The organism is Thermotoga maritima MSB8, assembly GCF_000008545.1.
Lineage (GTDB): Bacteria > Thermotogota > Thermotogae > Thermotogales > Thermotogaceae > Thermotoga > Thermotoga maritima.
Map to the genome: position 1 here is coordinate 1,268,774 of NC_000853.1, position 115,343 is coordinate 1,384,116.

The 115,343-nt window shown below is 45.8% G+C and carries 117 protein-coding genes, 3 tRNA genes and 2 pseudogenes (2 of these 122 running past the window's edge); 78 read left to right on the top strand and 44 right to left on the bottom strand.

Going from position 1 to position 115,343, the window contains the following annotated elements:
• From TM_RS06310 to TM_RS06365, 12 genes are all read left to right on the top strand, one after another.
• Positions 1 to 48: transfer RNA gene (locus TM_RS06310), tRNA-Pro, on the top strand; it begins 29 nt to the left of the window's first position.
• Positions 49 to 162: 114 nt separating this feature from the next.
• Complete coding sequence (locus TM_RS06315) at positions 163 to 855, top strand: phosphoribosylaminoimidazolesuccinocarboxamide synthase (RefSeq protein ID WP_004080029.1); 693 nt, start codon at positions 163 to 165, stop codon at positions 853 to 855.
• Complete coding sequence (gene purS, locus TM_RS06320; protein WP_004080026.1) at positions 831 to 1,079, top strand: phosphoribosylformylglycinamidine synthase subunit PurS; 249 nt, start codon at positions 831 to 833, stop codon at positions 1,077 to 1,079. The genes TM_RS06315 and purS overlap by 25 nt, the downstream gene beginning before the upstream one ends.
• Positions 1,076 to 1,717: a phosphoribosylformylglycinamidine synthase subunit PurQ gene (purQ, locus tag TM_RS06325; protein ID WP_004080023.1), complete on the top strand. Its 642-nt coding sequence runs from the start codon at positions 1,076 to 1,078 to the stop codon at positions 1,715 to 1,717. The genes purS and purQ overlap by 4 nt, the downstream gene beginning before the upstream one ends.
• A complete protein-coding gene (purL, locus tag TM_RS06330; protein WP_004080021.1) occupies positions 1,717 to 3,528 on the top strand; it encodes a phosphoribosylformylglycinamidine synthase subunit PurL in 1,812 nt (603 codons plus the stop codon). Before purQ ends, purL begins: the two co-directional genes overlap by 1 nt.
• 4 nt (positions 3,529 to 3,532) lie before the next feature.
• Entirely contained in the window at positions 3,533 to 4,828 is a 1,296-nt protein-coding gene (gene purF / locus TM_RS06335) for an amidophosphoribosyltransferase (protein WP_004080018.1), read from the top strand.
• A complete protein-coding gene (purN, locus tag TM_RS06340; RefSeq protein WP_004080015.1) occupies positions 4,789 to 5,406 on the top strand; it encodes a phosphoribosylglycinamide formyltransferase in 618 nt (205 codons plus the stop codon). The genes purF and purN overlap by 40 nt, the downstream gene beginning before the upstream one ends.
• Positions 5,387 to 6,745, top strand: a complete 1,359-nt coding sequence (locus TM_RS06345) for a bifunctional phosphoribosylaminoimidazolecarboxamide formyltransferase/inosine monophosphate cyclohydrolase (RefSeq protein ID WP_004080014.1) — start codon at positions 5,387 to 5,389, stop codon at positions 6,743 to 6,745. The genes purN and TM_RS06345 overlap by 20 nt, the downstream gene beginning before the upstream one ends.
• 12 nt (positions 6,746 to 6,757) lie before the next feature.
• Positions 6,758 to 7,951, top strand: coding sequence for a phosphoribosylamine--glycine ligase (gene purD, locus TM_RS06350; protein ID WP_004080013.1), 1,194 nt, complete (start codon positions 6,758 to 6,760; stop codon positions 7,949 to 7,951).
• Positions 7,948 to 8,883, top strand: coding sequence for a phosphoribosylformylglycinamidine cyclo-ligase (purM, locus tag TM_RS06355; protein ID WP_004080012.1), 936 nt, complete (start codon positions 7,948 to 7,950; stop codon positions 8,881 to 8,883). Before purD ends, purM begins: the two co-directional genes overlap by 4 nt.
• A 2-nt stretch (positions 8,884 to 8,885) precedes the next feature.
• Positions 8,886 to 9,461 (top strand): hypothetical protein, encoded by a 576-nt coding sequence (locus TM_RS06360; RefSeq protein WP_004080011.1) that lies wholly within the window; start codon positions 8,886 to 8,888, stop codon positions 9,459 to 9,461.
• Positions 9,427 to 11,157 carry an NAD+ synthase gene (locus tag TM_RS06365; RefSeq protein WP_004080010.1) on the top strand — a complete coding sequence of 577 codons (1,731 nt, stop codon included), beginning with the start codon at positions 9,427 to 9,429 and terminating at the stop codon, positions 11,155 to 11,157. The genes TM_RS06360 and TM_RS06365 overlap by 35 nt, the downstream gene beginning before the upstream one ends.
• On the opposite strand, the gene TM_RS06370 is transcribed toward TM_RS06365, so the two are convergent.
• Positions 11,141 to 11,791, bottom strand: coding sequence for an HAD family hydrolase (locus TM_RS06370; protein ID WP_004080009.1), 651 nt, complete (start codon positions 11,789 to 11,791; stop codon positions 11,141 to 11,143). The two genes, TM_RS06365 and TM_RS06370, sit on opposite strands and share 17 nt — an antisense overlap.
• A 108-nt stretch (positions 11,792 to 11,899) precedes the next feature.
• Here TM_RS06370 and aspC point away from each other — a divergent pair, with 108 nt between their 5' ends.
• From aspC to TM_RS06385, 3 genes are read left to right on the top strand one after another with little or no spacing between them, the layout of a single operon-like run.
• Positions 11,900 to 13,033 carry an aspartate aminotransferase gene (gene aspC, locus TM_RS06375; RefSeq protein WP_004080007.1) on the top strand — a complete coding sequence of 378 codons (1,134 nt, stop codon included), beginning with the start codon at positions 11,900 to 11,902 and terminating at the stop codon, positions 13,031 to 13,033.
• Positions 13,008 to 14,741: an ABC transporter ATP-binding protein gene (locus TM_RS06380; protein ID WP_004080006.1), complete on the top strand. Its 1,734-nt coding sequence runs from the start codon at positions 13,008 to 13,010 to the stop codon at positions 14,739 to 14,741. Before aspC ends, TM_RS06380 begins: the two co-directional genes overlap by 26 nt.
• A gap of 4 nt (positions 14,742 to 14,745) precedes the next feature.
• Positions 14,746 to 16,581, top strand: a complete 1,836-nt coding sequence (locus TM_RS06385; RefSeq protein WP_004080005.1) for an HAS-barrel domain-containing protein — start codon at positions 14,746 to 14,748, stop codon at positions 16,579 to 16,581.
• Here the strand turns inward: TM_RS06385 and TM_RS06390 are convergent.
• From TM_RS06390 to TM_RS06420, 7 genes are read right to left on the bottom strand one after another with little or no spacing between them, the layout of a single operon-like run.
• The gene (locus tag TM_RS06390; RefSeq protein WP_004080004.1) at positions 16,574 to 17,533 is read right to left on the bottom strand and encodes a sensor histidine kinase; all 960 of its coding nucleotides are present in this window, start codon (positions 17,531 to 17,533) and stop codon (positions 16,574 to 16,576) included. The two genes, TM_RS06385 and TM_RS06390, sit on opposite strands and share 8 nt — an antisense overlap.
• On the bottom strand, positions 17,514 to 18,194 hold the full coding sequence (locus TM_RS06395) for a response regulator transcription factor (RefSeq protein WP_004080003.1): 681 nt from the start codon (positions 18,192 to 18,194) through the stop codon (positions 17,514 to 17,516). Before TM_RS06395 ends, TM_RS06390 begins: the two co-directional genes overlap by 20 nt.
• Entirely contained in the window at positions 18,169 to 18,867 is a 699-nt protein-coding gene (gene phoU, locus TM_RS06400) for a phosphate signaling complex protein PhoU (RefSeq protein WP_004080001.1), read from the bottom strand. Before phoU ends, TM_RS06395 begins: the two co-directional genes overlap by 26 nt.
• 14 nt (positions 18,868 to 18,881) lie before the next feature.
• Complete coding sequence (pstB, locus tag TM_RS06405) at positions 18,882 to 19,637, bottom strand: phosphate ABC transporter ATP-binding protein PstB (protein WP_004079999.1); 756 nt, start codon at positions 19,635 to 19,637, stop codon at positions 18,882 to 18,884.
• Positions 19,621 to 20,451 (bottom strand): phosphate ABC transporter permease PstA, encoded by an 831-nt coding sequence (pstA, locus tag TM_RS06410; protein ID WP_004079997.1) that lies wholly within the window; start codon positions 20,449 to 20,451, stop codon positions 19,621 to 19,623. Before pstA ends, pstB begins: the two co-directional genes overlap by 17 nt.
• Positions 20,448 to 21,275, bottom strand: coding sequence for a PstC family ABC transporter permease (locus TM_RS06415; protein WP_004079995.1), 828 nt, complete (start codon positions 21,273 to 21,275; stop codon positions 20,448 to 20,450). The genes pstA and TM_RS06415 overlap by 4 nt, the downstream gene beginning before the upstream one ends.
• Positions 21,276 to 21,324: 49 nt before the next feature.
• Entirely contained in the window at positions 21,325 to 22,149 is an 825-nt protein-coding gene (locus tag TM_RS06420) for a phosphate ABC transporter substrate-binding protein PstS (RefSeq protein WP_004079990.1), read from the bottom strand.
• A gap of 224 nt (positions 22,150 to 22,373) precedes the next feature.
• On the opposite strand from TM_RS06420, the gene TM_RS06425 reads away from it, so the two are divergent.
• The 6 genes from TM_RS06425 to aar all read left to right on the top strand — a co-directional run bounded on the left by TM_RS06425 (position 22,374) and on the right by aar (position 27,822).
• Complete coding sequence (locus TM_RS06425) at positions 22,374 to 23,537, top strand: ATP-binding protein (RefSeq protein WP_004079989.1); 1,164 nt, start codon at positions 22,374 to 22,376, stop codon at positions 23,535 to 23,537.
• 140 nt (positions 23,538 to 23,677) lie between these two features.
• Complete coding sequence (locus TM_RS06430) at positions 23,678 to 23,926, top strand: TM1266 family iron-only hydrogenase system putative regulator (protein WP_004079987.1); 249 nt, start codon at positions 23,678 to 23,680, stop codon at positions 23,924 to 23,926.
• Between the two features lie 5 nt (positions 23,927 to 23,931).
• The gene (hydG, locus tag TM_RS06435) at positions 23,932 to 25,347 is read left to right on the top strand and encodes a [FeFe] hydrogenase H-cluster radical SAM maturase HydG (RefSeq protein WP_004079985.1); all 1,416 of its coding nucleotides are present in this window, start codon (positions 23,932 to 23,934) and stop codon (positions 25,345 to 25,347) included.
• The gene (locus TM_RS06440) at positions 25,334 to 25,579 is read left to right on the top strand and encodes a hypothetical protein (protein ID WP_004079977.1); all 246 of its coding nucleotides are present in this window, start codon (positions 25,334 to 25,336) and stop codon (positions 25,577 to 25,579) included. The genes hydG and TM_RS06440 overlap by 14 nt, the downstream gene beginning before the upstream one ends.
• A gap of 6 nt (positions 25,580 to 25,585) precedes the next feature.
• Positions 25,586 to 26,632 (top strand): [FeFe] hydrogenase H-cluster radical SAM maturase HydE, encoded by a 1,047-nt coding sequence (hydE, locus tag TM_RS06445; RefSeq protein WP_004079975.1) that lies wholly within the window; start codon positions 25,586 to 25,588, stop codon positions 26,630 to 26,632.
• Between the two features lie 50 nt (positions 26,633 to 26,682).
• Positions 26,683 to 27,822 carry a bifunctional L-alanine/L-glutamate racemase gene (gene aar / locus TM_RS06450; protein WP_004079973.1) on the top strand — a complete coding sequence of 380 codons (1,140 nt, stop codon included), beginning with the start codon at positions 26,683 to 26,685 and terminating at the stop codon, positions 27,820 to 27,822.
• Positions 27,823 to 27,863: 41 nt separating this feature from the next.
• Here aar and TM_RS06455 read toward each other — a convergent pair whose 3' ends face one another.
• Positions 27,864 to 28,337 (bottom strand): type II secretion system protein, encoded by a 474-nt coding sequence (locus TM_RS06455; protein WP_004079971.1) that lies wholly within the window; start codon positions 28,335 to 28,337, stop codon positions 27,864 to 27,866.
• Positions 28,338 to 28,553: 216 nt separating this feature from the next.
• Here TM_RS06455 and gatA point away from each other — a divergent pair, with 216 nt between their 5' ends.
• The 5 genes from gatA (at position 28,554) to TM_RS06480 (ending at position 33,649) form a co-directional block, all read left to right on the top strand.
• On the top strand, positions 28,554 to 29,972 hold the full coding sequence (gene gatA / locus TM_RS06460) for an Asp-tRNA(Asn)/Glu-tRNA(Gln) amidotransferase subunit GatA (protein WP_004079969.1): 1,419 nt from the start codon (positions 28,554 to 28,556) through the stop codon (positions 29,970 to 29,972).
• Positions 29,969 to 31,417 (top strand): Asp-tRNA(Asn)/Glu-tRNA(Gln) amidotransferase subunit GatB, encoded by a 1,449-nt coding sequence (gatB, locus tag TM_RS06465; RefSeq protein WP_004079967.1) that lies wholly within the window; start codon positions 29,969 to 29,971, stop codon positions 31,415 to 31,417. The genes gatA and gatB overlap by 4 nt, the downstream gene beginning before the upstream one ends.
• 4 nt (positions 31,418 to 31,421) lie before the next feature.
• Entirely contained in the window at positions 31,422 to 32,159 is a 738-nt protein-coding gene (locus TM_RS06470; protein ID WP_004079962.1) for a hypothetical protein, read from the top strand.
• A gap of 120 nt (positions 32,160 to 32,279) precedes the next feature.
• On the top strand, positions 32,280 to 32,543 hold the full coding sequence (locus tag TM_RS06475) for a type II toxin-antitoxin system Phd/YefM family antitoxin (protein WP_004079961.1): 264 nt from the start codon (positions 32,280 to 32,282) through the stop codon (positions 32,541 to 32,543).
• 2 nt (positions 32,544 to 32,545) lie between these two features.
• The gene (locus TM_RS06480; RefSeq protein ID WP_004079960.1) at positions 32,546 to 33,649 is read left to right on the top strand and encodes an ABC transporter ATP-binding protein; all 1,104 of its coding nucleotides are present in this window, start codon (positions 32,546 to 32,548) and stop codon (positions 33,647 to 33,649) included.
• A gap of 14 nt (positions 33,650 to 33,663) precedes the next feature.
• Here TM_RS06480 and TM_RS06485 read toward each other — a convergent pair whose 3' ends face one another.
• Genes TM_RS06485 through TM_RS06495 form a run of 3 tightly spaced genes read right to left on the bottom strand, consistent with a single transcriptional unit; the run spans position 33,664 to position 38,309 of the window.
• On the bottom strand, positions 33,664 to 35,658 hold the full coding sequence (locus TM_RS06485; RefSeq protein ID WP_004079959.1) for a cell division protein FtsA: 1,995 nt from the start codon (positions 35,656 to 35,658) through the stop codon (positions 33,664 to 33,666).
• The gene (locus TM_RS06490) at positions 35,655 to 37,928 is read right to left on the bottom strand and encodes an endonuclease MutS2 (RefSeq protein WP_004079958.1); all 2,274 of its coding nucleotides are present in this window, start codon (positions 37,926 to 37,928) and stop codon (positions 35,655 to 35,657) included. The genes TM_RS06485 and TM_RS06490 overlap by 4 nt, the downstream gene beginning before the upstream one ends.
• Before the next feature lie 3 nt (positions 37,929 to 37,931).
• Positions 37,932 to 38,309 (bottom strand): hypothetical protein, encoded by a 378-nt coding sequence (locus tag TM_RS06495; protein WP_004079956.1) that lies wholly within the window; start codon positions 38,307 to 38,309, stop codon positions 37,932 to 37,934.
• A 46-nt stretch (positions 38,310 to 38,355) separates the two neighbouring features.
• Between TM_RS06495 and TM_RS06500 the strand changes: the two genes are divergently transcribed.
• From TM_RS06500 to TM_RS06525, 6 genes are all read left to right on the top strand, one after another.
• Positions 38,356 to 39,315, top strand: a complete 960-nt coding sequence (locus TM_RS06500; RefSeq protein ID WP_004079954.1) for an N-acetylglucosamine kinase — start codon at positions 38,356 to 38,358, stop codon at positions 39,313 to 39,315.
• Positions 39,312 to 40,559, top strand: coding sequence for a 6-phospho-beta-glucosidase BglT (gene bglT / locus TM_RS06505; RefSeq protein ID WP_004079953.1), 1,248 nt, complete (start codon positions 39,312 to 39,314; stop codon positions 40,557 to 40,559). Before TM_RS06500 ends, bglT begins: the two co-directional genes overlap by 4 nt.
• Positions 40,560 to 40,563: 4 nt before the next feature.
• Positions 40,564 to 41,331 carry a glycosyltransferase family 2 protein gene (locus tag TM_RS06510; protein WP_004079952.1) on the top strand — a complete coding sequence of 256 codons (768 nt, stop codon included), beginning with the start codon at positions 40,564 to 40,566 and terminating at the stop codon, positions 41,329 to 41,331.
• A 189-nt stretch (positions 41,332 to 41,520) separates the two neighbouring features.
• Positions 41,521 to 42,279 carry a glycerol-3-phosphate acyltransferase gene (locus TM_RS06515; protein ID WP_227738395.1) on the top strand — a complete coding sequence of 253 codons (759 nt, stop codon included), beginning with the start codon at positions 41,521 to 41,523 and terminating at the stop codon, positions 42,277 to 42,279.
• A gap of 5 nt (positions 42,280 to 42,284) precedes the next feature.
• Entirely contained in the window at positions 42,285 to 43,280 is a 996-nt protein-coding gene (locus TM_RS06520; RefSeq protein WP_004079950.1) for an aromatic ring-hydroxylating oxygenase subunit alpha, read from the top strand.
• Positions 43,281 to 43,693: 413 nt separating this feature from the next.
• Positions 43,694 to 43,870 carry a hypothetical protein gene (locus TM_RS06525; RefSeq protein WP_015646156.1) on the top strand — a complete coding sequence of 59 codons (177 nt, stop codon included), beginning with the start codon at positions 43,694 to 43,696 and terminating at the stop codon, positions 43,868 to 43,870.
• Positions 43,871 to 44,283: 413 nt separating this feature from the next.
• On the opposite strand, the gene metE is transcribed toward TM_RS06525, so the two are convergent.
• Positions 44,284 to 46,488: a 5-methyltetrahydropteroyltriglutamate--homocysteine S-methyltransferase gene (metE, locus tag TM_RS06530; RefSeq protein WP_004079949.1), complete on the bottom strand. Its 2,205-nt coding sequence runs from the start codon at positions 46,486 to 46,488 to the stop codon at positions 44,284 to 44,286.
• A 175-nt stretch (positions 46,489 to 46,663) separates the two neighbouring features.
• On the opposite strand from metE, the gene TM_RS06535 reads away from it, so the two are divergent.
• On the top strand, positions 46,664 to 47,011 hold the full coding sequence (locus tag TM_RS06535) for a cupin domain-containing protein (protein WP_004079948.1): 348 nt from the start codon (positions 46,664 to 46,666) through the stop codon (positions 47,009 to 47,011).
• Here the strand turns inward: TM_RS06535 and TM_RS06540 are convergent.
• The 6 genes from TM_RS06540 to TM_RS06565 form a co-directional block, all read right to left on the bottom strand.
• Positions 46,998 to 47,996: a radical SAM protein gene (locus TM_RS06540; protein ID WP_227738396.1), complete on the bottom strand. Its 999-nt coding sequence runs from the start codon at positions 47,994 to 47,996 to the stop codon at positions 46,998 to 47,000. The two genes, TM_RS06535 and TM_RS06540, sit on opposite strands and share 14 nt — an antisense overlap.
• A complete protein-coding gene (locus TM_RS06545; RefSeq protein WP_004079944.1) occupies positions 47,914 to 48,201 on the bottom strand; it encodes a DUF362 domain-containing protein in 288 nt (95 codons plus the stop codon). The genes TM_RS06540 and TM_RS06545 overlap by 83 nt, the downstream gene beginning before the upstream one ends.
• A gap of 4 nt (positions 48,202 to 48,205) precedes the next feature.
• Positions 48,206 to 48,556 (bottom strand): NifB/NifX family molybdenum-iron cluster-binding protein, encoded by a 351-nt coding sequence (locus tag TM_RS06550; RefSeq protein WP_004079939.1) that lies wholly within the window; start codon positions 48,554 to 48,556, stop codon positions 48,206 to 48,208.
• A 12-nt stretch (positions 48,557 to 48,568) separates the two neighbouring features.
• Positions 48,569 to 49,435 (bottom strand): P-loop NTPase, encoded by an 867-nt coding sequence (locus TM_RS06555; RefSeq protein ID WP_004079937.1) that lies wholly within the window; start codon positions 49,433 to 49,435, stop codon positions 48,569 to 48,571.
• A complete protein-coding gene (locus TM_RS06560) occupies positions 49,432 to 50,283 on the bottom strand; it encodes an ATP-binding protein (RefSeq protein WP_004079932.1) in 852 nt (283 codons plus the stop codon). Before TM_RS06560 ends, TM_RS06555 begins: the two co-directional genes overlap by 4 nt.
• Positions 50,284 to 50,360: 77 nt before the next feature.
• Positions 50,361 to 50,984, bottom strand: a complete 624-nt coding sequence (locus TM_RS06565) for a class I SAM-dependent methyltransferase (RefSeq protein ID WP_004079931.1) — start codon at positions 50,982 to 50,984, stop codon at positions 50,361 to 50,363.
• A gap of 52 nt (positions 50,985 to 51,036) precedes the next feature.
• Between TM_RS06565 and TM_RS06570 the strand changes: the two genes are divergently transcribed.
• Together TM_RS06570 and TM_RS06575 are read left to right on the top strand one after the other, a co-directional pair.
• Positions 51,037 to 53,121: an efflux RND transporter permease subunit gene (locus TM_RS06570; protein ID WP_004079930.1), complete on the top strand. Its 2,085-nt coding sequence runs from the start codon at positions 51,037 to 51,039 to the stop codon at positions 53,119 to 53,121.
• Positions 53,118 to 53,774 carry an MBL fold metallo-hydrolase gene (locus TM_RS06575; protein ID WP_010865299.1) on the top strand — a complete coding sequence of 219 codons (657 nt, stop codon included), beginning with the start codon at positions 53,118 to 53,120 and terminating at the stop codon, positions 53,772 to 53,774. Before TM_RS06570 ends, TM_RS06575 begins: the two co-directional genes overlap by 4 nt.
• 240 nt (positions 53,775 to 54,014) lie before the next feature.
• On the opposite strand, the gene TM_RS06580 is transcribed toward TM_RS06575, so the two are convergent.
• Complete coding sequence (locus tag TM_RS06580) at positions 54,015 to 54,680, bottom strand: viroplasmin family protein (RefSeq protein ID WP_004079928.1); 666 nt, start codon at positions 54,678 to 54,680, stop codon at positions 54,015 to 54,017.
• A gap of 112 nt (positions 54,681 to 54,792) precedes the next feature.
• Between TM_RS06580 and TM_RS06585 the strand changes: the two genes are divergently transcribed.
• A complete protein-coding gene (locus TM_RS06585; protein ID WP_004079927.1) occupies positions 54,793 to 55,650 on the top strand; it encodes an aldo/keto reductase in 858 nt (285 codons plus the stop codon).
• On the opposite strand, the pseudogene TM_RS06590 reads toward TM_RS06585, so the two are convergent.
• Positions 55,641 to 55,910, bottom strand: a pseudogene (locus TM_RS06590) (hypothetical protein); the annotation flags it as partial. The gene TM_RS06585 and the pseudogene TM_RS06590 sit on opposite strands and share 10 nt — an antisense overlap.
• A gap of 367 nt (positions 55,911 to 56,277) precedes the next feature.
• Here TM_RS06590 and TM_RS06595 point away from each other — a divergent pair.
• The 9 genes from TM_RS06595 (at position 56,278) to TM_RS06630 (ending at position 63,547) form a co-directional block, all read left to right on the top strand.
• Entirely contained in the window at positions 56,278 to 56,517 is a 240-nt protein-coding gene (locus TM_RS06595; RefSeq protein ID WP_004079921.1) for a hypothetical protein, read from the top strand.
• Between the two features lie 185 nt (positions 56,518 to 56,702).
• Positions 56,703 to 58,031: a radical SAM/SPASM domain-containing protein gene (locus tag TM_RS06600; protein ID WP_004079919.1), complete on the top strand. Its 1,329-nt coding sequence runs from the start codon at positions 56,703 to 56,705 to the stop codon at positions 58,029 to 58,031.
• Positions 58,028 to 58,804, top strand: a complete 777-nt coding sequence (locus TM_RS06605; RefSeq protein WP_004079917.1) for an ABC transporter ATP-binding protein — start codon at positions 58,028 to 58,030, stop codon at positions 58,802 to 58,804. Before TM_RS06600 ends, TM_RS06605 begins: the two co-directional genes overlap by 4 nt.
• The gene (locus TM_RS06610; protein WP_004079916.1) at positions 58,755 to 59,516 is read left to right on the top strand and encodes an ABC transporter permease; all 762 of its coding nucleotides are present in this window, start codon (positions 58,755 to 58,757) and stop codon (positions 59,514 to 59,516) included. Before TM_RS06605 ends, TM_RS06610 begins: the two co-directional genes overlap by 50 nt.
• Positions 59,510 to 60,316: an ABC transporter permease gene (locus tag TM_RS06615; protein ID WP_004079915.1), complete on the top strand. Its 807-nt coding sequence runs from the start codon at positions 59,510 to 59,512 to the stop codon at positions 60,314 to 60,316. The genes TM_RS06610 and TM_RS06615 overlap by 7 nt, the downstream gene beginning before the upstream one ends.
• 217 nt (positions 60,317 to 60,533) lie before the next feature.
• On the top strand, positions 60,534 to 60,968 hold the full coding sequence (locus TM_RS06620; RefSeq protein ID WP_004079914.1) for an ABC transporter permease: 435 nt from the start codon (positions 60,534 to 60,536) through the stop codon (positions 60,966 to 60,968).
• A gap of 256 nt (positions 60,969 to 61,224) precedes the next feature.
• Positions 61,225 to 61,524 (top strand): hypothetical protein, encoded by a 300-nt coding sequence (locus TM_RS09685; RefSeq protein ID WP_004079911.1) that lies wholly within the window; start codon positions 61,225 to 61,227, stop codon positions 61,522 to 61,524.
• Between the two features lie 92 nt (positions 61,525 to 61,616).
• Complete coding sequence (locus TM_RS09760; RefSeq protein ID WP_004079910.1) at positions 61,617 to 61,742, top strand: hypothetical protein; 126 nt, start codon at positions 61,617 to 61,619, stop codon at positions 61,740 to 61,742.
• Positions 61,743 to 61,804: 62 nt separating this feature from the next.
• On the top strand, positions 61,805 to 63,547 hold the full coding sequence (locus tag TM_RS06630) for an ABC transporter ATP-binding protein (protein ID WP_004079909.1): 1,743 nt from the start codon (positions 61,805 to 61,807) through the stop codon (positions 63,545 to 63,547).
• A gap of 70 nt (positions 63,548 to 63,617) precedes the next feature.
• Here TM_RS06630 and TM_RS09820 read toward each other — a convergent pair whose 3' ends face one another.
• The 5 genes from TM_RS09820 to TM_RS06655 form a co-directional block, all read right to left on the bottom strand.
• Entirely contained in the window at positions 63,618 to 63,767 is a 150-nt protein-coding gene (locus tag TM_RS09820) for a type II toxin-antitoxin system HicA family toxin (protein WP_081434644.1), read from the bottom strand.
• Complete coding sequence (locus TM_RS06640) at positions 63,757 to 63,969, bottom strand: type II toxin-antitoxin system HicB family antitoxin (RefSeq protein WP_004079908.1); 213 nt, start codon at positions 63,967 to 63,969, stop codon at positions 63,757 to 63,759. The genes TM_RS09820 and TM_RS06640 overlap by 11 nt, the downstream gene beginning before the upstream one ends.
• A 22-nt stretch (positions 63,970 to 63,991) precedes the next feature.
• Positions 63,992 to 64,225 (bottom strand): type II toxin-antitoxin system HicA family toxin, encoded by a 234-nt coding sequence (locus TM_RS06645; protein WP_004079902.1) that lies wholly within the window; start codon positions 64,223 to 64,225, stop codon positions 63,992 to 63,994.
• The gene (locus tag TM_RS06650; protein ID WP_004079900.1) at positions 64,222 to 64,440 is read right to left on the bottom strand and encodes a type II toxin-antitoxin system HicB family antitoxin; all 219 of its coding nucleotides are present in this window, start codon (positions 64,438 to 64,440) and stop codon (positions 64,222 to 64,224) included. The genes TM_RS06645 and TM_RS06650 overlap by 4 nt, the downstream gene beginning before the upstream one ends.
• A 96-nt stretch (positions 64,441 to 64,536) precedes the next feature.
• Positions 64,537 to 66,144: a helix-turn-helix domain-containing protein gene (locus TM_RS06655; protein ID WP_010865307.1), complete on the bottom strand. Its 1,608-nt coding sequence runs from the start codon at positions 66,142 to 66,144 to the stop codon at positions 64,537 to 64,539.
• A gap of 195 nt (positions 66,145 to 66,339) precedes the next feature.
• Between TM_RS06655 and TM_RS06660 the strand changes: the two genes are divergently transcribed.
• The 5 genes and pseudogenes from TM_RS06660 to TM_RS06680 all read left to right on the top strand — a co-directional run bounded on the left by TM_RS06660 (position 66,340) and on the right by TM_RS06680 (position 71,606).
• Positions 66,340 to 66,504 (top strand): hypothetical protein, encoded by a 165-nt coding sequence (locus TM_RS06660; RefSeq protein WP_004083364.1) that lies wholly within the window; start codon positions 66,340 to 66,342, stop codon positions 66,502 to 66,504.
• A 76-nt stretch (positions 66,505 to 66,580) separates the two neighbouring features.
• Positions 66,581 to 66,676, top strand: a complete 96-nt coding sequence (locus TM_RS06665) for a Cys-rich RiPP peptide (RefSeq protein ID WP_010865309.1) — start codon at positions 66,581 to 66,583, stop codon at positions 66,674 to 66,676.
• Positions 66,677 to 66,777: 101 nt separating this feature from the next.
• Positions 66,778 to 68,169, top strand: coding sequence for a radical SAM/SPASM domain-containing protein (locus TM_RS06670; RefSeq protein ID WP_004083362.1), 1,392 nt, complete (start codon positions 66,778 to 66,780; stop codon positions 68,167 to 68,169).
• A gap of 5 nt (positions 68,170 to 68,174) precedes the next feature.
• Positions 68,175 to 69,892, top strand: a pseudogene (locus TM_RS06675) (ABC transporter ATP-binding protein).
• A gap of 19 nt (positions 69,893 to 69,911) precedes the next feature.
• Positions 69,912 to 71,606, top strand: coding sequence for an ABC transporter ATP-binding protein (locus tag TM_RS06680; protein ID WP_004083354.1), 1,695 nt, complete (start codon positions 69,912 to 69,914; stop codon positions 71,604 to 71,606).
• An 83-nt stretch (positions 71,607 to 71,689) separates the two neighbouring features.
• On the opposite strand, the gene TM_RS06685 is transcribed toward TM_RS06680, so the two are convergent.
• From TM_RS06685 to TM_RS06695, 3 genes are read right to left on the bottom strand one after another with little or no spacing between them, the layout of a single operon-like run.
• A complete protein-coding gene (locus tag TM_RS06685; protein ID WP_227738448.1) occupies positions 71,690 to 71,839 on the bottom strand; it encodes a type II toxin-antitoxin system HicA family toxin in 150 nt (49 codons plus the stop codon).
• A 29-nt stretch (positions 71,840 to 71,868) separates the two neighbouring features.
• Positions 71,869 to 72,087: a type II toxin-antitoxin system HicB family antitoxin gene (locus TM_RS06690; protein WP_004083352.1), complete on the bottom strand. Its 219-nt coding sequence runs from the start codon at positions 72,085 to 72,087 to the stop codon at positions 71,869 to 71,871.
• A gap of 12 nt (positions 72,088 to 72,099) precedes the next feature.
• On the bottom strand, positions 72,100 to 73,704 hold the full coding sequence (locus TM_RS06695) for a hypothetical protein (protein ID WP_015646161.1): 1,605 nt from the start codon (positions 73,702 to 73,704) through the stop codon (positions 72,100 to 72,102).
• A gap of 968 nt (positions 73,705 to 74,672) precedes the next feature.
• On the opposite strand from TM_RS06695, the gene TM_RS06705 reads away from it, so the two are divergent.
• The 9 genes from TM_RS06705 (at position 74,673) to TM_RS06745 (ending at position 82,060) form a co-directional block, all read left to right on the top strand.
• Positions 74,673 to 76,001 (top strand): radical SAM/SPASM domain-containing protein, encoded by a 1,329-nt coding sequence (locus tag TM_RS06705; protein WP_004083337.1) that lies wholly within the window; start codon positions 74,673 to 74,675, stop codon positions 75,999 to 76,001.
• Positions 75,982 to 77,346 (top strand): radical SAM/SPASM domain-containing protein, encoded by a 1,365-nt coding sequence (locus TM_RS06710; protein WP_010865312.1) that lies wholly within the window; start codon positions 75,982 to 75,984, stop codon positions 77,344 to 77,346. Before TM_RS06705 ends, TM_RS06710 begins: the two co-directional genes overlap by 20 nt.
• A complete protein-coding gene (locus TM_RS06715; RefSeq protein ID WP_004083335.1) occupies positions 77,315 to 77,500 on the top strand; it encodes a hypothetical protein in 186 nt (61 codons plus the stop codon). Before TM_RS06710 ends, TM_RS06715 begins: the two co-directional genes overlap by 32 nt.
• 7 nt (positions 77,501 to 77,507) lie before the next feature.
• Positions 77,508 to 78,320 (top strand): ABC transporter permease, encoded by an 813-nt coding sequence (locus tag TM_RS06720; protein WP_004083333.1) that lies wholly within the window; start codon positions 77,508 to 77,510, stop codon positions 78,318 to 78,320.
• A gap of 9 nt (positions 78,321 to 78,329) precedes the next feature.
• Positions 78,330 to 79,046, top strand: coding sequence for an ABC transporter ATP-binding protein (locus TM_RS06725; RefSeq protein WP_004083331.1), 717 nt, complete (start codon positions 78,330 to 78,332; stop codon positions 79,044 to 79,046).
• Between the two features lie 6 nt (positions 79,047 to 79,052).
• On the top strand, positions 79,053 to 80,768 hold the full coding sequence (locus tag TM_RS06730) for an ABC transporter ATP-binding protein (RefSeq protein WP_010865314.1): 1,716 nt from the start codon (positions 79,053 to 79,055) through the stop codon (positions 80,766 to 80,768).
• Positions 80,769 to 80,880: 112 nt separating this feature from the next.
• Positions 80,881 to 81,123: a hypothetical protein gene (locus tag TM_RS06735; protein ID WP_004083342.1), complete on the top strand. Its 243-nt coding sequence runs from the start codon at positions 80,881 to 80,883 to the stop codon at positions 81,121 to 81,123.
• A 122-nt stretch (positions 81,124 to 81,245) separates the two neighbouring features.
• Positions 81,246 to 81,629, top strand: coding sequence for a helix-turn-helix domain-containing protein (locus TM_RS06740; RefSeq protein WP_004083341.1), 384 nt, complete (start codon positions 81,246 to 81,248; stop codon positions 81,627 to 81,629).
• On the top strand, positions 81,626 to 82,060 hold the full coding sequence (locus TM_RS06745; RefSeq protein ID WP_010865316.1) for a hypothetical protein: 435 nt from the start codon (positions 81,626 to 81,628) through the stop codon (positions 82,058 to 82,060). The genes TM_RS06740 and TM_RS06745 overlap by 4 nt, the downstream gene beginning before the upstream one ends.
• Positions 82,061 to 82,169: 109 nt before the next feature.
• Here TM_RS06745 and TM_RS06750 read toward each other — a convergent pair whose 3' ends face one another.
• Positions 82,170 to 83,732 (bottom strand): hypothetical protein, encoded by a 1,563-nt coding sequence (locus TM_RS06750; protein WP_015646163.1) that lies wholly within the window; start codon positions 83,730 to 83,732, stop codon positions 82,170 to 82,172.
• A 740-nt stretch (positions 83,733 to 84,472) separates the two neighbouring features.
• On the opposite strand from TM_RS06750, the gene TM_RS06760 reads away from it, so the two are divergent.
• From TM_RS06760 to TM_RS06770, 3 genes are read left to right on the top strand one after another with little or no spacing between them, the layout of a single operon-like run.
• Positions 84,473 to 86,257, top strand: coding sequence for a radical SAM protein (locus TM_RS06760; protein WP_004081533.1), 1,785 nt, complete (start codon positions 84,473 to 84,475; stop codon positions 86,255 to 86,257).
• Positions 86,250 to 88,178, top strand: a complete 1,929-nt coding sequence (locus TM_RS06765; RefSeq protein WP_004081534.1) for a hypothetical protein — start codon at positions 86,250 to 86,252, stop codon at positions 88,176 to 88,178. The genes TM_RS06760 and TM_RS06765 overlap by 8 nt, the downstream gene beginning before the upstream one ends.
• Positions 88,179 to 88,193: 15 nt before the next feature.
• The gene (locus TM_RS06770) at positions 88,194 to 89,366 is read left to right on the top strand and encodes an MFS transporter (protein ID WP_004081535.1); all 1,173 of its coding nucleotides are present in this window, start codon (positions 88,194 to 88,196) and stop codon (positions 89,364 to 89,366) included.
• Positions 89,367 to 89,618: 252 nt separating this feature from the next.
• On the opposite strand, the gene TM_RS06775 is transcribed toward TM_RS06770, so the two are convergent.
• Both TM_RS06775 and TM_RS06780 read right to left on the bottom strand, forming a co-directional pair.
• Positions 89,619 to 90,395, bottom strand: coding sequence for a hypothetical protein (locus TM_RS06775; protein WP_004081536.1), 777 nt, complete (start codon positions 90,393 to 90,395; stop codon positions 89,619 to 89,621).
• A gap of 362 nt (positions 90,396 to 90,757) precedes the next feature.
• Complete coding sequence (locus tag TM_RS06780) at positions 90,758 to 91,060, bottom strand: hypothetical protein (protein WP_011943902.1); 303 nt, start codon at positions 91,058 to 91,060, stop codon at positions 90,758 to 90,760.
• A 123-nt stretch (positions 91,061 to 91,183) separates the two neighbouring features.
• On the opposite strand from TM_RS06780, the gene TM_RS06785 reads away from it, so the two are divergent.
• From TM_RS06785 to TM_RS09695, 4 genes are all read left to right on the top strand, one after another.
• Positions 91,184 to 92,149, top strand: coding sequence for an aromatic ring-hydroxylating oxygenase subunit alpha (locus tag TM_RS06785; protein ID WP_010865320.1), 966 nt, complete (start codon positions 91,184 to 91,186; stop codon positions 92,147 to 92,149).
• A gap of 1 nt (position 92,150) precedes the next feature.
• Positions 92,151 to 92,624, top strand: a complete 474-nt coding sequence (locus tag TM_RS06790; protein ID WP_010865321.1) for a hypothetical protein — start codon at positions 92,151 to 92,153, stop codon at positions 92,622 to 92,624.
• A 68-nt stretch (positions 92,625 to 92,692) separates the two neighbouring features.
• On the top strand, positions 92,693 to 92,842 hold the full coding sequence (locus TM_RS09690; protein WP_158301057.1) for a hypothetical protein: 150 nt from the start codon (positions 92,693 to 92,695) through the stop codon (positions 92,840 to 92,842).
• 52 nt (positions 92,843 to 92,894) lie between these two features.
• Positions 92,895 to 93,038 carry a pyrimidine dimer DNA glycosylase/endonuclease V gene (locus TM_RS09695; RefSeq protein ID WP_015646165.1) on the top strand — a complete coding sequence of 48 codons (144 nt, stop codon included), beginning with the start codon at positions 92,895 to 92,897 and terminating at the stop codon, positions 93,036 to 93,038.
• On the opposite strand, the gene TM_RS09580 is transcribed toward TM_RS09695, so the two are convergent.
• Positions 93,003 to 93,146: a hypothetical protein gene (locus TM_RS09580; RefSeq protein WP_174375471.1), complete on the bottom strand. Its 144-nt coding sequence runs from the start codon at positions 93,144 to 93,146 to the stop codon at positions 93,003 to 93,005. The two genes, TM_RS09695 and TM_RS09580, sit on opposite strands and share 36 nt — an antisense overlap.
• Here TM_RS09580 and TM_RS09700 point away from each other — a divergent pair.
• A complete protein-coding gene (locus TM_RS09700; protein ID WP_015646166.1) occupies positions 93,090 to 93,284 on the top strand; it encodes a hypothetical protein in 195 nt (64 codons plus the stop codon). The two genes, TM_RS09580 and TM_RS09700, sit on opposite strands and share 57 nt — an antisense overlap.
• 154 nt (positions 93,285 to 93,438) lie before the next feature.
• Here the strand turns inward: TM_RS09700 and TM_RS06800 are convergent.
• Positions 93,439 to 93,515, bottom strand: a tRNA-Met gene (locus tag TM_RS06800).
• 105 nt (positions 93,516 to 93,620) lie between these two features.
• Here TM_RS06800 and TM_RS06805 point away from each other — a divergent pair.
• The 5 genes from TM_RS06805 (at position 93,621) to guaB (ending at position 98,942) form a co-directional block, all read left to right on the top strand.
• Positions 93,621 to 93,696, top strand: a tRNA-Gly gene (locus tag TM_RS06805).
• Positions 93,697 to 93,802: 106 nt separating this feature from the next.
• Complete coding sequence (gene rpsO / locus TM_RS06810; protein ID WP_008195245.1) at positions 93,803 to 94,072, top strand: 30S ribosomal protein S15; 270 nt, start codon at positions 93,803 to 93,805, stop codon at positions 94,070 to 94,072.
• A gap of 73 nt (positions 94,073 to 94,145) precedes the next feature.
• Positions 94,146 to 96,272, top strand: coding sequence for a polyribonucleotide nucleotidyltransferase (gene pnp, locus TM_RS06815; RefSeq protein ID WP_004081541.1), 2,127 nt, complete (start codon positions 94,146 to 94,148; stop codon positions 96,270 to 96,272).
• Positions 96,244 to 97,482 (top strand): M16 family metallopeptidase, encoded by a 1,239-nt coding sequence (locus TM_RS06820; RefSeq protein ID WP_004081542.1) that lies wholly within the window; start codon positions 96,244 to 96,246, stop codon positions 97,480 to 97,482. The genes pnp and TM_RS06820 overlap by 29 nt, the downstream gene beginning before the upstream one ends.
• An 11-nt stretch (positions 97,483 to 97,493) precedes the next feature.
• A complete protein-coding gene (gene guaB / locus TM_RS06825; protein ID WP_004081543.1) occupies positions 97,494 to 98,942 on the top strand; it encodes an IMP dehydrogenase in 1,449 nt (482 codons plus the stop codon).
• Here the strand turns inward: guaB and TM_RS06830 are convergent.
• From TM_RS06830 to TM_RS06875, 10 genes are read right to left on the bottom strand one after another with little or no spacing between them, the layout of a single operon-like run.
• The gene (locus TM_RS06830; RefSeq protein ID WP_004081544.1) at positions 98,939 to 99,988 is read right to left on the bottom strand and encodes a tetratricopeptide repeat protein; all 1,050 of its coding nucleotides are present in this window, start codon (positions 99,986 to 99,988) and stop codon (positions 98,939 to 98,941) included. The two genes, guaB and TM_RS06830, sit on opposite strands and share 4 nt — an antisense overlap.
• 5 nt (positions 99,989 to 99,993) lie before the next feature.
• Entirely contained in the window at positions 99,994 to 101,010 is a 1,017-nt protein-coding gene (locus TM_RS06835) for an AI-2E family transporter (protein ID WP_004081545.1), read from the bottom strand.
• A gap of 1 nt (position 101,011) precedes the next feature.
• Positions 101,012 to 101,785 carry an alpha/beta hydrolase gene (locus tag TM_RS06840; RefSeq protein ID WP_004081546.1) on the bottom strand — a complete coding sequence of 258 codons (774 nt, stop codon included), beginning with the start codon at positions 101,783 to 101,785 and terminating at the stop codon, positions 101,012 to 101,014.
• 2 nt (positions 101,786 to 101,787) lie between these two features.
• On the bottom strand, positions 101,788 to 103,197 hold the full coding sequence (gltX, locus tag TM_RS06845) for a glutamate--tRNA ligase (RefSeq protein ID WP_004081547.1): 1,410 nt from the start codon (positions 103,195 to 103,197) through the stop codon (positions 101,788 to 101,790).
• On the bottom strand, positions 103,191 to 103,889 hold the full coding sequence (locus TM_RS06850; RefSeq protein ID WP_010865325.1) for a PHP-associated domain-containing protein: 699 nt from the start codon (positions 103,887 to 103,889) through the stop codon (positions 103,191 to 103,193). Before TM_RS06850 ends, gltX begins: the two co-directional genes overlap by 7 nt.
• Positions 103,886 to 104,215 (bottom strand): DRTGG domain-containing protein, encoded by a 330-nt coding sequence (locus TM_RS06855; RefSeq protein ID WP_004081549.1) that lies wholly within the window; start codon positions 104,213 to 104,215, stop codon positions 103,886 to 103,888. Before TM_RS06855 ends, TM_RS06850 begins: the two co-directional genes overlap by 4 nt.
• Positions 104,178 to 105,143: a CBS domain-containing protein gene (locus tag TM_RS06860; RefSeq protein ID WP_004081550.1), complete on the bottom strand. Its 966-nt coding sequence runs from the start codon at positions 105,141 to 105,143 to the stop codon at positions 104,178 to 104,180. Before TM_RS06860 ends, TM_RS06855 begins: the two co-directional genes overlap by 38 nt.
• Positions 105,140 to 105,490: a DRTGG domain-containing protein gene (locus TM_RS06865; protein WP_004081551.1), complete on the bottom strand. Its 351-nt coding sequence runs from the start codon at positions 105,488 to 105,490 to the stop codon at positions 105,140 to 105,142. Before TM_RS06865 ends, TM_RS06860 begins: the two co-directional genes overlap by 4 nt.
• Positions 105,491 to 105,501: 11 nt before the next feature.
• Positions 105,502 to 105,867, bottom strand: a complete 366-nt coding sequence (locus TM_RS06870) for a SoxR reducing system RseC family protein (RefSeq protein ID WP_233417786.1) — start codon at positions 105,865 to 105,867, stop codon at positions 105,502 to 105,504.
• 31 nt (positions 105,868 to 105,898) lie between these two features.
• On the bottom strand, positions 105,899 to 107,323 hold the full coding sequence (locus tag TM_RS06875) for an RtcB family protein (protein ID WP_004081553.1): 1,425 nt from the start codon (positions 107,321 to 107,323) through the stop codon (positions 105,899 to 105,901).
• A gap of 50 nt (positions 107,324 to 107,373) precedes the next feature.
• Between TM_RS06875 and TM_RS06880 the strand changes: the two genes are divergently transcribed.
• The 6 genes in view from TM_RS06880 to prfA are tightly spaced (at most 21 nt apart) and all read left to right on the top strand, a layout consistent with a single transcriptional unit that may run on beyond the window.
• Positions 107,374 to 107,868: a Mut7-C RNAse domain-containing protein gene (locus tag TM_RS06880; protein WP_004081554.1), complete on the top strand. Its 495-nt coding sequence runs from the start codon at positions 107,374 to 107,376 to the stop codon at positions 107,866 to 107,868.
• Positions 107,810 to 110,077, top strand: a complete 2,268-nt coding sequence (locus tag TM_RS06885) for a sensor histidine kinase (RefSeq protein ID WP_004081555.1) — start codon at positions 107,810 to 107,812, stop codon at positions 110,075 to 110,077. The genes TM_RS06880 and TM_RS06885 overlap by 59 nt, the downstream gene beginning before the upstream one ends.
• Before the next feature lie 4 nt (positions 110,078 to 110,081).
• On the top strand, positions 110,082 to 110,432 hold the full coding sequence (locus TM_RS06890; RefSeq protein ID WP_004081556.1) for a response regulator: 351 nt from the start codon (positions 110,082 to 110,084) through the stop codon (positions 110,430 to 110,432).
• A 21-nt stretch (positions 110,433 to 110,453) separates the two neighbouring features.
• Positions 110,454 to 113,213, top strand: coding sequence for an isoleucine--tRNA ligase (gene ileS / locus TM_RS06895; RefSeq protein WP_004081557.1), 2,760 nt, complete (start codon positions 110,454 to 110,456; stop codon positions 113,211 to 113,213).
• A 4-nt stretch (positions 113,214 to 113,217) separates the two neighbouring features.
• The gene (locus TM_RS06900) at positions 113,218 to 114,300 is read left to right on the top strand and encodes a type IV pilus twitching motility protein PilT (RefSeq protein WP_004081558.1); all 1,083 of its coding nucleotides are present in this window, start codon (positions 113,218 to 113,220) and stop codon (positions 114,298 to 114,300) included.
• Between the two features lie 17 nt (positions 114,301 to 114,317).
• Positions 114,318 to 115,343, top strand: the 5' portion of a protein-coding gene (gene prfA / locus TM_RS06905; RefSeq protein WP_004081559.1) for a peptide chain release factor 1. It continues 3 nt past the right edge of the window; the window shows 1,026 of its 1,029 coding nt (coding positions 1-1,026); it begins with the start codon at positions 114,318 to 114,320; its stop codon lies beyond the right edge, outside the window.

Below are 115,343 nucleotides of genomic sequence, written 5' to 3' on the forward strand. Positions count from 1 at the left end.
AGAATCGGGATCTGGAGGTCGCGGGTTCAAGTCCCGCCTCCCCGACCAGGGACGGGAGCAAGGGCTCCCGTTTTTCTGTTTTTTTCAAAGTGTTTACCTCCGATGTAATTTTCATTCATGATTGAAGTATAGAATTTTCAAAAAGGGCGGGGAGGCGAGCGTGTGAATTACGAAGGAAAGACAAAAATTGTTAAGGTCACCGGCGATTATGCCCTGCTCGAGTTCAAAGACGATATAACCGCTGGTGACGGATTGAAGCACGATGTTCTAACAGGCAAAGGATCCATCTGCGCAGAAACAACCGCTATCCTCATGAAATACCTCTCTGAGAAAGGTATCAAAACCCACCTCGTTGAATACATCCCCCCTCGAACGCTGAAAGTCATTCCTCTGAAAATGTTCCCTCTCGAAGTGGTCGTGAGATTGAAAAAGGCAGGATCTTTCGTGAGAAGGTATGGTGGAGCTGAAGGGGAAGACCTTCCAGTTCCCCTCGTTGAGTTCTTCATAAAAGACGACGAAAGACACGATCCAATGGTCTGTGTTGATCATCTCGAAATACTCGGCATCGCAACAAAAAAGCAGGCAGAAAAGATGAAAGAAGCGGCGGTGAAAATAACTCTTGCTCTCAAAGAGTTTTTTGAAAGGGCGAACTTCGAACTCTGGGACATAAAGTACGAGTTTGGACTCGACAAAGACGGAAACGTCGTTCTCGGTGACGAAATCTCTCCCGACACGTTCAGATTGAGAAAGAAGGGTGAAATCTTTGATAAAGATGTGTACAGAAGGGATCTTGGTGATCCCTTAAAAAAGTACAGGGAGGTGCTGGAACTTTGCCGCTCTTTAAATTCGCAATAGACGTTCAGTACAGGAGCAACGTGAGGGATCCGCGCGGAGAAACGATCGAACGTGTTCTGAGGGAAGAAAAAGGTCTTCCCGTGAAAAAGTTGAGACTTGGGAAGTCCATCCACCTCGAAGTAGAAGCAGAAAACAAAGAAAAAGCGTACGAAATCGTAAAGAAAGCCTGCGAAGAACTCCTGGTGAACCCGGTTGTTGAGGAATATGAGGTGAGGGAGCTGTGAAGCCCAGAGCTTGTGTAGTGGTCTATCCTGGTTCCAACTGTGACAGAGACGCGTACCACGCTCTGGAAATAAACGGCTTCGAGCCCAGTTACGTCGGGCTGGACGACAAGCTGGACGACTACGAATTGATCATTCTACCTGGAGGATTTTCCTACGGAGACTACCTGAGGCCTGGTGCCGTTGCCGCAAGAGAAAAAATCGCCTTTGAAATAGCAAAAGCCGCTGAAAGAGGAAAGCTGATAATGGGAATATGCAACGGATTTCAGATCCTCATAGAGATGGGACTCCTGAAAGGAGCCCTTCTTCAAAATTCGTCTGGAAAGTTCATCTGCAAATGGGTGGATCTGATCGTGGAAAACAACGACACACCGTTCACGAACGCTTTCGAAAAGGGAGAAAAGATAAGAATACCGATAGCACACGGCTTTGGAAGATACGTGAAGATAGATGACGTGAACGTGGTTCTCAGATACGTCAAAGACGTGAACGGCTCAGACGAACGAATAGCGGGTGTTCTGAACGAGAGCGGAAACGTCTTCGGTCTCATGCCCCACCCGGAAAGGGCGGTTGAAGAACTCATAGGCGGAGAAGACGGAAAGAAAGTGTTCCAGTCCATCCTCAACTACTTGAAGAGGTGATGAAGTTGAGATATCTGAACATTCTCAAGGAGAAGCTTGGAAGAGAACCCACCTTCGTCGAGCTTCAGGCTTTTTCAGTCATGTGGAGCGAACACTGTGGATACTCCCACACGAAGAAATACATAAGAAGATTACCGAAAACGGGTTTTGAGGGAAACGCGGGTGTGGTGAACCTGGATGATTACTATTCCGTTGCTTTCAAGATAGAGAGCCACAATCACCCGAGTGCGATAGAACCTTACAACGGTGCAGCAACGGGTGTCGGTGGAATCATCAGAGACGTCCTCGCGATGGGAGCCCGCCCAACGGCCATATTCGATTCACTCCACATGTCCCGAATCATAGACGGTATCATAGAGGGAATAGCCGATTACGGTAATTCCATAGGCGTTCCAACGGTCGGTGGAGAACTCAGGATCTCCTCACTATACGCGCACAACCCCCTCGTGAACGTGCTCGCAGCGGGTGTTGTGAGAAACGACATGCTGGTCGATTCGAAAGCATCGAGACCGGGACAGGTCATAGTGATCTTCGGAGGAGCCACAGGAAGGGACGGAATCCACGGGGCGTCTTTCGCTTCGGAGGATCTCACGGGTGATAAGGCAACCAAGCTTTCAATTCAGGTTGGTGACCCGTTCGCTGAAAAGATGCTCATAGAAGCGTTCCTGGAGATGGTGGAAGAGGGACTCGTGGAAGGAGCTCAGGATCTGGGAGCGGGCGGTGTGCTGTCCGCAACTTCGGAACTCGTAGCGAAGGGGAATCTCGGAGCGATCGTTCATCTGGACCGTGTTCCCCTGAGAGAACCGGATATGGAGCCCTGGGAAATCCTCATAAGCGAAAGCCAAGAAAGAATGGCGGTCGTCACATCACCTCAGAAGGCGAGCCGCATTCTGGAAATAGCCAGGAAGCACCTTCTTTTCGGCGATGTCGTTGCCGAAGTGATAGAAGAACCAGTTTACAGGGTGATGTACAGAAACGATCTCGTCATGGAAGTTCCCGTCCAGCTCCTCGCAAACGCCCCAGAAGAGGACATAGTCGAATACACACCCGGAAAGATCCCAGAGTTCAAAAGGGTGGAATTCGAAGAGGTGAACGCGAGGGAAGTCTTCGAGCAGTACGATCACATGGTCGGAACGGATACCGTGGTTCCACCCGGATTCGGCGCGGCCGTGATGAGAATAAAGAGAGACGGGGGGTACTCCCTCGTCACACACAGCAGGGCGGATCTGGCTCTTCAGGATACCTACTGGGGAACCCTCATAGCCGTGCTCGAGAGTGTGAGAAAGACGCTCAGCGTTGGTGCGGAACCCCTCGCTATAACGAACTGCGTGAACTACGGGGATCCCGATGTTGATCCGGTGGGACTTTCGGCCATGATGACCGCTCTCAAGAACGCTTGCGAATTCTCCGGTGTTCCCGTTGCATCGGGAAACGCTTCTCTCTACAACACGTACCAGGGAAAACCCATTCCACCCACCCTGGTTGTGGGAATGTTGGGGAAGGTGAACCCGCAGAAAGTGGCAAAACCGAAGCCTTCGAAGGTGTTCGCGGTGGGATGGAACGACTTCGAACTCGAAAGGGAAAAAGAACTCTGGAGAGCCATAAGAAAACTCTCAGAAGAAGGTGCTTTCATCCTCTCTTCGTCACAGCTTCTGACGAGAACTCACGTGGAGACTTTCAGAGAGTACGGCTTGAAGATCGAAGTGAAACTGCCAGAAGTGAGGCCGGCGCATCAGATGGTGCTCGTCTTCTCTGAGAGAACTCCCGTAGTCGATGTTCCTGTGAAGGAGATCGGAACGCTCTCGAGGTGATGATATGTGCGGAATCGCAGGAGTCTGGAATGTGAAAGATGCCTTTTCTGTCCTTCACGACGTGCTTCTCGGTCTTCAGCATAGAGGACAGGAAAGTGTGGGTGTTGTGGTAGACGGGTTCAAAACGATAAAAGGAAAAGGACTCGTAGACACCGTTCTCACCGAAGACAGGTGGGAAGACGCTGAAAAGGGTATTGGACACGTAAGGTACTCCACGGCAGGATCGCTCGAGGACATTCAGCCAATCGTGGCGTTCACGAGAAAGGGAAGGCTCGCGATCGCTCACAACGGAAACATACCCAACGGCGAAAAGTGGATAGAGATGCTCAAAGAAAAAGGAGCGGTTTTCCAGAGCTCGCTCGACTCGGAGGTCTTCCTTCATCTCATCTCGATGTCTGAAGGTGACCTGAAAGAGTCCATAGTGAAAGCGCTGAAGAAAGTCCCTCTTGCCTACTCACTTCTCATTCTACACGAAGAATTCCTCGCTGCGGCGAGAGACCCATACGGCGTCCGTCCCCTGTTCTATGGAAAATACGGTGATGGAATCGTTGTGGCATCGGAAGACGCAGCGCTGAAAGCGATAGGTGTGGAAGACATAGAAGAAGTTCCCTCTGGAACGGTCGTGTTCTTCTCGAACAAAGGCACAGAAACGGTGAGGTTCTCCAAAAAAGAAAAGCGGTTCTGCTCCTTCGAATTCATCTATTTCGCGAGGCCGGACAGTCACTTTCTCGATCAGAGTGTACACATAGCCCGTTACAGAATGGGTGAAGAACTCTACAGAGAAAACCCGATAGAAGCGGACGTGGTCGTTCCGGTGCTGGACTCCGGACTTTCCGGAGCGATGGGATTTTCTTCGGCTTCGGGTATACCTCTCGACATCGGTCTCATGAGGAACAGATATGTGGGAAGAAGTTTCATCATGCCGGTGGACAGGGAAAAGATCGTCAAGAAAAAACTCGTCCCCATAGAAGACGTTGTGAGTGGAAAGAGGGTTGTTGTAATCGATGATTCGATCGTCAGAGGAACAACCATGGGCATCATCGTGAAGATATTGAGAGAGGCGGGTGCGAAGGAAGTACACGTTGGCATACACTCTCCACCTGTACGTTTTCCCTGTTTCTACGGAATAGATACCGCCAGAAAGAAAGAGCTCGTCGCGGGAGAACGTGCCGTGGAAGAAGTGAAAAAAATAGTCAACGCAGACTCTCTCTTTTACCTTTCACTCGAAGGGTTGAAAAGAGCCATCGGGAGGAGTGAACTGTGTGTAGCGTGCTTCAGCGGAGAGTACCTCCACGAATAGTCGTTCTCGCTTCGGGAAACGGAAGCAATTTCGAAGCGATCGTGAACGCAGCGCGAAGCGGTGAATTGAGTGCGGAAATCCAGATGCTCCTTGTGGACAGAAACTGCTACGCAATAGAGCGAGCGAAAAAACTGCAGATCCCCTGGGAAAGGCTCGAGAAACCCTGGGCAGAGTCTCTGAAAAAAAGACTCGAAGAGTTGAATCCCGACCTCGTGGTCCTCGCCGGTTTCATGAGGATTCTTCCGGCGGAGATCGTCGAAAGGTGGAAGTGGAAGATCGTCAACATCCACCCTTCGCTTCTTCCCGCGTTCCCCGGGACCCACGCCATCGAGAAGGCCTACGAATACGGTGTGAAGGTCACAGGAATCACCATCCACTTCGTTGATGAGGGAGTCGACACCGGTCCCATCATCTTTCAGAAAGCAGTTGAAATAAAGAAAGACTGGTCTCTCGAAAGACTGGAAGAAGAGATCCATAAGATAGAACATCGGTATTATCCGCTCGTCATTCAAAAGGTACTGGAAGGAAAATGGAAGATCGAAGGAAGGAGGGTTATCCTTGAAGAGGATATTGGTTAGTCTCTACGAGAAAGAAAAATATCTGGATATTCTGAGAGAACTCCACGAAAAAGGCTGGGAGATCTGGGCGAGCTCCGGCACCGCCAAGTTTTTGAAATCAAACGGAATAGAAGCAAACGACGTGAGCACCATAACGGGTTTCGAGAATCTCCTCGGAGGGCTCGTGAAGACCCTCCACCCGGAGATATTCGCCGGCATCCTCGGACCGGAACCCAGATGGGATGTGGTCTTTGTGGACCTATATCCACCCCCAGACATCGACATAGGAGGAGTCGCTCTTCTTCGAGCAGCTGCCAAAAACTGGAAAAAGGTGAAACCCGCTTTCGACATGGAAACACTCAAACTCGCGATTGAGATAGACGACGAAGAGACGAGAAAGTACCTCGCTGGAATGACCTTTGCGTTCACCAGTGTGTACGATTCGATAAGGGCCAACCAGTTTGTCGAGGGTATTTCTCTCGCCTTCAAGAGGGAAGATCTTCAGCTGAGGTACGGAGAGAACCCTCACGAAAAAGCGTTTGTGTATGGAAAACCAGCTTTTGAGATTCTGCACGAAGGAAAGACAATCTCATTCAACAACATCTTAGACGCGGAAAACGCGTGGTTCATGGCGAAGAACCTGCCGAGGATGGGTGCGGTTGTGGTGAAACACCAATCTCCCTGTGGTGCTGCGATAGGAGAAGACAAAGTGGAAATCGTGAAGAAGGCCATCGAGGCGGACGACGAATCCAGTTTTGGAGGGATCCTGGCCGTGAACTTCGAAATGGACGAAGAAGTTGCGAAGTCATTGAAAAAGTACCTCGAGGTGATCGTGGCACCTTCCTTCACACAGGAAGCGATCGAGGTTCTCTCTAAGAAAAAAGTGCGTCTCTTGAAGCCTGGGGATTACGCTTCGTGGGCTGGAAAGATGGCATTCGGTTCTCTCGTCCTGAGTGAAAGAAAGTACCCCGAAGGGAATTTTGAACTGGTAGTTGGAGAGCCTCTCTCGGAAAAAGAGCTTGAGGATCTGGAATTCGCTTACCGTGTTGTGGAAGGAGCGAAATCCAACGCTGTTCTCATAGCAAAAGACGGTGTAACTGTGGGAATAGGGAGCGGGCAGCCTTCGAGAAAGAGAGCTGCCTGGATCGCCACCGTGATGGCAGGAGAAAAAGCGAAGGGAGCGGTTGCGGCTTCCGATGCGTTCTTCCCGTTCCCGGACTCGCTCGAAATACTCGCTCAGGCTGGTGTGAAAGCGGTGGTCGCTCCTCTCGGATCCATAAGAGACGAAGAAGTGATCGAAAAAGCCAGAGAACTTGGAATCACGTTCTACAAAGCTCCGAGCAGGGTTTTCAGGCACTGAGGGGTGAAAGCGGTGAGGGTACACATACTCGGTTCTGGAGGAAGGGAACACGCGATAGGATGGGCTTTCGCAAAGCAGGGGTACGAAGTCCACTTCTATCCGGGAAACGCCGGAACGAAGAGAGATGGAACGAACCATCCCTATGAAGGGGAAAAAACCTTGAAAGCCATTCCCGAAGAAGACATCGTGATACCGGGATCCGAGGAATTCCTGGTAGAAGGGGTCTCGAACTGGAGATCCAACGTCTTTGGCCCGGTGAAAGAGGTCGCAAGGCTCGAAGGATCCAAGGTCTATGCCAAAAGGTTCATGAAGAAGTACGGTATAAGAACCGCTCGTTTCGAAGTGGCAGAAACTCCAGAGGAATTGAGAGAGAAGATAAAAAAATTCTCTCCTCCTTACGTGATAAAGGCGGACGGGCTCGCTCGAGGAAAGGGTGTTCTGATCCTCGACTCTAAGGAAGAAACCATCGAAAAGGGATCGAAACTCATCATCGGAGAGCTCATAAAAGGTGTGAAAGGCCCTGTTGTGATAGATGAATTTCTCGCCGGGAACGAGCTTTCCGCCATGGCGGTTGTGAATGGAAGAAATTTCGTGATCCTTCCCTTCGTCAGAGATTACAAGAGACTGATGGACGGTGACAGGGGACCGAACACGGGAGGTATGGGCTCCTGGGGGCCTGTAGAAATCCCTTCCGATACGATCAAAAAGATCGAAGAGCTCTTCGATAAGACTCTGTGGGGAGTGGAGAAAGAAGGCTACGCGTACCGGGGGTTCCTCTACTTGGGTCTCATGCTCCACGATGGTGATCCCTACATACTCGAGTACAATGTGAGACTGGGCGATCCAGAAACAGAAGTGATAGTGACGTTGAATCCCGAAGGATTTGTCAACGCGGTTCTCGAGGGATACCGCGGTGGTAAAATGGAGCCGGTGGAACCGCGTGGATTCGCCGTGGACGTGGTTCTCGCAGCGAGGGGCTATCCCGACGCTCCCGAAAAGGGCAAAGAGATCACCCTTCCCGAAGAAGGTCTCATATTCTTCGCGGGAGTCGCGGAGAAAGATGGAAAACTCGTAACCAATGGCGGTCGTGTTCTTCACTGTATGGGAACAGGAGAAACGAAAGAAGAGGCACGAAGAAAGGCTTACGAACTCGCGGAAAAGGTCCACTTCGAAGGTAAGACCTACAGGAGGGATATCGCTCTATGAAATACACTTACAGAGAAGCAGGAGTCGATGTCGAGAGGGGAGAAAGCTTCGCAAAAACTATAAAAAGCGCTGTAAAACTTCCTGAATGGGTGATGAAAGAGCCCACGGGATACGCTTCCATACTCACGATCACAACTCCCCCCGTTGTTGTAACGGCCGATGGGATCGGCACCAAACTCATCCTTCACAGAAAGCACGGGACCTGGCGCTACGCGGCTGAGGACCTTGTGGGTATGAACTACAACGATCTGGTCTGCGTGGGAGCGAGGCCTGTGGCCTTTCTGGACTACCTTGGGGTCGAGAGAATCTCCGAAGAACACGAGTCGTTCATAAAAGAGCTCGTAAACGTCCTTGACAGCGTGGATGTGAAACTGGTGGGCGGTGAGACCGCTGAGATGCCCGATGTGTATCGTGGAGACTGGGACGCTGTGGGGTTCGCTGTCGGCGTTTTAGAAAAACGGATACCGGTTGATAAGATAAAAGAAGGGGATGTGATCGTTGGTATTCCGTCATCGGGATTCCACTCGAACGGCTGGTCCCTCATAAGAAGGATCATAAAGGAGGAATCCATAAAGATCGAAGAACTTCCCTTTGAACTCCTGAAAGGAACACGCATATACAGAGAAGTCATCGAGTTGTTCGATCTGGTGAAAGGGATCGCACACGTGACCGGCGGGGGAGTGGTGAGGGCGCTGAAGAGAGTCCTCGGAAAGCTTGGGGCGCACGTTTCTCTACCAAAGAGGGACTTCGTTGATTGGATATTGAAATATGTAGACTTCAACGAAGCGGTCAACACCTTCAACATGGGTGTTGGAATGTTTCTGATCGTGGAAAAACAAAAGGTGGACGAGGTTCTGGCCAGAGTGGATGGAACAGTCGTTGGGAAGGTATCCTCAGACTGGAGAATCGAGTACGGAGGTGAGGGGGGATAAGTGTGATCGAGAGTTTCGTTAAAGGATTCAGGGAGATAGTTCAAAATACAAAACTCGCTGTGATAAGCGTTATGGCTCTCGTTCTGGGGTTTGTGACGGAAGTGCTTTACATCTTTGCCGGAAAGTACGATTTTCTGAGCTTCGATTTCTTCGTCATAAAACTCTTTGAAGAGGTACTGCTCGCATTGTTGATGGGACTACTTCTGGTTCCAAGAAGAAGAGAAAATCTTCTCAGTCTTCTCGTGTTTTCAGCGTTTTACGGGTTGACGGTAAGTGCTGGTTTTTCTCTGTTCGTCCTTCCCGGTTTTGTGGCCTTCATGTTTCTCTTCTTTGTCCCCCTGCTCTCCGCTAAAGACGAATCTCCTTCCAGCGTCCTGGAAAAGAACTACAGAATGGTGTTCAAAGGGGAAAAGACGGTGGACGTTTTCCTCGCTGCAGCCGTTGTGTTCATCGTCTGGTTCATACCGTACCTGGGTTCCATAATATCGAATCTCTTGAGAGTCGTTCTGGTCTACTCGATGTACCGGATAATGGAGGGATCCTATGAAAAGACTGAGAGTGACACTGGCTCAGCTTAATCCGACCCTTGGAGACTTCGAGGGAAATCTGAAGAAGGCAATAGAAGCCCTCAGAGTGGCGGAAGACCGGGGAAGTGATCTCCTTGTCTTCCCGGAGCTCTTTCTTCCCGGTTATCCTCCTGAAGACCTCATGCTCAGGCTCTCATTCCTCAGAGAGAACAGAAAATACCTCCAGAAGTTCGCTCAGCATACAAGAAATCTCGGTGTTACCGTCTTGATGGGCTTCATAGACAGCGACGAGGATGCGTACAACGCCGCCGCGGTTGTGAAAGACGGTGAGATCCTTGGAGTGTACAGGAAGATATCTCTGCCGAACTACGGGGTTTTCGATGAGAGAAGATACTTCAAACCCGGAGAGGAACTCCTCGTCGTGAAAATAGGCAACATCAAAGTGGGAGTTACCATCTGCGAAGACATTTGGAATCCAGTGGAACCGAGCGCCTCGCTTTCCTTGGGTGAGGGAGTTCATCTCATAGCGAATCTTTCGGCTTCTCCCTACCACGTGGGGAAACCTGTTCTGAGAAAGGACTATCTTTCCATGAAGGCTTACGACTATCACGTGGCCATGGCCTACTGCAACATGGTCGGGGGTCAGGACGAACTCGTCTTCGATGGAGGAAGCATGGTGGTTGACGCTTCAGGAGAGGTCATAAACTACGGAAAGCTCTTCGAAGAGGAGATCATCACGGTGGATCTGGATCTGGACGAGAACCTCAGAGTCTCGCTGGTAGATCCTAGAAGAAGGTACATGAAGACTCAGAACTATCCGGTGAAAACCGTGGAAGCGGGAAATCTCCGGGAGAAATCCGGGCATTTTGAACCGGTGGTGAATCCTCTTCCTGTGAGAGAAGAAGAGATGTTCAGGGCTCTGATCACGGGTCTGAGAGACTACGTGAGGAAAAACGGTTTTGAAAAGGTCGTGATAGGGCTCAGTGGGGGAATGGACTCTTCCCTCGTCGCGGTCATAGCAACAGAAGCCCTGGGAAAAGAGAACGTGAAAGGTGTCCTCATGCCGTCCATGTACACCTCAAAAGAAAGTATCGAAGACGCGCAAACACTGGCAAAAAATCTGGGCATAGAGACTTTCATCATTCCCATCACGGATGTGTTTCACTCCTACCTCGAAACACTCAAAGGCGTTTTCGCTGGGCGAGAACCAGATATAACCGAAGAGAATCTTCAGGCGAGGATCAGAGGAAACTACCTCATGGCACTTTCCAACAAGTTCGGATGGCTCGTTCTCACAACGGGAAACAAAAGCGAGATGGCAACGGGATACGCGACTCTCTACGGAGACATGGCGGGAGGATTCGCCGTTATAAAGGATGTTTACAAGACAGACGTTTACAGAATAGGAAGATGGTACAACAGCTGGAGAGGAAAAGAGATCATTCCGGAAAACATCTTCGTGAAACCCCCAACGGCGGAGCTCAGGCCGGGCCAGACGGACCAGGAGAAACTACCACCGTACGAGGTGCTCGATGAAATACTGAGACTCTACATAGAAGAAGGGCTCGATCCAGAAGAAATCGCATCAAAAGGCTTCGACAGGAAGACCGTGCTCGACGTGACGGAAATGATACGAAAGAACGAATACAAGAGAAAACAGGCCGCTATCGGCGTGAAGATCTCCACGAGAGCTTTTGGGAAAGACTGGAGAATGCCGATCACGAACAGATTTAAAGAACCTCTTTGAGAACGTTCAGGATTTCCTCGGGTTTCACCAGAGCAACCGCACCCGCTTCAAGAAGCGCTTTACCGTCGTTCAAAGAGTGAACGACTCCATAGATTCTTTCTATGCCGGCGCTTTTTGCGGCTTCAACACCGCTCTTTGAGTCTTCGAAGACCACAACCTTCTCTGGGACCACATTCAACCTTTCCAGAACGAGAAGGTATATCTCTGGATCAGGCTTTCCGTTCTTCACCTGATCACCGAACACCATGACGTCGAAGTACTTTTCGAGATCGAGTCTTCTCAATCTCTCCAGCGCTTCTCGCTGTGGTGTGGAGGTTGCGAGCGCGAGTTTTATTCTTTTGCTCTTTACGAACTCGAGCGCCTCTCTTACACCCGGATTTTCCTTGAGAAGCTCAGAGAAAACGCGCTTTTTTTCTTCGTGGACCCTCTTTTTGAAGTTCTCCAGAGAATCTTTTATCTCCAGAGCTTCCATGAGGATGGGAAGACCTTCTCTTTCAGGAACTCCCATTATTCTCCTGTGGAGATCCTCCGTGTAAGGTTTTCCATAGCTTTCCGCGACTCTTCTGTAAGCTTCGAAGTAGAGAGGCTCTGTGTCCATGAGCACTCCATCCATGTCGAAAATCACCGCTTCCATTCCTTACTCCTCCTTTCTTTTAAAAGAATAACATGAGAAGTTTAACCTGTCTAAATCGGATCTTTGTGGTAGTATTAAATATGAAACCACGACCAGGGGGGTTTCTAAATGGTATCCAGGAGAATATCAGAGATTCCCATATCGAAAACCATGGAACTCGACGCGAAGGCCAAAGCCCTCATAAAAAAGGGAGAAGACGTGATCAATCTAACGGCTGGTGAGCCGGATTTTCCCACACCGGAACCCGTCGTGGAAGAAGCGGTGAGATTTCTCCAGAAAGGAGAAGTGAAATACACAGATCCTCGTGGTATCTACGAACTCAGAGAGGGTATAGCGAAAAGGATAGGCGAGAGATACAAAAAAGATATCTCACCGGATCAGGTCGTGGTGACGAATGGAGCGAAACAGGCTCTGTTCAATGCTTTCATGGCCCTTCTCGATCCCGGTGACGAAGTGATCGTGTTTTCTCCCGTCTGGGTCAGCTACATTCCTCAGATCATCCTTGCTGGTGGCACGGTGAACGTGGTTGAGACGTTCATGAGTAAAAATTTCCAGCCCAGTCTGGAAGAGGTGGAAGGGCTTCTTGTTGGGAAAACGAAAGCCGTTCTTATCAACTCGCCGAACAATCCCACTGGTGTGGTGTACAGAAGAGAGTTCCTTGAAGGACTTGTGAGACTTGCCAAGAAGAGGAATTTCTACATAATCAGCGACGAAGTCTACGATTCCCTTGTTTACACGGATGAATTCACATCGATACTCGATGTTTCTGAAGGATTCGACCGGATAGTTTACATAAACGGCTTCTCGAAGTCTCACTCCATGACCGGCTGGAGGGTGGGTTACCTGATATCGAGCGAAAAAGTAGCGACCGCTGTGTCGAAGATCCAGTCTCACACCACCTCCTGTATCAACACGGTAGCACAGTACGCCGCCTTGAAGGCTCTGGAAGTGGACAACTCTTACATGGTTCAGACCTTTAAAGAAAGAAAAAATTTCGTGGTGGAAAGATTGAAAAAGATGGGTGTTAAGTTCGTGGAACCAGAAGGTGCGTTCTACCTCTTTTTCAAAGTCCGGGGTGACGATGTGAAATTCTGTGAAAGGCTCCTCGAAGAAAAGAAGGTTGCACTCGTTCCAGGATCCGCTTTTCTGAAGCCTGGATTTGTGAGGCTTTCTTTTGCCACATCTATAGAAAGACTTACGGAGGCGCTGGATAGAATTGAAGACTTCCTCAATTCTCGTTGATTTCCTGAAGAGAAACTGGCACAAATACCTTCTCGGTGTTCTTTCACTCATCGCGGTGGACCTCCTTCAAGTCTACATTCCACGTGTCATCGGAAAGATCGTTGACATGCTGAACACAGAAACGATGAACTTCGATACACTCAAAATAATGTTGTTTTGGGTGATGGCCGCCGCGAGCGGGATGTTTATTGGAAGGTTCTTCTGGAGATTCTTCCTTGGTGGCACTGCAAGAAAGTTTTTCCTCGAGACATCGAACAAGATGTTCTCAAAGCTGCTCAGTCTCACTCCCGGTTTCTTCGATCGAATGAAAAGCGGTGAACTCATGGCAAGGTTCACCAACGATCTGAGCCTTCTGAGAAGAGTGCTCGGCCAGGGTGCGATACTCTTCTTCGATTCTTTCATCATGATCGTGATGGTCTTTTTCTTCATGATAGGTAACGTGGGTTGGAAGCTCTCCTGGATCAGCTTTGCGCCGCTTTTGCTTCTTGCCCCTGTTTCGATGAGCTTTGGACGACTCATACACAGAAAAGTATCGGAAGTTCAGAGATCCTTCTCGGAACTTTCCGGGTTCACCGAAGAAACGATTTCGAGTGTGCGCATTGTGAAGAGCTTCTCGGTGGAAGACGTCTCATTCAAGATATTTGAAAACAGGGCACTCAAAAACTACGAAGACACTCTCAGTGCAATCAAAGTCTCCAGCGTTTTCAGGCCCCTCATCAATCTTATCGCTTCGACCGCTTTTTTCCTCGCCCTTCTCTACGGTGGAAGAGCCGTTATAAACGGGAAGATCTCTCTCGGTGATTTCATAGCCTTCAATTCCTACCTTGGAATGCTCGTCTGGCCGATGATGGCCTACGGTTTCATGGTGGATCTGTTCCAGAGGGGAAGAGCGGCTATGAGACGTCTGGACACGATCTTCACCGCTCAACCCGAAGTTAAAGAACCCGAGAAGCCGATCAGGATAGATCACTTTGAAAGTTTTGAAGTGAGAAACCTGACCTACAGATACCCCGGAACAGAACGTGAAGTTCTGAAAAACGTCACCATGAAGATAAACAGGGGAGAAATGATAGGCATCGCCGGCAGTGTTGGAAGTGGAAAGTCCACGATAGCAAAGCTTCTCGTGAAGCTCTATCCGGTGGAAAGGGGAAAGATATTCATAAACGGTGTGGACATAAACGACGTTTCTTCGGAGAATATCAGATCCATCGTCACTCTGGTTCCGCAGGAAACGTTTCTGTTCTCAGACACGGTGAGAAACAACATAACGGTCGGTTTGGAAAACGTCGATGAGAAAAAGATCGAAGAAGTGACAAAACTTGCGGCCGTCTACGACGATATCATGAGCTTTCCAGAAAAATTCGACACGATCGTTGGGGAAAGAGGTGTGACGCTTTCGGGCGGTCAGAAACAGAGAATCACCATAGCCCGCGCTCTCATAAGAGATTTCGAAGTTTACATATTCGACGACTGTCTCTCGGCCGTTGACCCTGAAACCGAAGAGAGGATCATAGATTCGATCAGAAAAGGAATGAAAGGAAAAACGATCGTCGTCATAACACATCGATTGAAGGTGTTGAAAAACGCCGACAGGATATATGTCTTGCACGAGGGAAGAGTGATAGAAGAGGGCACTCACGAGGAATTGATGATCAGGGATGGCATGTACAGTAGAATGTACAGAAAACAGCTCATCGAGGAGGGATAGGTAAATGAGCGGAAGAAAGATAGGGGTTGTCACCGGTATATTCCAGTCCAGTCCGTACGAATTCTTCGTTCGAATGACCGCCGAAAAGCCAGGAGAAGCGTACAAGGTATTCGCTCAGATAGAGGATGTTGTGAAGGTTGAGTACCTCACGGGGTACGGCACCGTCGTCACGTACGGAATGATCGTTGATATACAGAACAGATGGGATGGAGATCTGAGAAACGGCTACGAAGAGGAAGTTGCACTCGAGAAGTTGAAACCTGCCTATCCGATATACATCGCGAAGGTGAAGGTGACAAGATCGTTTCTGAAAGAAGGAAACAAGCTCCTCGAAGACGCTCCGGAGATCCCTCCAAACATAGGCTCCCCCGTCTTTCTCGTCGGAGATGAGGAGATAGACATCGCCCTTGGATTCGATGAGTTGAAGAGAAAGAACGTTGCACTGCCGGTTGGTCTGCTGAAGAACGGAAGGCCGGCTTATCTCGATTTGAGATACATCCTGGGAGACAACGGAGCCCACATAAACGTCTCCGGACAGTCCGGTGTTGCGGCGAAAACGTCTTACACCACGTTCCTCGTCAAGTCGATGATAGAAACGTCCAGCAAAAACGATGGAGATCTGATGAGAGAGCTGAGAGAGGCGAGATACATCATCTTCAACGTGAAGGGAGAGAGTCTGCTGTTTCTCGATCGCATTTCGAAGGAGTGGTATTCAGAAAGGGAGAAATGGGATGAAATGTACAGGGTTCTCGGCATTGAACCAAAACCTTTTGAAAATGTCGCATTCTACGCTCCCAGCAGGGAGAAGGGAGCTTACATACCGGATGTCAACAAGAGATTGATCGGTGTGAACGTTTACGGCTGGGACGTGTTCGACATCGTCGAAATGAACCTTCTGGAACTCATGTTCGATCCAGATGAGATGACGAGAAACCAGAACTTTCAGCTCGCGGTCTGGTCCCTCCAGGAGCACCTTTCCCAGAGAATGGAAGAGATGTACCAGGAATTTCTGAAAGAGGGATACATCGTTGACAGAAAAAAACTGCCGTCAGAAGCACTGCGCGAAGTGGTGATGAAGAAAGGTGAAGTCGTGGATCTTCCACTTGATCTCGATAGTTTGATAAAAGATCTTGGAGAAGGTGGAAGGACAAGAGAGTATCTCCTGGGAGAACACGTCCAGAAGCAGACGATCGGGATGCTGATCAGGAGATTGAAAGCCGCTCAAAAGATGGACTTCGACAGACTCTGGGTGAAACCGCCTCTGAAAGTGGAACCGTGGCAGACCAACTATCGGATCGACTGGAACGTGCCGGGAAGGGTCACAGTCATCGACATTTCGAAGTTGAGAGAACGCGCACAGGCGTTCGTTGTAGGTGCGATTCTTTCCGAGGTAATGAGAGAAAAAGAAAGAAACAGCGGTTTCACCCAGCCCGTTTTCATTTTCCTGGACGAGCTGAACAAGTACGCACCAAGACACGGCGGAGGAGCCCTTGCGAACATCTTCAGAGATGTGGCGGAAAGAGGAAGATCTTTCAGAGTGATCCTCATTGGAGCCGAACAGACCGCTTCCGAAGTGGATTACAGGGTAATCACGCAAGCCGCTACGGTGGTTGTGGGCAGGCAGAAAGGAGCCGAACTCATAAAACCCGAATACTCGCATCTCACAGAGCACTACAAGAGAAAAGCAGCACTCTTGAGACAGGGAGAAGTGATCATAGATCAGCCGTTCTTGAACCTTCCTCTCACGGTGAAGTTTCCACTCCCAGCCTGGTGCACGAGAGAAGGCGGGTGGCACAACCCGGAGGGGAAAACGTGGGAAGAAGAGGAGTTCATCATTTGAAGTGAACGATGAACTCTGATCCAACGAGCCACTGAGAGTTCACTTCCAGCCTGTAACCTATCGTGTCGCACAGGTGTTTCACTATGGAAAGTCCCAGGCCAGAACCGGGCGCCATCTTGAGTGCTTCTGAACCTCTGTAGAAGCGCTCGAATATCCTGCTCTTCTCCTCTTCTTTGATACCGATTCCCTGATCTTTCACACTCAGTCTTTCACCGGTGATAGAAATCTCCACCACAGAATCGGGATAAGAGTACTTCACGGCGTTTGAAACGAGGTTCTTCAAGATCGTGTGGAACACGAACCTGTCAGTTTCGATTGTTTCAACATCCACAAAAACGTTTACCTTGATCTTCTTTGACTCGATCTTTTCTCGAAGCTCTTCCAAGACCATGTGAACGACTTCTTCGACAGGAATGTGCTCCATCTTGAGTTCGTAAAGTCTCAGCTGTATCATGGTGAGCACCTTGAGCTGTCTGATGATCGTTTCCATTCTGTCCAAGGAGCGCTCAACTTTTCCGAGTATTTCGAGTTTTTCTGGATCGTTTTCTATGTCCTTCAGAAGAAAAACGTTTGCCTTTGACGCAGAAAGAGGTGTGAACAGCTCGTGGGAGACGGCCGTTACAAAATCGAGTTTTGCCTCGCTGAGAGTTCTCTCCTCGGTGAGATCGTTCACAAAGAGAAGACTCTTCTTCGGAAGGTAGCGGAGGGAGACGAACCTTTTCGAGTGGAGTTCAAAAAAATAGGCGTTTGTTTCAAGGGAGAAATTCTTTCTTTCTTGAACATCTCTGATGAATCTATCCATTTCCTTGCACGTGAAGATCGACATCAGATTCTTTCCCTTTTTGAAGCCGAGTTTCTCACCCGGTTTGTTCGCACCTTCCACTTCCAGGCCCTTCAGTATCACGATCGCTTCTCTGATATGATCGAGATCTTCAAGCTCTATCACCCTCATCACCCCGTGTTGAAAACTTGTATCCCAATCCCCTCACCGTTTTTATCCATCCCTTTCCTATCTTCGATCGAATGGCGCTGATGTGGACATCCACTACCCTGTCAGAGACGTAATCGTCTCCCCACACCCTGTTCAGGATCTCCTCTCTTGAAAAGACCTTGTTCGGGGTCGTGGCGAGGAGTTTCAAAAGCTCGAACTCTTTGGCTGTCATCTCAACGTTTTTTCCATCGTATCTGACTATGTAATCCTCTGGAAAGATCTCGAGTCTTCCAAATCTCAGTACCTTCTGTTCTTTCCCCATCCTTCTCAGAACCGCTTTCACACGTGCGAGAACTTCCCTTGGATTGAAAGGTTTTGTCACGTAATCATCCGCTCCGAGCTCTATTCCAAAGATGCGGTCCATGTCCCTGTCCCTTGCCGAGATGATGATGATGGCCATTTCCGGGTGAGAAACTTTCATCTCGGGAATTTCGTCCATCGCCACACCGTCGGGAAACATGAGATCGAGGAGAAGCACGTTGTACGTTCCTTCAGAGAGTTTTTTCTTGAGATCGAAAAGGGACTCTGCTTCGTCGCACTCGTATCCTTCGGTTTCCAGGTATCTCTTCAACACGCTCCTTATGTCTTCGTCGTCTTCAGCTATCAGCACCTTCACTCCCACTCTCAACACCCCTCAGGAATTCCTTCATGTTTTTTCCCGTTTCTATGTATATGACCTCCTCACAGAGGTTGTTGGCGTGATCTCCCACCCTCTCAAGGTCTCTTGCGATGAGTATGTAAACCAGCGCCAGCTCGGCCGAGATGTTTCCCTCCCTTATTCTTTCCACCACGATTCTTCTGATCTTCTTTTCCATCTCGTCTATCACGTCGTCGAACTTCCAGAGCCTGAAAGCCAGATCCACATCTTCTTCAACGAAGGCCTTGAAAGCGTCCTGAACCACCTTCAGGGTGCTTCCGAACATGTCTTTGAGTTCCTTGAGCATTTCGAATTTGATCTTCTCTTCAGAGAGAAAGAGACACTTCTCAGCTATGTTGCAGGAGAGATCTCCTATCCTCTCCAGATCGTTTGAAAATTTCAAGATGGTGATGATGTACCTGAGCTGTTTCAGGATGGGGTTGTACCTCGCTATGATCTGGTAAGCTTTTTCTTCTATCTCCCTGTTCAGTTCGTCTATCATATCGTCCGACTCGAGGACCTTCCTGGCGAGCGTCTCATTCATCGTCTCGAGGCTCTCTATCGCGTCGTTCAAAGATTCAGAGACCAGAAAGAGCATCTTCGAGACATCAGACTTGAGAAGTGTGAGTTCCCTTTCGAAGTGAACGTGATCGACCATACTTTCCGCCTCCATCATCCGATTTTTCCTGTCAGGTACTCCTCGGTGAGCCTGTTCTTCGGTCTCTCCACGATCTCCCTCGTTGGTCCGTATTCGATGAGTTCTCCTCTGTACATGAACGCTATGTAGTCCGCTATTCTTATCGCCTGGCCGATGTTGTGTGTGACGATCACGATGGTGTAATTCTCAGAGAGTTCTTCCAGAAGCTTTTCTATCCTCTGAGTCGCTATGGGATCGAGGGCCGATGTCGGCTCATCGAGAAGAATCACCTCGGGTTCAACGGCGAGTGCTCTCGCTATGCAGAGCCTCTGCTGCTGACCGCCGGAGAGTCTCGTACCAGATTTGTTCAGTTCTGACTTCACCTCGTCCCATAGGGCTGCCTTTTTCAATGATTCCTCTACTATCCGGTCGAGAATGTGTTTGCTCTTCACCCCGTGTATCCTGGGGCCGAACGCGACGTTGTCGTAGATCGACATGGGAAAAGGTGTCGGTTTCTGGAAGACCATACCGACTCTCTTTCTGTACTCCGTCACGTCGAGCTGTGGATCGTAGATGTCCTGTCCCTTGAAGTATATCTTCCCTTCAACCCTGAATCCAGGCAGATGATCGTTCATCCTGTTGATGCTCCTCAGGAGAGTTGTTTTACCGCATCCGGAGGGACCTATTATGGCGGTTATCTGGTTTTTGAAGATCTTCATCGTCACGTTCTTGACGGCTATCTTCTCGCCGTAGTAAGCGCTGAAGTTTTCGATCTCAATGATGGGCTCCATTCTTTCTCCTCCTCAAAAAGAAAGCTGTTCCATATATCAAGGCAACCACTATCATCAGAAAAGCGGCCGTTCCCTTCGCCATCCACTGGGCCGACTCGCCGTACGCCGCTGTGATGTAGTATATGTGTGTTGGCAGGGTCATAACAGGAGAGAGAAGACTCTTCGGAAGCTGTGTTGAATAGAACACGGCTCCTGTGAGCAGAACAGGAGCGGTCTCTCCCAGAGCTCTTCCACCACCGACGAGAACCGCTGTTATGATTCCTTTCCTCGCAGCGGGGAGAAGAACTTTGAAGATCACCTCTTCTTTCGTCGCACCGAGTGCCAGCGCCGCTTCTCTTATCTCAACAGGTATGGCCTTCAGGGTTTCTCTCGTGGAAGAAGCGATAACGGGAAGTGTCATGAGAGAAAGAGTCAACGCGGCAGCGAGCATGGAAGTTCCAAACTGAAGGGCCACGCAGAAAAAGGCAAGTCCGAAGAGTCCGTAGACGACCGAAGGAATACCGCTCAGGGCGGTCAGAGAGATATCTATCCACTTCGCGATCACGTTGTTTCCGTACTCAGAGAGAAACACTCCGGTGAAGATCCCAAGAGGAATCGATATGAGAAACGTGAGCACCATGAGGTAGAAACTGCCAAGGATGGCGGGAAAGATCCCTCCCTCCGTCATACCGTTCTTCGGGTAATCCAGGAAAAAAGAAGGTGAAAAGTACTTCACCCCTCCAGCGAGAACCAGTACGAACATGATCACAACAACTGCGAAGGCAACGTAACTCACTGCTCTGAAAACGTACGAAGCGATCAGGTCTTTTCTCATCTTGTCTGCCTCCCCGATATGTACCTGGAGAGTCCTGTGAGAACAAGGGAGATCACAAGAAGTATAACCCCGGCCGCAAAGAGCACATGATAATGCATGCTTCCAACGGCCACCTCACCTATTTCGCTCGCAATCGCGGCTGTCAGAGGTTTCACCGGATCGAAGAAAGAACGCGGTATTATGGCGGCTCCTCCGCCAGCCATGAGGACGATCATCGTTTCACCGACAACTCTGTTCACGGTCAGGACGAAGGCGTTCAATATGCCGGGAAGCGCCGCTCTGGTGGTAACCTTGAAAACCGTGGTGAATCGAGTCGCTCCGAGTGCCAGGGCGCTCTCTTCAAGGGCCACATCGACAGAGTCGAGTGCTTCAAGGGAAAGAGAAACGGTGTAGGGAAGGGCCGTGAGAATGAGACCGATGGATGCGAGCAGAAAGTTCTCGGTGGACCACACATCGAAATTGAGCAGAATAGGAGCGATGTACAGAAGAACGAAGAGTCCTATGATTACAGAAGGTGTCCCGGCGAGGAATTCCACTGTGGTTCTTATGAGGTTTTTCTCGAAGTCTTTAGCGTAAGTGTGGAGGAAAAAGGCTATAAGGTAACCGAGGGGAAGTAACACGGCAGAAGAAAAAGCCGTTAGAAGCAGAGTTCCGGCTATCATAGCGAGCATACCGTATTCTGGGGGATCCGCCGTTGGATACCAGTAGATACTCGTGAAAAGCTCGCCCCCGATTTCCACGAGGGCGGGCCAGGCTTCCCTGATCAGAAAGAAAACCAGGAGAAAGAGGGCAAGAATGCCAGTACCCGAAAGAGCGACTATCACCAGTTTTCTGAGGAAATTCGCCAGGGTTCTGTTCAGCTTCGATCCCTCCTCACTGACCGTAAGCGGCTATGTAACCTGCCTTTTCAACCAGCTCCTGTCCTTTCTTCGAGAAGGCGAACATGATGTACTCGAAGACGAGGCTTCCCATCTCAGGAAATCCATTTGTCGCATCGACAAACATGAAGAGAGGTCTTGCTATCGGGTATTTTCCTTTCAGAATGTTTTCCTTCGTCGGGTAGATACCGTTCACCTTCAGGACTTTCACATCGTCTGTGACGTATCCCACACCAACATAAGCAATAGCGTACGGATTTTTGGAAACACTCTCTACCTCAAGCTGGGTACTTTCGACCATTCTCACGTAAGGAGCCATTCTCGCTCCACCGAGGACTTTGTTTTCAAACGTTTCGTAGGTACCAGAAGCGGTGTTTCTCGAGTAAACAACGATTCTCTGTTTCGGGAGATTTGGATTCACCTGTGACCAGTACTGGATCTCTCCTGTGTAGATCTTCTTCAAAGTTTCGATGGAGATGTCGTCGATGCCGAGGTCCTTGTTCACAATGATCGCTATTCCGTCGAAAGCGATGAGGAAAGGAATGAAGTATTTTCCTTCCTTGTTCATTCTCTCGATTTCAGAGGGTTTGAGCCATCTGCTCGAGTTGGCGATGTCGGTCGTTCCGTTGAAGAGCGCCGCGATTCCTGTGGAAGAGCCCGCACCTTCGAGAGTCACCTGAAGATCCGGGTGGAGCTTTTTGAACTCTTCGATCCAGAGCTGAGCGATGGGAAAGACTGTGTTGGAACCCTTGATGACGAGCGTTTCTGCCACAAGAAAAACCGAAACTAATGAAAGAAGAAGTACCACAAACCTTTTCATAAGAGACACCTCCACATCAGGATTTTACCACTTCTTAGTTTCCAGGTTTTCTTTGTGTGATTTCACATGGTTTGTTAAGAAATGTTAAGCCGACTCTTCGTTCTGAAAGAGAACGATTTTGTGAGACTATCGTTCTATAACAGAACGGAAAATAGAATTCTACGAAAAATCGTTCTTTTTGAGAACGTTTTGTGCTATAATTCGTTCCAGAGGAGGTGCATACTGTGTACGAGGAGATCATCGAAAAATTGGATCTCCAGATGAACAGAATGATCAGTTTTCTTTCAAAAAAGATGCGTCTCTTTTTCCAGGATCTGGAAAAGAGATTCACAAACAGGGCGATCCTTCTCTACGGACCACGAGGTGCGGGTAAGACCACTTTTCTCCTGTCGATGGCAAGAAAGCACGGTTTTCTTTATGTTTCAGGAGATGAAATTCTCCTTCTGGACGTTCCACTACACGATCTTTTTCAGGAGATAATGAAAAATTATCCGGGCATCATCATCGACGAAGTTCACCTTCTGAAAAACTGGAGTACCATCCTTAAGGTTCTTTACGATAGCTTTCCCGACAAGGTTATATGGACGAGTGACAGCAGTTCCGTTCTCCTGAGAAAGGGAATATCAGATCTTTCGAGAAGATTCGTTTTGATCAGAATGCCTCTGATGTCTTTTAGAGAATTCATCCACTTCGAAACTGGAAAAACTCTGAGGAAGCTGAGTTCTCCCTTTGAGGTCTCCATCGATTACGCCGCCGAGGCTTTAAAAGAAGTGGACCTGATGAGTCTCTTCAGAAAATATCGAGAGACTGGAACAAGACCGTTCTATGTGGAAGGTAACTTCAGAGAGAAGTTAATGAACATCCTGCAAAAGGCGATCTACTACGATGTACCACACTTTCTTGGTACAGTAACAGAAAATCACCTTGGGGTCATGAAGGCAATCGTCGGCCACCTCCTCCATTCAAAGATACCGACGATAAACGTTGAATCCATGTGCAGAGAATGGGGTGTTGGAAAACAAAAGTTTTATCAGTTACTACAAACAATGGAAGAAATAGAGCTTGTGAACATCGTGCGGAAAAAAAGGGTAGAAAAACCCTTTTCAAAAGGGGAAAAGATCTTCTTATCTGATCCTGCCATGTACTACGCTTTCGAGGGAGAAATTGGAAATTTCAGAGAGGCTTTCGTTGTCTTCGCATTGAAAGAGATCGGGAAAATATACGCTGTGAAAAACGAAGAAGAAGGAGATTACGTTTTCGAAGGAATAAAGATAGAAGTTGGTGGAAAGAGCAAGAAAAAGAAATCGAGTGACTTCGTGATAAGGGACGATGTCGATCTTCCCGTTAGAAATGTGATCCCGATGTGGATGCTGGGGATGTTGTGGTGACTCTCAGAAGGTGGTATAATATGAACAGAAAGTGAGAAAAATCACAAACCTCCTGAGGTGGAGGGGAAAATCCTGACACCGGGGGAGGGGATGGATGGAAGTATACCCCTCTCCCGGCACGTGGAGAGGGGGTTTTCGTTTTGGAGAAGAGATTCTACATCCTCACCATCGTGGTGGAAGACCGGGAAAAAGCCTACCGACAGGTGAACGAACTCCTTCACAATTTCTCCGAAGACATTCTGCTCAGAGTCGGCTATCCCGTCAGAGAAGAGAACATGGCGATCATATTCCTCGTTCTGAAAACAGACAACGACACGATAGGTGCCCTCTCCGGAAAGCTCGGCCAGATTTCCGGTGTTCGCGTGAAAACAGTTCCTTTGAAGAGGTGATGTGTATGTATGTGTTTGTGAAAGAGCGTGTAGAGAGCAGATCTTTCATACCGGAAGAAAAGATATTTGAACTTCTGGAGAAAACGAAAAACCCGGATCCTGCAAGGGTGAGAGAGATCATCCAGAAGTCGCTGGACAAGAACAGGCTCGAGCCGGAAGAGACGGCCACCCTTTTGAATGTGGAAGATCCAGAGCTTCTGGAGGAGATCTTCGAAGCAGCCCGCACTCTGAAAGAGAGAATCTACGGAAACAGAATCGTTCTTTTTGCACCACTCTACATAGGAAACGATTGTATAAACGACTGTGTTTACTGCGGTTTCAGAGTTTCCAACAAAGTGGTGGAAAGAAGAACGCTCACAGAAGAGCAGTTGAAAGAAGAAGTCAAAGCGCTCGTTTCCCAGGGACACAAAAGGCTCATCGTTGTCTATGGAGAGCACCCCAATTACTCACCTGAGTTCATCGCAAGAACGATCGACATCGTTTACAACACGAAGTACGGAAACGGTGAGATCAGACGCGTGAACGTCAACGCGGCACCTCAAACGATTGAAGGCTACAAGATCATAAAGTCCGTGGGAATCGGCACTTTCCAGATCTTTCAGGAAACGTACCACAGAGAAACTTACCTGAAGCTTCACCCAAGAGGCCCGAAATCGAACTACAACTGGAGGCTCTACGGTCTGGACAGGGCGATGATGGCGGGAATCGACGACGTTGGAATAGGAGCGCTCTTCGGCCTCTACGACTGGAAGTTCGAAGTGATGGGTCTCCTTTACCACACGATACACCTCGAAGAGAGATTCGGCGTAGGACCGCACACCATCTCCTTCCCGAGGATAAAACCCGCGATAAACACACCATATTCGCAGAAACCGGAACACGTCGTGAGCGATGAAGACTTCAAGAAGCTCGTCGCCATCATAAGGCTTTCTGTTCCGTACACGGGAATGATTCTCACCGCGAGAGAACCCGCAAAACTCAGAGACGAGGTGATAAAGCTTGGTGTCTCACAGATAGACGCCGGCTCCAGAATAGGAATCGGGGCTTACTCTCACAAGGAAGACGACGAAGACAGAAAGAGACAGTTCACGCTCGAAGACCCAAGGCCCCTCGATCAGGTGATGAGAAGCCTTCTGAAAGAAGGTTTTGTACCGTCATTCTGCACCGCGTGCTACAGGGCTGGTAGAACGGGAGAGCACTTCATGGAGTTTGCGATTCCCGGTTTCGTGAAGAACTTCTGCACACCGAACGCCCTGTTCACACTACAGGAGTACCTCTGCGACTACGCGACCGAGGAGACGAGAAAAGTGGGAGAAGAGGTCATCGAAAGAGAACTCCAGAAGATGAATCCAAAGATCAGAGAGAGAGTGAGAGAGGGACTCGAAAAGATAAAGCGCGGTGAGAGGGATGTCAGATTTTAAAAGGATCCTCGAAGAGATCGCGGAAAAATACAACTGCAAGATCTGGATCTCAGAGAAAATAGGAAAGAGATGGTCCTTTTACAGAGATCTCAAAGCGGGAAGGGAAAAGTTCCTTCCCGCCGAGCTTCTCGTCGAAAACGAAAGGTTCGGAGTCTTCGCAGAAGATTTCCCGGAAGACAAAAGAGACGAAGTGATCCCTCTTTTGCAGAAAATTCTGGATGAACTGGAGTGATGAATCATGACCGGTAGAGAAATTCTGGAAAAACTTGAAAGAAGAGAGTTCACAAGAGAAGTCCTGAAAGAGGCACTTTCCATAAACGACAGGGGGTTCAACGAGGCTCTCTTCAAACTCGCGGACGAGATCAGAAGAAAGTACGTGGGCGACGAGGTGCACATCAGGGCAATCATAGAGTTCTCGAACGTGTGCAGAAAGAACTGTCTCTACTGCGGTCTGAGAAGAGACAACAAGAATTTGAAAAGATACCGAATGACTCCGGAAGAGATCGTCGAACGGGCAAGACTCGCCGTCCAGTTCGGCGCGAAAACGATCGTCCTTCAATCCGGTGAAGACCCCTATTACATGCCGGATGTGATATCGGACATCGTGAAGGAAATAAAGAAGATGGGAGTTGCCGTCACCCTGAGCCTTGGAGAGTGGCCAAGAGAGTACTATGAAAAGTGGAAAGAAGCGGGAGCGGACAGGTATCTTTTGAGACACGAGACGGCGAATCCCGTTCTTCACAGAAAGCTCAGGCCCGATACATCGTTCGAGAACAGACTGAATTGTCTTCTCACGTTGAAAGAACTCGGATACGAGACGGGAGCGGGCTCTATGGTGGGACTCCCCGGACAGACGATAGACGATCTGGTCGACGATCTCCTGTTTCTGAAGGAGCACGATTTCGACATGGTGGGAATAGGACCGTTCATTCCGCATCCAGACACACCTCTTGCAAACGAGAAGAAAGGAGACTTCACCCTCACGCTGAAGATGGTGGCGCTCACAAGAATCCTTCTTCCAGACTCGAACATCCCGGCGACCACCGCCATGGGAACGATCGTTCCGGGAGGAAGAGAGATCACCCTCAGATGCGGTGCAAACGTCATCATGCCGAACTGGACTCCTTCTCCTTACAGACAGCTTTATCAGCTCTATCCTGGAAAGATCTGCGTTTTCGAGAAGGACACTGCGTGTATTCCCTGCGTGATGAAGATGATAGAGCTCCTCGGCAGGAAACCAGGAAGGGACTGGGGAGGCAGAAAAAGGGTCTTTGAAACAGTCTGAACATAAGGTAAAATATGATGCGGTACACAATCACAACAGGAGGCCTACTCATGAACACAGACGACATTCTGTTTTCTTACGGAGAAGAAGACATTCCTTTGAAGGCGCTGTCGTTTCCCATCTTCGAAACGACGAATTTCTACTTCGACAGTTTCGACGAGATGTCGAAAGCCCTCAGAAACGGAGACTACGAATTCGTTTACAAAAGAGGAAGTAATCCCACAACGAGACTGGTGGAGAAGAAACTCGCAGCGCTTGAAGAGTGTGAAGATGCCCGCCTCGTTGCCTCTGGAATGAGCGCCATTTCGCTTTCCATCCTTCATTTCCTCAGCTCGGGAGACCACGTCGTGTGTGTGGACGAGGCTTACTCCTGGGCGAAAAAGTTCTTCAACTACCTTTCAAAGAAGTTCGATATAGAAGTCAGCTACGTTCCTCCCGACGCGGAAAGAATAGTCGAAGCCATCACGAAGAAGACGAAGCTCATCTACCTCGAAAGTCCCACGAGTATGAGAATGAAAGTGATCGATATAAGAAAGGTCACAGAAGCGGCAGGAGAACTCAAGATAAAAACCGTCATAGACAACACCTGGGCGTCGCCGATCTTTCAAAAACCAAAGCTTCTGGGAGTGGATGTGGTGGTCCACTCTGCGACGAAGTACATCTCAGGACACGGAGACGTGATGGCAGGAGTGATCGCAGGAGACGTCGAAGATATGAAGAACATCTTCGTGGATGAATACAAAAACATCGGACCGGTTCTCTCGCCCATAGAAGCCTGGCTCATCTTGAGAGGTCTTAGAACGCTGGAACTCCGTATGAAAAAGCACTACGAAAACGCTCTTGTGGTGTCTGACTTCCTCATGGATCACCCGAAGGTCCTCGAGGTGAACTACCCGATGAATCCAAGATCACCGCAGTACGAACTCGCTTCCTCTCAGATGAGCGGTGGCTCAGGACTGATGAGCTTCAGGCTGAAAACGGACAGCGCAGAGAAAGTCAAAGAGTTCGTCGAAAGTCTGAGGGTTTTCAGGATGGCTGTGAGCTGGGGAAGTCACGAGAACCTTGTTGTTCCAAGGGTGGCTTATGGAGACTGCCCGAAAAAAGACGTGAACCTGATAAGAATCCATGTGGGTCTCGGAGATCCAGAAAAGCTCGTGGAAGATCTGGATCAGGCACTCAAAAAGATTTAAAGCCCCCGGATGGGGGCTTTCTCTCTTTCAGGCGGGAGTGTTTACCACCAGAAGGCGTCGATGGTTTTTATAATTTGTACCTTAGTAGTATCTGCTTTCGACACACCATTACCGTATGTTTCTTTTAGAGCCCCCACTACGAGGTCAGGCAAATTATCGCTTCTCGTATTATAAACGATCTTAATCTCAATTTGTGTGTTACTATTGGTGGCACTTGTTGTTAACGTCTCCAGATTAGGATCAGTTAGAATGGTGTCATCAACAAAACCTTTACCTTGCAGTTCTGATCGCCAATTCGTGAGAGTCTTACCATCAACATCCTCCGTTGCCGGCAACGTTGCCATCAGATACTGTTCGATTCCCTGCTCCAGGTTTCTCAATTGAACCGCTATCCTTGTAGCCCTCGCTTTCCTCATCGCACCCGTTGCCGTTGGGATCAACACTGCCATCAGGGCTGCGATGATTGCCATAACGATCAGAAGTTCAATCAACGTGAAACCCGCTCTCTTTCTCATAAAATCCACCTCCCGGGTTAAAAATTGTTAAATATAGATTTTCACATTTTGCATTATACACCTTGACATGGTAGAATGTCAAGATTTTAATGTTGAAATATCACCCGCTAAGAACAGAAGAAAACTGTTAAATTCGTCTCAAAGACAAACCGGTACATTTCTTGTTACAGAATTATAACATACTTCTGCTATAATCCACGAGAGGAGGTGATCGATTTGGACTTCAGAAAACTCACAATAGAAGAGTGTCTGAAACTTTCCGAAGAAGAAAGGGAGAAACTCCCACAACTTTCCCTGGAAACCATCAAAAGACTCGATCCACACGTGAAGGCGTTCATCTCCGTAAGAGAGAATGTTTCCGTTGAGAAGAAGGGAAAATTCTGGGGAATTCCAGTTGCGATCAAGGACAACATTCTCACACTGGGCATGAGAACGACCTGTGCCTCCAGGATACTCGAAAACTACGAATCCGTTTTCGATGCCACAGTGGTGAAGAAGATGAAGGAAGCAGGCTTTGTCGTGGTTGGGAAGGCAAACCTCGATGAGTTTGCGATGGGCTCGAGCACCGAAAGATCCGCATTCTTTCCCACAAGAAACCCCTGGGACCTGGAAAGGGTTCCCGGCGGAAGCAGTGGGGGTTCTGCCGCGGCCGTTTCTGCAGGAATGGTGGTGGCAGCACTCGGAAGCGACACGGGAGGCTCTGTGAGACAGCCCGCTTCCCTGTGCGGTGTTGTTGGGTACAAGCCCACCTACGGTCTCGTCTCAAGGTACGGTCTTGTAGCGTTTGCAAGTTCTCTGGACCAGATCGGACCCATCACAAAGACCGTAAGAGACGCTGCAATCCTCATGGAGATCATCTCGGGCCGGGACGAAAACGATGCCACGACGGTGAACAGGAAGGTGGACTTCCTCTCGGAGATAGAAGAGGGAGTCTCCGGCATGAAGTTTGCCGTTCCTGAAGAGATCTACGAACACGATATAGAAGAAGGAGTTTCGGAAAGATTCGAAGAGGCCCTGAAACTTCTCGAGAGACTCGGTGCAAAGGTGGAGAGAGTGAAGATACCCCACATCAAGTACTCTGTTGCCACCTACTACGTCATCGCTCCAGCCGAGGCGAGTTCAAACCTTGCCAGATTCGACGGTGTGAAGTACGGCCTCAGGATAAAAGAGAAAGGCCTCAGGGAGATGTACATGAAGACAAGAAACGTGGGCTTCGGTGAGGAAGTGAGAAGAAGGATCATGATCGGAACCTTCACCCTCAGCGCTGCCTACTACGAAGCCTATTTCAACAAGGCCATGAAAGTGAGGAGAAAGATCTCCGATGAGCTCAACGAGGTGCTCTCGCAGTACGACGCGATCCTCACTCCCACCTCCCCGGTGACGGCCTTCAAGATCGGAGAGATAAAAGATCCTCTCACCTACTACCTCATGGACATCTTCACGATACCCGCAAACCTCGCGGGACTTCCCGCGATCAGTGTGCCGTTCGGGTTCTCAAACAATCTCCCCGTTGGTGTTCAGGTGATAGGCAGAAGGTTCGCGGACGGGAAAGTCTTCAGAATAGCGAGGGCCATAGAGAAGAACTCCCCATACAACGAAAACGGCATGTTCCCGCTCCCGGAGGTGAAAGCATGAGATACAGACCCGTCATAGGTCTTGAGATACACGTTCAGCTTTCAACGAAGACAAAAGCGTTCTGCTCCTGCCCGGCGGATGTCTTCGAGCTTCCTCCGAACACGGCGATCTGTCCCGTCTGCACCGGCCAGCCGGGGGCCCTTCCCGTTCCCAACGAAGAGATGATCAGGTTCGCCGTGAAGACCGCCCTTGCGTTGAACTGCAAGATTCACAAGTATTCCAGATTCGACAGAAAGAACTACTTCTATCCTGACCTTCCCAAGGGATACCAGATCAGCCAGTACTTCTACCCGATCGCAACCGAGGGTTTCCTGGAGATAGACGGAGACGAAGGAAGGAAAAAAGTCAGAATCAGAAGGCTCCACCTCGAGGAAGACGCTGGGAAACTCGTCCACGAAGGGGACTCCATCACCCGTGCGAGCTACTCTCTGGTCGATATGAACAGATGCGGTGTTCCTCTCATCGAGATCGTCACAGAGCCCGATATTTCTTCTCCGAGAGAAGCTCGCGTTTTCATGGAGAAGCTGAGATCCATCGTGAGGTACCTCGGCGTGAGCACGGGAGACATGGAAAAGGGAGCGCTCAGATGCGACGCGAACATCTCCGTTGTTGACACAGAAACGGGAAGACAGAGCAACAGGGTGGAAGTGAAGAACATGAACTCTTTCAGGTTCGTCGAAAGGGCTTTGGAGTACGAGTTCGAGCGAATTGTGAAGGCGATGGAGAGAGGAGAAGACGTGGAAAGAGAGACGAGAGGCTGGGACATGGCCACGAAGATCACCGTTTCCATGAGAGGAAAAGAAGAAGAGAGCGACTACAGGTACTTCCCGGAGCCGGACATACCGCCCGTTGTTCTCTCCGACGAGTATCTCGAAGAGGTGAAAAAGGAACTCCCAGAGCTTCCAGACGAGAAGGCAGAGCGATTCATGAGAGAGTACGGCCTTCCGGAGTACGACGCGAAGGTGCTCACCTCGAGTAAAGAACTCGCTGAGTTCTTCGAAGAGTGTGTGAAGGTGGTGAACAGACCGAAGGATCTCAGCAACTGGATCATGACGGAAGTTCTGAGAGAACTCAACGAAAGAAACATCGAAATCACAGAGTCAAAACTGACCCCTCAGCACTTCGCTGATCTCTTCAAATTGATGGACGAAGGAAAAATCTCCATAAAGATCGCAAAGGAGATATTCCCGGAAGTCTTCGAAACAGGAAAGATGCCCTCCCAGATCGTGGAGGAAAAGGGTTTGACTCAGATCAACGACGAAAAACTCATCGAGGAACTGGTGAAAAAGGCGATGGAACAGAATCCAAAGGCCGTTCAGGATTACAAATCAGGCAAAAAGAAAGCGGCAGGGTTTTTCGTGGGATACGTGATGAGAGAGACAAAAGGAAAAGCGAATCCGGAACTCACGAACAGGATCATTCAAAAACTCCTCGAGGGGGAGTGATATTTTGAAAAAGTTCCTTCCTCTTCTTTTTATTTTTGTGGTGGGGGGAGTCGTTCTTCCCGCCTCTTTCATCTGGACGTCCGATGGATATCACGTCAAATTCGGTGACACACTCTTTTTTGAAGCCTTCAACGATGGATGGGGTGTGGGAGTGAGCCTCTCGAAGAGTGCGACGAACTACCAGAAACTCGGTTTTCTCAAGGTGAAAACCTCAGAGGTCACTTTGAAGACGGGTCTTTCCTTTGGGAACGGCTGGAACGTCTTCTTCTGCGTCGATCAGAGAGATGTGATTCCGTTCCCCGGAAGTCTCTACTACGAGTTCTTCATCGGAAGATCGGGTGGGTACGCTATCCTGAAACAGGACTACATCGTGAAGATCGGTGGGTACAGACTATCCCTCGACAACTTCGCCTACATGTCCAGGGACACCGTCATGTTCCACAGCGGTCAATTCTCCATGGGAGGCACCTCTTTTGCGTACAGAGCTCTGAACAACACGGTTCTCTTTGGCATCTCAGATCCGGATAACGTTCTCTTTTTGGGAGCCGGACTGCTCAACTGGAAACTCGCCGGAGGAACAGGGTTCAACTTCACACTCACAAACGGCGTGGATGTCAAGCTTCTTGTTTCAGCCGCCGTAGATGAGGTCTCTTTTGGATTCATGGCACGTGCAAAGAAGGGAAATACCGATCTCACCTTTGTTCTGAACACGAACGAGTTCTACTTCAGTGTGAAATTTTAAGAAATCGCATGATATTCTTTGATAAACGGGGATATTTCTCGATATCCCCGTTTTTTCGTTCGAAACAGGGCTTGTAATTTTTTGTAAACTTGACTATAATTCTAGTCAGGGAGTGATGAAATGGATCTGAGCAGGGTTTCTTTTTACAGTCTTGCGGACGCGAAAGCGCGGTTCTCCCAGGTTGTCGAAGAAGCGAAAACGAAAGACGTGGTCGTGACAAAGAACGGTGTACCCGCGGTTGCTGTCATTGACTACGAGAAATACAAAAAGCTCATGGAATTCATGGATGAGATCCTCGATACTTATCTGCTGGACATCGGGAACGTGGAGAAGTATCTCGAGCTCAAAAGGTATTTTGAATTCAACGATTCACAGGAGGTGTGAGAATGGCTCAGGTTGTCCTTGAAAACGTCACCAAGGTCTACGAAAACAAAGTCGTCGCTGTGAAAAACGCGAATCTCGTCGTCGAAGACAAGGAGTTCGTGGTTCTCCTTGGACCATCCGGCTGTGGAAAGACGACCACTCTGAGGATGATCGCAGGACTGGAGGAGATCACAGATGGAAAGATCTACATCGACGGCAAGGTTGTGAACGACGTCGAACCAAAAGACAGAGACATCGCCATGGTGTTCCAGAACTACGCTCTGTATCCACACATGACCGTCTACGAAAACATGGCCTTCGGTTTGAAACTGAGAAAATATCCAAAGGACGAAATCGACAGAAGAGTACGTGAAGCTGCGAAAATCCTCGGAATAGAAAACCTGCTCGACAGAAAACCGAGACAGCTTTCAGGTGGTCAGAGGCAGAGGGTCGCCGTTGGAAGAGCCATCGTGAGAAATCCGAAGGTCTTCCTCTTCGACGAACCACTCTCCAACCTCGACGCGAAACTCAGAGTGCAGATGAGAAGCGAGCTCAAGAAGCTCCACCACAGACTCCAGGCAACGATCATCTACGTGACACACGACCAGGTGGAAGCGATGACAATGGCTGACAAGATCGTTGTCATGAAGGACGGAGAAATCCAGCAGATAGGAACTCCACACGAAATATACAACTCTCCAGCGAACGTCTTCGTCGCCGGATTCATCGGTAGCCCTCCAATGAATTTCGTCAACGCGAGAGTCGTGAGAGGAGAAGGTGGCCTCTGGATCCAGGCATCTGGCTTCAAAGTGAAGGTGCCTAAGGAATTTGAAGACAAGCTCGCAAACTACATCGACAAGGAGATCATCTTCGGTATCAGACCTGAAGATATATACGACAAGCTCTTCGCACTGGCACCTTCACCAGAGAACACGATCACAGGTGTTGTGGATGTGGTCGAACCCCTCGGAAGTGAAACGATTCTCCACGTGAAAGTCGGAGACGACTTGATTGTGGCATCCGTCAACCCGAGGACTCAGGCAAAAGAAGAACAGAAAATCGATCTGGTACTCGACATGACGAGAATGCACGCCTTCGATAAAGAAACGGAGAAGGCTATTATCTGAGGGGGCCGGCCCCCTCACTTTTTTATTCTGAACTCGATCACGTCCCCATCCTCGAGCAGTTCAGTGAACATGGCTCTCCTTCCGTTTTTGAGAAGTTCGTAGTCCTTGAGTCCGTCCAACTTCAAATCCTTGAGAAGGTCTATCACCATGGGTTTGAAGTCTTTCAGTTCCACTCTTTCTTCGTCTATCCTGTGGAGGATTTTCAAAGGAATCTTCTTCAATTCGCCGTTGAACGAGACAGTGATGTGGGGAACTTCAAGTGCTTCCTCCAGTGTTTTCCTTCCCTTTTCAACGAGGTCGATCTCTTCTCCGAGCGGCACTTCTTCATCGTCTTTCAAAGGAACTTCCCCTTTGAGAAGATCAAAATTCACGAGGGAGATCCATTTCTCTTCGCCGTTCACCACGATTCTTGTCTTTCCGTAGGAGATCTTTGACTTTATCTCGGAGATCTTTATCTTTTCCGGAAAGCTCACCACATCTCCTTCTTCTACGTCAGCATCGGGTGGTACTGGCGTTCCGTTCTTCACGATCTCCGGGAAGACCTCCTCCACACCTCCATCGGGAAGTTTCACTTTCACAGGTTTCACAAGGTCCTTTATTCTCAGTGGAGTTTCTTCCTCTTCGGTTTGAATATCTATCCTGTCACCATGCTTCACTCTGGAGGAGAGATTCGCCTCTTCGCCGTTCACGAAAATCTTCACGGAGGTTCTTCTCTTTGGCCTCAAGAGGGTTTTTCCGTTTAGTTCAAAGGAAATCATTTCTCCACCTACGAGCGAGGAGAACCTGTATCCCGCCTGTATGAGAACCTGCATGACCGAGTACCTGCCCACTCCTCCCATGAGCTTTACAGGAACCCCGTTCACGAAGACCTGAGAGAAAACGGATCCCCTGTTTCTCATGGCACTGTAAGCGATTCCCACAGGAGTGATGTACTCGCTTCCTTTGACCTTTCCGGTGAGATCCTCAACAAGACCGGTGCTTTCTACACTCTTCAGAGATACCCTGTCAAGAGGAAGATCCAACTTCCTGGCAAGACTTTCCACAAAACCCGGTACCTTCGCGCCGCCGCCGACCACCATCACAACAGAGGGGGCTCCACCGTTCAGCTCTGTCACGACCGTTGAGATCTCCGTTGTGATCTGATCCACCACAGGTTTTATCGCTTCGGAGACCTCCCGGACGTTCAACTCGATTTCTCTGTCCAGTATATTCTTCACCTTCACTCTTTCTTCTGAAAAAACGGTTCTCTTCACGTGTTCCGCCGTCTGAAAGTCGAGCAGAAATTTCTTTCCTATGGCTTCCGTTATCTCGTCACCCGCCATGGGAATCATTCCGTAGGCCACCACCGTTCCTTCCTTCGAGATAGCTATGTCGCTCGTTCCCGCGCCCACATCGACGAGAGATATGTTCAGATACCTGAGATCCTCCGGGACGGTTAGATCCATCGCCGCTATCGGCTCCAGCGTCACGTGAACCGGAGTGAGTCCCACAGTCTCCAGAACCCTCATCAGGGAATCCACAACGTGAACGGGAAGGAAAGCAGAGACCACCTTAACATAAGCCTTCCCGCCTCTGTGTCCCTCAAGCTTTTTCATCCACATTCCGTCGAGTCTGTACTCGACGACGGAGTATCCCACACAGAAGAAGTCCTCTTCTACACTTTCCTGCGCTTTAGTCACCGCTTCTATTTCAAGCTTCATAACGTCTTCGCGGGTGATGTGTCCGACCTTGGAAAAATCCAGCTCCGCCTCACCTACTTGAGTTTTCAGGAACCTTCCCGCGAGGGCTACAGCCACCTCTTTCAGTTCGATTTCGTTCCTCGACTCGAGTCTTTCTTTCACCTCTTTCACCGTTTCCGCCACTCCGAGCACATCGTGAACCTGACCGTCGAACATCGTGCGTGTTTTGTGTTCTATCAGTTCAGAATCCACGATTCTGATCGTACCTTTCTCCTCGACGGCGATCAAACCTGCTATCTTTCTGGTACCCACATCGAGAGCGAAGATCACACTTTCACCTCCACCACCGTGACACCCGTTCCCCCCTCAGAAGGTGTTCCGAATCTGAAAGAAACCACTCTTTTGTCCTTTCTCAGTATTTCCCATACTCCAGATGCGAGCTTTCCGGTGCCCTTTCCGTGTATTATGTATCCCTTGCTGATGCCGTTCATCATCAGGTCATCGATGAACTTCTTCACAACCGGCTCCGCTTCTTCAACCGTCATACCCCTTATGTCTATTTCCGTTCTGAAGCTCGAAGGTTTGTAAGAGAACGTTGAAGTTTCTTTCTTCTCTTCTTTTTTCGTCTTTCTCAGTTTCGACACGGGCACCTTCAATCTGAGAAAGCCAAAGTCAACAAGGGCGGTGCCACTTTTCACCTCAACGACCTTCCCCACAGAGGTTCCACCTTCCATTTTCACGTGATCTCCGGGTTTTATTTCTTCTTCGGTCGCTTCTTCGATTCTCTTTTGCTCCAGATCTTTCTTCTCTTTCTCTATCGTCTTCACCGCTTCTCTCATCTCGTCAACGCTGCCAGTTTTTGCCACGTGTATCGCCTGATCGAGTTCCTTCTTGACCTTTCTGATGTAATCGTTGAGCTCCCTCAGCTCTTTGTCGAACTCTTCTATTTTCATTCTTCTCAGCTTTTTGTAGTCTTCTTCGTATTTCTCTCTCAGTTTCATGTACTCTTCGCGTTCTTTCTGGAGTTTTCTCTTCTCCTCTTCGAGAAGCGAGATCTTCTCGTGGAGAGACCTTATGAGTCCCTCGAGTTCCATCTCCTCCCGAGAGAGTCTCGACCTGGCGTTTTCGATTATACGTTTGTCGAGTCCCAATTTTTCTGCTATCTGGAAAGCGTGAGAGCCCCCTGGAACACCAACCAGGACCCTGTAAGTTGGTGAGAGGGTTTCCGGATCGAACTCCATGGAGGCGTTCAAAAGCAGAGGATGGTTCATGGCAAAGACCTTCACGGGTGTGAGGTGTGTGGTTACGAAGATCGTCGCTCCTTTTTCCAGAAGATCCTCTATTATCGCGATGGCGAGGGCGGCTCCTTCCACCGGATCCGTCCCCGAGCCCAGCTCGTCGAGGATGACCAGTGAATCGCTGTCGGCGTTCTTCACGATCTCCACGATCTTCTTCATGTGTGACGAGAAGGTGCTGAGGCTCTGTTCTATGCTCTGCTCCTCACCGATGTCCGCCATGATCTTTGGAAAGACCTTCAGCTCCGTTCCTTCATCACAGGGGAGAGGGAAGCCGCTCATCATGAGGGCAGTAAAAAGACCAACAGTTTTCACAGTCACGGTCTTTCCGCCCATGTTTGGACCCGTTATGATGAAACCTCTTTTGTTGGGTGGAAGCTCAAGATTTATTGGAACCACTCTCTCCTTTGGTATCAACGGATGTCTTGCGTTGACAAGCCTTATCCGCGAAGAAGGTTTCACGACGGTTCCGTTGAACTCTCTTGCGAACTTCACCCTCGCGTAGAGGGAGTCGAAACGCGCTATGAGTTCCACGTTCCTCTCAAGGTCGTTGAGCCTGGAAAGGAGTATGTTCGTCAGCTGTCTCAGGATCCTGCTGATCTCCAGTCTTTCCTCCTCTTCTAAAAGACGCACTCTGTTGTTCAGTTCGACGAACTCGTCGGGCTCCAGAAAGACGGTGGCCCCGGAAGAGGAAAGATGGTGAACGATCCCCCTCACCGCGTTCTTCATGGAAGCCTTCACGGGGAAGAGATACCTTCCATCCCTGTAAACGTACATCTGTTCCTGAAGGATCTGAGAGTGCGTCCTGACGAAATCATCGGCCTTTCTCTTTATCTCGCTGGAAAGACGCTTCTTTTCCGTTCTGATCTCCCTCAATCTGGGACTCGCACGGTCCGAGATCTCTCCATCCTGTTCTATGCACCTGTTCACCTCTTCTACGAACTCTCTGAAGGAGCTGAGCCTGGAGAAGGTCTCTTTGAGTCTGCTGTATTCACGCTTTTCAAATTCTTTCTTCAGGATGTCACAGCCTTCGAGAAACACGGAGACACGAAGAAGTTCCCACGGTTCCAGAGGGGAGCCGGACTTCACCTTCTCCACTTCCTGAGAGATATCGTTCAATCCCTTTATGGGAGGCTCTCCCCACCTGTTAAAATAGTTCAGAAGCTCCTCCACGAGTTCGAGCTCGTCCCACGGATTCACCGTCGGTTTGAGAGTGTCCAGATGTTTTCTTCCCAGGTCAGAGAGCGCGTATTTCTTTACTATCTCCACAACTTTTGGAAAATCGAGTGATTCGAGATAATCCACTCTTCACCACCCCAGTCTCACAAACAGCGGAAATCTGATGCTCGAGTCCTTCAGCGTTATTGAATAACCAAAGCCCCATTTCACTCCTTCGTGCTTTTTCCAGAAAAAATTGACGACGGCAAGATAGGGTTTTGAAGAAAAGCCCACCCTTGTCTCAAGGGTAAACATGAAATCCCCCAGATCCAGATTCCTCACAGCACCGACGAAGAAACATATGGAGGAAAAATCCCAGAGTTCCACTCCCGCTGTGAACTCTCCAGTGTCCATGCCCACAGACGACACGGTTTCTCCTTCCGAAAAATCGTAGGAAAAACTCACGAAGACGTCTCCCATCATCTGAACGGAGACGATCACAAGCAGAGCGAGAATGATTTTTTTCATGTTTTCCACCCCGAAACGATTATACTATGATGGGGAGGTGAAGAGATTGCTCTTTCTCGGAGTGGATGTGGGGGGAACGAAAACACTGGCCGTTCTCAGCGATGAACAGGGAAACGTCCTGGCTATTTACAAAGGAAAAGGAGCGAACTATCAGGTCGTTGGAAAAGAAAATGCTGTCAGGAATCTCAAAGATGTGATCGAAGCCATTTTGGACAGGGCAGGAAAGACCAGAAAAGAGATCGATTTTGCCTTCTTTGGATACGCGGGAGCAGACTTCGACTACGAGATGAAGATCGTGAGAGAAATACTGGAAAAGCTCGGTCTTGAAAAATTCGACTTCGACAACGACGGAAGGATAGCCCTGAGATCGGGGGTTTTCGACGACATCGGCATCATGGTGAGCTGTGGAACAGGTAGCATCTCCTACGCATCGGACGGCAGAAGGGTGAACAGAATAGGAGGACTTTCTTTTTCACTGGGTGAGAGACTCGGTTCACACTACATCGCTTCTCTTGTGACCTCCGCTGTGATGAGGGCGAAGGACGGCAGAGACGACTGGACAACGCTCGTTGATGAGGTGGAAAAAGAGATCGGCCCGGTGGAGAACCTTCTGAGATACGACTACGAAGGAGGATACACAGCGGAGCTGGTCAAGAAAGTGAATCAGGCACTGTTCAGATGCGCCGAAAAAGGTGATGCGGTTTCTCTCAGAATTTTCGATGAGATCGTGGTTGAAGTGAAAAAAATCATCGACGCGCATAGAAAGGCACTGAACTTCACACCTCCCATCAAACTGATCCTGGAGGGAAGCTTCTTCAAGAACGCTCCTTCACTTCTGATAAACATGATAGAGAGCGCAATTGGTAGAGAGTACGAAATCGTCATACCGGAGCACGACCCTGTGATCGGTGCCGTGTTGTTTGCAATGGAACGGGTGGGACTGAGAGTAACAGAGGACCTTTACAACAGACTGGTGAGGAACTACCTCAGGGAGGTGAAGAAATGAGAATTGCGGTGATAGGTGGGGGAAGCAGCTACACCCCGGAGCTGGTGAAGGGACTTCTCGACATTTCCGAGGATGTTCGCATCGACGAGGTGATCTTCTACGACATCGACGAAGAAAAGCAGAAAATCGTCGTTGATTTCGTGAAGAGACTCGTCAAAGACAGGTTCAAGGTGCTCATAAGCGACACCTTCGAGGGTGCTGTCGTGGACGCGAAGTACGTGATCTTTCAGTTCAGACCCGGCGGACTCAAAGGTAGAGAAAACGACGAAGGCATTCCGCTGAAGTACGGTCTCATAGGTCAAGAGACAACGGGGGTTGGGGGATTTTCAGCGGCTTTGAGGGCGTTTCCCATAGTAGAAGAGTACGTTGATACCGTGAGAAAAACATCGAACGCGACCATCGTAAACTTCACCAACCCATCCGGCCACATTACGGAGTTCGTGAGAAACTACCTCGAATACGAAAAATTCATAGGTCTCTGCAACGTTCCCATAAACTTCATCCGGGAGATCGCAGAGATGTTCTCAGCAAGGCTCGAAGACGTGTTCCTGAAGTACTACGGCCTCAACCATCTGAGCTTCATAGAGAAGGTCTTCGTAAAAGGTGAAGACGTGACGGAAAAGGTTTTCGAGAACCTGAAGCTGAAGCTCTCCAACATACCAGACGAGGATTTCCCGACGTGGTTCTACGACTCGGTGAGACTCATTGTGAATCCTTACCTGAGGTACTACCTGATGGAGAAGAAGATGTTCAAAAAGATCTCCACACACGAGCTCAGAGCAAGGGAAGTGATGAAGATAGAGAAAGAACTCTTCGAGAAGTACAGAACCGCTGTCGAGATACCGGAGGAACTCACAAAACGCGGTGGCAGCATGTATTCCACAGCGGCAGCTCACCTGATAAGAGACCTCGAAACCGACGAAGGAAAGATACACATCGTGAACACGAGAAACAACGGCTCGATCGAGAACCTCCCGGATGATTACGTTCTGGAGATCCCGTGTTATGTGAGATCCGGCAGGGTTCACACGCTCTCGCAGGGAAAAGGAGATCACTTTGCTCTTTCTTTCATCCACGCGGTGAAGATGTACGAGCGACTCACAATAGAAGCGTATCTGAAGAGATCGAAAAAACTCGCTCTAAAGGCTTTGCTTTCCCATCCTCTCGGACCCGATGTGGAGGACGCAAAAGACCTTCTCGAAGAGATACTGGAGGCGAACAGAGAATACGTGAAACTGGGGTGAAATAATGGAACCAAATCTACTACACATTGTGATCGTATTTTCATCTCTCCTGATATCCTTACTTTACTTTTTTTTCTCCAGAAAGCGGTTCCTTCACACCAACGGTTTTTCCAAGGAACCGGTAGGAAAAATCTCTGTTATAATACCTGCAAGAAATGAAGAGAAAAACATAGGAAAAATTCTGAAACTTTTAAGCATACAAAGGGTTAAACCGCACGAAGTTATCGTTGTTGATGACAACTCTACAGATAGAACAAGCGCTGTAGCAGAAAATTTCAAAGACGCTTTTGAAAGATTCATATTGATCAGACTAACCAAAGATCCGCCAAAAAATTGGGTAGGAAAGACCTGGGCAATCTGGAACGGATATCAAAACTCAAGTGGAGAAATTCTGATATTCATGGATGCAGATGTAGAGCCTGAAGAAGGAGCGATTGAGGTTCTTGTTGAGATCCATAAGAAACATCCTGGATTGATTTCCGTCTGGCCTTATCAGAGATTCGAGAGGTTCTATGAGCACTTGAATTTGGTGTTCAACTTAATGATCGTCTACGCGAGTAACATGCTCGGCTTTCCATCAAAAAGGCCAAAAGGAGCTTTTGGCCCTGTGATACTGACTTCGCGAAGGGATTATATGAAAACAGGCGGCCATGCAGCTATCAAAGATTCTGTTCTTGAAGATCATAAAAAACGGGATCAAGGTGATGAATTTCTTAGGAAATGGGATTATAAAGTTCAGAATGTATCCAGAAGGGTCCAGACAACTGTCTGAGGGATTTTCGAAAAACATTTCTTCAGGTGCCTTGACCGGCGGGATTTTGAGCTTCCTACTCGCTTTGATATGGATTTCTGGTTTTTATTACTCCTTCACGTCCTTTAGAACACCGCTTTGGTGGTCTATGATATATTTCATATTTTCCCTGATTGTCTATTTGCTTTCTAAGCCTCTGGGGGACTACAGGTGGTACGATGCCTTTCTATATCCGTTGCATTTCACCTTCTTCGCTGCCGTCTTTTTCCATTCACTTTACAAAACACTGGTGCTAAAAAAGGTCACGTGGCGCGGAAGAGAAATAAAAATAAGATAGCGTTGGAGGAGAGAAAATTGATGTTAAACTTTTTTCTAATAACAATTCAATTTTTATCCGGGGCGGTTATGTATTCTCACATAATCGCAAAGATAAAGGGTATCGATCTAAGAAAAATTAGAGATGGAAATCCTGGTTCATCAAATTTGTGGCGTGCAGCTGGTTGGAAATACGGTTTTCCAGCTCTGATGCTTGATTATTTCAAAGGTACTTTCCCCATAGCATTTTTCGTATGGAACGAATCCTTCCATGTAAATCGTTATGTTATCGCATTTGCAGCACTTTCTGGAATACTCGGTCACGCGTTTTCACCTTTTCTGAAATTCAAAGGTGGAAAGGCTATCGCAACGACCTTTGGAGCTTGGTCTGTTCTGACAAAGTGGGAAGGACCCATGGTTCTTGGAACTGTTTTCACAATTTTTTCGATACTCCACAGGTTAAGAGGCAAAAACAAAACAACGCCGGAAGAAGATGCCTTCAGGGTTATGATAGGATTTGCCGCACTGTTAATTTACACGATGTGGAAGGTTTTCAACGGTATGCCCGAACTGGCTATACTCTACTTTGGAAATTTTTTGATTGTATTTTATAAACACCGTTTGGAACTAAGAAGGTATCTTAAGGGGGTATAAAAGACATGATAAAAAACCAGTGGTACGTTGTACTGTCTTCCAGAGAGCTTAAGAAAGGCCAGTTGATAGGTGTTACAAGGTTTGGTGAAAAACTCGCTTTCTGGAGAGACAGCAATGGAAAGGTTCATTGCATCTCAGATATTTGCTGCCATAGAGGTGCTTCTATTTCACACGGAAAGGTTCTTAGTAATGGAGAGCGTGTAATGTGTCCTTTCCATGGATTCGAATACGATTCGCAAGGAAGAGTACGGACCATTCCAGCAAACGGAAGAAACACACCAGTACCCGAAAATTTCAGGGTGAAATCTTACCCGACCTATGAGTTAGCAGATTTCATATGGATCTGGTACGGCGATAGGGAACCAGAAAAACCACCAAAGTACTTCGATGATATAACTGATGAACTGGTCTACACAGAGTTTAAAGAAGTTTGGAACGTTCATTATTCAAGGGCAATAGAAAATCAACTTGATCCCATACACCTTCCCTTCGTACATTACAACACAATAGGCAGAGGGAACAGAACAGTTGTCGATGGTCCAATAGTTGAATGGAAGGATGACGAAATGTTCTATTTCTACGTGTTCAATAGAATCGATGATGGCACACCAGCTCGAAAACCAGAAGAGATGGATCCAAAAAGAAAGAGCAAGGTTTATCTCGAGTTTAAATTTCCAAACATTTGGCAGAATCATATATCCGAAAAAATCAGGGTAACGGCTGCATTTACTCCCATAGACGACGATCATACGATGATCTATCTGAGATTTTACGTGGGTCTTACTGGAATCAAGTTTTTAGATAAATTGATAGCGGTTTTAGGAAAACCTTTCAACAAGATAGTGCTTCACCAGGATAAACGTGTTGTTGAAACCCAGATTCCAAAAAGAAGCGAGCTTCGAATGGGTGAAAATTTAATTCCGGGCGATGCACCGATACTTGAATACAGAAAAAAAAGAGAAGCATTGAAGTCCATGCAGCAGAATAATAGGGTGAAATGATGGAAGATCAAGGGCAGAGGATAACAAGTTTCGAAGAGTTAATAAAACTTTGAGAGAAAACATATGACGAAAAAAGAAAATCCAAGCGGTTTCATCTGCTTCCGTACTACTCGAAAAACATTGTGTTCAAGATCTAGATAAAGATTGCAAGGGAAAAAAGCAGAGTACTCCCTGGTAAAACTGCTGAATCAGTTGTCAAAGTTTTCATGGCCGTAGATAAACCACCAGAGGATTTTGAGAAAATATCGAACGCGCATTTCTTTTATACACCATCCAGGTAAGGCGTAGGTGAAATCGAACGAACTGAGCTCCAAAATTTAAAGGATTCACTGAGGAAAAATTTCAACGAAGAAGAAATATCCCGTTGGATCGACAGATTTTGCAAACATACTTCATACGAAATTTCTATTCCTGTGCTGAGAAACAGGAAATTAGCGCTGGAAGGAAAAACAGGAGTCATAGTAAACTTTTTCTTTGACTACCAGTTGGTGAAGATGATATACGATTCTGGTTGGTACGATAAGTTCAAAATGATTCTAGAAAGCGATAGAAACGCTATCGGAAACGGTATGCCTCAGTTTGAAAGATAAGGCGATTTTTAAGTTCTCTTCAACTCCTTTGACTATAGAAAGATATGTGGGCACATCGATGGTTCTGTCGTTGGCTGGGCATTCAGCGAAAAACTCTATAAAAATCTGTCGAAGTCGCCTCTAACTCCCTTTCCAGATATCTACAAGGCCGGTCAGTGGGCATATCAACCTGCGGGTGTACCCATGGCGATTCTAACGGGAAAATTGACCGCAAACAAAGTCTAAGAGAGAAATGAAACTACGATCTAAAAAAAATCGCTCCGGCATTGCGCCGGAGCTGTTTATTCTTCCCTTGAATTTTTTCAACCATCTTGTATTATACCACAAACTGTTTCTGTTTGTCAAGTACTTTTTTGTCCCGTTTCTTCTTTCGAAATCATTATAATACATTCCCGCGAAAAGACAAGTCCCCCTCAACTTTCAAATTTTTCCCTCATCTCCTTTGCAAGCGCTACCATGTTTCTGAGCGATGGAATTACTTCGTCCCAGTTTCTCGTCTTGAGACCGCAGTCGGGATTAATCCAGATCAGCTCCTTAGGCAGTACCCTGAGAACTCTTTCGACTATTTCCCTCATTTCGTTGATGGAGGGAACAGCAGGAGAGTGGATGTCCCAAACACCAACACCGATCTGCTTGATCCATCCCTTGAAATTTTCAAAGGCAGAAATGATCTCACCTTTACTCCTCGAAGCCTCAATGCTGATCACGTCGAACTCCAGCTGGTGGATGTACTCAATTATTTCGTTGAAATCCGAGTAGCACATGTGGGCGTGGATCTGTGTTTCCGGTCTCGCGTTGGCCGCCAGGTTGAAGGCGTTTATCGCCCATTCGAAGTACTCAGGCCATTTACTCTTTTTGATGGGTGCTTTTTCTCTGAACGCGGGCTCGTCGATCTGCACGATTTTTATTCCCGCCTCTTCCAGATCCTTCACTTCTTCGTTTATCGCAAGGGCTATCTGGTAGGCTATTTCTCTCTCTGGGATGTCTTCCCTGTAGTAGCTCCAGCTCATGATGGTGACGGGTCCTGTGAGCATTCCTTTGACGGGCTTTTCCGTGAGAGACTGAGCGTAGGTGATTTCTTTGAGCGTCATGGGTTCTGGTCGTGTGACGGTGCCGTATATGATTGGTGGGCGATAACACCTCGAACCGTAGGAGAGAACCCAGCCGTTCTGAGTAGTGGCGATGCCGTTCAACTTCTCAGCGAAGAACTCAACCATGTCGGTTCTTTCAAACTCACCGTGCACAAGAACGTCGAGTCCTATTTCTTCCTGAAGTTCTATAGCCTTTTTTATCTGTTCCTTTATGAAAGCTTCATATTCTTCTTTGGAAATTTCTCCCTTTCTGTATTTTGATCTCATCTTTCTCACTTCAGGAGTCTGCGGGAAAGAGCCAATGGTCGTTGTTGGAAAGAGTGGAAGGTTCAGTCTTTCTCTTTGGATTCTGTCGCGCTCGGTGTATTCTTTCTCCCTTCTGAACGAATCTTCTGGAAGATTTCTTACCCTCTCAACAGCTTGGAGGTCCACCGCGAAATCTTCAAAAGACACGTTAGGAAGGTCAAATGTTTTGCCTTCCAGGAAATCTTTCAACATTTTTAGCTCTTCGAGCTTTTCTTTTGCAAAGGCAAGTTTTTCCTTCAATCCGCCTGGCAGATTGTTTTCCAGTTCCAGAGTCACTGGAAGATGAAAGAGTGGGCAGGAATTTGAGATGGCACTCGCACCGAGTTTTTCTACCAGCGATGCCACCTTTCTGAGATCCACTTTCCAGGGCTGGCGGCCGTTTATCACACCAGCCACGAGTTTTTTGTCTTCCGGGAACCCGTGTTTTTCGAGATTTTTCAGATTTTCTTCGTTCGAAACGAAATCGAAGTGAAGTCTCTTCACCGGAAGGGAGACGCACGCTTCGTAGTCGGAAACGCTGTCGTAATAGGTGAAAACAGTCAGTGGAAATTCTGAAAGCTCACGGTACACGTTCAGTATCAGATCCCAGTGGGCCTTTTCAAGATCGCAGACGAAAGCGGGTTCGTTCACGAGAATCTCCTTACAGCCATTTTCCACGAGCTTTTCGAATACTTCTTTGTAAACAGAAACGAGGCTTTCCAGCAGTTTTTCCATTTGATTTGGTCTTCTGATCCACTCGCCGTTTCTTTTGGAAAGGTACAGGAAAGTGAAAGGACCTATCACCCACGGTGCTGTTTCTATTCCCTTCGATTTGAAGAACAGATAATCCTCAAGAGGTTTGTTTTCGAGAAGATAGAACTCTTCGGTTTCTATTTCCGGAACGAGGTAGTGATAGTTGGTATTGAAGAATTTGGTCATTTCCAGAGCCTTTCCACCGCGCGCCATATCGAAGTACGTTGAAAGTCCTCTGTACTCACCGAACCTCTCCGGAACTGCCCCCACCATCACCGCTGTGTCGAGCACAAAGTCGTAGTAGGAAAGTTCGTTTGAAGGAATCACATCGACGTTCTTTCTGTAGTTTTCCACCATGTACATTCTGAGTTTGTTCATCTCTTCCTCGAACTGTTCTTCCGTGATCTTTCCCTTCCAGAAATCCTCCAGAGCCTTTTTGAATTCCCTCTTTTCTCCTATCTTCGGAAAACCGAACGCGTAAGCCTTCAACCCTTTTCACCTCCATTTGTTGTATGTTTTGAAAACATGATACCACATGTTGTGTGTAACATGGTTAACAGAAGGAAAATTTGCATAAACATTTTTTGAGGGAAAAACTGGCTCTTTCAGATTGTGATGTGTGATATACTCAAAGTCAGAAAAATCGATGAAGGAGGGAACAGGTATGGTCGTGAGATCTTCTGAAATCACCCCTGAAAGGATTTCTAACATGCGCGGTGGGAAAGGTGAAGTGGAAATGGCACATCTTCTCTCCAAAGAAGCTATGCACAACAAAGCAAGACTCTTTGCCAGAATGAAACTCCCTCCCGGATCTTCCGTGGGGCTTCACAAACACGAGGGGGAATTCGAAATCTACTACATCCTCTTGGGAGAAGGCGTCTTCCACGACAACGGAAAGGACGTTCCCATAAAAGCAGGAGACGTGTGCTTCACGGATTCTGGAGAGTCTCATTCGATAGAGAATACAGGAAACACAGACCTTGAGTTTCTGGCGGTGATCATTCTGCTGTAGTGTATCTGTAGTATCTTCGGCCGCTGTACTCGATGATTTTCACATTTTTGCAGGATCTGAGTTTTTCCAAAACCGGTTTGGGATCGATCTTCTGTGAAGTCAAAAGATCTCTTACCTCCTCTTCGTTCATGGGATGACGCTTGATCACGTTCAAAACGGCATCGATTCCTTCTCCTGCAGCGATGAATCTACTTGCTGCGGGAGTTTCTATCGATGCGGCATTGAAAAGCTCTTTTGCTTTCTCTATCGTTTCCTCATCTGGAGGTTCAACCCATCCCTCTGCCGGAGGTCTCACAGGAACGTTCACATAAACCCTGTCCGACTCTACCTGCGAGATCTTTTCTTTTAATTCTTCCAGTGCGAAATCGTTCAATCCCTTCACCAGCATCACTTCGAGCCAGATCTCACCGCTGTACTCTCTTCGAAACTTTTTCAAACCCTCGAACACTTTTTGAAACGACAGATTTTTGTGAGGTTTGTGGATCGTCCTGAAGCTCTTTTCGTCCCACGCAGAGAGTGTGGGCATTATTATGTCCGACAACTTCGCCTCTTTCCTGACTTTTTCACTCCAGAAGAGTGATCCGTTCGTTATGAGTACAACGGGTTTTCCGGTGATCGATTTGCACAGATCTATCAGGGCATCGAGGGGAGTGTAGAGAGTGGGTTCACCCTCTCCAACGATGCTCACCACGTCGAAATCATACCGGTGCCTCTTCACGAACCCTTTCAACTCTTCTTCGAACACCTTCAACGGAAAGAACGTCTGCCTTTTCACGGTGAAGTTCGTTGTTCTTCCAAGCTGGCAGTACACGCACGAATACGTGCACGTTTTGAACGGAATAGGGGAGACACCGAGAGATCTGCCGAGCCTCTTAGAGGGAACGATCCCGTACACACGGCTGTTAGAACTCATCCCATCTTCCTCGCCCTCTACCGTATCCTCTTCCCATGCCTCTGCCGAAACCTCTTCCAAGCCCTCTTCCAAAACCTCTTCCCATTCCTCTCAGCGCGGGATTCTCATAATTAGGTCTGATGGCTCCAACAGGGCATGCATCGAAGCACTTTCCACATCGAATACACTTGTAGTTGTCGATAACGGCCTTTCCGTTCTCTATTCTAATTGCACCTTCAACTGGACACACTTTGACACAATTTCCACAGCCAACACACTTCGAATTCACCCAGGGCACATCCTCACCCCTCTCTGGTGAAGGTCGTCAACTCCTCGAGCCTTCCTTCGCTGAAAGCGTCGATTGCCTCCTGAACCGTTCCTCCTTCGAACCGATAGACCTTCACTCCAGCCGCCTTCAAAGTCTCAAACGCGTTTCTGCCGACATTCGAGGCTATGAGATACTCTACTCCCTTCGAAACGAGACTTTGAACAACCTTCGGGCCTGTCCCATGCGCATCGGCGATGGTGTTTTCAACGACTTCCACATTTCCAGACTCCGTGTCATAGATGATGAAATACTCTGCCCTGGCGAATCTATCGCTCACCATGGAAGACAGATCCTTCCCCACAGATGGAATCGCTACCCTTGCCATGATGCCACCTCCTCAAGAAATTTTCTCTATGATCTTCTCAACTATCTTCTTTATGGACTCTGCAGCGGGACTGTTTTCGTACGTAACCACCGGTTTACACTCCACAGAAGCCCTCACCACCGTTTCGTCGAACGGGATTTTCCCCAGTAAATCGAGCCCTTCACTCAAACAGTAATCCTCTATCTCTCGAGACACGACCGAGTTTATATCGTACTTGTTGATCACTATTCCAAATTCTCTCTTGAGACACTTCAACGTTTCCACGATTCTCTTGAGGTCGTGAAGTCCGGACATGGTTGGCTCAGTGACAACAACCACATAGTTCACTCCGACGATAGACGACGTGGCAGAGCACCCTATACCGGGAGCCCCATCTATGATCACATAGTCTCGTTTCAGTTCTTTCGCTTTCTCGAGAGCGAGCTTGCGAACTTCCGCTACGAGTCCACCGGAATTTTCTTCACCGGGGCTCAGCCGGGCGTAAACAATGGGTTTGCCTCCAGACCAGGCGAAGAAATACCTTCCAGCGAGGGACTGAACCAGAGTGATGGCATTTCTGGGACAGGAAACCACACACGCGTTGCACCCTTCGCAAGCGTACTGGTCAACTCCGTATTTCTCACCCGGGATTATCGCGTCGAATCTGCACACCCTTTCACAAATACCACATCTGTCACACTTCTCTTGATCTATAACGGCCTTCTTCCCTCTGTAGTATTCGTGCTCTTCCACGGGATCTCCGGGAAACAGGATGTAGAGGTTGGACGCATCGACATCACAATCTGCGAGCAGGGAATTTTCAAGAAGAACCCCGAGAGACGCGGTGAACGTTGTTTTCCCTGTTCCACCTTTTCCACTCACGACAGCGATCTGCTTCATCGAACCATCACCTCGATCTTTTCGAACAGCTCCAGGAAGTCTTTTTTCATATCCTGGAAGGCCTCGACAATCAGCTTTCCTTCGGCGCAGAGAGAAGCTATCTCCCTTTTGAACGGTATCTTCAGAAGAACAGGTATTCCCTCTTCATCGGCGAACTCTTCGATGATGGTGTTACCTGGAATGTATCTGTTGACAACGATACCGGAGGGTATCCCCATCTCTTTTGTGAGCTCGACTGCCAGTTTCAAGTCGTGAAGGCCAAAAGCGGTCGGCTCGGTTACCAATAGAGCGAAATCTGTGTTTCTCAAGCTTTCCACGACAGGACAGGACGTGCCCGGAGGAGCGTCAACGATCACAACATCCGCTTTCTCATCGATGTGCTTTTTCAACTTCCTGATGACGGGAACTCCCGTTCGCTCTCCGATGTTCAGAATCCCCATACCGAACGAGATGTTTCCATCGGCCGTTCCAAATCTTATCTTTCCTATCTCCTTTGGCCTTTCGGAGATCGCGTTGACGGGACACATTATAGAACATGCACCGCACCCATGACAGAGACTTTCGAAAACGAACGTTCCGCTCGGAAAGACGGATATGGCTCCAAACTGACAGGTGCTTGCACACTCACCGCATCGAATACACACGGAGTTGTCCACAACCGGAATCATCAGGTGGACTGGCTCTTCGAAAGAAACATCGACGTTGAAAAAGATGTGATCGTTGGGTTCCTCCACGTCCGCATCGAGAAGCTGCACCCTGTAACTTTCCGAGAGCGCTTTTGCCATGTTGACAGAAACGGTGGTCTTTCCTGTTCCTCCCTTTCCGCTGAGAACAGTTATCTTCGTCATGCATATCCCTCCACGGTTTTATTATATACCATAAACATATATTATTGCGAACATTTCTCAATAAATTCAAAGAAAAGTCATTTCTTCGTTCCTCTTATCACCACAAAAGCACCTTCACCGTAGCCTTCCTTAACCGGTTCGATCTCACTGAGCTCCGATGGGTGTTTGAAGAGAGTTTGGACGACTTTGAATTCTTCAAAACCCGCTTTTCTCATCAGATCCATCAGTTCCTCCGTTGAGAAGAATCGAGCGTTTTTGTAGAAAACGCTCTTTTCTTTGTTTTTTTCGTATTCTCTTCCAAGAAAACTCTCCCTGTCCACGATACCGACGATGAGATACCCACCCTTTTTGAGGATACGATAGGCTTCTTTCAACGCCCTTTCCGGATCATCCACAAAGCAGATCGTTGTCACCATCAACGCGAAATCGAAGCTTTCATCCTTCAAGGGAAGGTTCTCCGCTGTACCCTTCAAAACGAACACGCCTCGCTTTCTTGCTATCTCTGCCATGCGCTCTGAAGGTTCCACTCCGATCTTTATTTTGAGAGGAACGGCAAATCTTCCCGTTCCTACACCTATTTCCACACCTCTCCCTTCTGGAAGAAGGCACTTCACCGCTTGCAGTTCGGAAAGGTACGCGAACCTGTGGACCAGAAACCACCGCTCGTATTCGTTCACGAAACGTTCAAAGATATGCCACACGAATCTTCACTCTCCTTTCTGATAGAATTGAAATCTGTGGGGAGGGATCCTCTTGTTCGAAAAGTACACCTCTTTTGTTTTCAAAAACAGAAAGAGAATATTCGCTCTCGTTCTTGTGATCAATATTTTAGCACTCTTTGGCCTTTTCAGACTCCACTTCACAACGGAGTTCTCCATTTTGATGCCGCAGAAATCCCATCAGAAAGAGATCTATGACAGGATGAACACCATCTTCAAGAGCGGAGAACAGCTCGCGGTGATGGTGAAGATGAACACGGACCCTCTGAGCAGGGAAGGACTGAACAAGGTCTTTGAGATCAAAGAAAGGCTCTCCTCTATAGAAGGTGTTAAAACGGTCATAACACCCGTTCCAGAGAAATTCCCCGTCGGCTTCAGGCTCGTGGAAACAAAAGGCATGGCAGAAAAGGAGTACGAAGATTTTCTGAGTTATGTTCAGAGCGTGAAGGACCTTCTCAACGTGAAGAAAACAGATGATGGATACTACGCCCTTTTCATGATACTACCCGAAGAGAGCGTTCCACCTGAAAAAATCGAAAAGGTTCTCTCGGACTACGAGCATTATCTGTCCGGAACTCAGTACTTGGAAGACCAGATATTTCGCTATCTTCTTTTCATGATCTTCACGCTACCACCCTTTGCGGTCGTTCTTCTTTTGAACGTGTTCAGAGTACAGCTTGGAAGGTTCAAATACGCGATCTTTTCTCTCATTCCAGCTGGTTTCGCTGCTCTCTGGACACTCGGCATCGTCATGGGATGGTTCGGCCAGGATCTTTCGATAATCACTTTTCTGGTACCCATCTTCACCATTGTTATGGGTAGCGCTGATGGTCTTCACTTCGTTTCTCATTTTCTCGAGAGAAAAAGAGAGGGAGAAACCACGTTCAACGCGGTAAAGAATACCCTTGAAAGCGTTGGAAGGGCGATGATACTGACTACCCTCACCACGATGGCCGGATTTCTTTCTTTTCTCACGTTGAACTCCGAATCCATGAAACAGATGGGAGTGCTCGCGTCGATCGGTATAGGGCTCGCCGGTGTCTCCACTTGGATCGTCCTCCCCGTGATCCTCTCGAGGGTAGAGAAGGTAGAACCGAAAAACAAAGAAAGCGGAGTGTTTCGCGTCTTTCAGAAACTTTCGAAACGCGCCTTGGTTGTCACAATCGTCTCTGTTCTCATCTTTCTTCCCGGTCTGTTTTTCCTGAAAGCCGATCTCAACATCCTGAAACTCTACAAGAGCTACACACGGGTGAGAAAGAATGTGGAGAAGATCGAGGAAGTCTTCGGGAGGGCGCTTCCTGTGTACATTCTTTTCGAGTCGGAAAACCTGTTTGATCCTTCCTTCGCACAGAAGGTTCTGTCCATGGAGGAAGATCTGAAGAAAGAAGGTTTCGATGCCTTTTCGATGTACGACATCATCTCGAAGTTGAACGAACGCCTCTTCAAAGAAAAAGGATATCCGAAAATTCTCGCGAGAGCCCTGATACTGAAAAGACTCCTTCCAGACGAGTACACAGAAAATCTCGTCTCCGGAAACACGGGAAGGGCTTTTGTCTTTCTGAACGACCTGGACAGAGAAATCTTGGTGAAGGTAGAAAACGTGGTAGAGAAACACGGTTTTCAGGTCACCGGCATTCCTTACATCATAAAGGAGATGAACGATTCGATAGTACCTCAGCAACTACTTTCTGTGTTTCTGGCTATCAGCATGGTTTTTCTCCTGCTCGTGCTGTTTCAAAGAAGTTTTCTTTATCCTGCGAAAGCGATCGTTCCCGTTGGTATCTCTCTTGTGTCGCTCTTTGGTTTCATGGGGCTTTCCGGGATCCCACTCAATCTGATCACCGCGAACATGGCTGGAATAGTGATAGGTGTGGGAATAGACTACGCTATACACGTGACGGAACTGTTCAGGTACTACGGTGACATAGAAAAGACTGTCAGGATAGCGTCCACTCCCGTTCTTGCCAACGCGTTCGGACTCTCTATAGGACTTTCCGCATTGATACTCTCTCCTTTCACCTTCCACACCTATCTTGTTGCGATCATGTGGGTGACCATGACGGTGAGTTCTTTCATGAGCCTTGTGATTCTTCCAAAACTCCTGGAGGCGAAAAAATGAGGAAAGATGAATACAGAGCCACACTTCTTGAGCCGAATGTGTGGCATATCGCAGATTACAGGGGAGACAGCATGTACCTCGTGGTAGGAGAAGAGAAAGCCCTTCTTGTAGACACGGGAATGGGAGAAGGAGATTTGAAGGGCTTTGTGAGATCCATTACAGAAAAACCTGTCGAAGTTGTCCTCACCCACGCCCACTGGGATCATATCATGCAGGCAAATCAATTTGAGAAGGTGTATCTCAACCACAGGGATTTCCAGATCATAGAACTGTTCAAAATAAACGTGAATTATGAAAACTTTCTGAACGTGAAAGAAGGTGACAGGTTCGATCTCGGTGGTAGAACTCTTGAAGTGATAGAAGTTCCGGGACACACGCCCGGCTCGATCGTTCTCCTCGATAGAGAAAACAGACTTCTTTTCAGCGGGGACTCCGTGGGAGCCGGTCACACCTGGATGCACCTTCCTGGGTGTCTCCCTTTAAGGGAATACCTGAAGAGTCTCAAGAAACTGAAAGAAACTGACAGCTTCGAAAAGATCTACCACGGGCATCTCACAGGAACTCAGCTGAAACCCTTCGGCCCGGATTATCTGGACGATCTGATAAAGGCCGTCGAAGGTGTGATAGATGGTTCTCTGAGAGGTGAACCCTGACCTTTACGGGAATTTCAAGGGACTTTACGTAACGTGCGGTTCTGCAGTACTGGTGTACGATCCAAAGAACATCTAAACAGTTCTCATTGATCTTTTTTTCTCTCCACCAGATATTTGATAAGTAATCCAACGCCAACTCCTATAAGGAATGCAGTAGCAAAGTAAAACACAGAGTATCTGAAAAGAATAAAACCAATTCCAAGGCCTATCAGGGTCGTTCCACCTGTTATACTATTTTTTTCATAAACATCCTCCTTTTTTAGTCAGTGTTCTTATTATACTCTCAAAATCCTCCGGCATCCACTCGACGTTTGATTCTTTTTTGCTGGCTTTCTTTGCCAGACTGTCAGCCTCGTCGTTGCAGAAGTTCCCGGAGTGGCTTTTTATCTTTTCGAATACCACCTTCAGTCCCATCTGACAGAATTTTCGATAGTAGTGTCTGTACACCTTCGTTACCAGCTTGTTTGTCCTGTACTCCTCCGTTGCCCACTTTTCCAGACCTTCAAGGTCGTACCTGAGAACGAGTTTTCTCGCTCCCTTTTTGAGAGCGTAATCCATCGCAAAGAGTGCCGCCATAATTTCACCGGTGATGTTTCTTGAGTCTTTGAACTCCTCGATGTTCGTCCAGAAGTAGTATTCTTCCTTTTTTCCTCTATAGCACAAAACAATTCCAGATCCGCACACCTCATCGTAACTTCCATCGACGTAGGCGATCATCGTCTCTGTGTCCAGTTCTGGACAGATGCACTCGTTCTTTCCTTCCATATAGGCTTTCGCGTCTTCCAGTCTTTCAAAACTTTTGTACTCGGCTCCCGGGAAACCTTTTACCTGTTCTTCCGCCTCTTTCCAGGTTTTGTAGATCCCGGGAACTCTTCCTTTTCTTACAGCGTAGTATTTTTTTGCCAACTTCATCACCTCTCAAACCCATTTATACCATGTCCATTTAAAATCGATACAATTTGGAGAAATTAAGGTCCTGGATGTATAATAGACCCAGTCGTTGAAGGGGGGATTTTCCGTGGAAAAAAGAGTTCTGGGGAAAACAGGTGAAAAGCTCTCTGTGGTCGGATTCGGCGGAATCGTTGTGATGAACGAGTCCGTGGAATCTGCAAAAAAGATAGTTGCCAGAGCGATCGAGAGGGGCATAAACTACTTCGACGTTGCTCCTTCCTACGGAGACGCCGAGGAAAAACTTGGCCCAGCGCTGAAGCCTTACAGAGACCAGGTGTTTCTGGCCTGTAAAACGATGGAGAGAACAAAAGAAGGTGCCTGGAAAGAATTGAACGAATCTCTGAAGAGACTCCAGACGGATCACTTTGACCTTTATCAGTTCCATGCTGTGACCACGCTCGATGAGGTGGAGGCCATCTTTTCACCGAATGGAGCTATAGAGGCCTTTTTGAAGGCAAAAGAAGAAGGACTGATAAGGTACATCGGTTTTTCTGCTCACAGTGAGGAAGCTGCACTTTCGATGCTGGAAAGGTTCGATTTCGATACGGTACTTTTTCCACTGAACTGGGCAAGCTGGCTGGGAAAAGGATTTGGCAAAAGACTTTACAGCAAAGCCCGGGAGAAAAACATGGGAATTCTGGCAATAAAGGCTCTGGCAAAAAGACGTCTGGAGGAAGGAGAAGAAAAACGCTGGGAAAAATGCTGGTATCATCCTGTGGATGATTTCGAAGAAGCATCCATGGCACTTCGCTTCACACTATCACTGCCCGTCACCGCAGCTGTGAGTCCAAGTCACCAGGAATTTCTCTGGTGGATGTGTCAAATCGTTGAAAATCAGGGAACAAAAATCAGCGAAGAAGAACTGCAGATACTGAAAGAAAAAGCACAGAAACTGACACCCGTTTTCCCACTCGATCACTCTTGAGTCATCCAGTGTAATATCCTCACCAGTCTTCTTCTTGCCCTGCCGTCCTCTTCACACCAGAAGGCAACAAACAGGGGCTGAACCTTGAGAGAGTGCCTCTTTGCAAACTCTCTCACCACATCCGGCTTCCTTAGCCTGATCCCAAACCTCACTCCATCGTACCTTCCGTAGTTCCTCAGAAATCTATCAAGGAATTTTCTGTCAGGCTCTTTCATCTCGATGTATTTCAAAGTGAATCTTTCTAGTTTCTTTCTTTTCATCTATTGCGCTATCTATTTCTGAGAGAGCCTCCTCATAAAGCTTTTCATGACGGTATTTCAGAAATCTTATGTAATGTTTCCAGGATGCATCATGGCATGTTTTGAAGCAGTATGTAACAAGTGGTCGTGAGAAGAGAAATCCATGCTGAAATGGTGCTTTCAAAAGTTGATGACTTTTCAATCCTTTCCCTCCAAAACTATTATTTTTACGCTATTTTATCACACTGCTGTGTAACGTTAGGAGTGAAATTGCACAAAACATGAAATCTCAATGAAAATCCTTTATCGCAGAACGCTTTAAAAAGGGCTTTTCAAAACCAGGAAGATTTGAAAGGTCACAAAAGATCTGTTCTAATGAGGAAGGGGGATGAAAATCGTGAGAAGGATCATTCTCACAATAGTTATTCTGCTTTCTCTCTTATACACGCTTGTGTTTCCCAGTCCTTCTGATGATTATCAAACGACAGTGAGGAAAAAAACTGTTGTTCACACCCTCCTGCTAGAGAAGTCACACTCGGAAGATTTAACGGCTGGAAATCAAATTTTACGGTTTAATAAAAGCCTCGCGAGGCTTCTAATATCGAATGAAAGGGGGGACAAAGGATGAATGTACTTAAGCGAATCGCGAACCATTCTATTCCTTTAGGTGGATGCACTAACAGAAGTCAAAGATGTGCAGTAGTAACTCCTTAGACTGAGGTTAGAAATTTTTAAAGAAGGCGGCCGCCTTCTCTATTAGGAATATCTAGGAATATTTGATTATTAAGTACTCTACAAAAATGGGGTGGTTGTATGTCAGGGTACAAATTCTCGGATTTTCTCATTAAAGTACAAGAAAAGAACCGGATCCTTCTTTATAACGTGTTGTTAAGAAGTTATGCGGAAACCAATGTGGATGAGCTGAGAAGATTACAAGCTGCACTCAACGGTGCTAATGAGGAGTTTCTCTTGTCAACTTTTGTAGATAGAGGTATTGTATTGGAGAATCATATTAATGAGTATGCATTGTTCAAGTATATTTCGAATAAAATCAAGTATGACCGCTCTGTTTTATCAATAACAGATGTCATAACATTGAACTGTAATTTAAACTGCATTTATTGTATGCAGCAAGGTATCAAACCACATAATAAAGAAAGAAATGGTTCACTTTCTCCTCAAGATAGAGTAAATTTATGGCTAGCCTTGATGGATCTGTTTGACACGAAGACCATTGCTGTGACATTTTTTGGTGGAGAGCCTTCTCTCTATCCTGAAAAGTTGAGTGAAATTATTAGAATTGCTGAAAAAGAGCAAGTGCCGATCAAGCAGTACAATATAATAACAAATGGTGTGAGTTTTTCTAATCATATGTTTGAAGTACTAAGTAATTCCAAATTCAGGTTTATTCAAATAACCATAGATGGGCCAAAAAACATTCATGATAAAAGAAGGATCTCGCAAAACTACGACGGGACTTGGGAAGTAATAATAGATAACATAAACAAATTACTTAATAAAACAAATTTAACAATAGTTATCCATACTGTTTTAGACAGAATGAATTCAGAGGAAAAATACGGTATGATGATAGATGAGCTCATAGACATCTTCGGTAAAAATACGATAAAAGAGAGATTTTTGTTCAACATTGGATTACTAAGTCATCCAAATAGTTCTTGTGCCTATACGATCGAGAATATACCTGATATTGCAGAGTATGCAAATATTTATGTAAATACTATAAAAGTTGCTCTAGAACGGGACATTTTCCTATTGGATTTTCTCAACATCTGGCCATGTACCTACCATAAGGAAACAGATCTAGTTGTTGCTCCTAACGGAGATTTGTACAATTGTATTTCGGGAGTGGGAAGAGAGGAGTTTAGGATATGTTCCTACAGTGAATTTCTTAATTCTCCAATAGACTTTTTGAGGCGTTACTCTCAATTCATGGAAAACGATAATACTGACAACGAGTGTAAGGACTGTATCTATTTACCTATATGTAATGGTGGCTGTAGGTTTAACGCCTATATTTTGAAAACAAAGAAAGATTGCTGGAAAGTTTTTCATCAAAATTCTTATCCAGAACTTTTGAGATTATTTTCAAAGTTCCGTGAAAGGGTGAAGTTGGTATGAGAAAAGTCGTAGAAGTGTCCGGTGTCAGGAAATCCTTCGGAGAACTTCGAGTTCTCGATAAAGTTGATTTTTACGCAGAAGAGGGAGACTTCAAGGTAATCGTCGGCGAGAACGGTTCGGGAAAAAGCACACTGCTGAAAATCATGATAGGTCTCTTGCTTCCTGACGATGGGGAAGTGAAGGTTCTCGGCGTTGATGTGAAAAAGCACTGGAAGAAACTATCTGCGAGAATAGGGGTGGTTCTTGCAAACGAGAGAAGTCTGTACTGGAAACTCACTGCCTGGGAAAACCTCGATATCTTTGGGGGTGTATACGGCGTACCGAAAAAAGTCAGAAGAGAACGAATGGAAGAGCTTCTCAAAAGATTCGGTCTGTTCGAATACAAAGACAAACCCGTCGAAGAGTTTTCAACGGGCATGAGGAAAAAGTTGATGATTTGTAAAGCGCTAATTCACGATCCAGAGGTACTGTTCATCGACGAGATACTCAACGGTCTGGATCCACCGTCGGTGCGTGAAATGGTCGGTTTTTTGGATGAACGGAACAGGAGGGGATTGACTATCGTAATGATAAGTCATGTACTTCACGTTCTTCCCGAGAATGCCTGCGTTGTTCTTCTTAGAAACGGTCGTGTACAGATGGAAGTGAGATACAAGGATATCCGCAGCGAAAGAAGCGAAGTATATGAGGTGTTCGAAAACCTCATCAGGGGGCGAAATATGGATGAGGAAGATACTCCATCTGGTTCTGAAGGAGATGAAGATAAGGCTTAAATACAGGTTCGTGTGGGTGAACATGGCTCTGACACCATTTTTCATCATAGGACCTTATGTGTTTTCTTCCAGAATCGCTGATGTGAACTCGCTTGCAGAGAACGTGTTGATAGGAGCCCTGCTCTGGTACTGGCTGAACCAGTACTTCTTTGGGGTGGGAGACGGATTCACAGAAGAAAGAGAAGAAGGTGCCCTCATCTCCGTGGTACTTGCTCCAATCAGTCTTTTGGCTTTTTTGTTCTCAAAAGCCGCTGACACATTCTTAATGAACCTGTACATAACATTCTTCACATTGCTTTTCTTCTACCTTTCCGGTATAAAGCTTGAGATCCATCTTTACTTTCTTCTTTTGCTGGCGGTGAGCGGTGTTTACATAACATTCTTTTCGATATTTTTCGCAGCGTTGTCGTTGTGGAAGAAGAGAATCAGAAGCATAAATTCCACTGCCCAATTCTTTTTTGGCGTCCTCTCAGGGATGGTCAATCCTGTTGAGAATTTCCCTTCTTACGTTCGACTCATCTCGTACATGATACCGCTCACCTACCTCATCTCCATAGGAAGAAGCATAATAAAAAACGGAAACATGAGTGGCTTTGTTCCCCAACTCCTGATACTGACAGGTTTGAGTTTTGCCTATCTGATCCTCGGAGTATGGTTGCTTAAAAAGGCAGAAAACGAGATTCGAAAAAAAGGAGAATGGGAATCATGGTGAGAAGTCTGTATCTTGCAAAAGCCAGTTTCCTGAGTGCGAAAAGATACAGAATAGACTGGTATGGAGCTTTCCTCACACCCCTTCTGACGATAATGCCCGTTGTCCTGCTCTATTACTTTGGCACAGAATCAGGCCTTGTACGGTTTTTCTACGGTGCGACGAACACGAAGAACATCATCGGATACCTCCTGCTAGGGGCAGCTTACTGGAACTACGTTGAGGTACTCTGGGGATCTGTCTTTGCTTTGAGGTACTACATGAGAATAGGACAGCTGGAAGAACTGTTCATCATGCCCGTGAGTTCCATAGGGTACATCCTCTCGTGGTCGGTTTTTGGTCTTGTGAAAGTTACCGTGGAGTCTGTTCCGATAATCGTCCTGGCAGTGCTGCTGAATCTGATGACCTTCAACCTGGTTGAGTTTGCCCTTGCAGCGGGTGTTGTTATTCTTTCCATAATCGCTTCTTTCGGTCTTGTCTTTCTGTTTTTTGGCATCACGTTGAGATTCAAAGAAGGGGACGAACTGGTGAGTTTGCTTGGTAATGCCGCTCCTCTGATTGGTGGTATGTTTTTTCCTGTGAATGTTCTTCCAAAAGTGCTGGAATATCTTGCATATGCTTTTCCATTTACGTGGGGGTTGGACCTCACACGCTATTTTCTCATGAAAACAAACACATTGCTTGACTTGAAAAAAGAATTCATCATCTTGATTGTTTTATCTTTACTGTACTTAGCTTTTGGCACCATTTCTTTTAAGGTACTTCAAACCAAAGGAAGGAAAAATGGGTTGCAGGGTTTTTGATGATTCTTTCACGTCCCATTGCTATATTGTTCAACAGTGGATAAGTAGCAATCACCGTGGGAATTTATCAAATGAAAATAGGTCTCGTGCAAGCGGGTGGTTTGGTGGCAGTGTTGGTGGTCGCAATCTTTCTGGAAAAGAGTGCCAGAGGCTGCTACTTTGCAAAAATTTCTGCATTATCAGAATCCGCTGATATTGATTGAAGCGGGGGAATTAGATGGAAGCCGCCGTGGTTGTGGCTTATTCTTATTTTGTCTTGAAGTTGGAGTTTGCCATTTCGAATCCCGTGATGTTTGCCTGTTCGTTTCTGATACTGGTCCTTTCCTTCATTTCCACCTCTTTCGTTTTTGCAACGCTTTTGACACTCTCAAAGAACGCCTTTTCATGGATGTCAACGATCCAGTATCCGGTGTATTTCATCTCGGGAATGCTCTTTCCGATAGACATTCTTCCAAAATGGATTCGGGTGATTTCCAGTTTCCTTCCCATAAGCTGGTCAGTTACGCTGATGAGAGATTCCTTTGAAGTTGGCAGTGCTGGAAAGGATTTGATTTTCAACGCACTTTTACTCACGCTTTTTTACTTTCTTTTAGGACATGTTCTTTTCAAAAAGATAGAAAGAAAAAGCAGAGCGGAAGGGGAGCTGGTTTGAGAAGTGAGGCTGCTCAGACATTTTTGGATTTCGTACAAAGGGGTTTCCCTGTGGCTGAACTGGAAAGCCTATGCCGCTGAAAAGATCATCAATCCGATTTTTCGGCTGCTCTTTTACTCAACACTTCTTGCATATGGATATAAAACGCTGCACGATGCGAGAGCTTTCATAATAGCAAATATCATGGCTCTGTCTTCAATAAGCGTTTTTAAAGGGCTCGGTATAATATTTTTTCTCCGAGCGAGATCAGGGATCGTTGATTTTCTTCGTTGTTTCGCCTTCATCGAAATTCAAAGTAATGCTAAAAAAGATGCCTTTTCACATAATCGATGCACTGGCCACGGTGATTCTGGGACTGGCTGTTTCATTTTGCTTTTTAAAACTTGATCCCTCCATTACTGCGAGCCTTTTTGCCCATATGACGATAGGTGTACTGGCTCTGAGCAGTTTCGGAATGACGGTGGCAGCTCTTGGACTGCTGACGAGAGATATCAACATGCTTCTTGGTGTTGCAGAGATGATGGTTTTCATCTTAAGCGTGCAAGTTTTCCTGTAGAAAGACTGCCCGTGTTTTTCAGATGGCTTTCACAGCTTTTGCCGCTTTCGCGTTCGGTCGAAAGCATAATATACGCTCTGCAAGGATTTAAAATGAAGGCCTGGATTTCAAGTGCCTGGGAAGCGGCAGTAGGTCTTGCATACCTCGTTTTGGCCTATTTCACACTGCGGTTGATTGAATTTGCAGCAAGAAAGTACGGAAACATCGATATGTATTAGCGAACATTGGTGATGGGAAGGCCTTTCTGAAAAATCTTCCAGAACACCAGGGAGGGAAAGTCATGAATCTCAGGAGTATCCAGAAAATTCTTCGCTTTTACTCTCTGATTCGAAAGCGTTTTCTGGTGCTCATAGTTATAGGTGGCTTTCTTGCAACGTCTTCGGTCGTGTTCGATTTCTTCATCCCTCTTCTTGTGAGAGATGTCATCGATGGGCTGGCCGGACTGGAACTGAGGTTAAACACGATCTACCTTCTTGGATTTCTCTATGCACTGTCTTTCGTTCTTACGTACGCTGGAGACCAGATCTACCTGAAAGCAAAGTACAGAGCCGTAGCAGATCTGTCCAGTCGCATTTTCAGCCAGTCGTTTTTCTTTCCCTGGCAAAAGCTAAAACAACAGGGCTCTGCCTACTATGCCACTCTGATAAACCATCAACTCAACGACGCATTTTTCCTGCTGGATTACGGATTTTTTCAGAACGTTCTGGTGATAATACGTAGTGTATTCATACTGGCAACCGTCTTCGTATGGAACAAAGCCTTTTTTGGCCTGTTTGTGGCAAACGCTGTGATAGTCGGTATTTATCTGAACATCATCGGCAGAGTAACCGAACGGCCGTACGCACAGATGTATGAAATTCTACGTCGTGTAACAGGTTTCATCACCGAGACGTTTGAAAACATCCACGAAGTACTTGCCGGAGAAGCTCAAAAGAAACGTCAGAAAGAGTGCGAGACGATGTATCAGCAGGTGGCAGACACCGTTTTGAAGGCAGAACTTCCCCGCTCAAGATTCGACAAACTGATGGTGAACCTGCCGGAGTATTTCACACGGCTCTTCATTCTCACCTACGGAGCATACCTTGTGATAGACGGAAAGATGACCGTGGGAACGATATGGGCACTGTGGACATACTTTTCTTTTGTGACGGCACCTCTGTACATGTTCAGAGAACTGGCACGTGTCATAACACGAGTGTCGGCGAACCTCGATGCTGTACTTGACTACTTCGATGAGGTAAAACGTGCTGAAGAGACCTTCAAAAAACGTGAAATAAAACCCGTTCCCGGAAGTCCTGTTTATGAACTGATAGACGTTACTTTTGGCTTCGAGCCAGGAAAACCCATTTTAAAGCAGGTCAGTTTCACGATTCAACCCCGTGAAATTGCTGCCATAGTGGGACTTTCCGGAGAAGGAAAGTCCACTCTGCTGAACATACTGCTTGGCCTGGAACAGAACTACGAAGGTGTGGTGAAACTCTTTGGAAACGATCTGAAGCAGGTAATGCCCTCGGCTGTTTTCGAACATGTTGCTTTTTATTCTCAGAACGTCGGTATATTCAACGACACTCTGGAAAACAACATAGTTCTTGGAAGAGAGTACGATGAGAAAAAACTCGAAAGAATCATAAAAGAACTTGGAATAGAACATCTGAGAGGAAGAAAACTTGGAGAAGGAGGAAGTTTCGTCTCAGGAGGAGAAAAACAGAGGATACAACTTGCCAGACTCTTCTATGCAGACAAACCAGTTGTTGTTCTGGATGAACCTCTCACAAACCTGGACACGATAACAGAAAAATTCTTACTGGAGAAATTGATTGAATTTTTGAAAGAAAAAACAGCCATCATGATATCGCACAAACCGAATATCATAAGGGTTGCGAGTAAGATAATCTTCCTTGAAAACGGAAAAGTTTCGTCTGTCGGAGGGTTCGAAGAGTTGATGCAAAACAACACAACGTTCAGAAGGATAATAGAAACGTACGTGAATGAATCGAAAAGGATCGCTGATAAAGATGTCTGAAATCAATCTACAACAACCTTCCAATCCAGGGGGGATGGGGGTTGTTCAATGCTGATTCCATGGTACGCAACTACATCTTGTGAACCGGTACGGTTATGAAGTGTTTTCCTCTATAGGAGAGACGTACGTGACTCCCTCGTTGTCTGACAACCTCATATTCTAGATCTTCTAACTTATCAAACGATCCGCAGATACATCCCTCGGTAGTTTCATACCGCAATCGTCACATCCTTCACAAAGCGAGCATGTACGTACTTAGGAGCACCCTCATCGAAATGGCATTTGACCGCATCTTTTATCATCTCAAGGAGCTCTTCCCAGGTATCTCCCTGCGTGAATATCGAATACCTCTCAGTTTTTTCGATGTATCCTCCGTCCTCCGATTCCACGGCGATGAAGACTATCTCCTTTTGCGTCTCCATCTTCCCAATCTCCCTGAGGAGATCACAGATTCTCAAGTACTTTCTTGAATTCCTCCACTGATATACCCGCTTCACGGATGATTTTTCTTATTAAGTGACTTGGGCAAGTCTCTTTTGCATGAAATGGGATGGTCGTATACTTTCCATTGCTGTGCCTGTAGAACACATGACTTCCTTTTTGGCGAACACGTTGAAATCCAAGTTTCAGTAAAACCTTTTCCATAGTTTTTGGATCAACTATTGGAAGATAACTCAAGTTTCCACCTCTATCATCTCAAGAGCCACGAATTCCTGGAGATTTATTTCATCTCCTGCTTCCTCCAATACGAGTTCAAGCACCTCTTTTAAATTCCTTCTCACTTCTTCTAAGGAACTACCTACAGTATGTACACCTGGAACATCTGGAACCATTCCAACATATTGCTTTTTTTCAGGATCGTATTCAATGATAGCTGTGAAAATTTTACGCACGTTTTTCACCCCTCATTTTTCCATCATGACAAATGATATGGCAATTTCGATTAAATTATAGCAGGAGAAAGAGATTCTAAGGCTGGAACTCCGGGTTCAATTCAGGACCATATGCTTCAAGACTCTTTCCAGTCTTCTTCTCACTCTTCCATCCTCTTCACACCAGAAGGCAGCAAACAGGGGTTGAACCTTGAGAGAGTACTTTTTTGCAAATTCTCTCACTACTTCTGGACCTTTTAACCTGATGCCAAACCTCACACCATCGTACCTTCCGTAGTTCCTCAGAAATCTATCAAGGAGCTTTCTGTCTGACTCTTTCATCTCGATGTATCTCAGAACAAATCTTTCCAGTCTCTTTCTTTTCATCCTTGCAAGGGCTCTCTTCACTGCTTCTTTTCTTCCTTCAACGAAAGGATGAGCCTTCACCATTGAAACAACAAATTCCATGGTCCGGTGATCTTTTGCCATGAAGTCAGCGAACGATTCAATATCTTCAAGGAGTGTGTATGCCTTTTTGAGTCTTTCTTTCCTTGAAAGGAATTTCCTATCAATAAGAGCCGTGTAGGTGGAAAGGAAAAGGATTTGTCTTTCCTCCAATCTTTTTGTTTTTATCTCTCTCAATGCAGCCGAGAAATTCTCTTCTATCCTCAGTTTTACCCATTCACTTAATAAGGGAGGAGGAAAAGACAAAATGTTGGACTTTTCAAAAGCTTTTGCTATTTTCCTCAACGTCTCTCCCCGAATCTTTTGTGTTTTCCCGTTTAATATGTCGCTCAGTCTGTTTCTTGCAACTCCTGTTATTTCTGAGAGGTGTTTGATGGATGTGGTGTTTCTTCTCAGAAATCTCTGGAGAGATTTTGTGTTCCTATAGAGAGAATTGTTCAATCTCAAAAACAGTCTCTGGTCTTTTTTCAAGAGATCACTTGCGCTGTCTTTTAATCCTTCAGAAGCGATTTCAATCAGTCTGGCAGTTTCAACGATTGCGGGATCAGAAGTTGTCCTTTGAACCTCAAACAATGTGTCCAGCGCATAGAAACGCGGAGCATCAAAAAAGTATCCATTCCAGTAGAGTGCCTCTTCTGCCATATCTTTGGCTTTTTCTGGATCTTTCTCCTTTGTATACCATGCCATATCGTTAAGACAGGCAATTATTCCAGAAGGATGAGGAATTTCTTGCAGTATTTTCAATGCTTTTTCATAGGACTCTATTGCTTCTTTGACGTTTCCTGTTCTTGCCATATATCTTGCTTTTCCTATCAGTATAAAAGCATAAGAGGATTTCTCCAGATGATGAGCCTCTGGCTTTATTCTCCCTAAACATTCAAAAGCGTTGTGTAGATACATGGAGCAATAGTTCAGAAGGTTTCCAATAAATATGCTCCTGAGATTCGGTGAAACGTTTCTCATTCTACCGCGTAAATGAGAGTAAAGTTTTATTCCTTCCTCGTGTTTTCCCATATAACCGAGCACGGTGAGTTTTTCTGAAAGAAGAAAGTAGCGAAAGGCGATCGAGTTGCAAACCTTTATTGCGTTATCTATCTCTGAAAGAGCTTCCTCGTAAAGCTTTTCATGACGGTATTTCAGAAATCTTATGTAATGTTTCCAGGCTGAATCATGGCATGTTTTGAAGCAGTACATAACAAGTGGTCGTGAGAAGAGAAATCCATGCTGAAATGGTGCTTTCAAAAGTTGATGACTTTTCAATCCTTTCCCTCCAAAACTATTATTTTTACGCTATTTTATCACACTGCTGTGTAACGTTAGGAGTGAAATTACACAAAATATGAAATCTCAATAAAAATCCTCTATCGTAGAATGCCTTAAAAATGGCTTTTCAGAACCGGAAAAGTTTGAAAGATCACAAAAGATCTGTCTTAATAAGGAAGGGGGGTGAAAATCGTGAGAAGGATCATTCTCACAATAGTTATTCTGCTTTCTCTCTTATACACGCTTGTGTTTCCCAGTCCTTCTGATGATTATCAAACGACAGTGAGGAAAAAAACTGTTGTTCACACCTTCCTGATAGAGAAGTTGCATTCGGAAGATTTAACTGTTGGAAATTAGGGTTTCTTTTGTTTATTAAGTAATTCTGAATCCGAACACCGGTGTTCGGAAACCACATACGAAAGGAGGGGATGCTATGCAGAAGATGCCAAAACCAGTTGTTCCTAATGATTATTTGAACCCAGGAAAAGGATGTGGAGGAGCTGGTCTCGTCTGTGGTTGGTGTGGTTAAGGAAAAATAGCAGCCGCTTTTTTCCCTTTCCCCTGGCGAAAGGCCAGGGGAAGGGGTTCATCAAGAGGCTCTATTTCATTTTACCAAGGAGGTTTTAAGAGATGATAACCATTAATCTACCCAAGGTCTTTTTCTCATTGATCGAAGCTCCTCGCAATAATAGGTATCTTCTAGACAAGGTTAATTTTGATTTCTACAAATTAGATGATAGTATACAAATAACAAGAAAGGCTTCTTCTTACCTAGTTCGCACTAAAGCCAAAAATGTCATAGAAGAGCTCGAAAAGTTAAAGAAAAATACTTTAATTTCTCTGAAAAGAAAGTTGGTTAAAGATAATGATATTTTGCGTTTAGCGCTAAATGTATCTCAGGTTTGTAGATTAAAATGCAGATACTGTTATGCTAACGCTGGAACATATGGTAATCCTGGCTTTATGAAGAGAAATGTATTAGTACGGACCCTTGATTTCTTTCTTTCGAATTATAATGTGCACAATATACATATTTTTGGTGGAGAACCTCTCCTAAATATTGAAATGATAGAAGAAATGTTCAGAATATTGACATCAAAGTATGCTAAAAAATTCAATAATCTGCGAATAACCGTAGCTACAAGTTTATTTGTTTCAGAGGAAACTATCAATCGCTTTATTAAAATTTACGAGTCCTATAAGGATAAATTCCAAATCTATATGGTTGTTAGTCTAGATGGGCCGAAAGAAATACAAGATAATACAAGACCTAGTCTTGATAGCAAGTCTAGCAGTTTTGATCGGATAAAGAATAACATAAATTTGCTTAAACAGAAAGGTTTTTCTATATCATTTGAAGTTACCTACACCAAGTTACACAAGCAACTCGGTTGGAATATTTTGAAAATATACAAATATTTCTATACCGAATTCAATGCTGCAAATGTGATTATCTCTCCGGTGTACGACTGGAATGGTTCTTTAGACAAAAATTTACGAATCGATATTTCCATTGCTCAAGAATATTATGAAATAATAGCTTCTCTGTTAGAAAAAAGTCGCAGAGGAGATTTAAATGACTTTGATCGTGCCCTGCTGTGTAAATTACTGATGAATTATCTCAACCCTAGTGACTCTTCTGGCAAGATAATTGTTAGTACATTTTGCCCTGCTGGGTCGAATTCATTTATTGTAGATATTTTTGGAAACATATACCCATGCCAGCTGGTTGTAGGAAATTTAAAATACAGAATATCGAATGTTGTAAAAGATAATGAAGAAAAAATACTAAAGAATTTGAAAGACTGGAGGTATAAAGCTTTGAGATTATTTACCAAAGCTAGATACAGCAAGTGCAAGGATTGCTATTTCTTGTTTTACTGCAGTAGATGCATTTTTAAGCGTGATTACCAAAAAGATATGTTCAAAGCATGTGATGTTGAAAAGAAAATAATAGAAACAATTTTGGAATTTGATCCATGGACATTATTACCTTTAATGGATAATTTTAACGGAGGATGAAAACTATGAACCTCTTCTTATTTACAGGTCATCTCAGAGACGATATCAGAAAATTCGAGAGGAAGTACAAAAAACACTATCCGATTTTCTTCTTACTGGAAGGCCTGTTTTTGACCACCAACGTTCTTACTCCACTTCTCATCAAAAAGACCATCGACAGTGCGTTTTACAGAGGTGATGTGGGAGAAATCGCTCTGTTCTCAGTACTATACTTCATCGTTCTTGTGGCCCAGTCTTTCATCATGTACAAACTCAACTACTCAGCTGCGAAGTACTTGCTGAACGCATCCCGGGCTAGGGAATCGAAGAGCGCATACGCAAAAATCCTGGCGCTTCCACTGACTTACGCGAACTCACAGAACACCGGTGATTATCTTTCGGTTTTCATGAGGGATGTTCCGAAGTAGCTTCGGGAGTTTACCTTGGAAGGTTGCAGTTTTTCTTCAACCTGGGATTTTTCCTTGCTGTTCTTTTCCTTTTGTTCATTCTGAGTGTAAAACTCACTCTTGTGGTCCTGGTGAGCATCGTTCTGTTTTTTGTGTCAACCTCGATTCTGAGGAAGATGGTCATCAGGGCTTCTCAGAGAGATCAGGAATCCTACCAGAGGTTTTTGAAAAGATCCAGAGAAGTGGTGGAAGGAACACCGGTTCTCAAACAGTTTTCTGGCCTTTTGTTTCTCAGAGATTTCCTCGATTCAAGTGCCAGAGAGTGGAGCAGGGCAAGCATCATCCACAGCACGGTAAACGAACTTTCGAACAGGAACATCGAGATGAACAGATGGGTCGGGAGTACCATTGTCCTTGCCTTCGGTGTTTACCTTCTCTGGAAGGGTGAGATAAGTGTTGGAACGCTTCTGGCTTTTGAATCCTATATGAACTGGATATACGACATCGTCAGAATGGCACTCACAGGTCTGACGACGTTTTTCTCTACAGTTCCAAACTGGGAAAATTTTACAAGAGTGTTTTCCCTGCCCTTTGAAAGAGCAAGCGGAATAGATCTTGAAAGGTTCGAAAAACTGCAGTTGAAAAACGTGCATTTTAAATACGATGAAACACCTGTTCTCACTGGTTTGAATTTCGAGATAAACTCCGGGGATAAGATCGCAATTGTGGCAAGATCTGGTGCAGGAAAGAGCACGCTCGTTTCTCTTTTCAACAGGCTACTGTCTCCCACAGAGGGTGAAATTCTCATAAACGGTGTTCCCATCGAACAGTACTCTCTTCAATCACTCAGAAGAAACATCGTTCTTGTTCGCTCGAACGATATACTCTTTGATACAACAATCAGAAACAACATCACCCTTTTTGAAGACTTTCCAGAAGATGAAATCGAAAATGTTCTCAAAATGTGTGAGTGTGACTTTGTTGAGAAACTGGAAAGCGGAATAGACACGATCGTAGGAGAGAGGGGAACAAAACTCTCAGATGGTCAAAGGCAGAGAATAGTCCTCGCGAGAGCTTTGATAAGAAAACCACAGGTTCTCATCCTAGACGAGGCCACCTCTGGTGTTGATGGCAAGACGGAGGAGAGGATTTTCGAGAAAATCTTGAGGGAAATAGAAACTGTGATTATCATCTCACACAGGCTTTCCACTGTGAGAAAGGCCAAAAAGATATACGTCATGGAGAACGGACGGATTCTGGACTCTGGTTCTCACGAGGAGCTGATCGTCAGGTGTGAAAAATACACAGAGATTCTAAAGGAGCAGTTTGTAGAATGAATTGGGAGGAAAAGTGGGCATGAAAACTGGAAAGTTTCGGCTCTTGAGGAAGAATCACATAGCACTTGCCGTTTTGACAACTGCGAGCTTAGTTGCCTCGGGTTTTTTCTATTCCAGAAGGGTCACTTTGCTTCAAAGTGCCGTTGACAGAGCGATTCACAGCAAAGAACTTTCATCTTTCCTTGGAGACATTCTGTTGTTTCTTGTGTTCCTCTTGTTAACCATTATTTTCGATTTCCTGGCCAGTTTCATGTCCGCTGTCAACAACGTCGGTATGTTCAAAAATTTGGTCAGAAGTCAGATAAGACTGATGCTCGACGCTGATATGCTTGAACTGAAAAAGCAAAACACAGGAGAGATAATAACCCGCATGTTCGATGATGGGTGGTATATAATCAGTCTGTACTCCTCTACAATTCCAGACCTTGTGGCAACATCGTTCAAAGTAGGACTGCTCGTTTTCGTGTTCTACCAGCTCAGTCCCAGGATTCTTCTCATTGCCCTGCTTCTGTCTCCTCTCTACAGTTTTCCACTATCGAGTCCCAGACGGAGAATAATGGAACATCAGGAAAAAGAACGCTCGAGTTTTGAGAAATGTGTCAAGTTTATAAACGAGACGTTGAGTGGGGCGGCGGTTATCAAGGCATTCGAATCGAAGAGATTTTTCTACAAAGAATTCGGAAAATTAACTAACCTGTGGTTGAACACGTCGAATACGCTCTTCAATGTGGTGGCGAAAACGGAGAGTCTCTATCCGTTTTTAAACGGATTGCTCCCGATACTCGTTGTTGCTCTATCGTCTTTTCTCATCGCGAAAAAGGAAATAACAATCGGAAGTGCGATATCGTTTTTCTACTTCATCAGCGGTTTTTATTCATCAATAAGCAACGTTTACAGTTCTGTTCTAGACATTATGAGATCAAGGACGTATAAAGAACGAATTTCAGAGGTTATGGAACTCAGCGCTGAGAAAGGTGGTGGAAAAGAGCTCGGAGACTTCAAACAGATGAGTTTGCAAAATGTTTCCTTTGGATATCCAGATGGCGGGGAGATACTCACTGATTTAAACATAAAGATAGACGCAGGCGACAGGGTGGCCATAGTGGCGAGTTCTGGGGAGGGAAAGAGCACACTTGTGTCACTCTTCAACCGCTTTCTCACACCCACAAAAGGTCAGATCCTCATCAACGACATCCCTATCGAGCAGTATTCACTTTCTTCACTCAGAAAGAAAATCATCCTTGTTCGATCGAACGACATCTTGTTCGATACTACCATCAAAAACAACATCACGCTTTTTGAGGACTTCCCGGAGGATGAGCTGGAACGTATTCTCAGGATGTGTGAGTGCGATTTCGTCGAGAAACTGGAAAACGGGATACACACCGTTGTTGGTGAAAGAGGAACAAAACTCTCGGACGGTCAAAGGCAGAGGATCGTCCTTGCAAGGGCTTTGATCAGGAAACCACAGGTTCTCATCCTGGACGAAGCCACCTCTGGTGTGGACAGCGAGACAGAGGAGAAAATCTTTGAAAAAATTCTGAAGGAAATCAACACCGTGATCATAATCTCCCATAGGCTTTCCACAATAAGAAAAGCAAAGAAGATCATCGTACTGAATAATGGAAGAGTGGAAGCCGAAGGAACACACGAAGAACTCATGGAAAAATCTCCCCTTTACAGGGAGATTGTAAGGAGTCAATTGGAGGTATAAGAACAGTAGAAATGTTTGTGTGGGGAAAGTACTGATATAGATTTTCGAGTATTTTCTTGAATTCTTCCACTGATATACCCGCTTCACGGATGATTTTTCTTATTAAGTGACTTGGGCAAGTCTCTTGCATGAAATGGGATGGTCGTATACTTTCCATTGCTGTGCCTGTAGAACACATGACTTCCTTTTTGGCGAACACGTTGAAATCCAAGTTTCAGTAAAACCTTCTCCATAGTTTTTGGATCAACTATTGGAAGACGACTCAAGTTTCCACCTCTATCATCTCAAGAGCCACGAATTCCTGGTGATTTATTTCATCTCCTGCTTCCTCCAATACGAGCTCAAGCACCTCTTTTAAATTCCTTCTCACTTCTTCTAAGGAACTACCTACAGTATGCACACCTGGAACATCTGGAACCATTCCAACATATTGCTTTGTTTCAGGATCGTATTCAATGATAGCTGTGAAAATTTTACGCATGTTTTTCACCTCTCATTTTTCCACCATGACAAATAATATGGCAATTTCGATTAAATTATACAGGACCATATGCTTCAAGACTCTTTCCAGTCTTCTTCTCACTCTTCCATCCTCTTCACACCAGAAGGCAGCAAACAGGGGTTGAACCTTGAGAGAGTACTTTTTTGCAAATTCTCTCACTACTTCTGGACCTTTTAACCTGATGCCAAACCTCACACCATCGTACCTTCCGTAGTTCCTCAGAAATCTATCAAGGAGCTTTCTGTCTGACTCTTTCATCTCGATGTATCTCAGAACAAATCTTTCCAGTCTCTTTCTTTTCATCCTTGCAAGGGCTCTCTTCACTGCTTCTTTTCTTCCTTCAACGAAAGGATGAGCCTTCACCATTGAAACAACAAATTCCATGGTCCGGTGATCTTTTGCCATGAAATCAGCGAACGACTCAATATCTTCAAGGAGTGTATATGCCTTTTTGAGCTTTTCTTTCCTTGAAAGGAACTCTCTATCAAGAAGAGCCATGTAGGTGGTAAGAAAAAGGATTTGTCTCTGATGAAAGGGGAGCTCTTTAAGCTTTTCTGACGACTCCCTGTATTTTCTTTCAATCTCCATCTTTATCCACTCGTTCCAGACAGGAAAAGGTGCCCCTGTATCAACACCAGATGTCAACAGTTTTCTTATCGTATCTGCACGAATCATTTTTGTTTTCCCTTTCAATATATCTGAGATACCTTTGGAGCTGAGAGTTTTTCCTTTCCAAGCGACCTTTTCAACATATCTTCTCAACTGACTTGTGTTCGGATAAGTTGATCCTGTGTAGTCCAACACAAATTTCTTCGCTTTTTTGAGTAGAGACAGATAATCTTCTGGTACGGGAAGCGAAACGATGATATGTGCAGTGCTGTGGATAGACGGTGAATCCATGTCTTTTTCCACAACAAACAGAGTATCCAGGGCTCCAAAGAGATTTCCTGGTTCCTCTCTGTAGTATCCTAGCCAGAAAACGGCTCCTTGAGAAAGAGCATGGGCAAGTTTTGGATGTTTTTCCCTGATATCCCATGCAAGATCGTTCAGGGAGGAAACAATACAGGTTGGGTGAGGAACCTCCCTGGATAGTCTGTAGGCCTGTATGTAATCGTGTACCGCCTCAGAGAGTCTTCCAGAATCTGCTTCCCTTCTTGCCAGGGAAAGATATAAAAAGGAAAGTGTGGATTTTCTGTAATCGTTTTTCCACACCCTCACCTTCCGTAGTGGCTTTATTCCGCTTGCTTCAAAGTTTATTAAAGTAACGATCACAGTATCTCTTATTGATTTTGACATCTTGGGAAGGTTTCTTTTCAGGTATCTGTATAAGTTCACATCCGTTTTACCTGTATATTTTAAAAATGCCAGTTTGTTCGCTAAAAGGAAGTACTTCGCAGTTTCAGACCTGCTGTTCTCCACAGCTTTGTCTGCTCTCCGAATCGCTTCTTTGAAGTTCCCTTTCCACGCGAGTTTTAAAACATCAAGAATTCTCTTACAATCTCCTGGAATGTTTCCCTCACAGAGAAGATAATTGGCGACCGGGAGAGAAAATGCACCATACTTGAAGATTTCTTTGAGACTCTCAATACCTTTCATTTTCAATCACCTCTTTATAGTTATACCCCAAAAAATCAAATTGTTTCAAAGCCCATGAAATCTGGTGCTGAAAATGTGCTTCTAGAGAGGATTTTGGAACAGCCAAAACTTGAAAACCATATAAGGTTTGATAAGGTGATGACAGGTGATCAGAATGCGAAGGGTTTTGATGATAATCTTTTTGATACTCGTTCTCCTGTCTACAATCATTTTCGCTGACAAAGTGAAGACAGATAACGAAACGCATTCCTGGAAAAGTGAGATTACGGAACAGGTTCAGGTTGCACCCAAAAGTGCAGCTACTTGTGAGGTTACTTTCAAAGGTTCAACTGCTGGAAATCAGAGTTTTTAACCTTTTGCTGTTACTTACAATCTGACTAAATGAAGTTAAAGGGCATTATTAGTATCAATAAAGGATATTTAAAGCAAAATAAAAAATGGAAAGGAGGGTAAGTCATGGAATTTTTAAATAATCCGACTATAGGAAAGATTGGACTGGAGTGTTGTCAAAGTAATGGGAACTGTTCTGAGTGTTTCAATCCGGATTGTAATGGGATATGTGACCCTTCATGCAATGCGGTATGTGATTGTAATGCTCTATGCACACTGTGTATTGTGCCATAAGAAGGAGGGTGAAAACTTATGGAGTTCCTGAACGATCCATTAGAGGTTTTTAAACCAGTTGGAGATATCATGTGTTGTGATAAGAACGGTAACTGTGATTGCATAAACACAGTATGCAACGATTGTGCGTGCTAAAAATATTTACCGTGGGGGTAATAACATGGAATTTTTGAATTTCCCAGATAACTCTCTTTCTCCTCTTTGCTGTTCTACAAATCCCAATTGTGATTGCTGGGATTTGAACTGTTCTGGATGTTTTGATGACATGTGTGCTGGTTGTCTGGTGTGTTCTCCAAACGCGAACTGTACCAGCTGTTTGGCGAAAAACTAAGGGGGGATCTTTCGTGTTCAAACCTTCAAGATACAATGTGATTTTCAGAGATGGCGACTACGTTGTGTTTGTGAACTTTCTAACCAGAGCGATCGCTCGTCTGGAAAAAAGCAAAGCAGAAATTGCAGAGAAGATTCTCAAAGATCCAGACGAAGAGATCCCTGAAGAATGGCTTTCCATAAAGAAAGATTTGATCTACGGTGGGTATATCGTTGATGAGGACTTCGACGAAATAGAGCATCTGAAACTTATGAACAGAATGACCCGCTATGATTCTTCCTCGGTTATGGTCACGATCATACCCACCCTGGCATGCAATTTTGATTGTATCTACTGCTATGAATCGAAAACAGGACCTTCGATGACAGCGAAAACGGCAGAAAGGATCGTAGAATATCTGAAAAGGCTGATTCGAACCAGAAGATCTATAAGTGTAGGCTGGTTCGGCGGGGAACCCCTCCTGTGTTTTGACGTGGTGAAGTTCGTAAACTCATCGCTGATAGAAGCATGCAGAGAAAACAATGTGGATTTTCACTCCTCCATGTCAACGAATGGATACCTTCTCGACAAAGAAAAAGCGGAATGGTTTGACAGGCTCGAAATAAGAAACGTTCAAATAACGATCGATGGCCCAGAAGATGTTCACAATAAATACAGGCCTTTGAAAGGTGGCAAGGGAACTTTCGACACCATTGTGGAAAATCTGGAGAATCTCTTCAGGGTCACGGAGAAACTTCAGGTCACGTTCAGAATGAATGTGGGACCTGACAACTTCCATCGTGTAGAAGAGTTTCTGAACGTTCTGGAGCGATTTCCGAAAGACAGAACGAGGGTATATTTCAGGTGGATTTTTGGATCGAACAGCAGGGAATTCTTTTTCAGGAAGGTCTATGAGATCAGAGATCGGGAGTCTCTGAACATTCTCAATTTCTACGAAAGTGCTGCGAAAAGAGGCTTCAATGTGTTTCTTCCCGTTCTTGTGCAAAACAGATACTGTGAGTACGACTGTGTGTCTTCTGTTGTGATAGGTCCACAGGGAGAGTTGTATCCATGCACAGTGAGAGTGGGAAAAGGCATGGAGATAGGAAGATTGACCAACCGAGGACTGGAATACGACAGGAAAAAATATCTCAGATGGCATTCTTTCGATGCTTTCGAAAGCGAAGAATGCATGAGGTGCAAACTCCTTCCTGTGTGCATGGGAGGATGTAGAAGTGCCAGGTTCGATGGCAAAACGGGATGCCCTGAAGAGAAAAAGGATCCGGAGAAATTCGCAAGGGAATGGTACAGGATAAAACTCCTTGAAAGGCAGGTCGAAAAACTTGAAGCCTTCAAGATTTAATTTGGTAATAAATGAAAGCGATGGCACACTTTTGTTCAACACGCTTTCTCAAGCCCTTCTGTGGATAGATAGGAAAAACACCAACAAGGTACTGAAGACCCTGGAAGATCCTTCCTCGACAGAACTTTCGAAAACGGAAGTTGAAAAGTTGAAACGGGGAATGTTTTTGCTTGATGACAACTTCGATGAACTGGAGTTTCTAAAATTTCGCTTCAACACGTATCGCTACAGTGACAGATTTTTGAGATACACAATTGTTTTAACCCACTCCTGTAACTTCGATTGCGTTTACTGTTATCAGAAGGTACTTCATATTTCCTCGGGATCCTACATTTCTGAAAAAGTGCAAAGCAACTTCCTCCTGGATGTGGAAAGAAAATTAGAATACCAAAAACCAAACCTGCTGAGCGTTACTTTCTACGGGGGAGAACCTTTGCTTCTGGAAGAAACAGTGGTGAATCTGAGCAGCAAACTGAAAAGACTCTGCGAAAAATATGGTGTGAAGTACGATTCCTTCATCGTGACAAATGGCTACCTTCTGACGGAGAAGATGGTAGATGATCTTCAGAAAGCAGGAATAAAGGCACTGGACATAACACTGGACGGTACAGAGGTGTACCACGATCGGTACAGGAAAGCCAGAAACGGTGCTCCAACTTTCAGCTCCATTTTCGAAAATATCTTTCGTGCTGTCAACAAAGGCTTATTCGTTCAGATCAGAGTGAACGTGTCTAGAGAGAACATTGAAGATGTGAAGAAACTCATCGATAGGATAGCAGAGAAAAAGTTGAGAGTGGAGTTCAATTTCCAGCCCATAGAGATCGTTGAGGGAAATCCCACAGGCTTTCAGGACACAGCACTGAACACAGAAGAGTTTGCGGAGATAGAAACGAAGCTGTGGTGGTACATCAGGGAGAAAATTCCTGAGTATCCTTTTGAATATTTCAAAAAACCACGTTTTGCAAGATGTGATGCCATGTGTAAGAACAGTTTCGTGGTCGATGTGGATGGAAGAGTGTACAAATGTTGGGGAGAACTTGGTATGGAGAACTGTTCAGGTTTTTTGAAAGAAACCGGAGTCGAATTCACTGGATCGTATTTGAAGTGGTTGACGTATGACCCACTTGAAGACGAAGAATGCAGAAGATGCCTTGTGCTTCCTTTCTGTATGGGTGGATGTGCTTTCAACAGGGTGGTTTATAGAACCCTGAAATCCTCAAAGGTAAAAAAGCCTCACACATGCATCCCGTTGAGGTACAATTTAAATGAGTTTATAAAGATAGTTGCAGATTACAAAAGGAGGAGTGCCGTTCATGGAATTTCTCAACGATCCAGTGGTGGATGAAAAGGTCTATCTGAGTTTCTGCGATAGTCTGAAAGACCGATGTGGAGACAGAGTGGGAAACTGTGATGAATGTACGAACAGTCACTGTGTAGGCCTTTGCAACACCGAATGTGATCATGTTCCATGGTGGAAGCGAATTTTCCTCTGGTGGTGAAGGTCATTTGAAACTTCTGATCAAAACGTTGTACTTCATTAGAAAAGATATCCTCATCTGGCTTTCTTACAGAACACAGCTTGTTCTCGGGCTCTTATCCGGTTTTGTGGGAATTGTCCAGTTCGGTTTCATTGGAAAATTCATCGCACAGGGGAACTACTTTCCCCTGATAGAGCGATACGGTGGTGACATCCTGGCGTACTTCATCACTGGTTCTGTTTTCATGTCTTACACGAATCTTGCCCTCATGACCTTCAAAGGTGTCATACAGAGAGAACAGAGCATGGGAACTCTCGAGTACATCCTTCTTTCAAAGACACCTCTCTGGCAGCTTTTTCTCTTCAGTTTCGTGTCTTCCTTCTTTTTCACCACGCTGAACATCACACTGATTTTTCTGGGACTGGTCTATCTCTTCTCGGTTCATATCACACCGAACTTTCTTGAAGCCCTGGTTGTTCTTTTCACTGTAATGCTTCCTCTCATGGGTATTGGCCTTCTCTCTGCGTCCATCGTTCTCGTCACAAAAAGAGGAGATCCTGTGGGGTGGCTTTACACCACACTCAGTGGCTTGTTTTCTGGTATCTACTTTCCCGTGGAAATTCTTCCAGACTGGATAAGACCTGTTTCGTACCTCATTCCCAGCACTTATGGCATAGACCTTTTGCGAAGAGTCCTCATGAGAGGCGAACACCTTTCCAGTGTGTCGGAAGGACTGGTTCTTCTTGCAGCAACAGGAACAGTATTGATATCAGCGGGAATCGTTGCGTTCAAAAGATCCTTCAATCAGGCCCGATTGAGAGGAAGTCTGAGCTGGTACTGAGGTGAAAACGTGCTAGAGGTGATCGATGTCTGGAAGAAATACCCTCCGAAAACACAGGCTTTAAGGGAAGTGAGTTTTGAGGCGGAAGAAGGAAGTATCACGGCGGTCTTCGGCGAGAACGGTTCTGGAAAGACGACGCTTTTGAAGGTTATAGCCTCCTTTCTCATTCCTGACAGAGGGAAGGTTCTCATAGACAGTGTGAACATCGTGGAAAAGCCTTCCTTTGCAGTAGAAAAGGTCAGCATATCAACCGGGTATGAGAGGAGCTTCTACTACAGGTTGAGTGTGGAAGAGAATCTGAAGTTTTTTGGTATGTTGAACGACCTTCTTGGAAAAACGCTGAAGAGAGAAACAGAAAGAGTGATGAAGGAACTGGGTCTTCTGGAGTGCAGGAAAAAGAGGTACATGGAACTTTCCACCGGGTACAAAAAAAGAGTTGATGTGGCAAGAGCCCTGATGAAAAAGGCGAGCATATACATCTTCGATGAGCCGTGCAGTGGAGTTGATCTCAGAACGAGATTGAAGATACACGAGATCATGAAAAGACTCAAAGAGAGTGGTAGAATCGTCATCTTTGCAAGTCATGACCTGGAGGATCTAAAGATCGCAGACAGGGTGATCGTTTTGAAAAAGGGCGAAAAAGTTCTCGAATTTTCTCCAAAAAAGGAAGATTTGGCGGCAGTGTTGAGAGGTATTTTAGAGATACAGGCATTTCCGGGGGATTGAGAGGCTATGAAATTTTTCTCAGCAAGTAACGTCAGAGACGATATCAAAAAATTCGAGAGGAAATACAAAAGGTACTATCCGATCTTCTTGTTACTGGAGAGCCTGTTTTTAACCACCAACGTTCTCACTCCACTTCTCATAAAAAAGACCATCGACAGTGCGTTCTACAGGGGTTCTGTAGAAGAAGTCGCTCTGTTTTCCATACTTTATTTTGTCGTTCTTGTGTCTCAGTCCTTCATCATGTACAGACTGAACTTCTCAGTTGCGAAACACCTGCTGAACGCATCACGGGCTAAGGAATCAAAGGGGGTTTATGCGAAAATCCTGACACTTCCACTATCTTTTCTGAACTCGAAAAACACCGGTGATTATCTTTCGATCTTCATGAGGGATATTCCGAAGGTGGCCTCGGGGGTTTATCTTGCGAGGCTTCAGTTTTTCTTCAATCTGGGATTTTTTCTTGTTGTTCTTTCGCTTCTGTTCATTCTGAATGTGAAACTTGCCCTTGTGGTTCTGGCGAGCATCGTTCTGTTTTTTGTATCGACTTCAATCCTGAAAAAGATGGTCATCAGGACATCTCAGAGAGATCAGGAAGCCTACCAGAGATTTTTGAAAAGATCCAGAGAAGTGGTGGAAGGAACACCGGTTCTCAAACAGTTTTCTGGCCTTTTGTTTCTCAGAGATTTCCTCGATTCAAGTGCCAGAGAGTGGAGCAGGGCAAGCATCATCCACAGCACGGTAAACGAACTTTCGAACAGGAACATCGAGATGAACAGATGGGTCGGGAGTACCATTGTCCTTGCCTTCGGTGTTTACCTTCTCTGGAAGGGTGAGATAAGTGTTGGAACGCTTCTGGCTTTTGAATCCTATATGAACTGGATATACGACATCGTCAGAATGGCACTCACAGGTCTGACGACGTTTTTCTCTACAGTTCCAAACTGGGAAAATTTTACAAGAGTGTTTTCCCTGCCCTTTGAAAGAGCAAGCGGAATAGATCTTGAAAGGTTCGAAAAACTGCAGTTGAAAAACGTGCATTTTAAATACGATGAAACACCTGTTCTCACTGGTTTGAATTTCGAGATAAACTCCGGGGATAAGATCGCAATTGTGGCAAGATCTGGTGCAGGAAAGAGCACGCTCGTTTCTCTTTTCAACAGGCTACTGTCTCCCACAGAGGGTGAAATTCTCATAAACGGTGTTCCCATCGAACAGTACTCTCTTCAATCACTCAGAAGAAACATCGTTCTTGTTCGATCGAACGATATTTTGTTCGACACCACTATCAAAAACAATATCACCCTTTTTGAAGACTTCCCAGAAGATGAGATCGAAAATGTTCTCAAAATGTGTGAGTGTGACTTTGTTAAGGAACTGGAAAACGGAATAGACACGGTTGTTGGAGAAAGAGGGACAAGACTCTCAGATGGTCAGAGACAGAGAATCGTCCTTGCAAGGGCCCTGATAAGAAAGCCGCAGGTTCTGATTCTGGACGAGGTTACATCTGGTGTTGACAGCGAAACAGAGGAAAAGATCCTTGAAAAAATTCTGAATGAGATCGAGACGGTGATCATCGTCTCTCATAGACTTTCTACCATAAAAAAGGCCAGCAGAATCATTGTACTGAACGATGGAAGGGTGGAAGCTGAAGGGACCCACGAAGAACTCATGAAGAAATCTCCTCTCTACAGAGAAATTGTGAAGAGCCAGCTGATGAGATGATTCGATTTTTCTGCCACACGTCAACTGAATTGTAACAAATCGTCCATTTGTAAAATTATGACTTATTTAGGTTATAACCGCTAACGGGTGTATAGGGGAAAGGACGGTGTTCATGAAAAAAGAGATAATAACATTGGACGAGTTTCAGAAAGAATTCGAAGAACTGATAAAAAGGTATGTTCCAAGACGAAGAAGGGATAAATTGATATCGAAATATGAAAGTCTGATAAATACTCTGGCCATTGAAGGAGAAAAAGTCTTAGTGCAACCTTACTTCGAAAAACTCAAAGGGATTGGTGATGTGAATTTATATGCTCTTAGGTTGGAAAAGAAAAATCCAAAAAGAACTATGTAGTTTTTCTCTGCGCTTTTTTAGAAAAGGAAAGCAGCGATTATGACAGAGCTATAAACAACGCAAAGAAAAGATTACAAAAGATCACGGGAATATTGTGAAAGATCTAAGAGGAGGTGACGGAGGTGAAGGAATTCAAAAAGTATTCCGATGTTTTTGAATTGTTCGAAGAAATGGGATTTCATCATTCTGAAGAGGAAAAAGTTTTTATCGAAGTGATGTCTCAGATAGGAGGTCAGCTGCTAGCCTATAGGAAGATGCACAACCTGACCCAGAAAGATCTGGCCAAAAAGCTTGGAGTATCCCAGTCTATGGTTTCAAAAATTGAAACAGGAGAGAAAAACATATCTATTAGGGTGCTGGCAAAGATAGTCGCTGCACTTGGTGGTAAAATCAAAATATCTCTTGGGTTACTGCCGGAAGAAGAAAACAAATCACCAAGATATGGCTTTGGAGTGTCTGAAGAAATAATCACATCTTTTGAAGCTCAAAGGAGTGTCGCTGCATGATGAAGCAAAAAAATAGTATTATCCCTTCAAGGAGTTTTTTCAGAATGCTGGGTTACTTCATTGAAGAAGCAAAATTTCAGTTAAAAGAAGTAAAAGGCAATTTTATTGATTACCAACTCGAACTCGAGCCAGAATTTGGAAAAATAGTTCATCAAAAAGATTATTTTTCTAGGAGCATCGTTTTAGGTGTTTACATAAGAGGAAGGCAAGGAAATGTACAGGTTCACGATATGTATGTAAGAATAAAAGGTAAATTCGAAGCCAATATTGAAGAAAGCAGCGAAGATTTGTTTGACAAACTTTGTAAATACAATGGTTTAATGAACCTACTCATTATAGTTCGATCTTTCGTAGCCACAACAACTGCTCAAATGGGGATTCATCCTGTGCTCATTCCTATGATAGACTTAACAAAGGTTGAGGTAAATTAGTCTTTGATTGACAGATCTTCAACTGTACAAGCCACTCTTCTTTAGAAGAATGGTAAGCGGTCAGTGGAGACAGGATTCACAGATTCCATAAAGAGTTAGGGCATCGTGTTCAATTTAGAAACATGTATTTCAAAATTCTTTCCAGTCTTCTTCTCACTCTTCCATCCTCTTCACACCAGAAGGCAGCAAACAGGGGTTGAACCTTGAGAGAGTACTTTTTTGCAAATTCTCTCACTACTTCTGGACCTTTTAACCTGATGCCAAACCTCACACCATCGTACCTTCCGTAGTTCCTCAGAAATCTATCAAGGAGCTTTCTGTCTGACTCTTTCATCTCGATGTATCTCAGAACAAATCTTTCCAGTCTCTTTCTTTTCATCCTTGCAAGGGCTCTCTTCACTGCTTCTTTTCTTCCTTCAACGAAAGGATGAGCCTTCACCATTGAAACAACAAATTCCATGGTCCGGTGATCTTTTGCCATGAAATCAGCGAACGACTCAATATCTTCAAGGAGTGTATATGCCTTTTTGAGCTTTTCTTTCCTTGAAAGGAACTCTCTATCAAGAAGAGCCATGTAGGTGGTAAGAAAAAGGATTTGTCTCTGATGAAAGGGGAGCTCTTTAAGCTTTTCTGACGACTCCCTGTATTTTCTTTCAATCTCCATCTTTATCCACTCGTTCCAGACAGGAAAAGGTGCCCCTGTATCAACACCAGATGTCAACAGTTTTCTTATCGTATCTGCACGAATCATTTTTGTTTTCCCTTTCAATATATCTGAGATACCTTTGGAGCTGAGAGTTTTTCCTTTCCAAGCGACCTTTTCAACATATCTTCTCAACTGACTTGTGTTCGGATAAGTTGATCCTGTGTAGTCCAACACAAATTTCTTCGCTTTTTTGAGTAGAGACAGATAATCTTCTGGTACGGGAAGCGAAACGATGATATGTGCAGTGCTGTGGATAGACGGTGAATCCATGTCTTTTTCCACAACAAACAGAGTATCCAGGGCTCCAAAGAGATTTCCTGGTTCCTCTCTGTAGTATCCTAGCCAGAAAACAGCTCCTTTAGAAAGATCGTAGGCGAGTTTTGGGTGTTTTTCCTTAATGTCCCATGCCAGATCGTTCAAAGAGGAAACCATACAGGTTGGATGGGGAATTTCTCTGGACAGTTTGTAAGCCTGTATGTAACCGTGCACCGCTTCAGAGAGGTCTCCAGAATCTGCTTCCCTTCTTGCCAGGGAGAGATATAAAAAAGAAAGTGTGGATTTTCTGTAGTTGTTCTTCCACACCCTCATCTTCCGCAGTGGCTTTACTCCGCTTGCTTCAAAGTTTATTAAAGTAACGATCACAGTATCTCTTATTGATTTTGACATCTTGGGAAGGTTTCTTTTCAGGTACCTGTACAGATTCATATCTACTTTGCCTGTATATTTTAAAAATACCAGTTTGTTCGCTAAAAGGAAGTACTTCGCAGTTTCAGACCTGCTGTTCTCCACAGCTTTGTCTGCTCTCCGAATCGCTTCTTTGAAGTTCCCTTTCCACGCGAGTTTTAAAACATCAAGAATTCTCTTACAATCTCCTGGAATGTTTCCCTCACAGAGAAGATAATTGGCGACCGGGAGAGAAAATGCACCATACTTGAAGATTTCTTTGAGACTCTCAATACCTTTCATTTTCAATCACCTCTTTATAGTTATACCCCAAAAAATCAAATTGTTTCAAAGCCCATGAAATCTGGTGCTGAAAATGTGCTTTTAAAGAGGATTTTGGAACAGCCAAAACTTGAAAACCATATAAGGTTTGATAAAGTGATGACAGGTGATCAGAATGCGAAGGGTTTTGATGATAATCTTTTTGATACTCGTTCTCCTGTCTACAATCATTTTCGCTGACAAAGTGAAGACAGATAACGAAACGCATTCCTGGAAAAGTGAGATTACGGAACAGGTTCAGGTTGCACCCAAAAGTGCAGCTACTTGTGAGGTTACTTTCAAAGGTTCAACTGCTGGAAATCAGAGTTTTTAACCCTTGTTCTGCTGTACGTAAAAAATCATTTTTATTTAAGTTCACAGAAATTTTGCGATCTAAAAAACAGCCCTGTAAGTTCTTTTCAAATCATTGAAGAATTTTCTTTAAAACTTGAAAACCATATAGGGTGTTTTAGCATCTGTGCGGGGGGTGAGAAATATTGGCACCGTGCAGATGTGGGAAAGTTCCTGAGTTGTTGAGGAGGATTTTGATTCTGATGGCAAGACAGACGCAGGGAACGAAATGCAAACTTTTTGAGAGAGTGTATATAATATCTTTTAATATACTTTTTAGGAGAAGCGAAAAAGACCGATGGCTCAAGTGAGAGGTAAAGGATGAAAATTTGTACAAAGGGCAAGAAATGGTTCATTTTGGGGGATGAAACATGAGAACTTCTCTTCTTTATAAGATCAAGGAAGAAGAAAGAATACTTCCTTCCAAAAATTTAAAAGGCAATGAAATCATCTTCATTCTGGCTTTTCCTGACATATACAAGTACGGTTTGCCGAATCTAGGAATCCAGACCCTGTATAAAGAGCTGTATCTTAGAGATGATGTTGCTGTTGATAGGTATTACACAGACGAAGATCAGCCTTTCTCTTTCGAATACGGTTTCAAACTAAAAGATAGTGATTTCATAGGTATTAGTTTTCAATACGAAGGAATCGTGTTAAATGCTTTCAAAATATTGAAAGCAGGTTCTATACCATTGATCAATCTTCTCAGAGAAGAGAACGATCCCATTATAATAGGTGGAGGACCTGTAGCTAATTATAATCCACTGCCGTTATCTCTAGTTTGTGATGTCATAGTCTTAGGAGAGGCAGAAGAGGCTATTCATAAAATCATAGATTCATACAAAGTTTATCGAAATGTAAAAAGAAAGCGTATGAAATTCCTGCAGGCTGTCTCTCAAATAGAAGGGATTTACGTGCCTTGTATTCACGGTTTTTTCCAAACGGGTATGGTGAAACAAACCAGTCCTGTTGATATAAACGAACATCCAGCACATAGTATATTCGTTACTAAAAATACCGTTTATGAGGAAAGAGTTTTTTCTATAGAAGTGAGACGAGGATGTACCCAAAGATGCAGATTTTGTTATATGGGGCATAGGTTAAAACCACCTAGAACTTTAAGATGGGAAACATTCAAGAAAATAGTTGATCTAGCAATTGATCAGTGCAATGTGGAAATAATTAAACTCTTCTATGAAGGACTAGAAACTAGGATTGTAGAGCATTATCTTGAATACATCATTAAAAAAGGAGGGAGAGTGAGGATCGGTTCTCAGAGATTAGAAAAATTGTCGAAGCGGATAATAGAGATTGCTGCAATTTCCGGCCAAAGAAAGATAACTGTAGCACCAGAAACGAGCGGAAGATTACGCAAAGTAATAGGTAAACACGAAATAAAGGATGAGGAAATATTGGAAGTGGTTAGGATCTCTTCCCTCTATGGCATACCAGATTTCGGTCTTTACTTTATCTTAGCCATACCTGGCGAGACATTTGAGGATTTAGATAAGATAGCAGATCTTATAATGAAGGTTCGGCATCAAATGAACAAACTAAAGAATACTGATGGGCGCTTGGAAATAGGTATAAATCCTTTATATCCTAAACCTTTCACTCCTTTCCAGTATGTGAAACTTCCGTCGCTTAAGAATATTGAGGACAGATTTCTTTACATTGTAGAGAAAGTTAAAAAAGAAGGATTTCCTGTGGTTATATCAAATGATGTTGTTGACGAAAAAGTGGAAAAAAGACAAAAAGATGAAAATGAAAATGAGTCGCTTGTAAAATTTGAAACAACGGTGTTTCATCCAATTTCTTTACTCCAACCAATGATTTCAAGGGGAGGATTAGAAATAGCTTTCTTGCTACACTATTTGCATAGCAAACGCTTCAATACTGTCAGTGATCTTGAGAATCTCCTGAATGAGTTTGGTATAAATGCAGCTTGGTACTTTGAGGAATATATTGATAAATACTGTCCTTGGAAGATCCAGAAAACTTTAATATCAGAAGATTATCTATTAAAAGAATATTTTAAGGCTTTGAACTTTATATCAACAGATGAGGAATGTAAGTTAAATTGTTCTCAATGCTTTAATCGATGTATTGATATATCGACGACCAACTATCAGGGGGGAATGTCGAATGCTTGAGATTGTGGCCTTCAGAGGGGATGAATATGGTCTTTCAGCCAGGATACTGGCTGATTTTCTCGATGAATTCAGAATCCATGAAATGTCCCCCGATAACTTCAACGGGAAAGAAGAGATAGAAAATGACTTCATAATCGTGTGCAATCCAAAACTGCTGACGGAAAATTTCCTGAGGCAGGCGTATGAATACTCCAGAGACAGGGGCATTTACTTTGGAGTCATATCTGCCCTCTCCATCGATCTGCTGAGAGAAAAACTCGCAAATTACCAGGAACAGATCTCACTTGATCCCCAGCAGTATCTTATAATCTTGAGGAAGGAAAACAAAAGTATAAAACACAGACTCAACGCGGAAGTTTTCACGCGGTACGAAAGCACGGTGGACAACTTCGACAGAGTGAAGCACAAAAAGCTCTGTTTGAGCATGGTGATAGATGGAAACAGAAGGCATCTGCATCTGAGTGACGGAAAGATCTGCGGAATCAACAGAGACATCCCTCTGGAAGAGATTTACAGATACTTCCCGGACTGTCAGAACTGCGAATATGAGAGGGTTTATGCTCAGGATGTTCAGGCTGAGTGTATCTTCATGGACTCGTGCTCAAGCACTCTCATTTCCACCTCAGAGAAGGGAGAGTACATAAACGTTGGAATGAACTTTTTGAAGAACGCAAAGGTCCTCATCAGCTCTTACAGGCCAAAACAAGGCTATAACAGTGAGGCTCTTCTTTTCCATCATCTCATCTCTCACGGATTCGAGGCAGGAGAAGTGCTCTACATTCTGAACACGAACTCCTACAACCACTGCTCGGACTACCTTCCGTACATACTCTACGGCTTTCCAAACGCAAAGGTGACCATTCCAGAAAAACTGGAAGTGGACAGGCTGAGAATGGGGAAAAGCGAGATCGTTTTAGAAATCGACAGAATTGCTGGGATGAGGCTTTTAGAGATTCATGCAGGAGAGGATATTCTCAATGAAGTATTGAAAAGGCAGTTCTATGTGTTTTCCAGCGACGAGATAAGGAAGGACGTGTTCTACTCGGTGATACCCTATCCGCTCAAAAACAGTATCAAACTCTTTTTGTATTCATGGGAAGAAGTGAATGGGCCGTTGAGAATTGTTTTCGGAGTGGGGAAAAGGCTAAGAGAAGATGTGTATTCAAAAAGATATTTCAACATGAGAAAACTGGAACTTCTGGGATTCAGGCACAAGAAGATTCAGAATCAGGTTCACGATTACTTCTCGAAGATAAACGAGCAAACGGAGGTTCTGGACGAAGCAAACAGAAACCTGAAAAACTTCGATTTGCACAGATTGAGTAAGAATCTGTCAGCAGTGGAGGAGAGAATCTACAACCTTCTGGCCGATCATCTTCTTTCACAGAATCCGAAGTTTTTCATAGAGGTGTACGGCGAAAACATGACGGTCAGATGTGCAGAAGAAGACCTTCACAAAACCATCAGGTGTCCGTACTGTGGTAATTACCTGTCAATAAAAGAGAGCGAAAACACTCTCGTACCCATGAAAAGATACTCTGGATTTTGCAGCAACTGTCACAACGTTTTCGACACCGAGAGCGTTCATCCCCCGAAGTATCCTGAGATAGTCCTTGTTCACGAGCAACCCGACAGAAAGATCTTCTACGTGAAAGTCTGGAATGAAAATGCCCACACCACGAACAACCTGGTGTGTTTCAACCTGTGGTGTGAGAACAGAAGTGAAATGGAAAACATTTATTTGAGCAGAGATTTTCAGGTCTTCACGCTTGAGCCTGGTGGGGAGGAAAAGTTCGAAGTCGAGGTGGCCCTGAAAAGGACAGATCAGAGAATCAACAAGACCTACTGTCTCTACGTATACTGGTTTGAAGACTTCAATCTCAGTGTCAGCACCTACACCTTCAGACTGAAGAACGTGTAGAGGAGGTGAAAGGAGTTGAACAGAAACCTCCTTCTTTTCGCCTCCGGTTCGTTCGTTTCGCTGATCGGCACCAGGATCTATCAAGTTGCACTGGCATGGTGGCTCTACTCGAAAACCGGCTCGAGCGAATACGTGGGCCTCTTCATGATATCCTCTTTTCTTCCCGCCATAATAGTGAGTCCCTTCGCTGGAACGGTGGTGGACAGGCACAGCAGAAGAAACATGATGGTTGTGATGGATATTCTCAGGGGAGTTCTGTTCATGTATCTGTTTCTCATGGAATATTTCTCAGAGTTAACGATGGCGCTTCTTCTGATCGTCACCGTTCTTGTCTCCGTGTTCGATTCTTTCTTCAATCCAGCAGTTGATTCCCTGCTTCCCGATCTGGTCAGAAAAGAAAACCTGGTCAGGGCGAATTCACTCTACAGGTTGCTGAAGAACCTCTCAAAAATACTTGGACCTGCCCTTGGAAGCCTCCTTCTGAAGGTAGTGGGACTTGCAGGAGTGATTCTCATAAATTCTCTGTCCTTTTTGATTTCAGGAATCTTTGAGATGTTCATAAAGGTTGAAGAAAAGCATCTGAAGAAAGTGTCGAAGGAAAGAAATATGTGGCAGGACATAAAATCTGCTCTTTTGTACATAAGATCGGTGAGGTTCATCCTGGTGACGATACTGGTCATTGCCATCATGAACTTCTTCACAGGTTCAATGCACGTTCTGCTACCTGAACACGTCTCGAAACTGGGAAAGAGCGAGTGGGTCTATGGAACGTTGATGAGTATGCTGTCGTTTGGGGGACTGATAGTCACATTTCTGATGGCAACGATAAGAACAAGAGCCAGCGTGAAAACCCTGGGTTTGAATCTGGTGGGGTACGGGCTGGCTGTTTTCGTGTTTGCCATGACGGGTAACCATTGGCTTATGTTTGCCATGTATTTCCTCATTGGAATCTTTCAAACCCTTTTCAACATAAACGTTATCACACTGCTTCAACTGGCAATACCGGAGGAAATGAGGGGAAAGATCTTTTCCCTGATCTCAGCCGTATCTTTCTCGCTACTGCCCGTTTCCTATGGTTTCTTTGGATTTCTCTCCAGTTACGTTGCAACGGCGCACATCTTCATAACCACTTCCATGGCGCTCATCGCAGGAGGCGTGCTGATTTCTCTTCAGAGGTTTGAGGGGTGAGCGGTTGAAATATCAAGAAGATCTGTTTACCAGCATCAATGAGTGTAATCAAAGGACCGTGATACCAAACACTCCTAATAATAAAATAACGAAAAGGAGCATTACTACTCCTTTTCTTTGGTTGTGAGTGATTTTGCTTTATCTTGTTTGACAAAGTAAATGCGTGTAGGAACTGAATAATATCTCGTCACTCTTTCAGTATCATCTCCCACCAAACTTCTTTGATTCAAAGGTAAGCCACAAAGGCTCACCTCACTGCCAACCAAGCTTCACAACCCAAAAATCAGCGCTTCCATGATTTCCAGTCACATCTCCATCGTTTGATTTGGTAAATCCAGCCACTATGTATCCTCCATCTGTTGTCTGCTGAACTGACCAAGCACTATCCGAACCAGATCCGCCCAGTGCTTTTTGCCACTGCATGTTCCCATTGCCGTCAAGCTTTACTACCCAAGCATCGAGTGATCCATGATTTCCTCGGATAACCCCATCGGTTGAATAGGTTCCTCCAGCCACTATGTAACCTCCATCGGTTGTTTGTTGAACTGAAGTGGCCCAGTCATTTCCGGATCCGCCAAGGGTTTTCTGCCATTCTATGTTTCCATCTTTGTCAAGCTTTACTATCCAAGCGTCAAGCGAGCCATGATTTCCACTAACATCTCCATCATTAGACCAGGTAAATCCAGCTACTATATACCCACCATCGGGTGTTTGTTGAACTGAAAAAGCCCAATCCCAATTGGATCCACCGAGAGTTTTCTGCCATTCTATGTTTCCATCTTTATCAAGCTTTACTATCCAAAAGTCACCGTTTTCATGATTCCCTTTGACATCTCCATCGTTTGACTCGGTATATCCAGCCACTATATACCCACCATCGGGTGTTTGTTGAATTGAAAAAGCATAATCATCACTGGATCCACCAAGAATTTTCTGCCAAATAATTTCTGGCGCAGTTTCAGCTATGCAAATTAAAGAAACAGTAACAAGCATTATACCAAAGAACACAGTGATAAACATCTTGCTCATAAAAACACCCCCCTTACACCATTTAAGTGAACTCTGTCGATTTCTCCAGGCTTTCTGAAAACCTCATTTACTATTTAATTGGTGGTATTGTATCACAAAGCCCCTGATATGCAAAATCTTCTCACTTCAAACCTTAAAGCAAAGAATTCTTTAAAAGCTTCTTTTCCCTTCTGCCTCAACAAAAAAATAATATTTCACCAGTACAGGATATGAGCTTTGCCCTTTTCTGATACACCCTGGCTATTATGACCTCACCTCCTTCCACTAGTTATAGTCCGTTTCTTTGTGTTTCAACTCTGGAACAATTTGGTGAGGACCCATAAAAAACAAAAAGCCCGGCCATTTCGACCGGGCTTCCCTATTCATTCAACGTACAGCAGGATAGAACGGTCTATTCTTCTTCGTTCCACTAGTGGTAAAAAGAGACGAACAAGTTCTTCTTCTGTCTCACTGTCGATGGGAACACGGTTTACAACACGAAACGTCATAATCCAGGCTCTGAGGCCTTCTTCTCCGTCTTCTAAAATGCCGTAGAAAGGAGAGTCCGTTCCAGGTATGTGCCCTCTGATGGTCGTACCAAGCCCTGTAAGCTTTTCAAACGTTCCTTCTTTTGCCACAAAAGTGTACTCTCTGCCGTCTGTACCCTTCACAGTTTTTCTGATCACCACAATCACCTCCTCATTCGACCGTTCTGAGATCACTCTCGTTTTTTCCAATTCCAAAACTATGGTATCATTAAGAAAAAACAAACAACGGACGATGGGGGGGCGCCGCAAGAAGTGTCTTCAATGTGGTTTGCAGTTCTTTCATCGAATGAGGTGAGGAGAAAACCCGTTGGAGTTAGGCGACTCGGGAGAGACCTGGTGTTCTGGAGGGACAGCTTGGGAAAAGTCTACGCCCTGGAAGACTTCTGCGTGCACCGGAGGGCTAGGCTCTCAGCGGGGAAGGTTATAAACGATAGAATCCAGTGCCCCTTTCACGGGTTTGAGTACGACGGTAACGGCAGGGTGAGGCTTATACCGGCCCTCGGGAAGAACTACAAAGTTCCTGATAGATTTAGGGTTAATTCATACCCGGTTTACGAAAAAAATAACATAATATGGCTCTGGTCCGGAGAAGGAGAGCCAGAGAAGGAGCCAAAGTTCTTCGATGATATAGATGAGGACTTCGCTTATGCGGAGTTCAGGGAGCTCTGGAACGTCCCGTTCCCGAGGGCGGTTGAGAACCAGCTCGACGTCATGCACCTACCTTTCGTCCACAGAACCACCATAGGCCGGGGAAACAGGACCCTGGTCCACGGCCCCGTCGTCAAGTGGATAGACGAAGACAGTTTCATTTTTTACGTGTTCAACGAGGTCGATAGGGGGCAGAGGGTCAAAAGACCCGAGGAACTCAGCGGGGAGGAGTCGAGGGTTTACCTTGAGTTCATATTTCCCAACCTCTGGCAGAACCACATAAGTGAAGGTACGAGAGTGGTAGCCTTTTTTGTTCCCGTGGACAGGCAGAAAACCATGATATACCTCCGCTTTTACGTGAAAATGACGGGATTGAAACCCGTTGATTCCATCATAGCCCGTTTAAGCATGCCCTTAAACAGGATAATCCTCCACCAGGATAGGAGAGTTGTGGAGACCCAGGAGAGGGACATAAGGAAAGATGTCCTCGTCCAGGGTGACCTGCCCATAATGGAGTTTCGCAAAAGGCTTTATAAGGAAAAGAAACTGATTGATTTCCTGTTTGGTGGAGGTCAGTGAGATGTCCGGAGTGAAAACCTATGACCCGACTTCATGGAGACCAAAGCACCTTGACCTCCTGCTTTCAGCTGTAATAGCCTTCTCTCTCCCTGCTGTGGCGGGATGGCTCTATGATCTGAGCGGGGTCCTCATTCCCATGCTTATCTACTACTCCCTCGCCTGGGGCCTTGTGAAGCTGAGAAGAGGCGTTGTAGGCTATGGAACACCCTTCCCGAAAAAGCCTCCCAAGTGGTTCTATGTGAACGTCCTTGTAATACTCACGGCCCTATTCTTTGCCTACCAGGCACGGATTAGAGTTGAGGAAGTTGACCGGTTTGGTGTTCTCCTTACGGCACTTTTGTGGGCTCCGGTGAATGCTTCGACCGAACAGATACTCTGGCTCTACCTGTTTGATTCATGGGACCTGTACCCTGAAAAACCCAGGCTCAGATATCGCTTGCAGGCCTGGTGTTCTTCGCCGCCTTCGTGGGGCTAATACACACGATGTTCTGGACAAAGTTCCTCCATGTAGCAAGTCCCGAGGGATTCTTTGGGGTGGCGTTTGTGCTGATGACGACCATTTCAGGGTTCATCCACATAGTGGTATGGCGTCAGTCCGGAAACATGGTTTTCACGTTCATACCACACTTTCTTCTGAACCTCGGCCCGCTCTTCTGGACGGGCTATAGCATAGTACCATACCTGTGGAGGTGAGAACCTGCGTCTCTGGTCGCTCCACCCAAAATACCTTGACGCCAAAGGGCTCGTGGCACTCTGGAGGGAAAGTTTACTGGCTAAAAAAGTGCTCGAAGGAAAGACCAGGGGGTACAGAAACCACCCGCAGCTTGAACGTTTTAAAAACCATTCAGAGCCGTTAAAGGCCATAAACGCCTACCTCTTTGAGGTATAGAGGGAAGCGGAAAGGAGGGGCTACCGCTTTGACATCAGGAAGATAGAGGTAGTGGAACTCAAGGAAAAGATCCCGGTCACGAAGGGCCAACTTGAATATGAGTTTCACCACCTCCTCAAGAAACTTCAGAAAAGAGATCCAGAGCGATATGAAACATTGAAAAGCGAAAAGGATATCCACGCCAGTCCTGTGTTTCTGATCATCGAGGGAAAAGTAGAACACTGGGAAAAAGGAGTCTTCCCTTGAATGGATACGAACCTTTTCTGGTTTACCCCGTTCTCATGCCTTCGTTTTCTTTCACTGGATACAGTCATATCCTTTTCTATCCACGAACACTTAAGGCAAGAACCCATAAAAACAAAATAACCCGGCCAAAACGGCCGGGCTGTTCATATCGATCTGGTAGCGGGGGTGGGATTTGAACCCACGACCTTTGGGTTATGAGCCCAACGAGCTGCCAGACTGCTCCACCCCGCACCGTCTAATCCCGTTTTTATAATATAGCATCACCCCGTTAGGTTGTCAAGAGGGAGAAACTCTTGAAAGGTTTCCCCAATGTATGATAAAATAATCAACGAACGAGCGGGTGTAGCTCAGCTGGTAGAGCACCAGCTTCCCAAGCTGGGGGTCGCGGGTTCGAATCCCGTCGCCCGCTCCACAACCCGGCACATGCCGGGGTATGTTTTTGTGGTATAATCATCCTTGACCCCAGTCTGGGGAAGAACCTGGGCTGGCGGAGACTGATAAAATGGAGGTGTTCGGTGGTGTCTCTCGACCCTGAAAAGAAAAACGAAATCATCAAGGAATTCCAGATCCACGAGAACGACACAGGATCCGTTGAGGTGCAGATCGCTCTTCTCACTGCGAGGATCAAACATTTGACAGAGCACCTGAGAAAGCATCCAAAGGATTTCCACTCCAGAAGAGGACTCATGAAGATGATCGGAAGAAGAAGAAAAATGTTGAAGTACCTGAGACACAAGAAACCGGAAGTTTATCGAGAACTCATCGCCAAGTTAGGAATCAGGAAATAAAATTCTAAGGAGGGGGAAGCGGGCTTGTTGCCCGCTTCCTGATTTAAATTGATTGGGTAGAGGTGATAGGAATATGAAGGAATGGCGACGTAACATCCTTGGAAGAGAACTCGTAGTTCAGTACGGAAAAGTAGCGAAACAATCGAGTGGTTCAGCCCTGGTGAGGTTTGGTGACACAGTTGTTCTGGCAACCGCAAACATTTCAGACAAAGCAGTGGAAGGAATCGACTTTGTACCTCTCACCGTTGAGTTCCAGGAAAGGTTCTACGCTGCCGGAAAGATCCCCGGTGGTTTCATAAAGAGGGAAGGTAAACCCAGCGAATCCGCTATTCTCTCAGCCCGCCTCATCGACAGACCGATAAGGCCTCTCTTTCCAAAAAAACTCAGAAACGAGGTCCAGGTTATCGTGACCGTGCTTTCGGTGGATCCGAACGTTCCACCGGACGTTGTGGGAATCTTTGCCGCGTCCCTCGCATTGAACGTTTCAAAGATACCGTTTGAAGGTATAGTGGCGGGTATTAGGGTTGGTTACAGAGACGGACAGTTCATAGCCTTACCCAGTGAGGAAGACATAGAAAAGGGTCTGATGGATATCACCGTTGCTGGAACAAAAGACGCTGTCACCATGGTCGAAGGTGAAGCAAAAGAAGTAACAGAAGAAGATATGGTGAAGGCCTTGAGATTCGCCCACTCCGTCATAAAAGAACTAGTCGATTTCCAGGAAGAGATTCTCTCAGAGTTCAACGTGGAGAAAATCCCCGTTGTCGAGCCCACACCACCTGAAGGCCTCGTTGAGGCTTTCAAAGATCTTCTAAACAAAGAAGAACTGGAAAGAAGAATCCTCGTAAAGGTGAAGAAGGAAAGAGAAGTGGCTCTCAAAGAGTACGAAGAACAGCTTCTGAATCAGATTGCAGAAAAATTGTCCGTAACCGATTTGGAAGGAATCAAACCCTTTGTCTCGGAACTCTATGAAGATGCCGTCAAAAAAACAATGAGGAGATTGATAGTGGAGAAGGGTATCAGAGCGGACGGGAGAAAACCGACCGAGATCAGACCCATCTCCTGCGAGGTTGGATTGTTCCCGAGAACACATGGCTCTGCTCTTTTCACCAGAGGGGAAACACAGAGTCTCGGTATCGTTACTCTCGGCGCTCCCATGGACGTTCAGATCATAGACACACTCCTCGAAGAAGGCGTTAAGAGGTTCATGCTGCACTACAACTTTCCTCCGTTCTGTACAGGAGAGGTGAAGCCGCTCAGAGGTCCCAGCAGAAGGGAAATCGGGCATGGACATCTGGCAGAAAGAGCTCTGAAGAACATGCTTCCACCCGAAGAAGAGTTCCCCTACACCATAAGAGTGGTTTCTGAGATCCTGGAGTCCAACGGTTCTTCCTCAATGGCCACGGTGTGTTCAGGATCCCTGGCGCTGATGGATGCTGGAGTTCCTATCAAGAAACACGTTGCAGGAATAGCGATGGGGCTCATTCTTGAAGAAGACGCCGAGATCATACTCACAGACATCATTGGAATGGAAGACCACTACGGTGATATGGACTTCAAAGTGGCTGGAACGAGAGATGGAATAACTGCCTTCCAGATGGACTGTAAGGTCTCAGGTGTCTCAGATGAACTCCTCATGAAAGCGCTCATGCAGGCAAGGGAAGCGAGAATGTACATTCTCGACAGGATGTATGAAACCATCTCTGCTCCAAGACCGCATCTGTCCAAGTATGCACCGATCATAAAGGTAACCAAGGTCGATCCAGAAAAAGTGGCAGATGTCATAGGACCTGGAGGCAGAGTGATAAAGAAGATCATAAAAGACTTCGATGTGAAGGTGGAGATCGACGACGAAACAGGCCTCGTCAAGGTCGTTGGAAGTTCTGAAGAAAACGTTGACAAGGCCATCGAACTCATAAGGGAAATAGCCAAAGAAATAGAAGTGGGAGAAGTTCTGGAAGGAAAGGTCACAAGGATAGAACCTTACGGACTGTTCATAGAGGTGAGACCAGGTAAGATAGGCCTCCTTCATCAGAGCAAAGTAGGAGAAGATATGAGGCAGTTCTTGAAAAAGGTGAAAGTCGGTGATACCATAAAGGTACAGGTGATCAACATAGACGACCTCGGAAGACTGCAGTTCAAACGTGTCACAGAGGGGGAAAACACTCAGCATGGAAAGACACACAGTAAACGAAATTGAGATTTTCACCATACCATTCGACAAGGCGCGGACGATCTCCTGCGCCTTTTTAATTAAAAAGGGATCCGCTCACGAACCAGAAGAACTTGCGGGGATCTCCCATTTCATAGAACACATGGCTTTCAGGGGAACAAAAAGCTACGATCACTTTTCTCTCAAGTACACCGTAGAAGTGGTTGGAGGAACTCTCAATGCCTTCACCGATAAACTCGCCACCGCTTATTATGCAAAAGTTCCGGAGTTTCACTTCGGAAAAACGCTGAACGTGTTGAAAGAGATAACTTTCTATCCCATTTTCTCTCCCGAAGACACCGAGATAGAGAGAAAGATCATTCTTGAAGAGTACAAGATGTCCCAGGATGATCCAACCAGTAAACTCTTCGATACTCTGGTGGAAACTGTCTGGCCCGGGCCCTACGGAAGGCCCATCATTGGAAGGAAGGAAACTATTGAGAAGATCTCGTCGGAAGATCTCAGAGAGTATCACAGGAAAAACTACAATCTTCCGGATACCAAAATCATCCTCGCTGGAAAAGTAAACGATGACTACCTTTCTCTTCTGGAAAAAGAATTGAGCGAATTAGAAAGGAACAAGCCAGGAGATCCTCTTCCACCTCCACCTTCGTTCGAACACACGGAACCCAGATACATCGTGAGGAACGACCTGGAGCAGGTACACATTGCCATGGCAAGACCCATTTGTGGAAGAATCAGTGAAGATATATACCCGCTTTATGCTCTCAACACCGCACTGGGAAGTGGAATGAGCTCCATTCTGTTCCACGAAATAAGGGAGAAAGAGGGCTTCGTTTACGATGTGTTCTCCCAGATCTACGCGCTGAAGGAAACAGGAATCATCATCGTGTACGCGGCTCTTTCTCCTGAAAAGATAGATGAGTTCTTCTCAAAGATGAAAGACGTTCTCTCCAATGAATCTCTTTTCATGAAGAATTTCGAATACGGAAAGATGAGATACCTTGGAAAGCTCGATATGGTCACAGACAATCCAGCCGGCATGATGAGTTTCGTGATCGATGATCTCTCTAATGACTCTCTGGAGACCATAGAGGAAAGGGTCGAGAGAATAAAGAACGTTTCGAAAGAAGACTACAGAAGGGCCTACGAGAGATTTATTGCGGGTAACTGGAGCGTGTTCGGAATAGGACCTGAGTCCGGGAAGATTATTGAAAAACACGAGATGATCGTTTGAGGAGGGATTGGATGAAAGAAGCCCTGACCTTTGACGATGTGCTGCTTGTTCCACAGTACAGCGAAGTCCTTCCAAAAGACGTGAAAATAGACACCAGGCTCACAAGACAGATACGAATAAATATACCACTTGTGAGTGCCGCCATGGACACAGTGACCGAAGCGGCTCTGGCAAAGGCTCTTGCAAGAGAAGGTGGCATTGGAATCATTCACAAGAATCTCACTCCCGATGAACAGGCGCGCCAGGTATCGATCGTGAAGAAGACCGAAAACGGCATCATATACGATCCTATCACCGTAACCCCGGATATGACGGTGAAAGAAGCAATTGATCTCATGGCAGAGTACAAAATAGGTGGACTTCCCGTTGTGGACGAGGAGGGAAGGCTTGTTGGCCTGCTCACAAACAGAGATGTCAGGTTCGAAAAGAACCTTTCAAAGAAGATAAAAGATCTGATGACACCAAGAGAAAAGCTCATCGTGGCCCCTCCAGACATCTCCCTCGAAAAAGCAAAAGAAATTCTCCACCAGCACAGAATAGAGAAACTTCCCCTCGTCTCAAAAGACAACAAGCTCGTTGGATTGATCACCATCAAGGACATAATGAGTGTGATAGAACATCCCAACGCGGCGAGGGACGAAAAGGGAAGGCTTCTCGTGGGTGCAGCGGTTGGAACGAGTCCTGAAACCATGGAAAGGGTGGAAAAGCTCGTAAAAGCGGGTGTGGATGTGATCGTCATAGATACCGCTCACGGTCACTCCAGAAGAGTGATAGAGACCCTCGAGATGATAAAAGCAGACTACCCGGATTTGCCGGTAGTGGCCGGAAATGTGGCGACCCCGGAAGGAACGGAGGCGCTCATAAAGGCGGGAGCGGACGCTGTGAAAGTAGGTGTGGGTCCCGGATCGATCTGTACAACGAGAGTGGTAGCTGGTGTTGGTGTTCCGCAGCTCACAGCCGTTATGGAATGTTCTGAAGTTGCGAGAAAGTACGACGTTCCCATCATAGCGGATGGAGGAATCAGATACTCTGGAGACATTGTGAAAGCACTTGCAGCCGGTGCCGAGAGTGTCATGGTCGGAAGTATCTTTGCCGGTACCGAAGAGGCACCGGGAGAAACGATACTGTATCAGGGTAGAAAGTACAAGGCCTACAGAGGTATGGGAAGCCTTGGCGCTATGAGATCTGGAAGTGCGGACAGATACGGTCAGGAAGGGGAAAACAAGTTTGTCCCCGAAGGAATAGAGGGTATGGTGCCGTACAAAGGAACCGTAAAAGACGTGGTGCATCAGCTTGTGGGCGGACTCAGATCCGGTATGGGATACATCGGTGCCAGAACAATAAAAGAACTCCAGGAAAAGGCAGTCTTCGTGAAAATCACTCCAGCTGGAGTGAAAGAAAGCCATCCACACGACATCATCATAACGAAAGAATCTCCGAACTACTGGGTCCAGGCTTAAGAGAGTTTCTTTATGATTTCGTACTCTTTCATCGCTTCTTCGTGCATGCCGATTTCTTCGTAAAGACGGGCGAGCTTCAATCGAAGCTTCACGTTTTCCGGCTGTTTCTGGAGCAGCTTCAAATAAATCGAAGCTGCTCTTTTTTTCATGCCGATTCTCCTGTAAAAAGACGCTCTGAATCGAGCAGAAAGAAACGGTAGAGCAAGAAGAACCAGGAGAAACGGGTAATATCTACCTCTTTTCTCTTCAGACACCTTCGACTTTTTTGAAACAGCGGCCAGTTTTTCTCTGAGCTTTTCCTTGGGAATGGTGAGCTGTTCGTACTCGTCGAGGATCTCTTCCACGTTCCCAGAGGCGTTCACCTTTGCAGAGATGGAAAAGTATTTCTTTATCTGTTCTTCGAGTTCGTCTGTTTCACTGTATCCCAAGTGATGTGCCACTTCAAAAAGTCTCAGAATATAGGAGTAACTCTCCTCTTTCAGAGGTATCTCCTTTGCTTTTCTCACAAGATGGTAGGCTATTTCTTCGGCATTTTCCACCTTCGAGAGAGCCTCCACCACCTCGAATGAGAACACGAAAGGATCTTCAAGAAACCTGTTCACAAGATCTTCGGCGAACTTCTCGGGGTTTTCTATTTTCAAACTGATGCCGAGTTTCCAGAAAAATGGTGAAGAGAGAAATTCCTCCACGTCTTGCAGTTTCTCAGCAAAACTCTTCAGCTCCGGAAAGATTTCTTCCAGCAGGGGAACCTCTTCCTCGGAGAACATTTCTTCTGTGTCTCTTAGTTTTTCAAGGAGACCATGAAAGTCTTCTGAGATGATTTCCCGAGAGAGGGAGGGGTGTTTTTCAACGAGCTTTTTTTTGGCAAAGAGAAACTCTCCAACATTTTCTAATTCTGGATCAGAGGGGTGCTTTTTCATGTAGTCGAGAAAAAGATCTATGGCATTGTCCAGATTCGTCTTCGAAAGGCTTTTTATTTCCTCAAGGGATAGCGCCATAGTTAGAAGAGAAGGTATCAGTAGAAGAAGAATGAAGATAATTCTCAAAACTCTCACCCCGCCTCAAAAAGGGGCCTGAGAAATTTCCTCCAGAAGACTTTGAAAAACAGAGCGAGCGGCACTCCCACAAAAGATCCGAACAATCCGAAGAGTTTCCCAAAAAACAGGATGGACAAGATTATGTAAACGGGATTCAGCTTTTCGAGGCCTTTCATCAGCTGAATGAAGACAACGAAGGCAACGGCATGTATGAGGATCGCAAAGAGTGCTATGAGAAGAACACCTTTCACACCGAGAGTGAGAGAAAAAAGAAGTACAGGGATGTATTCCAGGACCACTCCAACGATTGGAATGAAGTTGGTCACAAAAGCCCAGAGGCTTATGATGGCGCTGTACTTCAAGTTGAAAGCTTCGAAAACAATCCAGTAAGAGAGTCCTATTATCACAGCATTTATGAAGATGACCCTTATGTACCTCCCCATACTCGCGTACACATCACGGAAAAACTCTCTCGCTTCCGCTCTTACACTCTTTGGATAGATGAGAACAAAGAAGCTGGCTATTTCGCGAATATAGAACACGGTGTAGCCGAGTCCGAAAAGCGTGAAAACAATTATCGTGGTAACAGAGACAAAATTCGTTGTTACAAGCGAAAAGACATAGTTCAGGAAATCTGTGAGCTTTGGTTCAAGAAAATTCATGATCTTATCGAACACCGGCATCAGTTCAGGAGATTTTATGTAGTCTTTCCATATCTTGCTTTCAAAAACTTTTGTCATGAATTCGATGAAACTCCCAAACTCGTTGAAAACAGGAGGAATGATCATGTAAAGCGAATAAACCATCACGAAAAAGAAGAGAAGAAGTGCTGCTACCCTGGAGAAGTACTTTCCAAATTTCAGCTTCTCCAGGAAACGAATGACCGGATCCAAAAGGAGCGTGAAGAACACCATCAACACAATCACTGCAAAGACATCCGGGAAAATCTTGAATACGAGAAATGAAATCAATATGTACAGTGTCGTGAAGAAAAAAGCTTTGTCCTCTAAGATCTTCCTGAACTCCTTCAACTTATTTCCCTCCGAGTTTTTCGAGACTCCACTCGACTATCGTTTTGAAAAACTCTTTCTGGTGCTCTGGATCTTCAAAAAGTTCATGGTATCCTCCAGGAAAGCTCACCAGTTTTTTCTCTGTGCTCAGTGCTTCGAAAAACTTCTTGCTTCCCTCAAAAGACACCACCCTGTCATCAGTTCCGTGAAAAATGAGAACAGGAACCTTTATCCTTTCAGCGTCTTTGAGAACCTTTTTCATATGGGAGAGCATATCTGAAGCGAGCTTGAAAGAGATCCTGTCGTGAACGAGGGGATCTCTTATGTACGCTTCCACCGCTTCTCTGTTCCTGGAAAGATCGCTCGGGTTTATCCCGTTGCTCATCGTGAGGAATGGAACAAAAAAGGACAGAAACCTCACCATGAATTCAAGGACCGGAGAATGGGTATCTGGAAGCAGGATAGCGGGGGCCGACACCACCAACCCTTTCTGGTTCTCTGGCTGAAAAATCTGAGTGAATCTGATAGCTATCAATCCACCGAGACTGTGACCAAAGAGCACGAACCTTTCCAGATCTTTCGTGATCTCGTTCAATATTTTAAAAACGTCATCAAAACGAAGGTGCCCTCTTCTTCCGGGAGATTTGCCGTGACCTGGTAGATCGAATGTGACCACCTGAACACCCTCTGAAACGAATTCTCTCACAAGTCTTCTGTACCTCCCGGAGTGTTCACCGAGACCGTGTACGATCACAACTGTACCTTTCCAGTCTTCTCCGTGTTTCTGGATGTTCATTCTCATCCCCCCAGAGATCTTTCTATTCTTCTCAAAAAGATCTCCTTTCCAAGAAGAGGAATAATGTTGACGAGTTCAGGACCTTCTTCTCTACCAGTCAGAACTCTTCTCAACGTCATATAGAATTCTTTGGGCTTTACACCGTGTTGTTTCAGTACCTTCTTGAAGACAGGTGTGATTTCTTCCATGGTCCACCGAACGTTCTGGAGCTCTTCTTTGAGCTGTGAAAACACTTCTTTCATTTCTTCTGGTATTTCAACAGGTGCTGGATCTTCAAAGAAGAAGCGGGACTCTTCAGGAAATTCTGAAAGCACCTCTACTCTCTCTTTTGTGATCTCCAATACCTTTTTAAAGTACTCCTCGTCGATTATTTTTATCCCGGCTTTCTCAAAGAACGGCTTTGCCAGTTCTGCGAGCTTCTCAATCGGCATGTTCCTCAAATAGTAACCGTTCATCCATTTCAACTTCTGTGGGTCGAAAATCGCAGGGTTCGGGCTGAGCCTGTCCAGAGAAAACGAAGAAATCAATTCTTCGAGAGTGAGGAGTTCTTTACCCTCTGGGTGAGACCATCCAAGAAGTGCCAGATAGTTGACAAGCGCCTCCGGAAGATATCCCATGTCTCTGAACGCTTCCACAGAAGTGGCTCCATGTCTCTTGCTCAGTTTTTTTCCATCGGGTCCCAGTATGGTGGAAACGTGCGCAAAAACGGGGGGAGCCTTTTCAAACGCTTCATAGAGAGCGAGCTGTCTCAGTGTATTTGAGAGATGGTCGTCTCCACGGATAACGTGTGTTATTTCCATGAGCATGTCATCCACCACACAGGCGAAATTGTAGGTGGGAAGACCGTTGCTTCTCATTATCACAAAATCCCCAATTGCTCCTGTCTTGAACACAACTTCACCTTTCACCACATCGTTCAACACATAGTCTTTTCTGGGCATCTTGAAAAACACAGCCGGCCTCAAACCCTTTTCTTCGTATTCCCTTCTTCTCTCGGGAGTATCAAACTTTTCGAACATCTCCTGGGAGTAGTGTGGTGCCTTTCCTTCAGAGAGGAGTTTCTCCCTCATCTCTTCGATCTCTTCAGGGTAAGCGTAAACGTAATAGGCCTTCCCCTCCTTTACAAGCCTTTCAGCGTGTTCTCTGTATATCTCCACTCTCTCGCTCTGCCTGTATGGACCGTGGTCTCCTCCCACGTCCGGTCCCTCATCCCACAGAAGACCAAGCCACCTGAGAGATTCCATGAGCTTCTCTTCGTACTCCCTCTCAGATCTCTCCAAATCGGTGTCTTCTATTCTGAGGATGAACTTTCCTTTTTCTTTCCGTGCGAAAAGAAAGTTGAACAGAGCGGTTCGAGCTCCTCCAACGTGGAGAAAGCCAGTGGGGCTCGGTGCGAATCTCACCCTTACCAATTCAGAACACCTCCCAGTGTGTATTCGCTGTTGAGGATCTTTTTCAGTACTTCCTCGGGTGAATTCGGCGCTCCTGATATGTCGATGTACCTTCTTCCTATATCAGAGGGAAAATGGGCGTCCGATGTCACTATCACCCTGAGATTCTTTTTCTGGGCATTTTCTTTTCCCTCTCTACTCACCACTTCAGCAACAGGAATCTCGAGATCTGGAAAGAAACCGAGCTGGTAGAGAACACCGAATCTCTTCTCAACATGCGCGTAAACCGGTATCCCTCCAAATGATCGAATCAGCTCTACAGCCTGAGACAGTGTGAGATCTGAAGGAAAACCGAGTGGAACGTCTTCGTAGCCCGTGTAATTCCCCTTTTCGTCTACAAAGAGCTGATAGCCCATTTTCTCATGATCGTGTTTCACCGATGGAAGATGTTCGTAAACGATCTTCGTGACTTTCAATGCGCTTTCGATATCGGAAAAAAAGCCGAGCACGTGAACATCTTCCACCGTCTGTATCTCTATTCCAGGGACAACGAGTTTCTTCATTTTCAGAAAAGCAGGAACGTTTTTTGCGCTGTTGTGATCAACTATGCCGAGAATCTGTACATCTCCCGATGCCCTCTCCACAACGGGCGGTATCATGAGCAGATCTGCGCACGGTGACAGACACGTGTGCACATGTAAATCCGCCTTCATCTCAACCCCAGCTCGTACACCTTCCCAGAAACTATGAAGGAGTTCTCCTGAGATTTAAGGAGCACCACTCCGTTCTCCTCTGCCTTCTTCACAGTGTCCTTTTCGTATTCGTGACCGTCACAGAGAACGATTCCCTTTATTCCGACAACCGTGGCAACCGCTATTATGTTGACGTGAGACTGCACTGTGATCCAGAGTGTCGAAGGCTGGGCTTTCCCCAGCACTTCACTCAAAAGGTCACAGGTGAAACCGTGTTCCACTTCCGTGTTCAGATCACCGCACACATGTTCAAGCCCCAGTTTTTCCACTATCTCCCTTATCCTCACCTCTATCCCTCCTGAAGAACACCATCTCAACGATTACACCCTTTCCCACTTCTGAGATGATGACCATTTTATCGGAGTACCTTTTCATGTTTGGAAGCCCCATCCCTGCACCAAAGCCGAGCTCTCTGATGTGGTCTGGAGCCGTTGAATAGCCTTCTCTCATCGCGAGTTCCAGATTTTCTATCCCTTTTCCTCTGTCTTCTACCCTCACCGTGATTTTCTCATTGTCGATGAAGCAGTATATGTACCCATCGGATTCGCTGTGAATGACAACGTTTGCTTCCGCTTCGTAAGTAGCTATTGCGATTCTTCTTGCCAGTTCTTCATCCACTCCTCGCTCCAGGAGAAACCTCTTCAATTTGGAAGCCCCTATCCCGATCATGTTCACATCGAAGTAATCTATGTGGAAAACAAAATCCGCTTTTCCTTTTTCCAGGACTTCTCCCGTGATCAGTGAAGTTCCTTTTTCCAGGACTTCTTCCATCCTTTTGTCGTGCAGATACATGATACCGAGTTTTGCCAGGAGAAAATAGATGATGTCGTGCTTTGTCACGATCCCCACCAGTTTTCCCTCATCGTCGACAACGGGAAATCTCCCATAACCGTATTTCTCAAAGGTCTTGACGGCGTCCTGGAGGGTGTCTGTTTCTTTCAGACATACCACGTTCTTCGTCATGCGCTTTTCAACACTGTCTTTTATGTAACTTCCCTCAAGGGCTTTTATGATGTCTTCCAAACTGACGATTCCCACTACCCGTTTTTTGTCATCCACTACGGGCACACCTGAGATCCTCTTTATCCTCATAATCTCTTTCACGTGAAGAAGTGTCTTGTCCGGTGTTACGTATATAACGTCCGGATTCATGAACTCGGAAACTCTGACATCCTGGAAGATGGCTTGCAATCTGTCTATGATGGAAACGCTCATTCTATCGCTCTCCTGACGGGCTTCAAACCGTTCATGTAAAGTCTGCCACAAGTTTCGAACATGGAAAGATTCGTTGCAAGAACGGTGATGTTGCATTCTTTCGCAAAATTGACTATAGTCTCAGGAATATCTCTTTTTCTGACGAAGAGAACAGCGGGTATCCCCACCACCATGGCGGTTCGCACGGCCTGTGGAGAGTGAAGTCCTGTGATCAGAAGAACGTTCGGCTCAGCAAACGCGAGAACATCACTCATGAGATCTGTGGCAACGGCTCTTTCTATGTTCAGATCTTTGTTTCCACAAAGGATCTCTCCTTCTACGATTCTGGCGATCTCTTCTATTGTCACGCAAACACCTCCTAAGAGACCTTCCTGAGAATTCTAGGAGGTTTTCTGTCTTTTCTTCTGAAACGAAACAGAGAATAATAGGCGAAAACGCTTCCCAGCGCAAGTACGAAGGTTACCCAATCTTTCAGCCTAAAAAGGTATCCAGTTATCACAGTCACCGCGAATATCACAAGCGGAAGAAAATAAACGAGTGTTGATACCTTCAAAGGATCGTACTCGGGTATGTCTACCACAACCTCATCACCGGGCTTCAAATCTTCTCCACACCAGTCTATCTCGAGTTTTATCTCGTTGTCGGAAAGACAGATGTTCTTTGCCGGGCAACTCCCACAAGCGCTCGTTCTAGCTTTTGCCACCACCACTTTCCCGTCTTTCACTTCTCGAACATACATTTTTTCTACGATGGTATCACCCCTTCACAACACCAAGAGGAATCATCCTGGCTACTTTTCTCGAAATACCTATCTCATGAACGATCTGCACCACTCTGTCCACGTCTTTGTAAACTTCAGGAGCTTCTTCAACCAGAGTCTTTTTACTCTTGCTCATGACGACAATATTTTTTTCTGCCAGTTCATCGAGAACTTCCCTGTAATCCAGCTTCTTCAGGGCAGCGGACCTTCCAAGGACTCTCCCCGCTCCGTGTGCGGTGGAACCGAAGGTCTTTTCTTCGGCTTTCTTTGTTCCTACCAGAAGATAGGAAGCAGTCCCCATGTCACCCGGTATGATGACGGGCTGTCCCACTTCTCTGTAGATCGAAGGAACCTTTTCGCTTCCGGGACCAAGAGAACGTGTGGCACCCTTTCTGTGGACGACCAGTTTTCTTCTTTTTCCGTCAACTTCGTACTCTTCCACTTTTGCGATGTTGTGAGCAACGTCGTAGATGAGATCAACACGTGTGTCTCTCCCGAACACTTTCCAGAAAGCTTTTCTAACGAGATGCCCGAGGATCTCCCTGTTCGCGAACGCGTAGTTCGCTGCACAATTCATGGCAGAATAATAGGCCTGTCCAAGTGGATGTTCGAACGGAGCGTTTATAAGCTGTTTGTCGGGTAGATTTTTGTTGTGTTCCTTCAGATTATCCCTCATGAGCCTTATGTAGTCGGTCGCAACCTGATGTCCGAATCCTCTGCTTCCGGAGTGAATCATCACCGTGATGGTACCGATCTCCAGACCGAAAAATTCAGCGAGTTCTTCGTCGTATATTTCCTGAACCATTTGAACCTCCACGAAGTGGTTTCCCGCACCGAGAGTTCCGAGCTCGTCACTTCCTCTCTCGAACGCTTCCTCCGATACGTACGAGGGATCCGCTGGATGTATCTTTCCACCGTCTTCGATTCTTTCCAGATCTTCCTCAAGACCGTACCCTGACTTGACAGCCCACTCCGCACCTTCAACGAGAACTTTCCTGAGCCCCTTCTTGCCGAGAACGATGTCTCCCGTTGAACCAACACCCGCGGGAACGAATTCGTATATAGCTTCGACAAGAGACCTCATTCTATCTTTCACATCTTCGTAGGTGAGATCTGTCTTCATCAGGCGTACTCCACAGTTTATATCGAAACCCACACCACCCGGCGAAATGATTCCTTCTTTCACATCGAAAGCGGCGACTCCTCCTATTGGAAAGCCGTAACCCCAGTGTATGTCCGGCATGGCGAGGGCGTATTTCACAATGCCGGGAAGCGTGGCCACGTTCATGAGCTGTTTCATCGCTTCTCTGAACTGAGGATCGTTCACACTCTCGGCGTCCGTGAATATGATCGCGTCAACCTTCATATCTCCCTCTTTTGGAATTTTCCAGATGTATTTATCGAGTCTTTCTATCTTCATAATTTATCCCTCCCACTTTTAGTTTATCATTAAATAGTGGAGGATAGATTATGAGTGAGGTTCGATTCGCTGTCGATGCCTCGCTGGTACCGCTTGCAAAAAAGTTGAGAATCCTCGGGGTGGATGTGAAGGTTTGCTACTCTGAAGAACCCGGGAAAGTCCTTCTGATATGCAGGAAAGAGGGTAGAATTCTTCTCACAAAGAAATGTTCTCTTATAAAATTTTTCGAAAAATATGGGCAGAAAGTCTTCTATATCAAAGATGAAAAAGATTTGAAAAGGGTGATAGAACATTTTAAACTGAAACCAGAACGTGCAAGGTGCCCGTACTGTAACAGAGAACTCTTGCCGACTCCACGTGAGGAAGTGATTGAAAAGGTGCCTCTGTACGTTTTTCTGAACGCAGAGAAATTCTCCAGATGTCCCAGCTGCGGAAGAATCTTTTGGAGAGGATCTCATTTAGACTGGGTGAAGGAAGTGATACCAGATGGTTCCGGAGAGACTGAAACAGATAAAGGGAATAAGGATTCTGGAAAGCGAGGATGAAATCCCTCAGGAAGGTTTCACCTGCAGATTTGGAAAGCATACAGTTGTGGCAAATGATGAAGAGTCTTTCGAAATCGTCAGACTCTACAAAAGGCTCACCGTTTATGAGCTGTTGCTCTCTCTTGTGGATTCAATATGTGTTCACCCGAAAGAGGAAGCTCTCAGGTTTTCCCTCAAAAAAGTCAGAGAATTTCTGGATGCGGAAGAAGTCTATCTGATAGAGGGCGATGCTTCTTATTCTTCGAAGGGAGAGAAACTCTCCATCGATGAGATAAAAAAGAAACATCCAGGGGCGAGTGTGAGAGAGTGGAGGAACAAACTGCATCTTGTTGTGGTTCGCGAAGGCGCATTCGATGAAGAAGAAGAGGTACTCTGTACGAAACTTTTAGAATTCATCGGAAACGTATCAGAAAAACTCTGGAGGCTTAAAGAAGAAGTCCAGAAATTGAAAAAGTCGTACGAAGAACAGCTGAAAGTTTCAGAGATACAGAAAGAACACATAAAGAAAATGAGAATAATTTATTACGTCAGCCAGGCCATGAGATCTGTTTATGATCCGAACAACCTTTACCGTGTGATTTTGCTCAGCCTTGTTTCAGAGAGAGGATTCAATTTCGACCGTGCTGTTCTTCTCAAAAAAGATGAAGGTACAGGCTCTCTGATGGTCGTTTCCGCGGTGGGTGGCGATACACTTCAGGAACACGAAGAACTCAAGAGATACCTCAGAAAAAGAACCTTGAGATACACAGATCTGGTACAGTTTTTAAGGGAGGAGGCGCTCACATTCTCGTTTGAAACGAAGTTCAATGAAAAAATAAGGGGAAAGAGATTTTACTACAGAGAACATCCGATATTCGAAAGGGTGGTTTTGAGAAAGAGTATAGTGAGGACTTCGAGAGAAACTCTCGAAAAAATCAGGTACGAAATAGAAGATGTTATAAGTATCCTTGAAAACGATGAGTTCATAGTCTTTCCACTTGTTGGGCGATGGGACACTCTCGGTGTTGTGGTGGTGGACAACAAATTCAGCAAAAAGGAAGTCACCGATCTGGATCTGGACGTGCTCAAACTTTTCTCTGAAAGTGCAGGTCTTGCTCTGGAGAACGCATATAATTACGAAAACCTGAGAAAGAAAACTCTGGATCTTCAGCGTCAAAACGAACTCGTGGAACACCTCAGGAACTTCAGTGAAAGCATTCTGGAGAGCCTGGAAACAGCCATCATAACGCTGAGCAAAGATGGGCGTATAACCGAATGGAACAAAAAGGCCGAACAACTGTTTGGTCTGAAGAAAGAAAACGTACTCGGAAGAAGGCTCAAAGATCTCCCCGACTTTGAAGAGATCGGATCAGTCGCAGAAAGCGTTTTTGAAAACAAAGAACCCGTGTTTCTCAACTTCTACAAATTCGGAGAAAGGTATTTCAACATAAGATTCTCCCCTTTCAGAAATGCCAAAACACAGTTGCTCGAGGGAGTCATCATCACGATCGACGATGTCACAGAGCTGTACAAATACGAAGAGGAAAGAAAAAGAAGAGAAAGACTTTCCATACTGGGAGAGATGACTGCAAGAGTCGCTCACGAGATAAGGAATCCAATAACGATAATAGGCGGTTTCATAATGCGCATGAAGAAACATCTTGACGATCCAGAGACGCTGAAGAAATACATCAACATAATAACGAACGAACTATCCAGGCTTGAAACGATTGTCAAGGAAATCCTGGAATACAGCAAAGAACGGCAGGTGCTGGAATTCACCGAATTCAATCTGAACGAACTCATAAGAGAGGTCTACGTTCTATTCGAGGAAAAGATCAGAAAGATGAACATAGATTTTTGCTTTGAAACGGACAACGAAGACCTCAGAGTTGAAGCCGATAGAACGAGGATAAAACAGGTACTGATAAACCTTGTTCAAAATGCAATAGAAGCGACAGGGGAAAATGGTAAGATAAAGATAACGTCGGAAGATATGTACACCAAGGTGAGAGTGAGTGTCTGGAACTCGGGTCCCCCCATACCGGAGGAGCTGAAAGAAAAGATATTCTCACCGTTCTTCACCACAAAGACTCAGGGAACAGGTTTAGGACTTTCAATCTGCAGAAAGATCATAGAGGATGAACACGGAGGAAAAATATGGACGGAAAACAGAGAAAACGGGGTTGTTTTCATCTTTGAAATTCCAAAGACACCAGAAAAGAGGTGAGAGAATGAAAAGGATACTGGTTGTCGATGATGAGCCGAACATAAGGGAACTTCTGAAAGAGGAACTTCAGGAAGAGGGTTACGAAATTGACACGGCAGAAAACGGGGAAGAAGCCTTGAAAAAATTCTTCTCTGGAAACTACGACCTGGTGATTCTCGACATAGAGATGCCCGGTATCAGTGGACTGGAGGTAGCCGGTGAGATCAGAAAGAAAAAGAAAGACGCAAAGATTATCCTCCTCACGGCCTATTCTCATTATAGATCCGATCTTTCTTCGTGGGCAGCGGATGAATACGTTGTGAAGTCGTTCAACTTCGACGAATTGAAAGAGAAAGTGAAGAAGCTACTTTCGTGACACAGGAGGTGTGAAAAGTTTATGGAATACAAAAACACACTGAACTTGCCAAAAACTTCATTTCCAATGAAGGCAAACTTGGTGAACAAAGAAAAAGTTTTTCTCGAAGAATGGGAAAAGATGGACCTTTACAACTACGTACTCGAACAGAGAAAAGGAAAACCCCTTTTTGTCCTGCACGATGGACCCCCTTACGCAAACGGTCACATCCACATTGGAACGGCCCTGAACAAGATTCTGAAGGACATCGTCGTCAAATACAAAACGATGAGAGGATACAGGGCACCGTACGTTCCTGGCTGGGACACCCACGGTCTTCCCATAGAACACAGGGTGTCTCAGGAACTGGGTGAAAAGATAAAAGAAATGTCACCCGCAGAGATCAGAAAGAAGTGTGAGGAATTCGCTCTCAGATTCGTTGATATACAGAGAGAAGAATTTAAAAGACTCGGCGTTCGGGGAGACTGGGAAAATCCATACATCACGTTGAAGCCAGACTACGAGGTGAAAATACTGGATGTTTTCAAAACCCTTGTAGAACAGGGAAACGTTTACAGATCTTTGAAACCCATCTACTGGTGTCCGAGATGCAGAACTGCCCTCGCGGAAGCGGAAATCGAATACCACGATCATAAATCTCCTTCCATATACGTGAAGTTCAGATCCAAAGAAGATCCGAATTTCTTCATCGTGATATGGACCACAACACCCTGGACACTGCCGGCAAACGTCGGTATCGCTCTGCACCCCGATTACGAATACTCGGTGGTGAAAGTCGGAGAAGAGAAATGGGTCATCGCAACGGATCTTCTCGATGCTTTTTCGAAGGAGACTGGAATCGACTGTTCCAATGTCGTCGAGAAAATAAAAGGAAAAGATCTGGAAGGAAAAGAGTTCGTTCATCCCATCTTCGATGACAGGACCTCCAGAGTCATTCTGGCCGATTACGTATCTCTCGAAACAGGAACAGGATGTGTTCACATAGCCCCCGGTCACGGTGAAGAAGACTACATCTACGGTCATGTGCAATACGGTCTTCCCATCGTCTCTCCCGTTGATGAGGAGGGACGTTTCACGGAAGAAGCGGGAAAATACAAGGGAATGTTCATAGAAGATGCCAACGAGGTGATCATAGAGGATCTGAAGAGAAAGGGTATTCTCGTTCACGCTTCAAGTATCACACACTCCTACCCGCACTGCTGGCGCTGTAAAGGACCTGTGATCTTCAGAGCAACTGAGCAGTGGTTCATTTCTGTGGATCACAACAACCTCAGGCAGAAAGTGCTGGAAGAAATAGACAAGGTGAAGTGGATACCGGAATGGGGCCGGAACAGAATCAGATCCATGGTGGAGGAAAGGCCCGACTGGTGTATCTCAAGACAGCGTGTCTGGGGAACTCCCATACCAGCGGTGAAATGTAAAGAATGCGGAGAAGTGGTACTCGATCCGAAGGTGATAGAACACTTCATGAAAATCGTTGAAAAAGAAGGTACAAACGCCTGGTTTGAAAAAGAGGTGGAAGAACTCATCCCCGAAGATTTTGTGTGTCCAAAATGCGGCAAGCGATCTTTCGAAAAAATGCTGGATACACTCGACGTATGGATAGATTCTGGTGCCTCCTTCGAATACATAACCACGAAGAGAGAAGATCACCCGTTCCCCCTCGACATGTACCTTGAAGGTAGCGATCAGCACAGGGGATGGTTCCATTCTTCCATCTTCCTTGCCGTCGCAAAGAGGGGGTCCGCACCTTACAAAGAAGTGCTAACACACGGATTCATAAAGGACGAACAGGGAAGAAAGATGAGCAAGTCCCTCGGAAACGTAGTGGATCCCATGGAAGTGGTGGAAAAATACGGTGCCGAGATTCTGAGACTGTGGCTTGCGAGCAGCGACTACTTCAACGACATAAAGATATCCATGAGGATCGTCGAACAACAAACGGAAGTTTACAGGAAGATAAGAAACACGTTCCGATTCCTCCTTGGAAATCTAGAGGACTTTGATCCTGAACTTGACAGAGTTCCTCATGAAAAACTCTTAACGATCGACAGATGGGCTCTTGGACGACTGCAGGAGATCATAAAACGCGCCACCGAATATTACGACAGCTACGAATTCTCGAAGGTTTACAATCTCGTGGTGAAGTACTGCACAACAGAACTCAGCTCCCTCTACCTGGACGTCGTAAAGGACAGACTCTACGTGGAAGCGAAGGATTCAATATACAGAAGATCGGCGCAGACGGTGATGCACGAAATACTCATCTCTCTGATGAAGATCCTTGCACCCATCATGACTTTCACGATGGAAGAGGTTTACTCCCATCTTCATGAAAAGGACAGAAAATACAAAACGGTTCAGGCAGAATACTGGCCAGAGTACAGAGAAGAGTTCATCGATAGAAAGCTCATGGAAGACTTCGAAAAACTCCTCTCCATAAGAGAAGACGTGTTGAAGGCCCTCGAGGAGAAGAGACAGCAAGATGTGATCGGTCACTCCCTCGACGCTGAGGTCGTACTTGTACCCAAAAATGACACCATCAAAGCGCTTCTGGAAAAATACAGAGACATACTCGAAGAACTCTTCATAGTATCGAAGGTATCCCTTTCGGACGCTTCGGGAGAATTGAAAGGAGAACTGGTAGAGGTGACCGTCAAACACGCAGAGGGTGAAAAATGTCAGAGGTGCTGGAAATACACAACGGAGATCTCTGCTTCTGAAGATTTTCCGGGGGTTTGTCCAAGGTGTCTGGCTGTTTTGAAAGGAGAAAGGAAGTGACAGCGTGGAAGACATGAAAGTTTCTTTTCTGAAGATTATCACAGAAGCGTACGGTTTGAGGGCAACCGATGTGCACATCTCGGTGGGTTGCCCTCCTTATTACCGTATAGATGGGGACCTTGTACCTCAGGAAAAGTACGGAAAACTCACAAAAGAATCTATAATGAACGCTCTGAAAGATCTGTTCACTGAGATCGGACAGCCGTTCCCACCTAAAACGAAAGAAGTGGATTTTTCCTTTACCGTGGCAGAAGCGATAAGGGTGAGGGGAAACCTCTACTACGAGAGAAAGAACCCCGCTCTCGCTTTCAGGTTGATACCAAAAAAGATCAGAACTTTTCAGGAACTGGGACTACCAGAGATCTTGAAAACATTCGTTGAGAGAAAGTACGGCTTGATATTGGTGGCTGGTCCCACAGGAAGCGGAAAATCCACCACACTCGCCGCCATGATAGATCACATCAACGAAAATTTCCCACACCACATAATAACGATAGAAGACCCGATAGAATACGTTTTCACAAACAAAAAATCTGTGATTCACCAGAGAGAACTCGGTTCAGACACGGACTCTTTCTACAACGGATTGAAGTACGCTCTGAGGCAGGACCCGGATGTGATCCTCGTGGGAGAAATGAGAGACCTTGAGACAATGGCTCTCGCTCTCACCGCGGCGGAAACGGGACACCTCGTTCTTGCCACGGTTCACACGAACTCCGCGGCTTCCGCACCTGAGAGAATCATAGATGTTTTTCCAGCACATCAGCAAAGACAGATCGCTCTTCAGCTCGCGAACACCTTGATCGCCGTGATTTATCAGAGGCTTGTACCGAAAGCCAACGGAATAGGTTTCACTCCGATCCTGGAGATCATGGTGGGAACTCCGGCCGTGAGGAACCTGATAAGAGAAAACAAACTCCACCAGCTCGAATCTCTGATACAGGCTGGTGCGAGACACGGAATGGTCCTCTTCGATGACGCACTCGTGAAAGCCGCACTCAAAGGAGAGATATCCAGAGAATCCGCTCTGCAGTTTGCCAGGAACCAGGAGGAGGTGGCTCGAAGATTAGGAATGAAGCCCTCGTAGAGAAGATCTCCTCGATAGTGAAAGAAAAGAAAAAAGAGATCGAAAAGCTCCTCGCCAGGCCAGATCTGACTCCCGAACAGATGAAGAACTACGGGATGGAATACGCAAAGATAGAAGAAATAGAGAACATCACAAACAGAATAAAAGAAACTCAAGAGTTCATCGAACTTTTGAGAGAAGAAGGAGAAAATGAACTGGAGATAGAAAAGTACGAGAAAGAACTTGACCAGCTCTATCAAGAACTGCTCTTTCTTCTTTCTCCAGAAGCGAGCGATAAAGCAATCGTAGAAATCAGACCAGGCACGGGTGGAGAAGAAGCCGCTCTCTTCGCGCGGGATCTGTTCAGAATGTACACCAGGTACGCAGAAAGAAAAGGCTGGAACCTCGAAGTCGCTGAAATCCACGAAACGGATCTCGGTGGAATAAGGGAAGTGGTCTTCTTTGTGAAGGGAAAGAACGCTTACGGTATTTTGAAGTACGAAAGCGGTGTCCATAGAGTCCAGAGAGTTCCTGTTACAGAGTCTGGAGGGAGAATCCATACGTCCACCGCTACCGTTGCCGTTCTTCCAGAGATTGAAGAAAAGGATATAGAAATCAGGCCGGAAGACTTGAAGATAGAAACTTTCAGGGCATCGGGACACGGTGGACAGTACGTCAACAAGACCGAATCCGCTGTGAGGATCACACATCTTCCAACGGGAATAGTGGTCTCGTGTCAGAACGAAAGATCTCAGTATCAGAACAAACAAACCGCTCTGAGGATCCTCAGAGCAAGACTCTACCAGCTACAGAAGGAACAGAAAGAAAGGGAGATCTCGCAGAAGAGAAAATCACAGATAGGAACTGGTGAGAGAAGCGAAAAAATCAGAACTTACAACTTCCCCCAGAACAGAGTTACGGATCATAGAATAAACTACACTTCTTATAGACTGCAGGAGATCCTCGATGGAGACCTGGACGAAATCATATCGAAGCTTATAGAACACGACATAGAAAACAACCTAGAGGAAGTTTTAGGAATTGGAGCCTCAGTCGAAGAAAAG

What these genes read in the sequence shown, in the direction of transcription:
- purL (WP_004080021.1), top strand. Translation starts at nt 1,717, where the DNA reads ATGAAGTTGAGATATCTGAACATTCTCAAGGAGAAGCTTGGAAGAGAA.
- purF (WP_004080018.1), top strand. Translation starts at nt 3,533, where the DNA reads ATGTGCGGAATCGCAGGAGTCTGGAATGTGAAAGATGCCTTTTCTGTC.
- purM (WP_004080012.1), top strand. Translation starts at nt 7,948, where the DNA reads ATGAAATACACTTACAGAGAAGCAGGAGTCGATGTCGAGAGGGGAGAA.
- TM_RS06365 (WP_004080010.1), top strand. Translation starts at nt 9,427, where the DNA reads ATGAAAAGACTGAGAGTGACACTGGCTCAGCTTAATCCGACCCTTGGA.
- TM_RS06370 (WP_004080009.1), bottom strand. Translation starts at nt 11,791, where the DNA reads ATGGAAGCGGTGATTTTCGACATGGATGGAGTGCTCATGGACACAGAG.
- aspC (WP_004080007.1), top strand. Translation starts at nt 11,900, where the DNA reads ATGGTATCCAGGAGAATATCAGAGATTCCCATATCGAAAACCATGGAA.
- TM_RS06385 (WP_004080005.1), top strand. Translation starts at nt 14,746, where the DNA reads ATGAGCGGAAGAAAGATAGGGGTTGTCACCGGTATATTCCAGTCCAGT.
- TM_RS06390 (WP_004080004.1), bottom strand. Translation starts at nt 17,533, where the DNA reads ATGAGGGTGATAGAGCTTGAAGATCTCGATCATATCAGAGAAGCGATC.
- phoU (WP_004080001.1), bottom strand. Translation starts at nt 18,867, where the DNA reads ATGGTCGATCACGTTCACTTCGAAAGGGAACTCACACTTCTCAAGTCT.
- pstB (WP_004079999.1), bottom strand. Translation starts at nt 19,637, where the DNA reads ATGGAGCCCATCATTGAGATCGAAAACTTCAGCGCTTACTACGGCGAG.
- pstA (WP_004079997.1), bottom strand. Translation starts at nt 20,451, where the DNA reads ATGAGAAAAGACCTGATCGCTTCGTACGTTTTCAGAGCAGTGAGTTAC.
- TM_RS06420 (WP_004079990.1), bottom strand. Translation starts at nt 22,149, where the DNA reads ATGAAAAGGTTTGTGGTACTTCTTCTTTCATTAGTTTCGGTTTTTCTT.
- hydG (WP_004079985.1), top strand. Translation starts at nt 23,932, where the DNA reads ATGTATGTGTTTGTGAAAGAGCGTGTAGAGAGCAGATCTTTCATACCG.
- TM_RS06440 (WP_004079977.1), top strand. Translation starts at nt 25,334, where the DNA reads ATGTCAGATTTTAAAAGGATCCTCGAAGAGATCGCGGAAAAATACAAC.
- hydE (WP_004079975.1), top strand. Translation starts at nt 25,586, where the DNA reads ATGACCGGTAGAGAAATTCTGGAAAAACTTGAAAGAAGAGAGTTCACA.
- aar (WP_004079973.1), top strand. Translation starts at nt 26,683, where the DNA reads ATGAACACAGACGACATTCTGTTTTCTTACGGAGAAGAAGACATTCCT.
- TM_RS06455 (WP_004079971.1), bottom strand. Translation starts at nt 28,337, where the DNA reads ATGAGAAAGAGAGCGGGTTTCACGTTGATTGAACTTCTGATCGTTATG.
- gatB (WP_004079967.1), top strand. Translation starts at nt 29,969, where the DNA reads ATGAGATACAGACCCGTCATAGGTCTTGAGATACACGTTCAGCTTTCA.
- TM_RS06475 (WP_004079961.1), top strand. Translation starts at nt 32,280, where the DNA reads ATGGATCTGAGCAGGGTTTCTTTTTACAGTCTTGCGGACGCGAAAGCG.
- TM_RS06480 (WP_004079960.1), top strand. Translation starts at nt 32,546, where the DNA reads ATGGCTCAGGTTGTCCTTGAAAACGTCACCAAGGTCTACGAAAACAAA.
- TM_RS06495 (WP_004079956.1), bottom strand. Translation starts at nt 38,309, where the DNA reads ATGAAAAAAATCATTCTCGCTCTGCTTGTGATCGTCTCCGTTCAGATG.
- bglT (WP_004079953.1), top strand. Translation starts at nt 39,312, where the DNA reads ATGAGAATTGCGGTGATAGGTGGGGGAAGCAGCTACACCCCGGAGCTG.
- TM_RS06510 (WP_004079952.1), top strand. Translation starts at nt 40,564, where the DNA reads ATGGAACCAAATCTACTACACATTGTGATCGTATTTTCATCTCTCCTG.
- TM_RS06520 (WP_004079950.1), top strand. Translation starts at nt 42,285, where the DNA reads ATGATAAAAAACCAGTGGTACGTTGTACTGTCTTCCAGAGAGCTTAAG.
- TM_RS06535 (WP_004079948.1), top strand. Translation starts at nt 46,664, where the DNA reads ATGGTCGTGAGATCTTCTGAAATCACCCCTGAAAGGATTTCTAACATG.
- TM_RS06550 (WP_004079939.1), bottom strand. Translation starts at nt 48,556, where the DNA reads ATGGCAAGGGTAGCGATTCCATCTGTGGGGAAGGATCTGTCTTCCATG.
- TM_RS06555 (WP_004079937.1), bottom strand. Translation starts at nt 49,435, where the DNA reads ATGAAGCAGATCGCTGTCGTGAGTGGAAAAGGTGGAACAGGGAAAACA.
- TM_RS06560 (WP_004079932.1), bottom strand. Translation starts at nt 50,283, where the DNA reads ATGACGAAGATAACTGTTCTCAGCGGAAAGGGAGGAACAGGAAAGACC.
- TM_RS06575 (WP_010865299.1), top strand. Translation starts at nt 53,118, where the DNA reads ATGAGGAAAGATGAATACAGAGCCACACTTCTTGAGCCGAATGTGTGG.
- TM_RS06595 (WP_004079921.1), top strand. Translation starts at nt 56,278, where the DNA reads ATGAAAATCGTGAGAAGGATCATTCTCACAATAGTTATTCTGCTTTCT.
- TM_RS06600 (WP_004079919.1), top strand. Translation starts at nt 56,703, where the DNA reads ATGTCAGGGTACAAATTCTCGGATTTTCTCATTAAAGTACAAGAAAAG.
- TM_RS06605 (WP_004079917.1), top strand. Translation starts at nt 58,028, where the DNA reads ATGAGAAAAGTCGTAGAAGTGTCCGGTGTCAGGAAATCCTTCGGAGAA.
- TM_RS06610 (WP_004079916.1), top strand. Translation starts at nt 58,755, where the DNA reads ATGAGGAAGATACTCCATCTGGTTCTGAAGGAGATGAAGATAAGGCTT.
- TM_RS06615 (WP_004079915.1), top strand. Translation starts at nt 59,510, where the DNA reads ATGGTGAGAAGTCTGTATCTTGCAAAAGCCAGTTTCCTGAGTGCGAAA.
- TM_RS06620 (WP_004079914.1), top strand. Translation starts at nt 60,534, where the DNA reads ATGGAAGCCGCCGTGGTTGTGGCTTATTCTTATTTTGTCTTGAAGTTG.
- TM_RS09760 (WP_004079910.1), top strand. Translation starts at nt 61,617, where the DNA reads ATGAAGGCCTGGATTTCAAGTGCCTGGGAAGCGGCAGTAGGTCTTGCA.
- TM_RS06630 (WP_004079909.1), top strand. Translation starts at nt 61,805, where the DNA reads ATGAATCTCAGGAGTATCCAGAAAATTCTTCGCTTTTACTCTCTGATT.
- TM_RS06640 (WP_004079908.1), bottom strand. Translation starts at nt 63,969, where the DNA reads ATGGAGACGCAAAAGGAGATAGTCTTCATCGCCGTGGAATCGGAGGAC.
- TM_RS06665 (WP_010865309.1), top strand. Translation starts at nt 66,581, where the DNA reads ATGCAGAAGATGCCAAAACCAGTTGTTCCTAATGATTATTTGAACCCA.
- TM_RS06670 (WP_004083362.1), top strand. Translation starts at nt 66,778, where the DNA reads ATGATAACCATTAATCTACCCAAGGTCTTTTTCTCATTGATCGAAGCT.
- TM_RS06680 (WP_004083354.1), top strand. Translation starts at nt 69,912, where the DNA reads ATGAAAACTGGAAAGTTTCGGCTCTTGAGGAAGAATCACATAGCACTT.
- TM_RS06685 (WP_227738448.1), bottom strand. Translation starts at nt 71,839, where the DNA reads ATGGAGAAGGTTTTACTGAAACTTGGATTTCAACGTGTTCGCCAAAAA.
- TM_RS06690 (WP_004083352.1), bottom strand. Translation starts at nt 72,087, where the DNA reads ATGCGTAAAATTTTCACAGCTATCATTGAATACGATCCTGAAACAAAG.
- TM_RS06695 (WP_015646161.1), bottom strand. Translation starts at nt 73,704, where the DNA reads ATGAAAGGTATTGAGAGTCTCAAAGAAATCTTCAAGTATGGTGCATTT.
- TM_RS06715 (WP_004083335.1), top strand. Translation starts at nt 77,315, where the DNA reads ATGGAATTTCTCAACGATCCAGTGGTGGATGAAAAGGTCTATCTGAGT.
- TM_RS06730 (WP_010865314.1), top strand. Translation starts at nt 79,053, where the DNA reads ATGAAATTTTTCTCAGCAAGTAACGTCAGAGACGATATCAAAAAATTC.
- TM_RS06735 (WP_004083342.1), top strand. Translation starts at nt 80,881, where the DNA reads ATGAAAAAAGAGATAATAACATTGGACGAGTTTCAGAAAGAATTCGAA.
- TM_RS06745 (WP_010865316.1), top strand. Translation starts at nt 81,626, where the DNA reads ATGATGAAGCAAAAAAATAGTATTATCCCTTCAAGGAGTTTTTTCAGA.
- TM_RS06750 (WP_015646163.1), bottom strand. Translation starts at nt 83,732, where the DNA reads ATGAAAGGTATTGAGAGTCTCAAAGAAATCTTCAAGTATGGTGCATTT.
- TM_RS06760 (WP_004081533.1), top strand. Translation starts at nt 84,473, where the DNA reads ATGAGAACTTCTCTTCTTTATAAGATCAAGGAAGAAGAAAGAATACTT.
- TM_RS06765 (WP_004081534.1), top strand. Translation starts at nt 86,250, where the DNA reads ATGCTTGAGATTGTGGCCTTCAGAGGGGATGAATATGGTCTTTCAGCC.
- TM_RS06775 (WP_004081536.1), bottom strand. Translation starts at nt 90,395, where the DNA reads ATGAGCAAGATGTTTATCACTGTGTTCTTTGGTATAATGCTTGTTACT.
- TM_RS06785 (WP_010865320.1), top strand. Translation starts at nt 91,184, where the DNA reads ATGTGGTTTGCAGTTCTTTCATCGAATGAGGTGAGGAGAAAACCCGTT.
- TM_RS06790 (WP_010865321.1), top strand. Translation starts at nt 92,151, where the DNA reads ATGTCCGGAGTGAAAACCTATGACCCGACTTCATGGAGACCAAAGCAC.
- pnp (WP_004081541.1), top strand. Translation starts at nt 94,146, where the DNA reads ATGAAGGAATGGCGACGTAACATCCTTGGAAGAGAACTCGTAGTTCAG.
- TM_RS06820 (WP_004081542.1), top strand. Translation starts at nt 96,244, where the DNA reads ATGGAAAGACACACAGTAAACGAAATTGAGATTTTCACCATACCATTC.
- guaB (WP_004081543.1), top strand. Translation starts at nt 97,494, where the DNA reads ATGAAAGAAGCCCTGACCTTTGACGATGTGCTGCTTGTTCCACAGTAC.
- TM_RS06840 (WP_004081546.1), bottom strand. Translation starts at nt 101,785, where the DNA reads ATGAACATCCAGAAACACGGAGAAGACTGGAAAGGTACAGTTGTGATC.
- TM_RS06850 (WP_010865325.1), bottom strand. Translation starts at nt 103,889, where the DNA reads ATGAAGGCGGATTTACATGTGCACACGTGTCTGTCACCGTGCGCAGAT.
- TM_RS06860 (WP_004081550.1), bottom strand. Translation starts at nt 105,143, where the DNA reads ATGAGCGTTTCCATCATAGACAGATTGCAAGCCATCTTCCAGGATGTC.
- TM_RS06875 (WP_004081553.1), bottom strand. Translation starts at nt 107,323, where the DNA reads ATGAAGATAGAAAGACTCGATAAATACATCTGGAAAATTCCAAAAGAG.
- TM_RS06880 (WP_004081554.1), top strand. Translation starts at nt 107,374, where the DNA reads ATGAGTGAGGTTCGATTCGCTGTCGATGCCTCGCTGGTACCGCTTGCA.
- TM_RS06885 (WP_004081555.1), top strand. Translation starts at nt 107,810, where the DNA reads ATGGTTCCGGAGAGACTGAAACAGATAAAGGGAATAAGGATTCTGGAA.
- TM_RS06890 (WP_004081556.1), top strand. Translation starts at nt 110,082, where the DNA reads ATGAAAAGGATACTGGTTGTCGATGATGAGCCGAACATAAGGGAACTT.
- ileS (WP_004081557.1), top strand. Translation starts at nt 110,454, where the DNA reads ATGGAATACAAAAACACACTGAACTTGCCAAAAACTTCATTTCCAATG.